Source organism: Microcoleus sp. B13-B6 (genome assembly GCF_036705405.1).
In the GTDB taxonomy this organism is placed as follows: domain Bacteria; phylum Cyanobacteriota; class Cyanobacteriia; order Cyanobacteriales; family Microcoleaceae; genus Microcoleus.
Genome location: NZ_JAUBUJ010000023.1, coordinates 1 through 91,913, shown reverse-complemented (window position 1 = coordinate 91,913; position 91,913 = coordinate 1). Strand labels below are relative to the sequence as shown.

111 protein-coding genes and 1 pseudogene are annotated in these 91,913 nt (G+C 43.6%); 59 read left to right on the top strand and 53 right to left on the bottom strand.

Going from position 1 to position 91,913, the window contains the following annotated elements; all coding sequences use genetic code 11:
- Window positions 1-78: 78 nt before the first annotated feature.
- From QUB35_RS13170 to QUB35_RS13120, 11 genes are all read left to right on the top strand, one after another.
- The gene (locus QUB35_RS13170) at window positions 79-468 is read left to right on the top strand and encodes a hypothetical protein (protein WP_333142333.1); all 390 of its coding nucleotides are present in this window, start codon (window positions 79-81) and stop codon (window positions 466-468) included.
- A gap of 32 nt (window positions 469-500) precedes the next feature.
- Window positions 501-755, top strand: coding sequence for a hypothetical protein (locus QUB35_RS13165; RefSeq protein WP_333142332.1), 255 nt, complete (start codon window positions 501-503; stop codon window positions 753-755).
- A gap of 68 nt (window positions 756-823) precedes the next feature.
- Window positions 824-1,057 carry a hypothetical protein gene (locus QUB35_RS13160; protein ID WP_333142331.1) on the top strand — a complete coding sequence of 78 codons (234 nt, stop codon included), beginning with the start codon at window positions 824-826 and terminating at the stop codon, window positions 1,055-1,057.
- A 43-nt stretch (window positions 1,058-1,100) separates the two neighbouring features.
- Complete coding sequence (locus QUB35_RS13155) at window positions 1,101-1,469, top strand: DUF7694 domain-containing protein (protein WP_333142330.1); 369 nt, start codon at window positions 1,101-1,103, stop codon at window positions 1,467-1,469.
- Window position 1,470: 1 nt separating this feature from the next.
- Window positions 1,471-1,794, top strand: a complete 324-nt coding sequence (locus QUB35_RS13150) for a hypothetical protein (protein ID WP_333142329.1) — start codon at window positions 1,471-1,473, stop codon at window positions 1,792-1,794.
- Between the two features lie 450 nt (window positions 1,795-2,244).
- Window positions 2,245-2,475: an HNH endonuclease gene (locus QUB35_RS13145; RefSeq protein ID WP_333142328.1), complete on the top strand. Its 231-nt coding sequence runs from the start codon at window positions 2,245-2,247 to the stop codon at window positions 2,473-2,475.
- Window positions 2,476-2,821: 346 nt separating this feature from the next.
- Window positions 2,822-2,986, top strand: coding sequence for a hypothetical protein (locus tag QUB35_RS13140; protein WP_333142327.1), 165 nt, complete (start codon window positions 2,822-2,824; stop codon window positions 2,984-2,986).
- A 584-nt stretch (window positions 2,987-3,570) separates the two neighbouring features.
- Entirely contained in the window at window positions 3,571-4,188 is a 618-nt protein-coding gene (locus tag QUB35_RS13135; protein WP_333142326.1) for a hypothetical protein, read from the top strand.
- Between the two features lie 34 nt (window positions 4,189-4,222).
- The gene (locus tag QUB35_RS13130) at window positions 4,223-5,113 is read left to right on the top strand and encodes a hypothetical protein (protein ID WP_333142325.1); all 891 of its coding nucleotides are present in this window, start codon (window positions 4,223-4,225) and stop codon (window positions 5,111-5,113) included.
- A gap of 16 nt (window positions 5,114-5,129) precedes the next feature.
- Window positions 5,130-5,780 (top strand): hypothetical protein, encoded by a 651-nt coding sequence (locus QUB35_RS13125; protein ID WP_333142324.1) that lies wholly within the window; start codon window positions 5,130-5,132, stop codon window positions 5,778-5,780.
- A gap of 507 nt (window positions 5,781-6,287) precedes the next feature.
- Window positions 6,288-6,575, top strand: coding sequence for a DUF3846 domain-containing protein (locus QUB35_RS13120; protein WP_333142323.1), 288 nt, complete (start codon window positions 6,288-6,290; stop codon window positions 6,573-6,575).
- 117 nt (window positions 6,576-6,692) lie between these two features.
- Here the strand turns inward: QUB35_RS13120 and QUB35_RS13115 are convergent, their stop codons facing one another.
- Window positions 6,693-8,795: an AAA family ATPase gene (locus tag QUB35_RS13115; RefSeq protein WP_333142322.1), complete on the bottom strand. Its 2,103-nt coding sequence runs from the start codon at window positions 8,793-8,795 to the stop codon at window positions 6,693-6,695.
- Window positions 8,796-9,053: 258 nt separating this feature from the next.
- On the opposite strand from QUB35_RS13115, the gene QUB35_RS13110 reads away from it, so the two are divergent.
- Entirely contained in the window at window positions 9,054-9,659 is a 606-nt protein-coding gene (locus QUB35_RS13110) for a Uma2 family endonuclease (RefSeq protein ID WP_333142321.1), read from the top strand.
- A 147-nt stretch (window positions 9,660-9,806) separates the two neighbouring features.
- On the opposite strand, the gene QUB35_RS39135 is transcribed toward QUB35_RS13110, so the two are convergent.
- Both QUB35_RS39135 and QUB35_RS13100 read right to left on the bottom strand, forming a co-directional pair.
- Complete coding sequence (locus tag QUB35_RS39135) at window positions 9,807-10,034, bottom strand: type II toxin-antitoxin system RelE/ParE family toxin (protein WP_445252027.1); 228 nt, start codon at window positions 10,032-10,034, stop codon at window positions 9,807-9,809.
- Window positions 10,031-10,321, bottom strand: coding sequence for a hypothetical protein (locus QUB35_RS13100; protein ID WP_333142319.1), 291 nt, complete (start codon window positions 10,319-10,321; stop codon window positions 10,031-10,033). Before QUB35_RS13100 ends, QUB35_RS39135 begins: the two co-directional genes overlap by 4 nt.
- A 2-nt stretch (window positions 10,322-10,323) precedes the next feature.
- Here QUB35_RS13100 and QUB35_RS13095 point away from each other — a divergent pair, with 2 nt between their 5' ends.
- Window positions 10,324-10,776, top strand: coding sequence for a reverse transcriptase domain-containing protein (locus QUB35_RS13095; RefSeq protein WP_333142318.1), 453 nt, complete (start codon window positions 10,324-10,326; stop codon window positions 10,774-10,776).
- A gap of 175 nt (window positions 10,777-10,951) precedes the next feature.
- Here QUB35_RS13095 and QUB35_RS13090 read toward each other — a convergent pair whose 3' ends face one another.
- The 20 genes and pseudogenes from QUB35_RS13090 to QUB35_RS12995 all read right to left on the bottom strand — a co-directional run bounded on the left by QUB35_RS13090 (window position 10,952) and on the right by QUB35_RS12995 (window position 31,107).
- Window positions 10,952-12,619 (bottom strand): DUF4157 domain-containing protein, encoded by a 1,668-nt coding sequence (locus QUB35_RS13090; RefSeq protein ID WP_333142317.1) that lies wholly within the window; start codon window positions 12,617-12,619, stop codon window positions 10,952-10,954.
- Window positions 12,620-12,691: 72 nt separating this feature from the next.
- Window positions 12,692-12,949 (bottom strand): hypothetical protein, encoded by a 258-nt coding sequence (locus tag QUB35_RS13085; protein ID WP_333142316.1) that lies wholly within the window; start codon window positions 12,947-12,949, stop codon window positions 12,692-12,694.
- Window positions 12,950-13,057: 108 nt separating this feature from the next.
- A complete protein-coding gene (locus QUB35_RS13080; RefSeq protein WP_333142315.1) occupies window positions 13,058-14,764 on the bottom strand; it encodes a tail fiber domain-containing protein in 1,707 nt (568 codons plus the stop codon).
- A complete protein-coding gene (locus tag QUB35_RS13075; RefSeq protein ID WP_333142314.1) occupies window positions 14,751-15,788 on the bottom strand; it encodes a phage tail protein in 1,038 nt (345 codons plus the stop codon). The genes QUB35_RS13080 and QUB35_RS13075 overlap by 14 nt, the downstream gene beginning before the upstream one ends.
- Window positions 15,758-16,732, bottom strand: coding sequence for a baseplate J/gp47 family protein (locus QUB35_RS13070; RefSeq protein ID WP_333142313.1), 975 nt, complete (start codon window positions 16,730-16,732; stop codon window positions 15,758-15,760). The genes QUB35_RS13075 and QUB35_RS13070 overlap by 31 nt, the downstream gene beginning before the upstream one ends.
- A gap of 2 nt (window positions 16,733-16,734) precedes the next feature.
- Window positions 16,735-21,126: a putative baseplate assembly protein gene (locus QUB35_RS13065; protein WP_333142312.1), complete on the bottom strand. Its 4,392-nt coding sequence runs from the start codon at window positions 21,124-21,126 to the stop codon at window positions 16,735-16,737.
- 5 nt (window positions 21,127-21,131) lie between these two features.
- On the bottom strand, window positions 21,132-21,518 hold the full coding sequence (locus QUB35_RS13060; protein WP_333142311.1) for a GPW/gp25 family protein: 387 nt from the start codon (window positions 21,516-21,518) through the stop codon (window positions 21,132-21,134).
- Window positions 21,519-21,842, bottom strand: a complete 324-nt coding sequence (locus QUB35_RS13055) for a hypothetical protein (protein WP_333142310.1) — start codon at window positions 21,840-21,842, stop codon at window positions 21,519-21,521.
- Window position 21,843: 1 nt separating this feature from the next.
- Window positions 21,844-22,560 (bottom strand): phage baseplate assembly protein V, encoded by a 717-nt coding sequence (locus tag QUB35_RS13050; protein ID WP_333142309.1) that lies wholly within the window; start codon window positions 22,558-22,560, stop codon window positions 21,844-21,846.
- Window positions 22,560-23,630: a contractile injection system protein, VgrG/Pvc8 family gene (locus QUB35_RS13045; RefSeq protein ID WP_333142308.1), complete on the bottom strand. Its 1,071-nt coding sequence runs from the start codon at window positions 23,628-23,630 to the stop codon at window positions 22,560-22,562. Before QUB35_RS13045 ends, QUB35_RS13050 begins: the two co-directional genes overlap by 1 nt.
- A 5-nt stretch (window positions 23,631-23,635) precedes the next feature.
- Window positions 23,636-24,283: a CIS tube protein gene (locus QUB35_RS13040; protein WP_333142307.1), complete on the bottom strand. Its 648-nt coding sequence runs from the start codon at window positions 24,281-24,283 to the stop codon at window positions 23,636-23,638.
- A complete protein-coding gene (locus tag QUB35_RS13035) occupies window positions 24,274-25,587 on the bottom strand; it encodes a hypothetical protein (protein ID WP_333142306.1) in 1,314 nt (437 codons plus the stop codon). The genes QUB35_RS13040 and QUB35_RS13035 overlap by 10 nt, the downstream gene beginning before the upstream one ends.
- On the bottom strand, window positions 25,574-26,098 hold the full coding sequence (locus QUB35_RS13030; protein ID WP_333142305.1) for a phage tail protein: 525 nt from the start codon (window positions 26,096-26,098) through the stop codon (window positions 25,574-25,576). The genes QUB35_RS13035 and QUB35_RS13030 overlap by 14 nt, the downstream gene beginning before the upstream one ends.
- Before the next feature lie 25 nt (window positions 26,099-26,123).
- Window positions 26,124-26,276: pseudogene (locus tag QUB35_RS13025) on the bottom strand (DUF6760 family protein); the annotation flags it as partial.
- A gap of 17 nt (window positions 26,277-26,293) precedes the next feature.
- Window positions 26,294-26,659, bottom strand: a complete 366-nt coding sequence (locus tag QUB35_RS13020) for a phage tail assembly protein (RefSeq protein WP_333142304.1) — start codon at window positions 26,657-26,659, stop codon at window positions 26,294-26,296.
- Window positions 26,660-26,673: 14 nt separating this feature from the next.
- Entirely contained in the window at window positions 26,674-27,129 is a 456-nt protein-coding gene (locus QUB35_RS13015; RefSeq protein ID WP_333102188.1) for a phage tail protein, read from the bottom strand.
- A 24-nt stretch (window positions 27,130-27,153) separates the two neighbouring features.
- Entirely contained in the window at window positions 27,154-28,341 is a 1,188-nt protein-coding gene (locus QUB35_RS13010) for a phage tail sheath subtilisin-like domain-containing protein (protein ID WP_333142303.1), read from the bottom strand.
- A 25-nt stretch (window positions 28,342-28,366) separates the two neighbouring features.
- Window positions 28,367-29,731 carry a phage tail sheath subtilisin-like domain-containing protein gene (locus tag QUB35_RS13005; RefSeq protein ID WP_333142302.1) on the bottom strand — a complete coding sequence of 455 codons (1,365 nt, stop codon included), beginning with the start codon at window positions 29,729-29,731 and terminating at the stop codon, window positions 28,367-28,369.
- An 82-nt stretch (window positions 29,732-29,813) separates the two neighbouring features.
- Window positions 29,814-30,491, bottom strand: a complete 678-nt coding sequence (locus QUB35_RS13000; RefSeq protein WP_333142301.1) for a carboxypeptidase regulatory-like domain-containing protein — start codon at window positions 30,489-30,491, stop codon at window positions 29,814-29,816.
- A 4-nt stretch (window positions 30,492-30,495) separates the two neighbouring features.
- The gene (locus tag QUB35_RS12995) at window positions 30,496-31,107 is read right to left on the bottom strand and encodes a DUF4255 domain-containing protein (protein WP_333142300.1); all 612 of its coding nucleotides are present in this window, start codon (window positions 31,105-31,107) and stop codon (window positions 30,496-30,498) included.
- 431 nt (window positions 31,108-31,538) lie between these two features.
- Here QUB35_RS12995 and QUB35_RS12990 point away from each other — a divergent pair, with 431 nt between their 5' ends.
- A complete protein-coding gene (locus QUB35_RS12990; protein WP_333142299.1) occupies window positions 31,539-31,685 on the top strand; it encodes a hypothetical protein in 147 nt (48 codons plus the stop codon).
- Window positions 31,686-31,879: 194 nt separating this feature from the next.
- Here the strand turns inward: QUB35_RS12990 and QUB35_RS12985 are convergent, their stop codons facing one another.
- The 5 genes from QUB35_RS12985 to QUB35_RS12965 all read right to left on the bottom strand — a co-directional run bounded on the left by QUB35_RS12985 (window position 31,880) and on the right by QUB35_RS12965 (window position 45,273).
- Window positions 31,880-33,187, bottom strand: a complete 1,308-nt coding sequence (locus QUB35_RS12985) for an MFS transporter (RefSeq protein WP_333142298.1) — start codon at window positions 33,185-33,187, stop codon at window positions 31,880-31,882.
- A 174-nt stretch (window positions 33,188-33,361) separates the two neighbouring features.
- Window positions 33,362-34,207 carry a methyltransferase domain-containing protein gene (locus QUB35_RS12980; RefSeq protein WP_333142297.1) on the bottom strand — a complete coding sequence of 282 codons (846 nt, stop codon included), beginning with the start codon at window positions 34,205-34,207 and terminating at the stop codon, window positions 33,362-33,364.
- Between the two features lie 70 nt (window positions 34,208-34,277).
- Window positions 34,278-43,460 (bottom strand): amino acid adenylation domain-containing protein, encoded by a 9,183-nt coding sequence (locus QUB35_RS12975; RefSeq protein ID WP_333142296.1) that lies wholly within the window; start codon window positions 43,458-43,460, stop codon window positions 34,278-34,280.
- Between the two features lie 79 nt (window positions 43,461-43,539).
- Window positions 43,540-44,532 (bottom strand): arginine deiminase family protein, encoded by a 993-nt coding sequence (locus QUB35_RS12970; protein WP_333142295.1) that lies wholly within the window; start codon window positions 44,530-44,532, stop codon window positions 43,540-43,542.
- 591 nt (window positions 44,533-45,123) lie between these two features.
- Window positions 45,124-45,273 (bottom strand): hypothetical protein, encoded by a 150-nt coding sequence (locus QUB35_RS12965; RefSeq protein WP_333142294.1) that lies wholly within the window; start codon window positions 45,271-45,273, stop codon window positions 45,124-45,126.
- A gap of 497 nt (window positions 45,274-45,770) precedes the next feature.
- Here QUB35_RS12965 and QUB35_RS12960 point away from each other — a divergent pair, with 497 nt between their 5' ends.
- Complete coding sequence (locus QUB35_RS12960; RefSeq protein WP_333142293.1) at window positions 45,771-46,049, top strand: hypothetical protein; 279 nt, start codon at window positions 45,771-45,773, stop codon at window positions 46,047-46,049.
- 172 nt (window positions 46,050-46,221) lie between these two features.
- Here the strand turns inward: QUB35_RS12960 and QUB35_RS12955 are convergent, their stop codons facing one another.
- Window positions 46,222-46,368, bottom strand: coding sequence for a hypothetical protein (locus tag QUB35_RS12955; protein WP_333142292.1), 147 nt, complete (start codon window positions 46,366-46,368; stop codon window positions 46,222-46,224).
- A 554-nt stretch (window positions 46,369-46,922) separates the two neighbouring features.
- On the opposite strand from QUB35_RS12955, the gene QUB35_RS12950 reads away from it, so the two are divergent.
- The 4 genes from QUB35_RS12950 to QUB35_RS12935 all read left to right on the top strand — a co-directional run bounded on the left by QUB35_RS12950 (window position 46,923) and on the right by QUB35_RS12935 (window position 52,467).
- Window positions 46,923-47,471, top strand: a complete 549-nt coding sequence (locus QUB35_RS12950; RefSeq protein WP_333142291.1) for a hypothetical protein — start codon at window positions 46,923-46,925, stop codon at window positions 47,469-47,471.
- Between the two features lie 103 nt (window positions 47,472-47,574).
- Window positions 47,575-50,697, top strand: a complete 3,123-nt coding sequence (locus tag QUB35_RS12945) for a hypothetical protein (RefSeq protein WP_333142290.1) — start codon at window positions 47,575-47,577, stop codon at window positions 50,695-50,697.
- 86 nt (window positions 50,698-50,783) lie between these two features.
- A complete protein-coding gene (locus QUB35_RS12940) occupies window positions 50,784-51,611 on the top strand; it encodes a hypothetical protein (protein WP_333142289.1) in 828 nt (275 codons plus the stop codon).
- A 16-nt stretch (window positions 51,612-51,627) separates the two neighbouring features.
- Window positions 51,628-52,467, top strand: a complete 840-nt coding sequence (locus QUB35_RS12935) for an ATP-dependent DNA ligase (protein WP_333142288.1) — start codon at window positions 51,628-51,630, stop codon at window positions 52,465-52,467.
- A 70-nt stretch (window positions 52,468-52,537) separates the two neighbouring features.
- On the opposite strand, the gene QUB35_RS12930 is transcribed toward QUB35_RS12935, so the two are convergent.
- Genes QUB35_RS12930 through QUB35_RS12915 form a run of 4 tightly spaced genes read right to left on the bottom strand, consistent with a single transcriptional unit; the run spans window position 52,538 to window position 57,871 of the window.
- The gene (locus QUB35_RS12930; RefSeq protein ID WP_333142287.1) at window positions 52,538-53,101 is read right to left on the bottom strand and encodes an HU family DNA-binding protein; all 564 of its coding nucleotides are present in this window, start codon (window positions 53,099-53,101) and stop codon (window positions 52,538-52,540) included.
- A gap of 53 nt (window positions 53,102-53,154) precedes the next feature.
- The gene (locus QUB35_RS12925) at window positions 53,155-55,866 is read right to left on the bottom strand and encodes a hypothetical protein (RefSeq protein ID WP_333142286.1); all 2,712 of its coding nucleotides are present in this window, start codon (window positions 55,864-55,866) and stop codon (window positions 53,155-53,157) included.
- A gap of 4 nt (window positions 55,867-55,870) precedes the next feature.
- Window positions 55,871-57,394 carry a hypothetical protein gene (locus tag QUB35_RS12920; RefSeq protein WP_333142285.1) on the bottom strand — a complete coding sequence of 508 codons (1,524 nt, stop codon included), beginning with the start codon at window positions 57,392-57,394 and terminating at the stop codon, window positions 55,871-55,873.
- 48 nt (window positions 57,395-57,442) lie between these two features.
- A complete protein-coding gene (locus tag QUB35_RS12915; RefSeq protein ID WP_333142284.1) occupies window positions 57,443-57,871 on the bottom strand; it encodes an RNase H family protein in 429 nt (142 codons plus the stop codon).
- Between the two features lie 92 nt (window positions 57,872-57,963).
- Here QUB35_RS12915 and QUB35_RS12910 point away from each other — a divergent pair, with 92 nt between their 5' ends.
- Complete coding sequence (locus QUB35_RS12910) at window positions 57,964-58,485, top strand: hypothetical protein (protein ID WP_333142283.1); 522 nt, start codon at window positions 57,964-57,966, stop codon at window positions 58,483-58,485.
- Window positions 58,486-58,665: 180 nt separating this feature from the next.
- On the opposite strand, the gene QUB35_RS12905 is transcribed toward QUB35_RS12910, so the two are convergent.
- Window positions 58,666-58,872, bottom strand: coding sequence for a hypothetical protein (locus QUB35_RS12905; RefSeq protein ID WP_333142282.1), 207 nt, complete (start codon window positions 58,870-58,872; stop codon window positions 58,666-58,668).
- 16 nt (window positions 58,873-58,888) lie between these two features.
- On the bottom strand, window positions 58,889-59,710 hold the full coding sequence (locus QUB35_RS12900) for a DNA cytosine methyltransferase (protein ID WP_333142281.1): 822 nt from the start codon (window positions 59,708-59,710) through the stop codon (window positions 58,889-58,891).
- A gap of 77 nt (window positions 59,711-59,787) precedes the next feature.
- Between QUB35_RS12900 and QUB35_RS12895 the strand changes: the two genes are divergently transcribed.
- From QUB35_RS12895 to QUB35_RS12715, 37 genes are all read left to right on the top strand, one after another.
- Window positions 59,788-60,168, top strand: a complete 381-nt coding sequence (locus QUB35_RS12895; RefSeq protein WP_333142280.1) for a hypothetical protein — start codon at window positions 59,788-59,790, stop codon at window positions 60,166-60,168.
- 66 nt (window positions 60,169-60,234) lie between these two features.
- On the top strand, window positions 60,235-60,642 hold the full coding sequence (locus QUB35_RS12890) for a hypothetical protein (protein ID WP_333142279.1): 408 nt from the start codon (window positions 60,235-60,237) through the stop codon (window positions 60,640-60,642).
- 77 nt (window positions 60,643-60,719) lie between these two features.
- The gene (locus tag QUB35_RS12885) at window positions 60,720-61,208 is read left to right on the top strand and encodes a hypothetical protein (protein WP_333142278.1); all 489 of its coding nucleotides are present in this window, start codon (window positions 60,720-60,722) and stop codon (window positions 61,206-61,208) included.
- An 81-nt stretch (window positions 61,209-61,289) separates the two neighbouring features.
- Entirely contained in the window at window positions 61,290-61,643 is a 354-nt protein-coding gene (locus tag QUB35_RS12880; RefSeq protein ID WP_333142277.1) for a hypothetical protein, read from the top strand.
- Window positions 61,644-61,732: 89 nt separating this feature from the next.
- Window positions 61,733-62,059 carry a hypothetical protein gene (locus QUB35_RS12875; RefSeq protein WP_333142276.1) on the top strand — a complete coding sequence of 109 codons (327 nt, stop codon included), beginning with the start codon at window positions 61,733-61,735 and terminating at the stop codon, window positions 62,057-62,059.
- A 194-nt stretch (window positions 62,060-62,253) separates the two neighbouring features.
- The gene (locus QUB35_RS12870; RefSeq protein WP_333142275.1) at window positions 62,254-62,640 is read left to right on the top strand and encodes a hypothetical protein; all 387 of its coding nucleotides are present in this window, start codon (window positions 62,254-62,256) and stop codon (window positions 62,638-62,640) included.
- Window positions 62,641-62,681: 41 nt separating this feature from the next.
- Window positions 62,682-63,050, top strand: a complete 369-nt coding sequence (locus tag QUB35_RS12865) for a hypothetical protein (protein ID WP_333142274.1) — start codon at window positions 62,682-62,684, stop codon at window positions 63,048-63,050.
- Window positions 63,051-63,188: 138 nt separating this feature from the next.
- Window positions 63,189-63,554 (top strand): hypothetical protein, encoded by a 366-nt coding sequence (locus QUB35_RS12860; RefSeq protein WP_333142273.1) that lies wholly within the window; start codon window positions 63,189-63,191, stop codon window positions 63,552-63,554.
- 531 nt (window positions 63,555-64,085) lie between these two features.
- Complete coding sequence (locus QUB35_RS12855; protein ID WP_333142272.1) at window positions 64,086-64,346, top strand: hypothetical protein; 261 nt, start codon at window positions 64,086-64,088, stop codon at window positions 64,344-64,346.
- Between the two features lie 24 nt (window positions 64,347-64,370).
- Window positions 64,371-64,661, top strand: coding sequence for a hypothetical protein (locus QUB35_RS12850; protein ID WP_333142271.1), 291 nt, complete (start codon window positions 64,371-64,373; stop codon window positions 64,659-64,661).
- A gap of 256 nt (window positions 64,662-64,917) precedes the next feature.
- Window positions 64,918-65,361, top strand: a complete 444-nt coding sequence (locus QUB35_RS12845; RefSeq protein ID WP_333107486.1) for a hypothetical protein — start codon at window positions 64,918-64,920, stop codon at window positions 65,359-65,361.
- A gap of 173 nt (window positions 65,362-65,534) precedes the next feature.
- A complete protein-coding gene (locus QUB35_RS12840; RefSeq protein ID WP_333142270.1) occupies window positions 65,535-65,930 on the top strand; it encodes a hypothetical protein in 396 nt (131 codons plus the stop codon).
- 152 nt (window positions 65,931-66,082) lie between these two features.
- Window positions 66,083-66,598 carry a hypothetical protein gene (locus tag QUB35_RS12835; RefSeq protein ID WP_333142269.1) on the top strand — a complete coding sequence of 172 codons (516 nt, stop codon included), beginning with the start codon at window positions 66,083-66,085 and terminating at the stop codon, window positions 66,596-66,598.
- A 150-nt stretch (window positions 66,599-66,748) separates the two neighbouring features.
- Window positions 66,749-67,045, top strand: a complete 297-nt coding sequence (locus QUB35_RS12830; protein WP_333142268.1) for a hypothetical protein — start codon at window positions 66,749-66,751, stop codon at window positions 67,043-67,045.
- Between the two features lie 161 nt (window positions 67,046-67,206).
- Window positions 67,207-67,716, top strand: a complete 510-nt coding sequence (locus QUB35_RS12825) for a hypothetical protein (protein ID WP_333142267.1) — start codon at window positions 67,207-67,209, stop codon at window positions 67,714-67,716.
- A 93-nt stretch (window positions 67,717-67,809) separates the two neighbouring features.
- Window positions 67,810-69,222, top strand: a complete 1,413-nt coding sequence (locus QUB35_RS12820; protein ID WP_333142266.1) for a phospholipase D-like domain-containing protein — start codon at window positions 67,810-67,812, stop codon at window positions 69,220-69,222.
- Between the two features lie 77 nt (window positions 69,223-69,299).
- On the top strand, window positions 69,300-69,905 hold the full coding sequence (locus QUB35_RS12815) for an alpha-ketoglutarate-dependent dioxygenase AlkB (protein WP_333142265.1): 606 nt from the start codon (window positions 69,300-69,302) through the stop codon (window positions 69,903-69,905).
- 69 nt (window positions 69,906-69,974) lie between these two features.
- A complete protein-coding gene (locus QUB35_RS12810; RefSeq protein WP_333142264.1) occupies window positions 69,975-70,571 on the top strand; it encodes an SLOG family protein in 597 nt (198 codons plus the stop codon).
- Between the two features lie 83 nt (window positions 70,572-70,654).
- Complete coding sequence (locus QUB35_RS12805; RefSeq protein WP_333107496.1) at window positions 70,655-70,912, top strand: hypothetical protein; 258 nt, start codon at window positions 70,655-70,657, stop codon at window positions 70,910-70,912.
- Between the two features lie 44 nt (window positions 70,913-70,956).
- Entirely contained in the window at window positions 70,957-71,232 is a 276-nt protein-coding gene (locus QUB35_RS12800; RefSeq protein ID WP_333142263.1) for a hypothetical protein, read from the top strand.
- Window positions 71,233-71,334: 102 nt separating this feature from the next.
- Window positions 71,335-71,820 (top strand): hypothetical protein, encoded by a 486-nt coding sequence (locus tag QUB35_RS12795; RefSeq protein WP_333142262.1) that lies wholly within the window; start codon window positions 71,335-71,337, stop codon window positions 71,818-71,820.
- A gap of 86 nt (window positions 71,821-71,906) precedes the next feature.
- On the top strand, window positions 71,907-72,362 hold the full coding sequence (locus QUB35_RS12790; protein ID WP_333142261.1) for a hypothetical protein: 456 nt from the start codon (window positions 71,907-71,909) through the stop codon (window positions 72,360-72,362).
- A gap of 74 nt (window positions 72,363-72,436) precedes the next feature.
- Window positions 72,437-72,898: a hypothetical protein gene (locus QUB35_RS12785; RefSeq protein ID WP_333142260.1), complete on the top strand. Its 462-nt coding sequence runs from the start codon at window positions 72,437-72,439 to the stop codon at window positions 72,896-72,898.
- A gap of 288 nt (window positions 72,899-73,186) precedes the next feature.
- Window positions 73,187-73,834, top strand: coding sequence for an HNH endonuclease (locus QUB35_RS12780; RefSeq protein WP_333142259.1), 648 nt, complete (start codon window positions 73,187-73,189; stop codon window positions 73,832-73,834).
- A 113-nt stretch (window positions 73,835-73,947) separates the two neighbouring features.
- Entirely contained in the window at window positions 73,948-74,703 is a 756-nt protein-coding gene (locus tag QUB35_RS12775; protein ID WP_333142258.1) for a hypothetical protein, read from the top strand.
- A gap of 114 nt (window positions 74,704-74,817) precedes the next feature.
- Window positions 74,818-75,192 carry a hypothetical protein gene (locus QUB35_RS12770; RefSeq protein ID WP_333142257.1) on the top strand — a complete coding sequence of 125 codons (375 nt, stop codon included), beginning with the start codon at window positions 74,818-74,820 and terminating at the stop codon, window positions 75,190-75,192.
- A gap of 73 nt (window positions 75,193-75,265) precedes the next feature.
- A complete protein-coding gene (locus QUB35_RS12765; protein WP_333142256.1) occupies window positions 75,266-76,189 on the top strand; it encodes a DUF5131 family protein in 924 nt (307 codons plus the stop codon).
- Between the two features lie 81 nt (window positions 76,190-76,270).
- Complete coding sequence (locus QUB35_RS12760) at window positions 76,271-76,852, top strand: hypothetical protein (protein WP_333142255.1); 582 nt, start codon at window positions 76,271-76,273, stop codon at window positions 76,850-76,852.
- A gap of 62 nt (window positions 76,853-76,914) precedes the next feature.
- Window positions 76,915-77,286 (top strand): hypothetical protein, encoded by a 372-nt coding sequence (locus tag QUB35_RS12755; protein WP_333142254.1) that lies wholly within the window; start codon window positions 76,915-76,917, stop codon window positions 77,284-77,286.
- 56 nt (window positions 77,287-77,342) lie between these two features.
- Entirely contained in the window at window positions 77,343-77,678 is a 336-nt protein-coding gene (locus QUB35_RS12750) for a hypothetical protein (RefSeq protein WP_333142253.1), read from the top strand.
- A 30-nt stretch (window positions 77,679-77,708) separates the two neighbouring features.
- Entirely contained in the window at window positions 77,709-77,960 is a 252-nt protein-coding gene (locus QUB35_RS12745) for a hypothetical protein (protein WP_333142252.1), read from the top strand.
- Between the two features lie 87 nt (window positions 77,961-78,047).
- Window positions 78,048-78,413 (top strand): hypothetical protein, encoded by a 366-nt coding sequence (locus tag QUB35_RS12740; protein WP_333142251.1) that lies wholly within the window; start codon window positions 78,048-78,050, stop codon window positions 78,411-78,413.
- Window positions 78,414-78,422: 9 nt separating this feature from the next.
- Window positions 78,423-79,028, top strand: coding sequence for a hypothetical protein (locus tag QUB35_RS12735; protein WP_333142250.1), 606 nt, complete (start codon window positions 78,423-78,425; stop codon window positions 79,026-79,028).
- 441 nt (window positions 79,029-79,469) lie between these two features.
- On the top strand, window positions 79,470-79,979 hold the full coding sequence (locus QUB35_RS12730; RefSeq protein WP_333142249.1) for a thermonuclease family protein: 510 nt from the start codon (window positions 79,470-79,472) through the stop codon (window positions 79,977-79,979).
- 6 nt (window positions 79,980-79,985) lie between these two features.
- Window positions 79,986-80,594, top strand: coding sequence for a hypothetical protein (locus QUB35_RS12725; protein WP_333142248.1), 609 nt, complete (start codon window positions 79,986-79,988; stop codon window positions 80,592-80,594).
- A gap of 11 nt (window positions 80,595-80,605) precedes the next feature.
- Entirely contained in the window at window positions 80,606-80,926 is a 321-nt protein-coding gene (locus QUB35_RS12720; RefSeq protein WP_333142247.1) for a hypothetical protein, read from the top strand.
- Between the two features lie 24 nt (window positions 80,927-80,950).
- On the top strand, window positions 80,951-81,217 hold the full coding sequence (locus QUB35_RS12715; RefSeq protein WP_333142246.1) for a hypothetical protein: 267 nt from the start codon (window positions 80,951-80,953) through the stop codon (window positions 81,215-81,217).
- A gap of 148 nt (window positions 81,218-81,365) precedes the next feature.
- Here QUB35_RS12715 and QUB35_RS12710 read toward each other — a convergent pair whose 3' ends face one another.
- From QUB35_RS12710 to QUB35_RS12630, 17 genes are all read right to left on the bottom strand, one after another.
- Complete coding sequence (locus QUB35_RS12710) at window positions 81,366-81,617, bottom strand: hypothetical protein (protein ID WP_333142245.1); 252 nt, start codon at window positions 81,615-81,617, stop codon at window positions 81,366-81,368.
- A 79-nt stretch (window positions 81,618-81,696) separates the two neighbouring features.
- On the bottom strand, window positions 81,697-83,568 hold the full coding sequence (locus QUB35_RS12705; protein WP_333142244.1) for a hypothetical protein: 1,872 nt from the start codon (window positions 83,566-83,568) through the stop codon (window positions 81,697-81,699).
- 226 nt (window positions 83,569-83,794) lie between these two features.
- A complete protein-coding gene (locus tag QUB35_RS12700) occupies window positions 83,795-84,172 on the bottom strand; it encodes a hypothetical protein (protein ID WP_333142243.1) in 378 nt (125 codons plus the stop codon).
- Window positions 84,135-84,446 carry a hypothetical protein gene (locus tag QUB35_RS12695; RefSeq protein ID WP_333142242.1) on the bottom strand — a complete coding sequence of 104 codons (312 nt, stop codon included), beginning with the start codon at window positions 84,444-84,446 and terminating at the stop codon, window positions 84,135-84,137. The genes QUB35_RS12700 and QUB35_RS12695 overlap by 38 nt, the downstream gene beginning before the upstream one ends.
- Window positions 84,443-85,303 carry a hypothetical protein gene (locus QUB35_RS12690; RefSeq protein WP_333142241.1) on the bottom strand — a complete coding sequence of 287 codons (861 nt, stop codon included), beginning with the start codon at window positions 85,301-85,303 and terminating at the stop codon, window positions 84,443-84,445. The genes QUB35_RS12695 and QUB35_RS12690 overlap by 4 nt, the downstream gene beginning before the upstream one ends.
- Window positions 85,304-85,709: 406 nt before the next feature.
- Window positions 85,710-85,961, bottom strand: a complete 252-nt coding sequence (locus QUB35_RS12685; RefSeq protein WP_333142240.1) for a hypothetical protein — start codon at window positions 85,959-85,961, stop codon at window positions 85,710-85,712.
- A gap of 4 nt (window positions 85,962-85,965) precedes the next feature.
- Window positions 85,966-86,205, bottom strand: a complete 240-nt coding sequence (locus tag QUB35_RS12680) for a hypothetical protein (protein WP_333142239.1) — start codon at window positions 86,203-86,205, stop codon at window positions 85,966-85,968.
- Window positions 86,198-86,551 (bottom strand): hypothetical protein, encoded by a 354-nt coding sequence (locus QUB35_RS12675; RefSeq protein ID WP_333142238.1) that lies wholly within the window; start codon window positions 86,549-86,551, stop codon window positions 86,198-86,200. The genes QUB35_RS12680 and QUB35_RS12675 overlap by 8 nt, the downstream gene beginning before the upstream one ends.
- The gene (locus tag QUB35_RS12670) at window positions 86,544-86,921 is read right to left on the bottom strand and encodes a hypothetical protein (RefSeq protein WP_333142237.1); all 378 of its coding nucleotides are present in this window, start codon (window positions 86,919-86,921) and stop codon (window positions 86,544-86,546) included. The genes QUB35_RS12675 and QUB35_RS12670 overlap by 8 nt, the downstream gene beginning before the upstream one ends.
- Before the next feature lies 1 nt (window position 86,922).
- Complete coding sequence (locus QUB35_RS12665; protein ID WP_333142236.1) at window positions 86,923-87,369, bottom strand: GIY-YIG nuclease family protein; 447 nt, start codon at window positions 87,367-87,369, stop codon at window positions 86,923-86,925.
- Window positions 87,370-87,418: 49 nt separating this feature from the next.
- The gene (locus QUB35_RS12660; protein WP_333142235.1) at window positions 87,419-87,796 is read right to left on the bottom strand and encodes a hypothetical protein; all 378 of its coding nucleotides are present in this window, start codon (window positions 87,794-87,796) and stop codon (window positions 87,419-87,421) included.
- Window positions 87,797-87,812: 16 nt separating this feature from the next.
- The gene (locus tag QUB35_RS12655; protein WP_333142234.1) at window positions 87,813-88,067 is read right to left on the bottom strand and encodes a hypothetical protein; all 255 of its coding nucleotides are present in this window, start codon (window positions 88,065-88,067) and stop codon (window positions 87,813-87,815) included.
- Window positions 88,068-88,069: 2 nt separating this feature from the next.
- Window positions 88,070-88,282, bottom strand: coding sequence for a hypothetical protein (locus QUB35_RS12650; RefSeq protein WP_333142233.1), 213 nt, complete (start codon window positions 88,280-88,282; stop codon window positions 88,070-88,072).
- A 147-nt stretch (window positions 88,283-88,429) separates the two neighbouring features.
- Window positions 88,430-88,762: a hypothetical protein gene (locus tag QUB35_RS12645; protein ID WP_333142232.1), complete on the bottom strand. Its 333-nt coding sequence runs from the start codon at window positions 88,760-88,762 to the stop codon at window positions 88,430-88,432.
- A gap of 275 nt (window positions 88,763-89,037) precedes the next feature.
- Window positions 89,038-89,604, bottom strand: a complete 567-nt coding sequence (locus tag QUB35_RS12640) for a hypothetical protein (protein ID WP_333142231.1) — start codon at window positions 89,602-89,604, stop codon at window positions 89,038-89,040.
- On the bottom strand, window positions 89,552-89,920 hold the full coding sequence (locus QUB35_RS12635) for a hypothetical protein (RefSeq protein ID WP_333142230.1): 369 nt from the start codon (window positions 89,918-89,920) through the stop codon (window positions 89,552-89,554). Before QUB35_RS12635 ends, QUB35_RS12640 begins: the two co-directional genes overlap by 53 nt.
- 69 nt (window positions 89,921-89,989) lie before the next feature.
- On the bottom strand, window positions 89,990-90,214 hold the full coding sequence (locus QUB35_RS12630) for a hypothetical protein (protein WP_333142229.1): 225 nt from the start codon (window positions 90,212-90,214) through the stop codon (window positions 89,990-89,992).
- 166 nt (window positions 90,215-90,380) lie between these two features.
- Between QUB35_RS12630 and QUB35_RS12625 the strand changes: the two genes are divergently transcribed.
- Complete coding sequence (locus tag QUB35_RS12625) at window positions 90,381-90,629, top strand: hypothetical protein (RefSeq protein ID WP_333142228.1); 249 nt, start codon at window positions 90,381-90,383, stop codon at window positions 90,627-90,629.
- Window positions 90,630-91,074: 445 nt separating this feature from the next.
- Window positions 91,075-91,674: an IS607 family transposase gene (locus tag QUB35_RS12620; protein ID WP_333106769.1), complete on the top strand. Its 600-nt coding sequence runs from the start codon at window positions 91,075-91,077 to the stop codon at window positions 91,672-91,674.
- An 84-nt stretch (window positions 91,675-91,758) separates the two neighbouring features.
- On the opposite strand, the gene QUB35_RS39130 is transcribed toward QUB35_RS12620, so the two are convergent.
- Window positions 91,759-91,899: a hypothetical protein gene (locus QUB35_RS39130; protein ID WP_445252115.1), complete on the bottom strand. Its 141-nt coding sequence runs from the start codon at window positions 91,897-91,899 to the stop codon at window positions 91,759-91,761.
- Window positions 91,900-91,913 lie beyond the last annotated feature (14 nt).

The window sequence follows — 91,913 nt, the reverse complement described above, 5'->3', positions numbered from 1 at the left end:
TTGCACACGCGGAGCATTCAAACCAGTCAAAGTCTTTCTATGTAAAGGTTTTAGGCTTTTTCAGCAAGCCCTAAGTAGATGGAAGGCATTAATATTTGGTCTGGCTCTGATATTGGGATTGGTGCAGCTTTGACCAATCCCACAGAGCTAGCCTTTCGTAAAGGCACTCTCAAGAATCGCTATCCGGTAAGATTCAACAATGTGAATTATCCTGATGCTGAATCTGCATATCAAAAACACAAAAAGGAAGATTTGCAGGAATCGATCGAGGTAATGACAGAAATCATTGTTTGTAAATTACAGCAACATCCCCGACTGTTTGAAACAATTACCAAAAATGGCGGTGTTGATTGGCTTAAGCGATGTCGTCACATTGTTGGAGTCAGAAATAGTCGCTGGGAAGGCTACGGATTGGAAAGCAATTTCATCCTGTGCTTAGTATTCGCCTATCAATTGTCTCTTGAATAGCAGGATTGCCGGGTCGCTCCCGGTCTTAAATTATGTCTAAGCCTAAACAAAAATCTGAAATCAAGTTTGCGATTCTTAAAGCGAGTTATTGGGTTGGTCATGCTACTGAATATGGCATCGTTTATTGGTTGCTCGAAACTCTAGGGCAATGGACTGAAGAATTTGAGGATGCTCATTTCTTCGATACTCGATCGGCTGCTGAACAACGCTTAGCTGAGGAGAATCGTGTTTCTGAAAATCCTGATAATCATTGTTCCATTGTGGAGGTTCAACTCAACCGGGATTAAAAACTAGCAATGAGCTAATAATGCTTCGCTTTGAGTTAATGAGTTTAATCATTTAAGGAGTAAGATTCATGGCAATGTCAGTCGAACAAATCAAACTAATTATCCTGGGGTCTGAAGAAACACTGCGTCTTTTGCTGAATCAGCCTGAGTATCATGAAATCGCAAGCAGTGAGAAATTGGGCACAGCAAATAAATTAGGTTTGATGGATGCTATTCAGATACTTAGTGAACTTCATGATGCGATCGAAGAAGCTGAACATGATATGGAAAACAATCTGCCTCGTTATCAATTTGATACTTAGAACCATAAACTAGAGCTGTTGCCGGGTCGCTCCCGGCAGTCTTATGAAACCCAAAACTGTTGAGTGGAATCCTCCCACTGCTGAAGAGTTGCCATGTAATTGGTCAGTTCAGGCGCTCGGTGATGATGGCGGAGCTTATAAAAGTCGTGACGGTTTGATTGTAATAATTTCTTGTTGCATAGAAAGAGATGGTCATTGGTGGGTTCATCTTTCACTATCTCGGAAAAAATCAGTTCCAACTTGGATAGATTTGGTCAAAGTCAAAGAGATTTTCTTAGGTGCGGACGCTTTGGCACTTCAGGTTCTGCCCCCTCGCTCAGAATGGGTAAATGTTCATGAGTTCTGCCTCCACCTTTATCAATGCCTTGACCAACGACCAATTCCCGATTTTCGCAAACTAGGAACCATCTAAAATGACACTCGATCCAAATGACATGAGAACCTACCCGGTTCAACAAAAACCATGCAAAACTTGTCCGTTTAGTGGTGAAAAACCATTACCCCTCTGTCCATCAGATTTGGCAATATACTACGAAAACTTGATGGGGAATGGGCAACACATTTGTCATAGCACGAATAACACCAAAATCTGTCGGGGTAGCCGAGACATACAACTAAAATGGCTGTGTTCGATTGGTTTCTTAGATGAGCCGACTGACGAAGCTTTCAACGAAGCAGTAAACTGGGCATTAAATAATAAGGAGTCAGTAACGTCAACAACCCTGACTAAATCTTAGCAATCAATTCAAGCTTTATAAACTGCGAAATCACCTTGGATCGATTAATCAAAAATGCCCGATTGTATCAATCTATGAGTCAAATATAACTGGCTCGTAGATTGACCGCTCGCACTGAAAAAAAAGGGAAGTTTCTGTGGAGTCAGCAGGATTGAAAATGATTTCGCTGATATTCCGTATGAACAATGGCAATTGTTAATCTCGGCTCTGGCAGCAGTTTTTGAATTTGATAAAGCCTGGTTTCAGAAAATTCATGACTCAACCTATACCCAAACTTTAGACCCATCTCAAGCAATTTTCCCAATTTATCTAGCAATACTCCGGACAGTTTTTGAGACAGAGGCCCAAACCCTCATTCTACCGTTAGCATTTGACCTGACTGAGAAGGCTGAAACCCGCATTATGCCGTTAGTGATTGAAAACTGTCCGGACTATTGATCTAGAAAATTCATGAAGTACAAAACCGTTTACTTGCACAGGATTGTTGCCGAACAATCGATTCGCCGCAAGCTCAGACCAGGTGAAATTGTCCACCACCTTGATGAAGATAAATCTAATAACTCACCCGAAAACTTGGTGGTTTGTTCGAGTGCTTCACTGCATCGGCAATATCACATCCGGTCACTGCATCAGAAAATGGAACCCGCTCGACTCGTTAGGCAAGGCGATTTGTGGTTCTGAGGAAAGCCCACGCATCCCTCACAGTACGGATGCGTGGGTCTGCCGGAATCCGGTTATCCGAAAAAGAGGGAAAAACACATTAATACGAAAATGTTGGCAGTCCAAGTTTTGTTAATAGGTACTGCTGCTTGTGTTGCTGCCAGTATATATGACCATTTCAAAAATGATTAAGCTGACAAACAATCTGATGAGTATTAAGAAGAAGCTCATCCGAGTGGCATTCAAGTCGAGTAGTTTGGGTAAATCAAAAACGTGAACGCAAATGAGCACTAAAAGTATCTTCTACGGGGAAAATTAGAAAATCATAGTAGAAAATTCTAGATAATTTGACACTTCACCGGGAAATGTGTTTCATCTACAAGCTTGGGTTTTACCAGAACTTGAGTTAGTCGCTGAATCAGATTTCCCTGGAAATAGTCGCTCAGAAGCCGAAAAGCAGGCCAAGTTAATGATTGCTTGCGACAACCCCATTGATGAGAAATGGCATCTGAAAACGCTATTGAGTAGGTAATGCTTCGCTGTTGAGTATTGATTTATTGTTGAGGATTTTCTAATGGACATTGAACAAATTAAACCAATCATCTCTGGTAGTGAAGAAACTGTACGACTCTACAAAATCAGCCCGAATATCAAGCCATTGAGAATAGTGAAAAGTTTGCTACTGCAAACGATTTAGTTTGGGCAGATGCGATTCAAGCCCTGTCTGAAATTTATCAGGCAATTGTTAAGTCAGAATATTATTTGCCTGACTCAAACCCCGAACAAGCCCCCGAACAAGCCCAAGAAATTCTTAGCAACCTTTTTGATTTATTGGGAACCTAATTAGCGCATTAGCCGGGTCGGTTTCCCCGAACCCGGAGGCTACCTTTCATAAGGCGAAACTGAGCGGGCAAGTCGTGGTTCCGCTCAGCTTCGCCCTTGGGCGAGCGGGGAGCCTCTCAATTGGTTAATAAGGATGCTACATTTTAAAGGCAGCGCTAAAATCTTCTATCTTCTTGCTTGACCTGAAGAGTGTCCTAAAAAAGGCTCCTCCTTCAAACGTTGGCGATGTCAGGCAAGCGCTACCATTACACCTAGAAAAGGGAGAAAAATCAAATGGCTTACAGTGATTTTACTTTAGAAAAAGTGCAGAAAAACTTTGATTTGACTATTTCAGAAGATTTGGATCTTTTTGCCAATGTTCCTGATTTAGAACCTAGTATTTCACTCACTGATTTTTTAGCAGATTATGCACAACTTGCATTAAAGATTAACACAGAAAAAGCACGGTCAGAAATGATTATTGCGCCGATTTTACTAAATTTTAGAAAGCAAGTTTCATCAAAAATTAGCTTATTTTCGGGAGTGGATTTTAATGTGGATTCGGAACGGGGATTAAACGGAACCTGCGACTATATAATCAGTAATTCTACCGAACAGTTATTTGTGAAATCTCCGGTCATTATTTTGGTAGAAGCTAAAAAAGAAAATATTGTAGGAGGGTTAGGTCAGTGCACTTCAGAAATGTTAGCTGCTCAAGTTTTTAACGAACGGGAGGGGAATCAAATACCAGTAATTTTAGGAGCAGTTACTTCAGGAAATATTTGGAGGTTTTTACAATTAGAAGAAAAGCAACTCAGAGTTGACGCAACAGAGTATTATCTGAAAGATGTCAATAAAATATTAGGAATTTTGGCAAACGGAGTACACTCTTTGTCGTCACCTATAATATAATTGTGCAATCTATGCAGTTTCGCTCGATTTAACCGTGCCGCCAATACCAACAGTCACAGTCAAGTCAGGATACAAGCCACAATCTATCGATACCAGCATTGAGACGGATGTGCTGATGTTTCAGCTATTACGACAGTTAACGCCCCAACAAAAAGTACAACGGACTTGCGCTTTCAATCAAGCGGTGCGAAAGCTGGCAATATCTGGAATAAAGAACCAGTATCCCAATGCTACTGAGGCAAAAGTTCGGCAAGAATTTATTAAAAGGTGCTTGGGTGCTGAGTGGATAGAAGTTTTATCAGATAGTAGAATTTGGGGTGAAATCGTGATTGCAGATCCGATTCTATTAGCGCAAAAAATAGCCAGCATCTTGCTACCGCTGAATATTCCCTATGTGGTTGGCGGTTCCGTGGCAAGTTCGCTGTTGGGAGAGAACAGATCTACCCAAGATTTGGACTTAGTGATTGACCTGGAACCGCAAACAGCACAGAGACTAATTGATGCCATGTCAGGCGAATTTTACATAAGCGAGTCGGCTGTGACTGAAGCAATTGCCAAGTCAAGAACAGCACCCCGCGAATCATCGTTCAATGTCATCTATTTGCCTTCTATGGAGAAAGCAGACATTTTTGTAATGAGCAGCGATGACCCTTTTTCAGCTTTGGTGATGAGTCGTCGTCAACTTTACCCTGTTAGCGGTTTAACAGAGGAGGGAATCTACATTTATTCGCCCGAAGATATCGTCCTGCAAAAACTCAGTTGGTATAAACTAATTCCTGGCGGTTCCCAGAAGCAGTGGAGGGATGTGTTGGGAGTTTTGAAGGTGCAAGGGGAACGACTCGATCTGGCTTACTTGAACCAGTGGGCTGTTACACTCAAACTAACAGATTTGCTCTCGGGAGCGTTGCTTCAATCAGGATATTAAGAGTCGGTAATTGAGAATGAAACAAAACAAACAACAGCTTGCTATTGCTAAAAAAATCAAAAAATGGATTCAAACCACCCAAGAAGTTGAAAAAGCTCGACTTGCCATACCGATAACCAGGCTGACGAGTATCAAAAGTCTGTGCGTTGATGAAGTTGCTGCCGAAAAGTTTGGACTCTACATAGCTCGACTGGTGCAGCAGCAGATAAATCAGGCGATTTGTCCCGAACATTTCACAGATGAAGAATGGGCACAGCAACAACAATTAGTGGATGAGGCAATCACACTGATGCAAAGTTACTTAGAAAGTCCTAGTTACGAAAGCAGGCAATCTCTCAGAAACTTATTGAGAGACATTGATGGCTTGCAAGGGGATGACTACCGTAATTTTAGGTGGACAACGGTGCGTTTTGTCCGCAGCGGAGATTTATTAAAGCTAGAGTATGCACTGCGGTGTTTCGTAGAGACAGATTTTCCCTATTGGACTTACAAACTAGCTAGAGAATATGTAGAAGGCTATGGATTGCAGTCTGGTTCAGGTATCGTGGCTGAATCAGTACCCATGTTGTTGGAGGTAGCAGAATTTTGGTGTCAGTATTATTTCGATCAGAGTTTGAACGAGAAATTTCCCGATGGGGACGATCGCTGTGTTCAACCCAACCCGTGAGAATTTTCAGATGCAGATTGAGGGTTTGTTAAGTCTGCAACCCCTAAGATTGTCAAACTTGCCATTAAACTAAATCGTCTGAGTCACACTTTAGAGTTCTCCTATATTTTCCAGGCGTAAGAAATGCAGTCGTCCCGATGCTTCACCAGCTACAATTGTGACTTTATCGGACCGGGCGGTGCAGCAAAATAAGGCTGAAAGTAGCGATCGCCTCCCCACTTTCTCTCATCCCAGACTTTTAGGGTGTTAACGAAGTTAGTCAATTGAGTGTCCGTGACTTTGACCCGATGAGTAAGACGCAAGCGGATATGGGGTAAAGGACGCGGCACGAGCGTCGGAAGTAGTGGACTTGGGCGTGGCGACTGTTCGGGCGATCGCCAATTGGTTGGAAAGAAGGGGAAGTTGCTCGCACGATAGCCCGCTTTTTACAGCACTTGACTCCGCCCACAGCGGACACAGACGCAAGTGACGATGGTATCTGCAAGATGGTTGTTCCTCACAGGGAAAATGCTGGCTCTTGCAGAAATGCAAAATTTAGTAGGAAATCCAGGTGAATCTGCTTACATTGAAGTTGCTTCCTATAACACTTTCAGGGATAAGGCAGTTAGTTTGATTTGTGACGATGAGTTTTTAATGAAAGAGATAAATCCTACTTGCGAAACTGGTAATAGAGACATAATCCACGGTCAAGTTTTGATTGGAGGCACTTCGCTCGAAAAAGAAGATTTCGCTCTCTTAACCAAAGAGCAAACTGAAATCATCAAAGCTAAAATTCGCTCGGTTCGTCGTAAATAAAGCGCTTTACCGGGTCGTTCCCGGCTACTGATTATGCAAAAGTTGGGAGAAAATAGAAACTAGAGAATCTATCAACAAACTTTGCTCTGAAAAACGGGATGCTTCCAAGCATTCAGTTTATTTCGACTTGGCATAACTGCCTAAGTCTTCATCCAAAATTATCTTGCCAATTTTCTGATATTCTCGTCGGGTAGCGCGAATGAGATGAGACATACTGACATCATCTGCTTTTTCAGCAGCGGCTAGAAATGCGGCAGCTAAGGCGATATTGCGGATATTGCCGCCAGCAATCTCAAAGCGACGTGCCATAAATTCTATATCTAAGTCTGCACTTCGAGGGGTTTTATCGGGAAAAATATGTTGCCAAATTTGGTATCGTTCCGGTTCTTTAGGAAAGGGAAATCCGATAATAAAACTCAATCGGCGGGTAAAGGCATCGTCGATATTATTTGCTAAATTGGTGGTGAGAATCGCGATACCTTCGTATTCTTCCATTTTTTGCAGGAGGTAGCCAATTTCTATGTTAGCGTAGCGATCGCGCGCGTCTTTGACTTCGGATCGTTTGCCAAATATGGCATCGGCTTCGTCAAATAACAGGATGGCGTTGGAGGTGGCGGCGGCGGTGAAGATGCGATCGAGATTTTTCTCGGTTTCGCCGATATATTTGCTGACGATTTGGGATAAGTCTATTTTATAGAGGTCGAGCTGCAATTCGCGGGCGATCGCTTCGGCTGCCATTGTTTTACCTGTTCCCGGCACGCCTGTAAACAGCGCGTTTATCCCTTTTCCCATCGAAAAGTGATTGTCAAATCCCCACTCGGACAAGACTTTGGATTGATGTTGAGCGCGATCGCATATTTCACGCAAGTGCGTTTTTTGCTCTTCTGGCAGGACAATATTTTCTAAGCGATATTTGGGTTCGATATGAAGAGCGAGTTGGGTGAGGTCGTGACCGGATTGGGCGCGGGCGGCTGCGAACAATTCTGCTAATTTGGGTTGGGTGTCGTTCTTCCCTTCAGTGCAAATGCGATTGCAAGCAATGGCGATCGCATCGGCAATCCGATCGCTCGTCAGGCGAAAGCGATCGGCAACAGCATATAAGTCGGAATCTGTCAAGGAAATTCCGGCGTCGGCGAGGTGAGTTTGCCAGATGTGGCGGCGCTGGTGAAAGTTGGGGAGGGTGAAGGGTACGGTGACGACTCCCATAGCGCCGGTTGTTGGGTTCCAGAGTTCGGTTCCGGAGAGGATGGTGAGTGTGGCGGGGGTGGAAAGCAAGGTGTCGCAGGCAATAGTGCGATCGCTTAGAGGCAAGTTATCCCATCCGTCCAGATAGAGGAGGGCATTCTGAAAGAGAGCTTCTCGCCTCAGCAGTTTGAGGGTGGGTTCGAGTTCGGTTTTGAGGTTGGCACTGAGGCGGGAGAAGTCGGCGGCGAGTAAGGGGGTGTGGAGTTCTCGCGCTATTGCTTCGGCGGCGCTGCGTTTGCTGCTGGTATCGGTTCCTTGGAAGTAGAGGCAGCGGGGTTGGGGGTTTTGGGCGATCGCGCTGAGTTTGTGCTGGAGTTCGGGGTTGAGGAACGGTTCGCTGTGGGTGTGGGTGGGGGGTATGAGGTGGCAAAAGGGGGCGAGGCGGCGATCTAGTCCGCTGTTTCCCAGCAGGTAGCGGACGATTTGGGGGTCGAGGTGGAGGGTGTGGGCGAGGAGGGGCGTGGGGGTGTCGGGTTGGCTGTGGAGGTGGAGGAGATGGTGGCGGATTAGGGGGGCGTCGGGGGAAAAGCGATCGCGCTGTTGCAGTTTGTCGGCGGCGGTGGTGCAGAGGAGGTTGAGGGCGAGATCGACGGTGGGAAGTTTGGCGCGAACGTCGTCTTGCAGGTAGGCGTAGAGGCGTTCGTAACGGCGATCGAGTTCCGGGGCGAGGGCGATCGCGAGGATGTCCAGGTCGATGGTTGCAAGCTGGTATTGGCGCTGCAACCATGCTAACCGGGATGTTGCTGGGGGGGATGCGGTTTCTGGGGCGGCGGCGGCAAATAAGGGTTCGGCGGGATGGCGTTGCAGCAGAAGTTCCACTTCTTCTAGGCTGATTTGCAGTCCCCGGTAGGGTGCGGTGGCGCGATCGGGACTGTAGAGGGACTCGGCGAGGAGTACGGCTTTGTGGATGAGGGTGTCTATGCGGTTGAGCCAGGGGAGTAATTCTTCGAGGGGGGTGGTGGTTGCTTCGCCCATTGTGCGGGGGTAAGGGATGTGTTTGGGTTGCGCGGATAGCTGGATGCGCGGGTACGATTGGGTATTGGTGAGCTTACTTTTAGTCTCCCACACTCACGGGGAAACTAATCTAACGAGTCATCAGCGATAGAGAAGGCGATCGCCGACAAGAATAACACCATTATGCCTGTAGAGTGCGTTAGGCGCTTTCTTGGGTTAGTGTTACTAACAATTCTGGGGTCTTTTATAATTAAGCTACGTCCCGTTCAAACTCGACCTATGACCTATACCCCATCTAAACTACTTAGCTTCGAGGAGTTTATCGCCCAATATGGGGATAATACACGCTATGAACTAATTGATGGAGAACTCAGAGACATGGAACCTACAGGCCCACACGAAGCGGTTGCTGGGAGTATTGCGGGTAGAATCTATGTCGAAATTTTCCGCAATAATTTAAACTGGTTGGTTCCAAAAACTTGTCTGATCAAACCACTATACGCTGAAGCTACAGCGCTGCGTCCTGACGTAGTTGTTTTAGATAAAGCAGAACTTAGACAAGAACCACTTTGGCAAAAAGAACCCGTTATTTGTAACGGGAGTACCATTAAGCTTGTGGCTGAAGTGGTCAGCACCAATTGGCAAGATGATTATGCTAGAAAAGTGGAAGAATACGCTGTTTTGAATATACCAGAGTATTGGATTGTGGACTTTCGCGGCTTGGGTGGTTTGCAATTTATCGGTAATCCAAAGCAACCTACTTTCACGATCTGCCAATTAGTTAACGGTGTGTACCAGCAGCAACAATATCGCTTGGGAGATACTATTTCTTCTTATCTATTTCCAAATTTACAATTGAGACTCGACGACATTATGCCGACCTGAAAGCGATCGCGTTCTCGATCGCGCTTTTGTGTGGGTGTGCGATCGCCTCGATTTTCGTCTATCGAGCCCGATCGCCTTTAGTCATTTTGAAATATCTCCTGTAAATTGCGATAGCCACGCTCCACCCGGAGAATTTCGATATCATCTTCAACAACATGATAAAATACGATGTAACCCATCATCAATATTCCTCGCTTGCCCAGGTCTGAGTTGAGCGTAGGACTTGCCCACATAAGGGAATCGTGCGAGGTGTGGGCACTTTTGGGTAAATGTTTGTACGAAGCGATCGCCAGCATCAACGCTACTTTGCAGAAAATACTCGGAAATTTCTTCTAAGTCTTGACAGGCGGGAGCAGTTATGCGTAAAGCTCTCATCGGGAGGTCGATCTGGCAGCTTCTACTTTACTCCGCAATCGAATCAGAACTTCATCAACATCTAAGACATCCCCTCGCTCTGCTGCCTCTATGCCCTGTTCAATTTTTAGTCGCGTTTGTTCCACCCAAGCTAAGTATTCTGGGGTTTCGTCGGAGTTTTGCTGTACTATCTCATCTGCAAGGAGCACGAGAGCGGTATCAATTGCATCTTCTAGGGAAACGTACCCACCTTGCTGTGCGAGGGATTGAAGAATTTGGCTCTGCTGCGAACTGAGGGTGATTTGCATATTTGTTCGGTGCTGAACGATCGCCTTTGAGTTTAACAGAGGTAAATTTCATTTTATTGCGGCGGTGCGACAGATATCGATCGCGTCCGCTGTCGCCGCTGATGGGGGCGCTGTGCCTGAAGCCGCTGGATGACCGGATGGCTGAACTGGGCTGCTTTTATGTCCGCTATATGGACGATTGGGTCATCTTGGCACCGACGCGCTGGAAGTTGCGGAACGCGATTAAGGCGGTGAATCAGGTGATGGCGGATTTGCGGGTGGAAAAGCACCCGGATAAGACCTTTATCGGGTGGATATCGCGGGGCTTTGATTTTTTGGGCTATTGGTTTTCACCATCGGGTTTGGGGATTGCCCTGAAGACGGTGGAGAGGTGTTTGGAGAAGGTTTCCCGGCTTTATGAGCAAGGTGCGACCGTTGGGCGCATTGGGGAATATGTGGGGCAGTGGTGGCAGTGAGTGCGAGGTGGGGTAGATATTGCGTTCCTTTGGATTTCTTTTGTTTCTTTTCCGCCATCCTCCATTGGGAATTTTTCATCACGGGAGTCTTTCTTTTCCAGTCGTTGCTTATAGCTACTCTCTGCTATTTCGCTTATATACTATTTGGTCTTTCGATAAGTCAATACCCTTAGGCTTAAACTATTTCTAATGCGTCGTAATCTAGGTCGTTTCCGTTATCCGCTATGTGACTTAGTTCGTCTAAGATTCTATTCCTAGTGTTTTCCACTTCTTCTTCTCGCTTCTTTCCTAACAAGAAGTTTATGAACATTGAGATGATTGTCATCGCGAAGCCTAATAGGACGATAATCACGACCCTCTCGCTCTCCATGACCGACATAACTGGGAGCATATTTCCTATCGATAGTGGAACGATCAGTTTCCACAATAATTTCACTATAAGTGAAATTAATTCGACTAGGGTTAACGGGATTATCGCCGACTCCTGGTTATTGCATGAACCCAGACATTCTTTACACCTTTTTATTAGCGCCCATAAATCTTCGACGCTATTGTAGCTCAGGAGGGTGATGGTTACATACTTATCGTATTCGTTTCCGGTCGCGCCCATCATTGCAAGGAGTGCCGTCGCTACAATGTCGCTCATTTCGTCTAGATTTTGTTTGAGGACTCCGCCGTATAGCTCTACGTTCCTCTCTCGCCAGTTTTGGGCTACCCGTACCTCGTCACTCCAGTCTAGTTCTCCCGTTGTCTTCTTGTTTAGAAGATATATTTTCTCTGATTCCAGCCTCGCTTTGAAAAGTTTTCGCAGATTCGCCTCTTTCGCTCCTGTCACCTGATTATCAGTTATCCATTTACCGATACTATCATACGCTTCTCCTGGGTCTACAGGTGTGCCATACTTACAGCGTACCTTCCCGTCTGCCGCCTGAGCTATGGCAGTTCGGATTAGCTTTCTTTTCTCAGTGCTATCCATGCCTTCGACTGGTTCCTCTTTCGTTTCCTCTCGCCAGACGCTCTTCGCTAGCGCGTTCTGCTGCACCACATGGGTCAATTCATGCGCTAACAACTCCTCCCACCTACGACTCCCTGGCTCATACGCTCCCTGCCGAAAGAACACATCCTGCCCTGTGGTAAACGCATAAGCCTGAATCGATCGCGCCAACCGATCCGCCTGCGCCCCCGTATGCACGCGCACGCCGCCAAAATCCGCCCCAAACGCCCGCTCCATCGGCTCCTTCACCGACGGCGACAGCGGCTGTCCCCCGCCTTTGGCACGCTGCAACTCCCCTTCCCACTCGCTAGAGAGTTCTCCCCCTGCATCGCCCGCCGATCGCACGGTTATCTGCCGTTGCACCCGTCCCGCTTCCCCACCGGCTGGTATCCTCTCCTCCTCCGACTGTGCATTCTGTTCACGGAATGGGGAACTGTGAATTTCGTCAACCACTTGTCGCGCCACCCGATCGGCCTCTTCTTCGTACATATCCCCTGGCGTGCCGAGGGTCAGCTTCCGCTGTACCAGCGCCCCAGTTGCGGGTAGCGCCAGTGTTGCATTTTCCAACCTCATCTCCTGGGACAAACCCCCGAATAAGGGTTGACGCTGAATCCTCCCCTGACTGACGGGCATCATACCCCCCAGCATTGGCATCTCGCCTACCATCGTGGCGTTTAGACTGGATGGGTGAATGTGGGGATGTGTCTCCATCAGCAGTCCCATTTGCCGATTGCCGATCGCCCCTTGCAGGTCGTGCTCCTGGTGTACCGGGGATTTTACGCTTGTTTTGGTAGGGTGCGATCGAGTGGGTGCTGCCGATTTCTTTTGGTGCGTGGTTTGTTTGTCCATTTGTTCCTCGTTCCACAATGTGTTTTGTACGAGTTGACTGCTGACCCAAATAGTCGGGGGAAAATTCGATCCTTACGTTCCTTCGCCTGCCGATGCCAATGCACCATAGGGTGCGAGTTCGGCTGGACTATCTGAGGGCTGTGACACTTCGCCATTCGCCTCGCTGTCTGCTTCGGCGAGGACTTCTTCTAGTACCTGTATTGCCCCGCTGATTCGCAGGATGGTCTCTCGCAAGTTGCGTTGTTTCGTTTCATATTCCGTGAGGAGTTTTTGTCCTGCTTCAAATTCGGCTTTGAGAGATTGGAGACGTTGTTCGAGTATTTGTTTCATAAGTCGAGTAGTCAATTATCGATTGACTTATTTCTTCCCATTTTCGGAAAATTAAACTTTTGTAGGCGGCTACATCCTAGGTTTGGAAAATTAAAAATCGATGTTTTATCAATCTTTTCTAGTTTCTAATATTGTTACCTTATGTTGCAAGTCATGGATTTCTGTTGTAGTCTTTTCTTGGTTTCCTTTTATCTCCTTTATTGCCTGAACAATCAACGCATTGAGCTGCGTCATATTTATTCTTTTGTACCCGTCTACATCCTCTTCTACCCAATCGGAAAACACACGCTCCACATCTTGCGCCAAAAAACCAACCTGTGGTTTTTCTAGCTTTATTTTTATCCTCTGGGATAATTCTTCCATCGCTTCTGAATACTGTTCATGCTGGAGCGGACTCTCCAACATCGCGTTTTCTATCTTCTTGAGAAAATAGTTAATATCTGCCCACTTAAACGATACTGGGTTGAGTTGTTCGATTGTATCTAGAGCATTTGCGATCGGCACAATGTCTGTTTTCAATCTCAAGTCGGAAGGATATGTATCACTACGGTTCCCCCAAACGGCTCTATGCTCATTCCCCAAATTAAGTTGTAACCATGGGTCATTTTGCCATAAACGATTACCCACCCAGTACCTTCCCTCAGTGTAAATATTGCCCTTCACATAAAGATTACCCTCAACATGTAACTTCTCCTTCGGTTCAGCCGTACCGATGCCGACTTTACCATCATGCGTAATTCTCAATCTTTCCTGTAGTGTGTTGCTACGTGAACCTGGAGCTTTTGTATAAAACACCAAATGACTAGAGTAATTATTATCAAGTGAACGAAGGCGGGCTGTGGGGTCACTTGTTCCTACGTCCGTACCGTTAAAGTCAATAGCGGCTCCAGCATTTGCTCCTCCTGAATGGTTAGATAATGTCAGAATTGGTCCTAATTCTTTTTCTTGATCTTGGCGAATTTCTAGTCGTGTCTTAGGTTGAGCAACACCGATACCAACGTTGCCTGTCAGGTGACTTGTTCCTGTCACCTTGAGATTGCCGCCAACATTCAAATCTTTCCGAAGAGTTGTATTATCTTCAACTGTCAAGGTATTGTTCAGTTGCGTAGTCCCTGTCACTGTCAACTTAGCATTTTTTTCTATTAAGTTTAGATTGCCGCCGACATTCAAATCCTTCTGAAGTGTTGTCTTCTCTTTTACAGTTAACGTATTGTTTAGTTCAGTTTTATCTGTTACTTCTAACCTTCCGCTAATGCTCAAACTGCCAGTAAGTTGGGCTAAATTGGGATTGTTATCTCCATGCGATCGCAGTGTTACTTCGCTATTTCCCCCCCCAGGCAACCGCAATCCACAATACTGACGAACACTCTCATCAATCTTAGTTATTTTTCCGTCAGTAACAGTCAGCTTGGCTAAAGCAATGGAACGTTCTGAGGCATCAAAATCAATGAGAGGTTCCTCGACAATCCGCCTATACCCATCTGTAGTATCCTCCTGTCGCGACTCCTTTTTTTCTGCATATTTAATAAATAGAGTGTTGTCTTTCTGCCCTGGCAAATCCACGATTCGCTCAGTGTGCAGGATGATTTGCTTTCCTTGTTTATCCACAACTGTACCAGGAGACACCTTAATCTTTAAACCACCCTCTTGAACTTCAGTCACCTTCAACCCTTCAGCAATACCTGAAACATGAAGGAGACGATTGTGACGTTGCTCTCGGTCAATATGGTATTTCTGTTCTAGCTCAAAATCATCTTCTAAAAGATACTGTCCGGCAAAATAATTGGGACGTTGGTAAATATCATTTACTGTCATTATCCTTCTCCTTGTATTGTTCAATAGTTCCCTGTTGTGTTCCCAAGAGTGTGTTTCCCTCTATAGGTTTTCCTTTTTCAGATTGTTTGTAAATCTTCAACCCACTAGATAGCTCAAACGGCTTGTTCTTAAACACTGTTTTTGGGTCAGCGTCGGCATAGTTGACTGTAATGGTCATTTTTCCTTTGACTTTGGTATTACTTAGATTTAGATTTGCCAAGTTTACATACCAAACTTTATTAGCAGCAAACTCTTCTGGGGTGATGGAGTGACTGACACGGACAGTCTTTCGACCTATTTCCCGTTTGTAAGGCTCTGCCTGTGCGGGACTCCCCTTGATACTGAGTACCAAAACTTCATCCGTCTCTTGCTCAACACTTGCTGTAATCTCACCGTTCTTTTCCAGCGGGACAGAATAACTCTGACCCGTAAGCCGCATTGTTGGTATCAGAATTTTAAGTGCATAATAGGTATGCGCTGGCTTCTCCTGGTCAATAATCGCCTTGGCAATTCGAGCCTGTTGCCAATACTTTTCTAGGTCAGGATCTGGTAAAGTTACCTGGACTTGAAAGTAGTGGGGCGGGTCGTCAAATTCAAAAACCTCAACTTTTTTAGGCAAATTAGAGCTTTCCAGATAAAGCTCCAGAATTTCCTTCAAGCCCGCCTTCGTGCCGCGCCGACGATACAATGGCACAATTTTACTGATAAACTGGCGCTTGGTTTCATCGCCCCACTCATCTCGCAGACTTAACGCCACCCAACCCGCCAACCAAGGCAAAAATTCACTCTGAGCTGTATCAGAGTCTTCTTTTATACCCGGATTAAAATAAGTATAGATGCTGTTAATGTCTTCTTCTAATCCGTGTTGTTTCGGAAACGGAACTTCAGGCTCGGCAGAGGATAAACCGCTCAAAATCCGCTCGAAAGCCAGTAAGAACCGCCCCAAAAACGGATCGGCTTGCTGGATGGCTGGCAGATACTCCAAATAACTACTTACTCTGCTGGATTGGTTATTGGTTTCCATTCTCCCCCCCTTTGTTCCATCATCGTAAAACTATTTTTATCAACTTGCACTGCCACCAATTCATTGTCATTGAGGATAATGCTAGTCAGGTTATTATTATCAGTAAGCTGCTCAGTTTTGGTAGTACCAGATACCTCAAGGTTGACCCCCCGAACGTAATCCACCCCAGGCAATCGATCCAGTAATTGATAAAGTTCAGAAATGTAGACATTCTGACCAAACGGCCAACCTTTGCCCTCCCAGTAGGTATGTGAGTTAAGGGGAGCGAAGAAATTTTCTACCTCCTTGATTGCCTTGTCTGGAACTGTCAATGGATTAGCACCATCCTCTAGATATAACTGCGCCCTAATTTTTAAATGCACATAATCGGGGGCTACGATGTGAAGGCGAGTAGTCAAGAGTCGCCATTCATCCAAGTATTCCATCAGAGCGTTGGTTAGCTCTTGTGTGGGTTTGGGTTCTTTGTCTATAGATTCCGGAACCACCACCAAACTTATATGTCCGGGTGCTTTTCTGGTTCTGGCTACCGAGTCTGTTTGACTCAGATTCCGTTCTGGTATGCAGCGCGATCGCCTAACCTGACCTTCAATTTTATCACTCTTCCATGCCAGCGCCAGTCGCTCAAAATCTTCACTACTAACTGCCCGATCGGGTTTTCGCAGGTCTAAAACAGTTTGTCGAATCGCTGCTTGTAAATCCCCTTCCAGCTTCCATTCAGGGCCATTGAGCAGCTTGAGAAACGTTTCCACATTCTTGTCGGTAACACGATTGACCCGATACAATACCATCTCCGTCAACCAAGCCAGCAGCTCAATCAGGATAATTCCGGTATCGCTTGAATTGTGGTCTGTCCACTCCGGACACTCGATCGGAATGAGAGAACGCGCTTCTTCTAAAAGGTCAGCATAGGTGCGGTCATCCAAATTCGGCAAAGGTAATGGCATTTTTATGCTCCCTCCTTTGGCAAGATCGAGCTAATAGTATGAGTGCCAGAGTAAATCAACTGCTCTGGAGATAAGTCTTTCGTCTGAGGGTCTGGTTCGACCTTTAAAGACCGAACGTGGTCTACCCCTCGAATTGACTGGATTTCTGCATATAAATCTGACTGTTGAGGCAAACGCCCCAAAGCCCATCCCTGACCTTTTTTTCCTCCTGTCAGGGGATGTAGAAATTTTTCCAACTGCTCAACGACTGCTGTTCTGACCGCATCCGCCGTCTCCAGGGATTTCGGAACCACCTCAGCCGTAACCGACGCAGCCTGCCACTCTGGGCCAGTAACTTGTAAGTATACACAGGGGTCACAACGCTCGCGCATATAAGCCTTCACCAGATCGATCAATGCCAGACTGGGAACAGGTTGAGGCGCTGTAGTTCTCGGCACGATCAGGATTCTGATTTGTCCAGCATTGTCAGCTTTCGCTTTGTTGTGTTTTTCTATTTCTCCTTCGTCTGGCTTGGGTTTTTTCGGGTCTAGCCACAAGTCAGGATCGAGCGGGTCAAATGGAGGGTTGTCTTTTTGATCCTGTGACTTCTGTTTAAAAGTAGGAGCGATCGCTTTTGCCCTAGCGACATCTGGTGAGGCTTCGTAAGCCAAATCCTCAAAGTCTTGAATCGTTACAGCGCGATCGCGGTGGCGAAGAAACTTGGGCCCTCGTTCTTTTACCCGATCGATAGATTCCTGTTCGGTTCCCCCCCCAGCAGCTTCCAGGTTAGTCACCTTTTCTATATATGGAACCGTAGTCTTTAGCTGAACAACAGTATTAGCAGCCAAATTTCCCCGCGTCCCGCCACCCGTTTGATACTGCCCGAAGCGAATATTGTTGCGTCCTTGAGGCGGCACCATCCCATACTGCCCATCCCCAAACCGCACTTCACCCGTCAACCGATCCAAGACATAATGGCGATCGCGCGGTCCCGAACCATAGAAGTCCCGCACTTTGTGCCAGCGGACCCATACCGCTTCTATCTCTCCAGCCTCATCCCTAAAAACTTTTACCGCCTCATTTCCCTCTAGAGACTCGATCGCTGCCCGTTCCTCAGCAGAGGGAATCTTGACTTCCTGCACTTCTAGCTGCTCACCTTGGAGTACGGGTTTTTGGACTGTACGGAAAATCTGACTGGTAGTGCCATCACTTGACCCTAAAATTTCATTTTCCAGGGTGATTGCCTGAGTTGCCCACATCGTGTTGGTCAGCAGTCGTCGCAGGCGAGGCGGTACGCGAAACTGACCTTGCTGCCAATTTACTCGCAACCAGAAAAGCTCTTGACCAAATTCCGAAGTTTTTTCCCAGTCAGTTGGGCCGATAAACTGAATCAGCCCTCGTTCAGCAAAAGTATTCGTTTCATCTTGAACTCCCAACCAAGACCACCCGGAAGGACTGGCATATTCCCAAACCAGTCGCACGGGTTCTGTATTGCTCGGTTGCACTGACTGTGGGGGTTCTACCTGAGCAAAAAGGCTTGTGTGTCGATTCGCAAACGGTTTGTCAAACCCCAGGTAGAGAGCCGGATATCGATCGGCTGTCGTCTTAAAAGGCTGAAAAGATTGCATAACTTTCGTTTTTTCGACTAAATCAAGAGTCAAGGCTGACCGGATCGTGACCGTTTGGCGATCGACATTGACTGCTTCTACTTCACATTCATATTCTTGTGTAGTGCTGCCATTAGTCGTAACAATTCGCAGGCGATCGCCTACCCTAAAATGCTTAACACTAGACAGCTTAAAAATTGTTTCCCCTTTCTTAGCTTCTGCTTTCAGGGTAGTGAAAAACTCCACTAATTTTCCAGCATCCCGATCTGCTGCTAATACTGGCTGTACGGTGACGGTTCTCTGTTCGAGATCGATTGCTTCAATTTCCTGTTCTTCTGTGCGATCGATCCACAGGCGATCGCCTACAGCCAAACCCGCGACACTAGCAAGCTTGAGAATTTTTTCTTTGGATTGTGCTTTTTCTCTAAGTGCAGTAGTTAAGAATTCTACATAATGAAAATCATTATAAGCACAACAAGCTGACAAAGAACCACTTGCTTCATAGCTATAGCTCAAACTCAACGACTCCACTGATGGGGGCTGAAAACTGGCTTCGCTAAACATGAAGACAGGAGGAGTGTTACTGTCTGGGCTTTTTTCAATGATAGCTGGTTTCCCATAATCGCCTTTAACAATCCGCGCCCGAATCCAATAGCAGGTTTCCCCATTAACCGTACCTCGATCTATTTTTGAAGGCAAGGTTAAACTCACTTTTCCACTACCAGTAAGTGTACTTGGGGATGTTTGAATTATGCTTGTTTTTGTCTCCTGATCCTTGCTCAGTCGGGTTTTTAACTCCAATTCTTCATTATTAATCGCTTCAATAATATTATCTTCCTGTGTACTACCCCCCGGAGCAATTCGGATAGAATTTTCTGTTACAAAACCCTTCGTACTTTTAACTTTTATTGTTGTTGAACCCGCAATCGCTTTTTCTGATAAAGTTGTTTCTAATATAGCTTTTTCTAATTGCTCCCAGGTATGACCATTCCATGCTTCCCACGCCATCTCCACACCGCCATCAATTTTGACAGGTAGTCCATTACTTAATTGCAAATCGATTGTAACTATAGCACCGGGTCTGGCAAAAACTTCCTTACTTGCAATATATAGGGTGTCATTAAAGCGAGGTTGTTCTCCAAAAGGGTAAAAGTCCTTACTGAGATCGAGGGGAACCGTGTTGAAGAAGCAGAAGTCAGGTGTTAAATTGTTCTGCTCGATCTTTGCACTAGCAGTGATGTTATTAACTATTGGAAGTTTTAAGAACCATACTCTAGTATCTTTTGGATGACTGTACTGGAGAGGTGTCTCAAGGGTAAGCGTTTTTATCTCAGAGTCAATACTGATAATTTTACAGTCTTCCTGGTTACTACTACCCGCAACTCGAATAATATTATTAACTAAATTAATGTTTGTAATATCTTTAAGCTTAAGCTGTGTTTTTCCTTTCACTGCTTCTTCATCAAGCGTTGTTCCTTTAATTGCATCTTTATCAAGTAATGCCTCAAGTAATGGCTGATTTAGTGATGCCTTTAACCAGCCAGCTTCTATGCCGTTTATCGTCTGATTTGTAAGAACTGGAAAATTTTGAGTAACTACTTCCAACTTACCATCTATTAGCTTGTTTTCAGTTATTTTCAGCACTTGCCAGCTACCATCCCAATACGACCAATTTATTAGTAGCTTTGCTAGGTCGGTTGCTTCAGACGAGTAAAATTCTAGAGTTATAGTTTTATTTCCAGGCAAGGTAAAAAGTTCATCGCAGGCTAAATACAGACAATGCTCAATCGGTTGTTCTGCTGTAAACGCCTCAAATGCAGCATCTTTTTTACCCGTTGCTTGTGAAGTGCGATCGCTATACTTGTCTTTCTCAGGTTCCCGCACAAACACCGCCTTCAGTTGGGCAGTCGTTACAACCAGTTCGCCATCGGTTTCAAACACCACTTCTTCTTCCTGTTCATCAGCAGGTGGGGCAGCGACCTGAGTGTGGGCAGGAACCAGCGCATCTACAGGACTCCTTTCTACTAAAGAAAAAGTCAGAGGCACCTTGGCAGGCTGAGGAGGCAATAGCTGAGTGCCAATTAAGTCGAGGAAAGCCAGGAAATTTTTGTCTGGGGCTTGGTTAAGGCGATCGCTCACCAGCGCCGCCATGCGCCCGAAAATGCGAATCAGCCCCCGTCCTGCATCCGTCTCTACTTTGACTTTTACTACCTTAAGAGACGAAATTTGACTGATTCTCTCCGCTAGGGTTGCATCTACGACAGTACCTCTAGTAGCGATGGTATCATTATTATCCTTAACGTCCTGATCCAGTGTCCGCCCTACCAGAGCGTTGGGTTCAACTTCAATAGACCCAGGTGGCTGCATTTTTACCTTCACTCGGCTGAGTCCCTCAATTTTGCTGAGCTTCTCTGCCAAGACTGTATCTATGACTGTACCTCTGGTGGCTATTATCTTTGCTTTTCCATCCTTAAGATCCTGATTAAGGATAAGACCAGCAAGCCTACTTTTATCTTTTGGATCGATCTCACTAGATCCAGGTGGTTGCCAACCCTTCACCTTCACTCGCTTAAGACCCTGAATCTTGATAATTTTATCAACTAGGTCTTTATCTATTACCTTGCCGCTGAAAGAAGCTATCAGCCCATGTTCATCTTTTACCTCCTCAGCCAACGTTCGACCGAGCAATAATTTTTCAAAATCTTGCGGTAGAACTTCACTGATTGTGAAATCCTCAACTAACGCCTCAGTCTGAGCGACAATATCTTCATAACTGCGATCGTCAATTTTTGGAGGCTGAATCGACATAATAATTACTGTAAATAAAACGGATACACCAAATTAAACCGATTATTAGTCGTGCGAACCTGATAATTAATTAAAATCAGCAATTGATTCGGCTGAGCTTCATCAGGATTAGCATCTACTTCCAGTAGATCGATACGTGGTTCCCAGTCAATCAGCGCTTGACGCACTTCGTCAATGACTTGTCCGATCGTGCCAGGGCTATTATTGGCAAAGACCAGATCGTGAATGCCACACCCAAAATCAGGTCGCATAATGCGATCGCCTTTAGCAGTACCCAGAATCATCAAAATCGACTGGCGAACGCAATCTTCATAGCGTGCCATTTCGATTTTTCCGGCACTGTTGATCTTCACCGGCGATGTCCATCCCACCCCTAAAAAATCTGCATTCATTTACATTCCCTTCACGCGAACTTGAGTCACCAAAATATTCAACGAAGAGCCAGTGGGGATCGCCACCGCTTTGCTATCCCGCAGCAAAACAGGCTGTCCCATTACCTTGACTCGGAGTGCAGCACTCACCCACTGCGCCATTACGCAAGGGCCAACGTTAGCTGGCGGTGGTGGATTGACGCAACCTGCAACGGTATAGGGAAATACCTGAGTCACCACAGGTTGTCCCATCACTTTAACTCTGGGATTAGGGGCTGTGGGTTGTGCTTGTCCCCCATGAGCGCAAATAACACTCGCCCCAGCGTGTAACAAATATCCCGGCATTTCAAATTACCTCCAACGCACCATCGTTAATTTTCACGCCTGCCATGCACTTCAAAGCCATGCCAGCATTAGCTTGAATATTGCAATTAGAATTGGCTTTTACCTCAACTTTTGAATTTGCTTTAATTTCACAATTTTGCTGAGTTTGAATAGCTAAATTTTTACATTTGATAGAAATATCTCCATCGCTGCTTTCCAGACTGATTTTACCTTTAGCTTTTATCGAAATATCTTTTTCTCCTTCGATGCTAATCGCGTTATTTTTTGAATCGATGACGATCTGGTTTTTGCCAGTACCATCGCAGATAGTAATCTTCTCGGCATTTTCCGTATCGTCCAGAATAATCTGATGACCGCTGCGGGATTTAATTACCCGCAGATTGTTTTTGCCATCGGTATTAGATTCAGGCGGCTTATCTTGACCATTCCAAAGCCCCCCCAAAATATAAGGAGAAGAAATATCGCCGCGATCGAAAGCCACTAACACCTCATCATCGACTTCCGGCAAAAAGTAGATTCCCCGCTGCTTCCCCGCCATCGGTGTCAATACCCTCGCCCAGTAACTTTCATCTGTCTCGGAAAGGCAAGGAAATTTTACCCTGACTCGCCCCAATCCCTCCTCATCTTTGTTATTGGTCACGATGCCTACAGTGACACCGTAAAATCGATCGCTTTCTTGATTTGCATCCTGTAAATAGGACAATAGATTATTTCCCATCACGCCGCATTCCTCCTGACCGAAAATTCCGTGCGATATCCTAAATCTTCCGAATAAATATGAGTGACTGAAGTTAGATAATAAAGACCACTAAAACGTTTACCCAATCCAGTCATTTCGATAGTATGACCGACACGCAATTCTGGATTTCCATGACACATACCTTCACCCGTAATATAAGCGAGAGCCATATCATTATACTGTCCTTTAGCTATTTGTTCTGCTTCCGCTTGACTTAATACAGGCTCATTAATAATAACATGAGTGGCTTTACCGAAAGCGCGATTAGTATTTTTTGGTCCGCTAGTGCTTCCTTTCATGGTAGTGGTTTCATCGCCAGCACCCGCTTTGCCAACCAGAGCTTTTTTCTGCTTCACATCCCAGATATGCACTTCTACCTGTCCCACCTGGCTCATCGTACTCAAGCGAGGCGAAAATTCTATTAAATCGTCGCTTCGATTGAGCGTCAAAACCTTTTGAGTATTATTTTGGTGCGATCGAAAGTATAAGGTTTTGCCTTCTACTGTCACCTCATACCCAATGCGCTTAGCCCGTTGCTGGAGAAATTCTAAATCGGTTTGGTTGGCTTGGAAAATATATTCCAATTTTATACTGGTATCTTTAACTTTGCAACTAATTCCCTGTTCCCCAGCTATTTTACTAGCAATATCGCTATCTTTCATCTGAGTAAAAGAGCGAGTTTTACAGCCCCTTAACAGTCGATGGCGCAAATCGTGACCCCGCACCACTAAAATCGGAGTTGCCGTTTGGGAAAATTCCGGTTCTAATCCAGTAATTTCTCCAACAACTAAAGTTTTTAAAGTGTTCCCGTACCCCATTTGAATTTCGATCGTATTCCCAATATCAAACAATTCACTATCTGCCCAAGTAATTTGGCTTTTTACCAGATTCCAGTTCACCAATTCGAGGGTAAACATAGCGGGTATGTCCAAATCTTCGGAAACAGTTACGGAGAGTAGATCCACCTTTGTTTCCATAGGTAAGCGGTTTCCTTTAATCAGGACGTTCAACTTAGGAACTAATGAGTCAACTCCACTAGGGTTAGGCACTGTAATTATTGCCTCCCTTGCGTAATGCTATCCGCACGCCTTGGCGGTATCGTCAAAGATGTACCGGGTTCCAATAAACGCGGATTATCCATGTTATTTTCTTTGGCAATCAACCGCCACATAGCAGGATCGTTATATTCTTGCGTGGCGATGCTGCTGAGAGTTTCTCCTTGCTTAACAATCCGAATCGGGTCGTCTATTGGATTTTCAATTTTTTTCTCTTGTATGGGGTCTTGCCACTCCTGAAAATTGCAACTCAATTTAGCAGAAACGGGAGTTCCATCTTCTAAAAAATGGGTAAAAGTTTTAGTTAAAGATTTAAGAATTCCCAGAGGTAATAAGACATTTTTACCCCAAATTAATTGGCATAAAGGGGGTCGGCAGGCATTTTTCCCCTTTAGAGTTAAGCTGTAGATTTGTTTGGTATAGTTTTGAACGTTTTCCGGCGGATATTTCCCTAATATTGTGGTATCAAAAAATAACTCAATGGTTAAAGTGGCTGGACCAGGATCGGCGACAGGGCCGTTTTTATCTTCACTCCAACCTGTTTTGCTAATCGCAACTTGGTTGGGATTAAATAAGACTTGTATTTCTTTGGTAGGTTTTCCTTGAGTTTGGTCTTCAATTAGAATTTTTAGTTTTTCTAGCGCCATCGTTTTTGTCCTCTTCGCTCACTTTCGATCGCGAGCCGTCGTATCAGTTTACGCTCTACTTTGTCTGCTAAACTATCCAGATCAATCTGAGTTTGGCTGCTTGTCTGAATAGGAGACGAATACTGTACTTGTATAGCTGAACTTGCAGAACTATTGGGAAAAGTCCTGGCAGAATTGTTAGTATCAGTATGGGGAACAGTTCTGGCGATCGCAACTTCAGTTGCTTTTCTCTGTTCTGCCTTTTCTCCTGGGCGATATTGTTTACTAACTAGATCCTGACTCCCATTAGCTGCTACTGTTCTGGTGCTGGGTAATGGAGGAACAGACCATAAAAGTTGGGTATCCAATCCCTCCCAGCTAGGGACTATATTTGGCTTAACTAATAACTGTGAATTTCGTCCGGTTAACTCCGTCTTTTTTGCGCCTAACTCCTCCGTAGGAGTTAATAGCATATTTCGAGTTTTGGTAGCCTGATTTATAACTTTTACTGTAGAGCCATACCCTTCATTTGTCAATACCCTATCTGCCATTATTTCGCCAAACAAAGGAGCAGTTGGCGATACCATTTCCGAAATCGAGTCCGGCGTAAACTTAACTAGGGGGAGTGTTGATTTCCCCAGTTCGCTGCTAACTGACTTTCCGGGCCTACTTGGGGATAATATATCGGCAGATTGAGTGGCTGAGTCTAATTTAGCCTGAATAACAGGCAATTGGTTAACTGAGATTTTGGAAAACTCTAAGTTAGAATTTGAATTTATCGGATTAGCTGACTGATTAGGCTGCCCAATATTGTCTAAATTTTTTGAACCTGAATTAATATAAACCAAAGATTCGGCTAGAGTCTCAGAAATACTTTCAGGAATGTGATTTTGTTTTTGGTCGTTTACTTCACTTAGTTGCGAGCTTTGCCGAGGCAAGTTATGAAGTAAGGTTGATTCGCTACCAGGAGCAAATTTTGCTTGAATAATGGGTACTTCTTTTCGATGTACTTTCGGGACAGATGAAGTTTCTGAGAGATTAACTTTTTCCCCATTATTGTCTGGAATAGGTAGAGGCTGAGCGTAAACGAGGGGAAGATGATTCGCTGATTGAGTCGTTACACTAGACCAGCGCCGCTCCATTAGTGCGAGTAAGGGTAGCCGATCGCTCAATCGTTGCGATCGCGAAATAATCGCTCCTGCTAACTTAGAAGTATTAATCAGCCCTGGCTTTTCTAAAGGGCGCATCAGTCGCGCTTGGAACTTTTGGTCAATCCCATCCTGCCAACTGGTTCGTTCTGTTAAATAGGGCTTAAGTTGTGACATAATTTATACCCAAGCCTATCGGACCAAAAGTTACAGGTTTATCAATACCCTGGTGAATCAACTCCAGTCTTTCAACCGCCACTTCAGTAGCATTACTAGCATTAAAAGTAGGGCCAGACCACTTCACAGGATAAGCATTTTTAAAATTCCATAACATCACAGGAATTTGTTGGCGGGTCAGCAAAATAATCGTGACATTTTTAAGTTGAATATTGCCTTGAGTTGTCGATTGATACCAAGTCCAAAGCGTATCGTTCGATGTCAGACCGTGACTTAACACAAGATTTGGGTATCGAGTGCGTCTGGGAAATTGATGGCTATATCCATTCACTCCTCCTTCTTGATAGGATTCAAATTCAATTTCGCTTTCCAGTCCCGTAATCTCACTAAAACCACCCGTTATTAACCCTTCAATTTCGAGATAAAAGTTAGAACCGTTATAAGGATCGAAACGAATGCCTGTTAAGCTATTTGCGAAACTTAAACCCACATTTAACAGTGTTTTTTCCACGATTTACTCCTCAATGACTGCTCAACTAAAAACTAGACCCCAATCCCTCGTTTAACGTTTGATTGATTCGCATAACTTCAGCAACCCACTGCTGTCTTTCTCGGTGTTCAAATCTCATAATTTGTTCGTAAGACCAGTGAAAGTGATAGGCAATATAAGCTACCTCCTCAAGCAATCGTTCTGAGGGGTAGCAAACTACTCCCCCGCTGGCACAGTTTCAACCTCAAATTCTCCTTGACAATGAGGACAAGCAACGAGGAAGCGACTGTGACCGTTTTGGTTGATGCGCTGGTAGAAATCTTGCAAGTAAACCAAATCGGCAGAAAAGAGGTTTTCAATCATTTTCGGATTGATATGTTCGACATCTCCCAACCGAACGATCGTCCTTGATAGAAGAATAATCACCAAATAAGCTGAATTTGATTGAACGCGCGGATCTCGCAGTGGTGCAATTTCGTCGAATGCAGTAGCTAATCGCATCGTTCCTGCTCGATGGACATTACCTTCTGGGTCTATATATCCTTGAGGTAAAGTAAAGGGAAATTCAGTCTGCGGTATCATGGGGGAATTTAAACTTACGACCATTTATCAACGCTGATGCCTTCATGGGCAATTTCTAAAGTCTCAACGGCCACTTCATTAGAAGTCGCATTAAAGTCAGGCCCCGACCAAGTGACAGGCCAGCAATGAGTTAAATTCCAGCGAATTTTTTCTTGACCTGTTTCATCTAAGAGAACAATGGAGATATCTTTTCTGTACTCAGCACCCCCTTTCACTGTATTTTCCCGCCACTTCCAGAGTTCTTGATTATTGGTTGTGCCTCGCTTCAGAGTGATATTATTGTAGGTTACTAAACCTGGCAGTTTTCTGACGGTTGGCGGATCGGTTCCTTCCCGATATTCGGCGGGAGTTTGGGTGGAGTTGAGTCCGCTACATTCTCGAAAACCAGCATGGATAATGCCATTCCATTCAACCCAGAAGCGATAACTTAAATAGGGATCTGGTTTGTGGGGGGCTTTTAGATCTGGCATGGTGAATCCTCCTGTTCAAAATTATTAAGGTTGAGTCGTTGAATTAACTCCAGCCGTCCCGTGGATGAGGCGAACGACAATAAACTCGTTGGGTTTAGTCGGTGCTAATCCAATTTCCGTGACGACTGTGCCGATATCGCGCATTTCTGGCGGATTAGTTTCGCTGTCGCATTTAATGTAAAACGCTTCTTGGGGAGTTCGTCCTTGCAATGCGCCTTTTCGCAGTAATGATTCTAAATAAGTGGTTAATTCGCGTTCAATACGCACCCACAATTTGAAATCATTTGGCTCGAAAACAACATCCTCTAAGTTTCTCTCTATCCAGCGAAGAACGGTTAAGAATAATCGCCGGACGTTGATATATTGCCAATCTGGATTTTGGCTTAAAGTGCGACCTCCCCAAATGCGAATGCCTCTACCTTTGAAGACGCGCAAGCAGTTTATGCTTGGTGGTTCATTTGAGTTGTTCTTTGGGTTTAATGCGTCTTGCTCATCGCTAGACAAGGAAACGCTCAAATCTAAGACTCCTTCTAAGGGATAATTAGCTGGAGTCTGAGGAAAACCATAGGTGCGATCGCCTTGAGCGTAAATTCCAGCAATATGACCGCAAGGCGGAACTTCTATAAGTTTCGGGGTAGGGGTAGCTGGGTCTAAAACTTTAATCCAGGGGAAGTACAAAGCACCGTTATTGCTTTGCAGGCTATCTCTTTGTTTGGTTATTTCCTGTTTATTAGGCAGGGAGTCCAGAATAGCAAAGCGATCGCCCATCTTATCGCAATGATCCAGAACAAGTGTCTGCATCTCTTCTACCCAGTGCGATTCCGAACTTCGCATCATAATATCTGGAGCGCAAACCAAATCGATGGTGTCCAGAGATTCTATTGCTGCGAGTCCTTGTTTAAGTGCTTCTTGTTCAGCATTTTGTAAAGGAACCACATAGCACAGACGACCTCCGTTTTCAAAAAAACCGCGTACTGCATGAGCAAGGTAACTTCCAGATGACGCCTGAACAAAGAATTGCTCAAACTGGGGCCAAAGCTTTAATAGATTCGGTTGATTAGCATCTTCTTCTTTTTCTTTTTTTTCCGCATTTTTAACCTTCGTCACACCCAAGAATGCAGGGACTCCTGTGATTAAGTCGGGAGAAGGGGCAGGAAATATTTGCTCCAGGTAGACACCTGCTGTTGTACGTCGTTTTTGGTCTGTCAGCATTTTAAGTTCCCCTGGAAAATCGCTACTATTTACCTGGTTCAGACCACTGGCTAAGATTGAAGATGACAAACTCTGCCGGTTTGACTATAGCCACACCTATTTCAGTTATAACTTGGCCTTGTTCGCGCAATTCAGGTGGATTGGTTTCTTCATCGCATTTAACGTAGAAAGCTTGTTCTGGTGTACTGCCAAACAGAGCACCGCTCCGCCAAACGGTCATCAGAAAAGAAGTCACATTCCGACGGATTTTCGCCCAGAGTTCCGGAGAATTCGGCTCAAACACTGTCCACTGAGTCCCGTGGTCGATCGACTTTTTCAGATAGTTAAATAGGCGACGTACATTAATATATTTGAACTCGCCATTGGCATCGCCTCCAATGGTGCGCGCGCCCCACACCCGAATATTGCCGTTGAGATTGCGAATGCAGTTGATTCCTTTGGGATTTAGACCATCTTGTTGATTTTTGCTGAGATTTTGCTTGAGTCCCCGCGCTCCAAACACAATTTCATTTGCTGGTGCTTTATGAACCCCCCTTTCTGCATCTACGCGAGCGTAAATTCCAGCAATGTGACCGCTAGGCGGTACATATTTTTCCTTTTTGCTGTCCTCCGGATCGAAAACTTGAATCCAAGGGAAGTAGAATGCACCATACTCGGAGTCAGGCGGTTTATTTGTTGGTTTAAGAATATTGGTATGGTCAGCATCCTCTGTGCAATCTAGTATGGCAAAGCGATCGCGCATTTTTTTACAATGTTCAACAATCATTTGTCCTAGGCTGATATTGCAACCCGGTGCAGCGACAATGGCTATTTCATCGATCGCTTCAAATTTTTCCAAAGCATTATTAATATCGGTGTCACCGTTGACTTGTACTACATAGCAGCGCGTCCCCCCATTTCTAAAAAAACCATAAACGGCATGAGCCAAGTGAGGGGTTTCTGTCTTTGGTTTCTGAGTGTCGGAACTTGAAAGACTGCCAAAGAATTTCTCAAATTCACTGAAGTTCGTGCATAGTTTAACCTCATTTGGTGGTACTAATATGTTCTGAGTTGTTTTCTCTACTTCACCTGATCTTGAGGTTAAGGTGGCGGTTGTGCTTTGTGATGAACTCCTAGCAGACTTTGTTCGTGTAGAACTGCTAGTACCTGAAATGCCTTGGTCTGTTGATGTGGCTACCTCACCTCCTGGGAGTTGAGAACTTGTACTCTCTACATTCTCTCCGCTTCTCTTAGCTTCTAGTTGTGAATTAGCTGGCTCTTGTGGTGCAGAAGGCTGAGAAGAAGGAATGATACCAATAAACCCAGCAGTACTTGTCCCAACTCCTGTAATGGGGGCAGAACCAGAGGGAACTTCCTCAACATATACGCCTGGAGAAGAATAATTTGGCATTGCGCTTGATTCCTTTAAAAAAACTAAACAACTACCGTTTTGGCTTTGGAAAAGCCTGGCTAGATTTTGGATTGATAATTTTCTAAGAAGTATTTATTTTTGAGGTGGCTAAATTAGTTAAATTATTAGCTTGTAAACTTAAATTTATAGGTTCAAGGATCTGACCTTGACTTATCTCTACGCTTTGAGAAACTTCCTCGTATCCTCTGGCATAAACTTTAATAGTGATAGTTTTCTTTTGTTGTGGTTTGCATACTTCTAATCCATGTAGGAAATAGTCCCCGTCTTTATCGCTAAAGGCAGATTCAGAACTGCCGGCAACTTGCACTTTTGCCATAAAAATGGGGCAATTTTTACTATCCGTAATTCGCCCCTTGATTGCAGTGGGTGGTAGGCCGATAGGAGTCCAAGTAATTCTATCGTTGTTAAAATAGACTACTTTTATTGTTTCAGAGTTAGCTACACCGTAGCGCGTTCCTGCACTTGGCCGTGAAACAGTTAATGTATAGCATTCATCAGCATCAGGCAAGTCTACGAAGTAAAACCATCCGTCAATAGCAGTTAGAGTTCGGTCAGGACGCTTAACCATTTTTTCCCAACTCTTAGCATACTGGAGAGCGTGTAAATCGAGCCAATTTTTGAATTTGCCTTGTTTTTGGCTAACTTCCACTAAGGCCCCAGCAATCGCTAACTTAGTTTCAGCATCTATAACTCGCCCTGCGATCGCCACCCGATTTTTTGTCTGTTCCTTTGCTGACATGATTTTATTCTCTTAATTGAGAATAATTTATTATCGACTCCTGCACAAGCTTTCCAGCTTCTACAGGTTCATGGACATCTACCGCAATGGTAACAGTGTAGCTCAGAATTGCTTTGGGCTTGCCTCCCATCACTTGCCAGAATTCAGACCAATTTTGGGATTGAGGTGGACGCAAAGCCATTGTTCGCAAGGGAGGTTCTTTTCCCTGGAGACTACCACGCAAAAACTCAGTGGGAATTTTGGGGTAGCGCATCAGTATCTTCATAACTTCACCTAAAAATCGGTGTTCATCTCGCTCACTTTGATCTTTTTGAACGCTCTCGCTTTTTTTCACCCAAACTGTAATTAAATAGGAACAATCAACTCTGACTGGAGGGGGATATTTGAGCGCGCTTCCATTAGTTTGACGCTCTACGATCCACTCATTGCTACGCAATTCTAGGTTTTCTCGAATGTCATAGAGAAATAAGTTAATCGTAGTAGCAACTGCATCTGTGCTGCTAGCCACCTCCTTATCAGGGGCAGCAAAGCTAATTCCAAAATCAGTAGACCTCCATTTTTTAGAAAGTTCTTGACTGAGTAATTCTTGCAGAGTTTCATCTAAGTCTTGAATCATTGATTTAAGCGATGTCTCGCACAGGTGTCACTACCGACCACTAGAACAAATTAAACAATTTAATTTTTTTCCGAATCGCCAAGAATAATATCTGACGATCGATCGCAGCCTTATGAAAAAATAGATGCGTGACAATTCAATTTTTTATCCTCAACCTGGTAATGATGCAACACCTGTTGACAGAGGTAATACTTTTTCTCGTTTAGTTGGGAACCAACTAGCTGTCTTCTATCTTTCGATAGACCAACTCTATTTTTTTAGATTGATGCTTGTCAAGGGGGTAAGACCCCTTTTTTTGGTTATTTATATTAAGAAAATCTACAGACTGTAAAAATTTAACGCCTAGTCGCAAACAATACCGTCTGAAGCGTCTTGCGATCGCTTACCGCAGGAAGTAAAAACGCCAGTTCCAGAATTCGGGGTGCATTTAAGTGGTGACAGAGGTACGATCGCTTTATGCCCCCAACGGCTGCACGCTACAGGTCGTTTTCTGCAAGCTCACTCAACAAGCGATCGCCCTCCTGACGGCCCGCACCCCAACTGTTGCCCTAAACGGGTATCCCCAAATCTTGCCCTAGTAATGGAATAGTTTTTTGAGAGTATCACATAAATGAGGCGGTGGGGACTCAGCCGTTTCCACCGACACGACTGAGGCATCATTAATCCTCGCCGATCACATAACTGGCGATCGCCACCATCACCCACAGAAATTGGTGAAGCTATCGCGCCGACTGAGAATCACCACCGATACACTCATAGGTTTCCCCAAGCCCTAAATCGCATCTGGTAATTCGCGTTCCACAAACCGCACGCGCGGATGTCGGTAAACTGCAACTGTCACCCCTATGGCTAGAATTTCCATCGTAATAAATAGCAAGCCAATACCGCGGCCCGGCCCCACGCCAATGATTTGACCGATGCTTCCAGCTAATAAACCATCAGTCGCCATTAGAGGTTCAAAGATTCGTTCAGTTAGAGGGCCAGCCACAACATAGGCGAGGGGGATGCACGAGAAACAAATCATATTAATTGTGGCAAAGACTCGGCCTTGAATATTGGGAGCCACTTTTCGGAGTAAGATGGCATCGCACCAGCCATTGATGAGCGGTAAGCTGAAGAAAAACAAGAAGAAAGCCAGAGCAAAAAGGGCGGCATCGGCGCGTAATCCCAATGCTAAAATGCACAGTTGACTGAGAAAGGCAAAACCAAATACGCCACGAATTAAAGTTCTGGGACCTCCCCAAATACTCATAACTACACTACCCAGCAGCATCCCGGCACCGCCGAGGGATTGAATGGTTCCGAGAACGGTAACAGAAGTAAAAGAAAGTACCAGTGGCGGGAATAAAACTTCAATCAGTCCAAAAACAAAATTATTGATAGCGAAAACAATTAGCAAAGCTAAAAGTCCGGGTCTAACAGTAATATAAGTCCAACCTTCAAGTGCCTCGCGCCAGAGAGAGGCTTTTCCATTAACTGGAACCGCAGCAGTCTTAGCGTCAGGAAAGCGAACCAGCAATAGGGTGGTGAGGGCAAACAGGAAGGGGGCAAAGTCAATTAAAATGACACCTTCAAGTTGGACGATTCCCAGCAAGAATCCTGCTAGCAGCGGTGAAATTAGCTGGGCGCACGCTTCTCCTGATTGAACCATACCGCTAGTACGCGGCAAGTGTTCCTTCGGTACTAATAAAGAGGTCGAAGCAGTGTAAGCTGGCAACTGAAACGCTTTGCAGAGGGAACTGAGGCTGACGGCGATGTAGATGTGCCAAATTTCCAGCCTGCCAGCGACCAGTAAGAGAGCGATCACCACTGTACTTAGACCTGCCCCGGAGTCAGACAGAATCATGCAATTGCGTCGATTCCATCGGTCAACTAAGGCACCTGCAACCGAAGAAATTAAAATACTGGGTAGGAGAGCAAATAGCAAAATTAGAGAGAATTGGGTGACTGAACCTGTACGCTGATAGACCCAAACTCCTAAAGCAAAGCTCGTCAGACCAGATCCCATCAGGGAGATCAGTTGTCCGAACCAGACGAGAAGAAAAACGCGTATCTTATGGAACGGAGGGAGTTTCGTCATTCAGCATCTTCTCTACAGTTTTTATGGAATCGTTAAAAAGCGGACATATAGCAGGTAACAGGTAACAGTGCTAAAAGCCTTTTGTTGTCTAAGTTCTAGCATTGGTTCATGTCCTAACCGCCTGATCTGTTGCTATATGTCTTATTTTTGTGAGTATTGCTGAAAAATAAGCTCTTATTTCTCAAGCCTGACTAAAAGCTCCCAATTATAAACATCAGGTTCGTCAACGCCAAAAATATCCTTGAGATTGGAGATTGCAATATCAGAATCGTCAAAAGAAACTTCAAAGCTGAGTCGTTTAAAGCCTGCTTCCTTGAAAATTCGATTCAACCGTAAGGGGGTGTAATATATCTGGCGAGAATTCCACCTGTTGTCATAGCAGGCACTATGGGCTAAATTAATTTGCCCATCAGTTAACCAATGAGCTTTAGATTGAACTAGATAAGCAATCTCCAAGTCACAAAAAATACTGGGGAAAAAACCGTAAAGCCTACCACCTGGTTTGAGAATTTTATAAAACTCATCAATCATCTGACGATTTTGATCGTCTTCCCCCGCAACAACTGAATTAACAACAAGGACATAATCAAATTTTTCTTGCCAATCTGGGTATTCTTCCACTAATTTGGTAGAATCAGCAACTTGAAAATTTAATTGTTGATTTTTTAATTTTGTATCTCCATTTGTCTCTTGCCAATTATTTTTGGCTCTTTCTATCGCATTTTCAGCAAAGTCAGTACAGTAAACTTGTCCAATCTGAGGACAGAGAGTTAGCAAGGTTTTCTGAAGTCCTATTTCCGAACCACAACCCGGAATTAGAACTTTTATGTCGGGAGAATTTGGGATTTTAAAATTAGGGGATTGAAGAGGATTGATGAGATTTTCGCAAATTTGAGGATCTTTTGTCAGGCTGTAAGTATGATTAGAATAATTTTGGTGAACTTTATTCCAAGTATCTTTTTCGTCTTCTGAAGGAGAAGAATAAGAGGGAATGAGCCATTTGTGTTCGTTAGCATTCATAATTGATTCACTTGCAAAATAGTTAGTAGAGGATGAACTTGACTTTATATTTGGGAGTAAAGCCTTTTAATTATAGCTCTTCTGAATGAGATTGTGCTACATCCAAACTAATTTTTAGTTGTGCAGCTAATTCCTGTACGTGAGGTTTTTGCATCATGGTCATGTGGTTTCCCGAAATCAGATAATTTTCGGTAGTTGTAGAAAATTTGCTCCAGCCTAATGTTGGATTTTTTAGCAAATCAGTTAGCCCCTCCATAGCCACATCAATTGCATCTATTTCGCTGGCGCGGAAAACAGAAATCCGATTGGGGAGTACCTGTTCTGGGTAATAATTACGATGGGCTTTAGTATTAGCCTTGTAAACTTCCACTAAACCCCTAAATGACTTACTTGCTACATCTTTAGGTAAGGAATTCAACTCGATCCATTTTTCTTTTAGATAATCCAATTGTTCCTCTTGGTTCAGGGAAGCAAAAGTCTCTTTGGATAACTTCCATTGAGGATAAAACATATATTCCATATAATTGGCAAACTCGGTATAATCTAGATCATTTTCATGAACTGAAATTGACTTTTTACTAAAAATTGGCGCTACAGCATCGATAATTGCCACAAGAGCGACTTCATGCCCCTGTTTCTGCAACTGCTGGGCTATCTCAAAAACAACTAAACCTCCAAACGAATGCCCTCCCAGGAGGTAGGGTCCCTGGCTTTGAACGGTCTGTATTGCCTGAATATAGTAGGCAGCCATATCTTCCACCTGTGTGAGAGGTTCTGATTCTCCGTCAAGACCTCGTGCTTGTAGACCGTAAAACGGTTGATCTGAACCCAGATGACGTGCTAGATCGTAAAAGTAAAGAACATTTCCGCCAATGCCAGGTACGCAGAAGAAAGGTTTCTTGGAACCGCTAGAGTGAATCGGGATCAAAGGAGACCATCTGCCAGAATCTCTTGACGAACGAATATGAATGGCTAACTGTTCGATAGTTGGACTGGAGAAAAGGGTTGCTAAAGGTAGATTTGTTCCAAATTGCTGTTCAAGACGCGCCATTAGCCGTACAGCTAAAAGAGAATGACCTCCCATCGTAAAAAAGTTGCCTCTAACTCCTACGGGATATACACCGAGAACTTCTGACCAAATTTGTGAAAGCTGTAATTCTAGTGTGTCGTGGGGGTCAACAAAACAGGTTTCATTCCAAAAGTGAGAACTATCTGGCGCTATTAGGGCGCGACGGTCTAGTTTCCCGTTAGGGGTAAGGGGTATTGCTTCCAAAAGGACAAACGCAGACGGGATCATGTAATCAGGCAGCTTTTGTTTGAGGTAATCGCGCAGTCTATCTGTGATTGTGTGCTGCAACGTTTTCAATAACCCCTGTTCTTCTGGGAGTTTTTTTACACTTACACACTCGGTTTGATAAAAAACGCGCTCTGGGATGAGATTAGAGACAATATAAGCAACAAGACGCTTATTACCAGGAATGTCTTCACGGGCAACAACTACTGCTTCTTGCACATCTGGGTATTGAGCTAGTACCTGTTCAATTTCTCCGATTTCAATGCGGAAGCCACGAATCTTTACCTGGTTATCAATGCGACCGAGATATTCGATATTACCATCGGGCAAGTAGCGAACCAAATCTCCAGTTTTGTAGAGACGCGAAGTGGGAGAGTCACTAAAGGAATTGCGAATGAAACGCTCATCGGTCAAATTGGGCTGATTGAGGTATCCCCGTGCCAAACCAGCACCACCGATGTGCAACTCACCGGGAACGCCAACAGGTACAGGTTGTCCATTCCGATCTAAAATATAGGTCTGGACATTACCAAGGGGACGACCGATCGGCAACTCCTTTAATGTCGTGTCCGCTACCGATAAATCATATATCGTTGCCCCCACAGTAGCTTCTGTCGGGCCGTAATTATTCACCAGACGAACTCGCTGTTCCACACACTCAAGCCAAGTTTTCAGTCGTTCGGGCAGTGCTTTTTCTCCGCCAATGATTATTAAGCGCAATGATGAGGGTAATACCACCGTTTCTTGAGTCAAGAAAGCAGTCAGTTCGTGCCAGTAGGCTGTCGGCAAAGCCATGACAGTGATTTCCCAATTCTTGCAATTTTGCAAAAATCCCTCAATGGAGTCCAGCATGGAATCAGTACGCAAGACAAGCGTCGCACCAGAAATCAGGCTGGTATAGATTTCTTCGGCACTGACATCAAAACTAATCGAGGAGAATTGCAGAATCCGATCTGCGCTTCTCCCAAAGGGAGAAGCCAAGGGCGAACGCAGCAGCGCTTCGCTATCACACTGGTCTATTTCATATTCAGCACTCGCAACCGTTGTGTAATTGACTAGCGATTCATGTTGGATTAAAACACCTTTGGGTTTTCCTGTAGACCCTGATGTGTAGATAACATAAGCCAAGTTTTCTGGCTTTACTCCGCTTGACAGGTTTTCTTCGCTGTGGGAAGCAATTTCTTTCCAGTCTGAGTCTAAGCAGATAACACGCGCTGAGTGTGCAGGAAGTTTCTCCACTAATTTCTCTTGGGTAAGCAGAACGGGTAATGACGAGTCTTCCACCATGAAAGCTAACCGCTCTTTCGGATATGCAGGGTCGAGAGGAACGTAAGCACCCCCAGTTTTGAGGATGCCCAACAAACCGATTACCATTTCCAGAGAGCGCTCTACACAAATCCCTACTAACACTTCTGGTTTCAGGCCCAAGCTTTGCAGGTAGTGCGCCAACTGATTGGCTTTTACATTCAACTCTCGATAGGTGAGTTGTTTTTCTTCAAACACCACTGCTACGGCATCGGGTGTCCGTTCCACCTGTTCTTCAAACAACTGATGGATGCACTTTTCTTGGGGATAGTCTTTAGCAGTGTTGTTCCACTCTACTAATAGCTGCTGTCGCTCTCCTGGTGTCAGTAGGGGCAATTCTGAAATCGCCTGTTTGGAATTGGCGACGATTCCTTCCAACAAGGTCTGGAAATGTTCCGCCATCCGCACGATGGTAGTCTCATCAAACAGATCCGAGTTGTATTCCCATTCTGCTACCAATCCATCAGCCGTATTCTCCATTGATAGCGTCAAATCAAACTTGGCTGTGCCGAGTTCCACGGAATACGAGCTTACCGCTAAATCAAGCAGTTCCATAGAAGGTACTGTTCCGTCGTCAAGAGCAAACATCACCTGGAATAGAGGCGTGTAGCTTAAATTGCGTGTTGGTTGCAATGCTTCTACCAACTGCTCGAATGGCAGGTCTTGATGCGTGTAACCTTGCAGCGCCACTTCCCGAACTCGATTGAGTAACTGCTCAAAACTAGGGTTGCCGCCGAGGTTGGTACGCAGCACTAAAGTATTGACAAAAAAGCCGATTAGCCTTTCAAGTTCCCGTCGGTTGCGACCAGCTACAGGCGTCCCTACTACGATGTCATCTTCCCCTGAGTATCGGTAGAGAAATGTCTGAAACGCTGCCAAAAGCGTCATAAACATAGTGACTCCCGCTCGCTTACTCAACGTGGCAAGTTCCGCGCTCAATTCTTTGGAAAGGGCTGCATAGTAATATCCTCCACGGAAGGTTTGAACAGCCGATCGCGCTCTGTCTGTGGGCAATTCTAATAAATTCGGAGCGTTCTTGAGTTGTTCCTTCCAGTAGTGAAGTTGGGTTTCTAGTATTTCTCCAGTTAGCCACTGTCGTTGCCAAAGAGCAAAGTCGGCATATTGTACTGGTAACTCTGGTAAAACTGGAGGCTTTCCTGTACAGAAAGCTTGGTAAAGTTCTGTTAGTTCTCGCACGAATACGCCCAGCGACCAACCATCAGAAATAATGTGGTGCATGGTGAGCAGCAAGAGGTACTCTGTTTCACCTAGCTGTAGCACCGTACCTCGGAGTAAAGGCTCTTGCTCCAGGTTAAAAGGTCGATTCGCTTCAACCGTAGCTAATCGTTTCGCTTCAATTTCTCGTTCGCTCTCAGAGAGGTGCAACAAGTTCACAATTGGTAGTTGAAAACTAAGAGTTGAGGCAATAACTTGAACGGGTTGATCTCCTACTATTGCAAAGTTGGTGCGTAAGGCTTCATGCCGCCGGATAATTTCGTTGATAGCCTTCTGTAGCGACGCTATATTAAGCTGACCGCTCAGATGCAACGCGAGTGGGATGTTATAAAATGCACTTTCTGGTTGTAATTGGTCGAGGAACCACAATCTCGCTTGAGCAAAGGATAAGGGGATGGACTCTGACCTGGGAATTGGTAGAAGAGGCAGAGCTTCTACAGATTTTCCGTTTTTGAGCGCTATCTCAACCCGTGAAGCGAATTCGGCAATCGTGGGAGCTTCAAACAAACTGCGTAATGGTAATTCGATGGATATCGTGTCGCGCACTCTTGAAATTACTTGGGTTGCTAATAAGGAATGTCCGCCCAAGGTAAAGAAATTGTCATGAACGCCTACAGAGTCAATTAAGAGGATGTTACTCCAAATGCTGGCTAACATTTCCTCAATCGGAGTGCGTGGGGCGACAAAAAACTCTTCCAGTTCGGGACGCAAATCTGGTGCGGGTAAGGCGCGACGATCCACTTTACCATTGGGTGTTAGTGGTAGTGCCTCCAGAACGATAAAAGCACCCGGCATCATGTAATCAGGCAGTTTTTGTTTGAGGAAGTGGCGCAGGTCAGTAATTGTGGGTGTTCCTTCTTGATACGGAACAACATAAGCCACTAATTGCTTATCACCTGCAACGAAATCTTTGGCGATAACTGCTGTCTCTCTTACACCGGAATGCTGGTTCAATATTGCTTCAATTTCGCCTAATTCGATGCGGAAGCCGCGAATTTTTACCTGATTGTCAATGCGACCGAGAAATTCAATGTTGCCATCTGGGAGGTAACGACCTAAGTCGCCAGTTTTGTAGAGTCGAGAACCTGGTTCATTGCTAAAAGTGTTGGGAATAAATTTCTCTTGAGTTAAATCGGGCCGATTGAGGTATCCTCGCGCTAACCCCACACTGGCAATGTAGAGTTCCCCAGGAACACCAATAGGAACTGGTTGGAGATGGCGATCGAGAAGATAAACTTGGATGTTGTCTATGGGACGACCGATGTGAGGCAACGTATTCTGTATGGCATCGCTTTCGACTAATCCAGAAGTCGTGACCACAGTGTTCTCGGTTGGCCCGTAGTTATTGACTACTTTAAAAGGAATTGAAGCTGATGGATGCTGATGAAGTTTATCTCCACCCGTTAACATAATTCGTAAGGCTCCGTCAGAGGGCCATTGAAGAGACAACAACTTTTCTGCTATTGGGGTGGGGACAAAAGTAATTGTTATCTCTTTGGTCAAAAGCCAGTCGCGCAGTTTTTCTGTAGACAGAAGAATCTCTGGCTTGACTAAATAAATACTCGCTCCCGATGCTAAATAAGGCCACACTTCCCACACGGAAGCATCAAACGCGGTTCCGGCTAGCTGGGTAGCTCGGTCTGATGATGTTACCTCAAAGGTTCGTTGATGCCAGAAAACTAGATTTAGCAAACCAGAGTGGGGAATCAAAACCCCTTTGGGCTTGCCGGTTGAACCAGAGGTGTAAATGACATAAGCCAAGTTTTCCGGTGTCACACCAGTGATAAGAAAAAGTTCGCGTTGAGCCGAGATTTCTTGCCACTCAGAATCCAAGCAGACTACCCGTGCTTGATGTTCTGGTAACGAGACAACCAGTTTTTGTTGAGTTAGTAAAACTGGCAATCGTGAATCATCGAGCATATAACTGATGCGATCTGTTGGATAGGCGGGGTCTATAGGGACATAAGCACCACCGGCTTTGAGTACACCTAACAGTCCTATAATCATGTCACTTGAACGTTCTACACAGATGCCCACCAAAACTTCTGGCCCTACACCCAACGTTTGGAGGTAATGTGCTAGCTGATTTGCCCTTATGTTCAGCTCTCGATAGGTCAGTTGTTCTCCTTCAAATACCACTGCTACAGCATCGGGAGATCGCTCTACCTGTTCTTCAAACAACTGATGGATGCACTTATCAAAGGGATACTGAGCTTCTGTGTTATTCCACTCCACTAATAGCTGGTAACGATCTGTTTGTGTTAGGAGAGACAATTTTGAAATCGGCTGATCTGAATTGACTGCGAGCGCCTCCAGCAAAGTTTGGTAATGTCCCGCCATCCGAGCGATCGTACTAGCCTCAAACAAATCAGTGTTATACTCAAACTGACCAATAATCCCCTCTAATCTTTCCTCTACATCCAAAGTCAGATCGAACTTAGCCGTATCAGTATTCACATTTGGGTAACTTAAAGTCCAACCCTCATCCAAAAATGACATTGAAGGTTGTGCAGTAAATGCTACTTGGAATAAAGGGTTTTGGCTGAGGTTTCGTTCTGGTTGAAGTATCTCTACCAACTTTTCAAACGGCAAATCTTCATGGGCATAAGCTGCCAAAGTTACTTCCTGTACCCTAGAAAGTAGCTCTTGGAAACTAGGATTCCCCGACAAATTAGTACGCAACACCAGGGTATTGACAAAAAAACCAATCAGTCCTTCAATTTCTGGTTTGTTGCGACCTGCACTAACAGTTCCCACCACAATATCTTCTTGCCCTGAGTATCGATAGAGCAAGGTTTTAAATGCTGTCAGCAGCGTCGTGTAGAGAGTGACCCCTTCTTGTCGCGAGAGAGCTTTGAGTGTTTCTGTTAAGTTTTTAGATAGAGCGAAACATTGCCTCGCACCCCGGAAAGTTTGAACAGGGGGTCGTGGACGGTCTAACGGTAGTTGTAGTACGGGTAAATCGGCTAGCTGTTGCTTCCAGTAATTTAATCGACTTTCCAGAATTTCCTTTGTAAACCACTGCCTCTGCCAAACAGCAAAGTCAGCATATTGTATGGGCAATTCTGCCAGAGGTGATGGCTGACTATTAGAAAAAGCTTTGTAGAGTGTTGCTAATTCTTTTAGGAATACATCGTAAAGCGAAACAGCATCGGTAATAATGTGGTGAAAAGTCAGAAATAACCTGTAGTCTTCATCTGAGAGTTGCATCAATGCAGCCCGCAGCAGTAGACCAGAACTAAAGTCAAATGGCTGTATAGCTTCTCTTTTCGCCAACCGCAAAGCTTCTGCCTCCCGTTCCTGTTCTGGCAGTTGCCTTAAATCCATTACTGCTAAATTAAAAGTAGAGAATGGATCGATAACCATCGCTGGCTGTCCGTCTACCGTCATAAAGCGCGTTCTCAAACTTTCGTGACGGTTGATAATTGCGTTCAGAGCTTTTTCTAAAGCATTTACATCAATAGCACCTGGAAAACGAATAGTGCAAGGTTCGTTATATACCGGAATATTTGGTTCTACTTGTGCCAAAAACCACAATTGTTCCTGAGAAAAACTAAGTGGAATCCTTTGGTTTCTCGAAATAGGTTGTAAAGCTATGCCTATTGGTCGTTGTTCTTGCTGAAGAACTTCCTCTACTATTAGAGCTAAACCTGCTACAGTAGGAGATTCTAGGATTCGGCTAAAAGGTAACTCTACTTTCAGGCGATCGCGTATTCGAGCGATAATTTGGGCCGCTAACAGCGAATGCCCCCCCAATTCAAAGAAGTTATCGTCAACTCCTACGCGCTCAACTCTCAAAATTTCAGCCCATATCCCTGCTAATATCTCCTCAATAGCAGTGCGAGGTGCAACAAAAGTAGATAACTCTGCTGGGTTGATTTCTGGTTTGGGCAACGCTCGACGATTTACTTTACCATTTGGATTCAATGGCAAGCTTTCCAATACTACAAAATGCGAGGGAATCATGTAGTCGGGAAGTTGTTGTTGGAGGAACTGGCGCAACTCTCGTATAAAATTTGACTCTGACTCTGGCGATGAGTGGAGTACAAGATATGCGACTAATCGTTTATCACCGGGTACATCTTCCCTAGCAGTAATAGCAGCTTGCTTAACAGATGGATGTTTGCTCAGTTTTTCTTCAATTTCTCCCAATTCAATCCGAAAACCGCGAATTTTTACTTGATGGTCAATGCGACCGAGAATTTCAATTGTGTCATCACCGAGATAGCGAACTAAATCTCCAGTTCTATAAAATCGTTCTTGTGAGTTTTCCTGAAAAGGATTGGAAATAAATTTTTGCGTCGTTAATTCTGGACGATTGAGATATCCTCTTGCTAGTCCCCATCCCCCAACTAATAACTCTCCTTTTTCTCCTTCGGGAACAGGTTGCAACTCTTCGTCAACGACATAAATTGACAGGTTGGGAAATAGGCGACCTTGAGGGCAGCCAGATAAATTTTCTTCTGACTTGCAAAGCCAGTAGGCCACTACAATATTTTCTGTAGCGCCAAAAAGGTCGTAAAGTCTGCAATTAGGAAATTGGTTAAAAAATCGTTTTTTTAATGCCGCAGTTACAGGCTCTCCCCCTGTAAATACCATTCGGATATTTCGGCAATTCTCCAATCCCTCTTCGGAAAGAAATACTTGCAATACAGAAGGGACAAAAACAAGGACACTGATTTCTTGTTGAGCGATCAGCCTAACTAAATAAGCGGGATCTTTTTCACAGCCTGGTTTGGCAAGCACAACCCTAGCCCCAGTCATTAAAGGCCAGAATAGCTCCCAGAATGAAAAATCAAATGTTAAAGGTAATTTTTGCAAAATCCGGTCTTGCTGCGTGATGGGAAAAATTTCTTGCATCCACAAAAAGCCTTGACAAATTGCTCGGTGGCTTACCATCACACCTTTTGGTTGTCCTGTAGAACCCGAAGTATAGATTGTGTAAGCTAAGTTCTTAGGCTGAACACCACTCACAGGATTACTCTTGCTTTTTGCAGAAATATTCTCCTCTTCAGCATCCAAGCAAACAAAATGACCTGGAGGTAATGGAATTCCTGCTACCAGTTTCTTGAGAGTTAGCAATACCTCAACTTTTGTATCCGCTAGAATGAACGCCAAGCGCTCTTGAGGCTGCGATGGGTCGAGCGGAACAAATGCAGCACCTGCCTTGAGGATACCCAGCATTCCCACTATCATCTCAATAGAACGCTCAAGACAAATGCCTACCAACATTTCTGAAGCGACATTTAAAGAGCTTAAATAATGTGCCAGTTGGTTGGCTTTCTCATTGAGTTCGCGATAGGTCAATTGCTCTGAATCCAAAACAAGAGCGATTGCTTCTGGGATTTTCTCTACCTGTGCTTCAAATAACCCATGTAGAGTAAGACTTTTATCGGAAACGAATTCTGGTATTGACATGACAAGCTTCAAATGATATTGGCACGAAAGGTGGCTTGAGAAAGGTAAAACCTTTCTCATAAATTTTTCCCACGCAAGTTTATAAAGTCACATCCATGTAAATTGGTCTAGTCATACATCTAGGGCCACCAGTACCTTTTACTAACTCTTGACCCTTCACCTTAATGACTTCCACATCGGATTTCTTTAATAAATCCTGCACTCTTTCACAGAGGTCGTAAGCAAAGATTCTTCGCCCTCCCAAACAAAAACAGTTACAAGCTTGCTTGTATAGAGATTCTTCCTGTGTGACTTCAATGAAATTGAAACCTATATCTTTAAAAAAGTTAATAGGATTGATTGCTGTTTCACTCCCATCTAAAAGCACGCCACTTATTAGGCTATCGGGATGGGCTATAATGCAATCTTCAGCTACAGGAACCATCCCACCGTCAAGGTTTATACGCCATTGGGCCAGTTCAATGCCAATAATGCCGTCTATAATTCCCTTTGGCAACAACTCTGAAATCAAGAAATCTAAGGTTTCTCTGGTTGTTCTTCTGCCATACCCGATTGCTAAATATTTTTTCTCTTGGTAATAAATAGGGATGACATCTCCACCTTCTAGAAATAAACCTTCGGGAATTTCCAGGATTGGTTTGAGTCCCAGCAATTTGGCTACGCTCGACATAAATTCCGGCTCTTTCTGCCGAATTTTTTTGACCATCCTTCCTACTATATATCCGTCTGGAATCCAGGGCAGAGTGATGATCGCATCGCGAGTGTAAACTAAATTAGGGTTGGTGGATAGGTAGCTGCTAAATTGCTGGTAAATCTCTTCACCTTTCAATCTCAGTATGTCTGATACATAGAAAGTTTTTAGTTCCTGATTGAGAGAATTTGCAAAATTCTGATGAGCTTCCCGAAACTGTTGAGCATCAGGAAGCGCTCTGAACAGATAGTTTTCTTGAAGTTCCTGACTTGACAAGTTCTTCAAATGACTAAATACGTGATAGTCGGTTGGGTCGTGAACGACAACTGCTTTCGGTGTTAAAGAAAACTCGCTAAGTTGAAAATTAGACAGTTCAGGCATACTTGAAAAGCTATTGGTATTTTGGATAGAAGGGCGATCGTTGATCGTTTAAAATAGAGAAAAGTCTGATGGCTATTATGATGTAGACATTTAATCAGAGTTCTCAGATGTTTTAGGAGTTAGGGTTTTACGATCTGCCAACCCCTAACTTATATTTTTTACTTCGACTCGATCTTTCCTGATTCAGAGCGATATTTATTAACCGTTAATTACGAAATAACCGTCCACAGGATGTCCATCTTTTTTACATTTTGCACCAACAATAATAGGGAGCCTCTATCGGTGTTACAGTGCCTTTAGCTTCGTTGTCTCCCACTAAAGGGCATGACATTTCAAGCTTGACAGTGACCTTTTGAGAATTAACAATTCCTTGAAATTCCCCGTAACCTTTAGCTCCCCTTGATGTTCCTCCTTTATCATTTAAATCAAACCGATAAGTAACTCCAGAAACTACATCCTTTTTTTCGAGCTACTACCCTCTGTAGATTCAATTTAATTTGTCGCTCATCCTTTTTCCTCGGTTTGTTTATTTGTCATCTATCTCTAGACATACTTAGTTTAATTTTTTGGAGAGATGCCTGTCAAGGGAAATCAATAAAATTTGTGTAAAGGAAACGTCATGGAAGGTAAAAATTCAACATTTCCTGGTTTGGACGTGAGTAACGTAGAAAAAGCTTGAGAAGAAATGCCCCAATTTACATTCACTTCGAGAGCAAATAGTTCTGGAGATAATTGGTACATCCTTATATCCCTCCATCCATAGGGAATTTACTGATATAAAAATGATGGACGCACTATTCTGTAAATTACGAGCTAAACAATAGCCGTAATTTCACGCTCGACGTGCGATCGCCCACACTCAGAACAATAGGTCAGTAATTAAGTAGAAGTCCCTTTTGTAGCGTTAAACCCTGATTATAACTGTATCGTTCAAAAGCTATGAAAGTCTATTAATTGCTTCCACAGGTTGTGAAACGGCATCTTATCTCTATAATACTTCCTCTCCCCCATCTTTGTAAGTCGGAAAAGTCGGATCGTAAAGTCGGAAAAGTCGGATCTTGCATAATCTAGTGACAATGCGCTGGGAGTGACAACCCGCCTGAAACCCTTATGGGATAAAGATTTAGCCCACTTGCTGAAGCTTTGAGAACAGCTATATCTTATAGATTTGTGCGCTGGCTGCAATAAAATATAAACGCCCAAGCGGCATATAAAGCCAGTTTTGGCTTGGTTTGGGCGTGAAACGCAGTTTTTGTCGCGTTAAGGCAATCATTTCTGGGACGCAAGAAACTCTAGAACTGCTAGAGAAACAGCCAGAGTATCAGGCGATGGCTTACGCCTACGGACAAAGTAACGATTTTGCGATTCCCAACGATTTGGTTTTGGCAAACGCAATTCAAGCTTTACGGGAAATTTATCACGCAATAGTTGAATCAGAATGCTATTTTCCTGGTTGTGAACGTGAAATACCCTCAACTCACGAAAATATTAACGTCTTTGATTTACTGGGCAGTTAAAAGATATCACTTAAAGCGTCTTACCGTAGTGCTTCGCTTTTGGGCAATGATGTTTTTTCTCCATAACTATGACTATCTCTCATCAATCACATCTAAATCTAATGAGCAAAATAGCCAAAATAACTAAAAATCACATCGAATGGTTTAAGGAACCGAAGGACTGCTTTTTCTACTACGGCAGCAATTGGTGTCCGGGTTGGGCGATCGCGCTACGCGCCCCGCAAGCTACGGTAAAATTGAACTTTCGTTGGCGCAGCCCTCGCAGAGGATCGTTCCTCAATGTTTCTATCTGGTAAGAAATGCTTCCGGTGACTGTCATTGGCTTCCTGCTAACAAAGCTTCTTGTCGTGGGGAAGGTCAAAGTCATCTGTTTGACAGTAGTTATATGGTCAATTCCTTTGATAGGCTTAAAATCAAGAAATTCAAGCCTATCTCCTGAAATTTTATGCACTTTCTCGCCACTAATAGCGTTGAACCAGTTCGCTACTGGTTTTTCTTATCCTCAAGTTTGTTGTGTGTTTCGCTTACTATTTTGTTGACCCGCTACAGAAAATGGTCAAATTGTTTTCTTAGGTGACAAAAACAGTGATAAATGGGTAAGCAATTTTGAAAGTGCCTAGTTTTTTGATACTCAAAAGAGTGCAAATATTAAAACAACAGTTTTAAACACTAATTCTGTAGCTTGTGGGTTTTTTGCTGATTCTATGTTTGTTATTGCCGTTTTCTGGTTAGAACCCCATTAGTCAATTTTAATTTTTGCTCATATCTTATTTGTAAACAAAAGTCAAATTTTTGCCGTCAAAAAGAGAAATAAAATTGAGATGATATACTAAAAAAATAATTTATCGATCGATACCCAGCTCGATTACCACCATGACAATAACAGCAGGATTCGCAACAAAAATGCTGCGGGCAACACTCGCTGACTACAACTTCTGGCCCCAATCTGAAAGCGATTCACCGCTTTCAATTAAAAGAGCTAAACTGCCATTGGATGAAGCAGCAATTCTTAGCAGAGATGCTTCAATGCGGAGAGCTGCAATCAAGGCGATGAATCCCCTCGCTCCTAGTTACAAAGCTCCGGCGACACGACGCATTGAATACAAAACTTTAGATGAGCTGTTTCAACCTTTGATCAGAAACTCTTTGACAGAGTTAGTAGGGATGGCAACCCAAAGTTTGGCGATGGAAGAGCCTGTTTTACCAGAGACAGTATTTAGCATTTTGATGCCGATCGAACAGGTTGAATATCTAACTGAGCTTTACCAAACATTCACTCAGTTGCAAAATACTAAAGTCATCATGGTTCACGACGATGACGGTGACAACACAAGCCCTGATGCTTACACAACTCTGATGATTACTGGAGAATCAGTGGAATCAGAAGTTATCGTGGCTCAGGCTCTGCTGATTCAAACCTGATAAGCGCCAAAGTTCTTTCTCTCTCTTGTTTTTAATCTCTTCTCTGGTAGTGACTACAGAGAAGAGATTAATTCTCGTGTATTCACAAATTAAATAAATAATCATGGCTATTAGAATAACCGCTCCAAGTCAGCCAAGTATTCAAGTAAACTCTTTGCCTTATTCTCTAGCAGTAACAGCGATCGCAGACAGTAACACAAATACTGACGTTCGATTTAAACTCAACGGCACAGTGGTTGGGACAGATACATCCGCAACTAATGTCGGCACGACGGCAGCACCTCAATATCAATTTGGGCTAGTTATTCCTATTAATAGTGCTGGCGTTCACGTCATTGAAGTCGAAGATATCACCGGCACAATGCCTCCGGTAGTTCGATCGACAGCTCAAGTCACTTTTGAAGTCAAGGTCAACTCACCAACAATTGCGCTACGAAATCCTATTCTTTATTCAGGGCAAACTGTAGTAGTTGCTGATGTAGAATATCCGCCAACCAACTCTTTTGTCCGCTTCACTCTCAACGGCTCAATTATTAAAGAAAGTCCGTGGATTCCTTATGAAACAGCCATCACCCAAAATGGAACTCTACGCGCTGATTTGATGGTTGGCACGAGTGTTGTTGCGACCGCTTCTCGTGAGGTTTCTCTTATTCCTCCAGAGCCGGCAATCGTTGGGCCACAAGGTCCGATCGGCTTAACCGGCCCGGCTGGCCCGATCGGACCTCAAGGCGTTCCCGGCGAAAAAGGCGATCGTGGTGATGTTGGTCAGTCAGGAACTCCCGGCGCAACAGGCGCTCAAGGAGCAACTGGAGCTGCTGGTAGTCCTGGCGCTCAAGGAATTCAGGGAAATCCCGGCGCGACTGGTGCGGATGGTATGCCCGGTGCAGCAGGTACACCCGGTGCTACCGGCCCGGCTGGTGCTACCGGTCCGCAGGGTATTAAAGGTGATCCAGGAAATCCCGGCACTCCCGGTGAACCCGGTACAGCAGGTGCGATCGGGCCCGCTGGTGAAACAGGAGCACCAGGTCAGAAAGGCGATCAAGGAATTGCCGGTGCTGCTGGCGCGACTGGTGCGATCGGTCCGATCGGCCCGAAAGGTGATCAAGGAAATCCCGGTGTTGATGGCGTAGCAGGTTCTCCCGGTGTAGCCGGTGAAAAAGGCGAAGCAGGCAGTCAAGGAATTCAAGGCATTCAAGGTTTGACGGGCCCGGCTGGCAATCCTGGCCCTCAAGGAAATCCAGGCATTCAAGGTGAACCGGGCGAACGTGGTTTACCAGGAACTCCCGGCGCAACTGGTGCTGAAGGTTTACAGGGTCAGCCTGGGATTGCCGGCCCGCAAGGCGAGAAAGGCGATATTGGTAATCCAGGAATGCAAGGCGTTCCCGGTGAGAAAGGCGATCGAGGCGATCAAGGTCTAGTTGGCGCTACTGGCTCTCAAGGAAATCCAGGTTTAACCGGTCCACAAGGCAGTCCCGGAATAAAAGGCGATCGTGGCGACCAAGGCATTCCCGGTGATATGGGCGCAACCGGCCCGGCAGGTTTAACCGGCCCGCAAGGCGCTCCCGGCATAAAAGGCGATCGAGGTGATCAAGGAATTCCCGGCACGGTCGGCCCGACTGGCGATCAAGGTTTAACCGGCCCGCAGGGTGCTAAAGGCGATCGTGGAGATCAAGGTTTAGTTGGTGAAGCTGGCGCAACGGGCCCGATCGGTTTAACCGGCCCTCAAGGTTCTAAAGGTGATCGGGGCGATCAAGGTATCGCTGGCGATCTCGGCCCTGTTGGTCCGATCGGTTTAACCGGCCCGCAAGGTTCTAAAGGCGATCGTGGCGATCAAGGCATCGCTGGCGACATGGGTTCTGTCGGCCCGATTGGTTTGACAGGGCCACAGGGTTCTAAAGGCGATCGTGGCGATCAAGGAATTGCTGGCGATATGGGCGCTACTGGCGCTACTGGCCCGATCGGCTTAACCGGCCCCGCAGGTCAAAAAGGCGATCGCGGTGATCAAGGAATTCCAGGCGAAATGGGTTCGCAAGGTTTGCAAGGTAATCCCGGCACTCCCGGCGAACGTGGAGAGCAAGGGATTCAAGGCACACCGGGTGATATCGGCCCGACTGGTCAAATGGGGCCGGCTGGTGCAATAGGGCCACAAGGTGGAACAGGGCCACAAGGTCCTCAAGGACGACCCGGCTTGATTTGGCGTGGAAATTGGAGCCCAACATTCCAGTACGCCATGTTTGATGCTGTTGCCTACAACGGAAGCAGTTATATTGCCACCGGCCCGAGTTTGAATAATCCACCGCCGTCGATGTTCTGGACTTTGGGAGCTAAACAAGGCGATCAAGGTTTGCAAGGACTTCCGGGAGCTAAAGGTGACACAGGAGCGATCGGCCCAACTGGTTCAACTGGCGCTGCCGGAATTCAAGGTGCAACTGGTCCCGCTGGAACACAAGGGCCTCAAGGTTTGAAAGGTGATACTGGTTCAACAGGTGCAACTGGAGCTACTGGTGCAACTGGTGCGATCGGTGCAACTGGAGCGCAAGGAAATCCAGGTGTCGCTGGTGCAACTGGTGCGATCGGTCCTAAAGGTGATGTTGGGGCGGCTGGTGCGACTGGTACTCAGGGAATCAAAGGTGATACTGGCGCTCAAGGAATTCCCGGCGCTGCGGGTGCAACTGGCGCTAAAGGTGAGGCAGGAGCTACTGGTGCAACTGGCGCAGCGGGAGCTACTGGTGCTCAGGGTGTTATGGGTCCGAAAGGTGCAACTGGTGATACTGGTGCAGCGGGCGCTCAAGGAATTCAAGGCGTTGCTGGACCAACTGGACCAACTGGAGCTACAGGAGCTACGGGTGCAACTGGCGCTACTGGTCCGGCTGGACCAGCAGGAATTGTTTGGTCAGCACCAATTTCTTTGCCTTTATCGTGGAACGTAACAGGCAATGTAACCTATCAAACCTGTGGCAAATTAGTTCGAGTTAACGTAGATGTGCTTATCCAATATGCCAACATTTCCGGCATGATTATCTGTGGAAATATGCCAGCTACTGTCTTTAACACCTGGTTCCATTCCACAGCATTGATTTTCAAGCCTGACTTAACAATTGCTGCTACTGGTCAATGGGGATTGATGAGATTCCAACCAAATAACCGAGAGATTGCTCTTATGTTTGACAAAATCGTGAACGAACAAATCCGATGCGTCAGCAATTTCATCATGGCGGTTAACTAATTTCTGAGTTCTGTAGTTTCATAGCTCTGTTTTCTGATAAAGCAGGGCTGTGAAGCTAAGACTATTGAATTACCACAAAAATTAAAATGCTTCCACAATTACCAAACACTTACAGTCCAGCAAAGGAATATCCTACAGGTTTCTGGTTTAGCAGTCCTAAGCTCAACGGAATTAGGTGTATTTATCACAGATTTGGTGCTATAAAGGGATTAAGAAGCCAGACTTTGACTACGCGATTCGTTGGTATCGATCGGCTTGAGTTAGCTTGTCAAGGTATCTGTGATGCTAACAATCTCTCCTTTATGGATGGTGAGTTATTTATTCCCGGCAAAACACTGGATGAACTTACGGTATTGGTACGCGATCGAACCAACTATGACCTTGCTGATAAGTTTGCTGTAGAGTTTAGAGTTTCTGCTGTTGTTGAAACAACAAATCCTAATCTGACAGGGCATCAAATGATTACTTTGATGCGACAAAACTTCCCTCCGCTGGGAATGGTGAGCTTTATACCTCAAGAATTGATTCGCAGTACACCGCTCGGAATTCTTGATGAATATACAAAAATAGTGAATTCTGGGATTTCTGATGAAATATTTCTCAGAAATCCTGATTCAGTTTATTCAGAAGTGCGATCGGATAACTATCTGAAAGTGAAGGGCATCACAAGCGGAATTTTTACTGTTGTTGGATTCACTCAAAATCCTGTAGTAAATTTCGTAAGTTATATGTCAGTTGAAGGCATGGTGAATGGAGTTAATAAAATTACTCGTGTTTACGGCTTGAACGAGGAAGAGGAACAGGATTTGTGGATAAATAGAGATTCCTATATGGGTAAACAAGTCCAAATCGTTTATATGGGGTTAAGTGCTACAGGGAATTTACGAACCCCTGCTTTGGGTCGATTCGTTTAAGGAGCAAGTTTGAATTATGTTGCCACAATTAGCAAATACTTACAGCCCAGCGAAAAACTATGGTGTTGCTGAATGGTTTAGCAGCCCTAAACTAGATGGAGTCCGCTGCTTATATGAAAATATGACGAGTGGATTGAGAAGCCGATCGGGATTGACTCGATATTCAGGACTGACTGAGATTGAGGAAATATGCGAAAGTATCCGAGCGAGTAATAATTTATCTTTTATAGACGGTGAGTTGTACATCCCTGGAACTCTTTTTGATGTTATCTCAGGAATTGTCCGCAGTAGAAAAACTGTAGAATCTGTAGTAGCAAATAAACACAAAGTTCAGTTTCGCATCTTTGCGATCGGGTTCAATCAATTTCCGACAATGGAGACAGTTCATGAAGTAGATCAGGTCAAGCAAATTTTCCCGACAATGGGGAAAGTTAGCTACGTCCCTCAGAAATTGATTGAAAATAATCCTTTGGTAATCCAAACTGAAGCTGAATTGGTCAAAAGTTCTGGACTCTCAGATGAAGGGATAATGCTGCGGAATCCGAACTCTGTTTACTCCGGGGTTCGATCGAACAATCTCCTAAAAGTGAAAAACTTTGTTAAGAACAACTTTACGGTGGTTGGGTTTACCAAAGGTAGTGGCAAATATGCCAAGTCTCTGGGTAATTTACTGATTCGGGGAATGATTAACGGTCAAATTATCAATAGTCGAGTCGGCACAGGATTTACTGACCTGGAGCGATCGACAATATTTGCAAACCAAGCTGATTATTTAGGCAGAACGCTGGAAGTAGTTTATCTTGGCGTGACCGCTACAGGCTCTTTACGGCATCCAGTATTCTCGACATTTGTGTGAGCCAAAATAGACGCAGAAAAAAGCTTGAGTAGTGTACATCTACTCAAGCTTTTTTCTGTCTGGTTCAAAACTATTTGACGATTCCTACCAGTTCCGGGATTTTCCCCGCTAATTTCCAGCCTGTGCTAGGCGAGTAAACCGGAGTGCTAGCGTTAACTCCCCAGCCCGCTAGTTCACTTGTTGGTACTTCAACGAAGGAACTATCAGGGGCTTTGATTTGCCAGGTTTGCTCAGGATGACTCAAGGTTTTTTGCGGTAGCAATTCGGCTGGAATAGGAGGAGGCTGAATAGCAGCAACAGGAGCAACAGGAGCGACTGATTGAGCAGTAGATTCAGCAGCAGGTGCAGGCTGTGGTTGGCTTGGATCTGGCTGAACTAAAGTCAAAAAGTTTTTGCTGAAAGTCAACTTAGGTCTGCGAGAAGCTTTAAAAGTGGTAGCTTCTCCAGTCCGAGGGTTGCGCCCTTGACGTTCAGGTCGATCGCTAGCTTTTAAAATCCCTAACCCTTCCAACGGTAATTTTTCACCGTTGCGGAGAGTGAGTGACATGAAGGCTACGGCTGAATCCCATACCGCGCTGATGGTACTTTCAGCAAATCCAGTTGACGCTTTTACGTGGTCAGTTAAGGCAGACATAACTAATCTGTTCGGATGACTAATGAATATTTTAATTATGCACCATCAAATGATTAATTTGGTGGTAAACCAAAATCTTCTGGCTTATAAAGACCTGCTGGGAACTTGCCTTCTAAGAAATCAATTTGTTCTTGAGAGAGCGATCGGTTATAGAGCCGAACTGTTTTGGTGATGATTTGTCCGCTATCTTCCATATACTTGCCGTTGGTGTAACAGCGCATCTCACGAGTTTCCCCGATCGCAACTTTACTTTGGTACTCTTTCGGTATCCATCCAAGGGGGAAGTATCCGACATTTCTGGTACTTTCAGGAAAGCTCATATCTACCGCAAGTTCCATTCGTGCTGCGACTTCTCCGGCAGCAGGCTTCATTCGTTGGACAACGCGAACAAGTACATTTTGCCCTTTCCATTCACCTCGACTCCAGACACTTGGAGTTTGTCTGTGAACGTTGTATGCGTTGAAATAAGGCAAGGTGTCGGGGTTTTCTTGTAAATCTGTCACGATTTCTTCCCTGAATAAGTTGAATACAAGTGATCCGGTGCTGAGCTCAGTAGCATTAGTATGAACAGCTCGCCAATATGCAGCAGCCCAACTTTTTGCGCTGAAAGCCTCACCGTTGGCATCAGCTAATTGTTCAAGAGCAGAGTTTTTGAGAGCTTGAAATTTTGCCGACACCTCACGGATTTTGGTAGTATCCCCATCATTTTGGTTTTTCCATTCGATCGCAATGCTCATTTCTGCTCGATATGCAAAGCGTTGTTCAAAAGCAAAGTCTGTTTGCTTTTGATCGACTACAACACCGACAAAAAGCGCATTCTCAAAGGAGTTGATGTCGATGTTGGTTTCCAATTGAGCTGGTCGCCAGTAGGTATTGACAACTCTGACCAGGCGGGAAATAGTATCGATCGCATCGTCGGCAACGGCACAGGGGCGAGACAGATAAACCGCATCCTCTTTAAAATCTTTGAGCCACGGAATTTTGCCCGCGTCTCCGAGAGTGTTGAGATAGTCAGTAACAGCCTGCAAACCCTTGTCATTATTCGGATATGCCGATTTTAATGAGTCAACCGCAATTTGTAATTCCTGACTGAGAAAGTCAATGATTGACATTTCAGTGGGAGCTGTCTGCATCCCACCAGGAGGAATCAGCAGCACTATTCCTTCAACTCCCGCACCTCGCGCCCGACCGAGAAGTGAGGCAACAATTCCAGTGCTATCGTTCATGCTGTTGATGGCGACTTCCTGAAGAGTTCCAGGCAGTGCCATTTTTGGAAGCTTGTCAACCGATGGAGGTTTGTCAAAGTTGGCGATCGCATCTCTCAGAGCTGGATACTCTCTGGATGCGATGAGCTGAACAAAGTCGCCGTCAAAGTCTCTGCCCAAATTCAGCATGAGTTTTGTCGAGGCTGCCATCAATCCATAGCCTTTGGCATAAGTGCCTTCATGACGGTTGATCCAGAGCTGACAATCTCCCCAATGCCTCATAGGATTGCAAAATACGATGTATTCGCCGATCGCCATCCCCGGTGCACAGAAAACTTTTTCCGTAAAAGTGGTTACGTTGTTCTCATCCGTACTTTCGTACTTTTGGAAATACTCATCAGGTTGGGACATGAGTGACCAGAAACGAACTCCGGCTGCTTTGGCTAAGTTGAGCCAAACTGCGCGAAGTCTTTCTGCTACCTTGCCAGTTATGTACGGATGCAGTAACAGTCTGCCTTTTATGTCATATTTGATAATCTCCATTGCAGTATTGATATATTCAGCTTCGGACTGAATACTATCGCCTTGTTCACGTTCTTGTGCTGCTTCTTCTTGATGGATTCGGAGTTCTTTAGCCAAGGCTTGAATTGAGTTAGTAGCAGCAGCTAATTTCTGACATTTCTCTCGTAGCTTGGTAATAATATTGTCTTGTTCCAGAGTTTCAAATTTAAACCATTGAAACAGCATCCAGCCTGCTTTTGCGGTGCGCTTTTCTGCTTCAAATACCAGCCCGCATAGCAGTTTATCGGTATAGTTTCCGAGTGCTGGTTTTTTGCCTTTTAACGAACTCCAAGGAATGACCAAATCATAGCCTGATTCATCTAACAGAGGATTGTAGGCGATCGTCCCTTTTGCTACCCATTTTTTAAATGCAGCTATCCTAAACTGAATAGGAATATCAGCATCAATTTCATCAGTGTCAAATTCTACTGTTCCTGCGCCTAATATCTCCATAAATTCTCTGGAAGCTTTGGCGTGACTGTCTCCGCTGTTCCAATGCCGTTTATTTACTGGATCATCTTGAGGATTGCCATTAGCATCTCTGGCTGTATCATCAACAATCACATAATTGAATTCTCGACCTATTAAATGTTTGCATCCTGTGTGAAGAATACTGCCGTAAATGATTCGTTTCCATTGTTCTGTTACTAATCCTCCATAGTAATCACTCCCGATCGGAGCTAGATTGAATGTAAACCTACCATGATTGCGAGAGTTACTAGCTAAATCCAGTTGATATCGATCAGTTTTATCCACAATAAATGGATTCAGCAGTGTAGGACTTTTTGTATTTTCTGGGATTTCACCAATACAAAATCTATCTTTGCCAACATCTTTGTGTAACCCTGAAAGCAGAGTATTTCGCAAAGTTACTTTGGGAGTATTTGACCATTCTTTTGCAACACAGTCCCACACTGACCAAACAGCAGTTGTTGCTACTTTTGCCAGTGTTTCGTCTGCGCCGTACCAGTCGTAATTTAGCTCATAAATTGTTGGCATCTGTTTAAATGAAGTCCATAAAATTGAGTCTACCTGTTGCTATTCTAGCAACTTTGTCAGGTCCTAATAATGCTGCAATTTCTTCTTTTCCAGTGACTTGAATTGGATTATCAGGATTAGTTAAATTATAACAAATTGCATACTCATTTTTTGGATCTAATCCGAGTCCTATGATTTGGCTCATAGCAAGTTTGGCATTGTCGCGCATATTTTTAGCTGAGAGTTTGAACTGATCCAATATTTCGATCGCATTAGTTTCGTACATGGTAGCTACTCTCAGATTGAATCTGTTAGGATTATCCACTAAATCTCCAAAGACATAGAGAGTTTTCGACAAAGCAGTTTTATTTCGCATCGCTAAAATGATAATGATTGAGACAATTAAAATCGGCCCTGCCATTGCAATCAGAAACATCCAGGCAGTAACATTCATATTACTGGTTCCAAAAACAGTCATCAACAAAGCTTCGTTAATTTTCAAAGCAGAAGCAGCAAAAAATCTTAGTGCTTCAGCCCCTGAACTGCCAGAGACTTTGAGAACGATCGAAGTTACGCAATGAATAAGAGCTGTAATTAAACTTGCTGGAATTCCTGCCAAATTCATGCAAGTCGTTAAAAACCAACTTGCTATGCTAGAAATTATGCCTGCTGTAATTCCTACTGTCGCTAAACCACTTCCTACAGCAACGATCGGCGCTATCACCGGGACAATTATCAAAGCACTCGCATTTACTTTGATACTTCGCATTGATAAGATTTGATCGTTGTAAATTGAGTTGATCTCGTAGTTGCTATTACCTATTACTGTACCTGTACCTGTACCTGTACCTGTTCCTGTTCCTGTACCTGTTCCTGTACCTGTCGTAGAGCGTACAATTCTTGGAGAAGGGATAGGTGCATCACCCATAGCAACTAAACTTCTAGCCACATTGTTGTATTTAGATCGCGTTCTACGTCGATCGTCTAATTTTAGTCGTTCATCTTGCAATTCTTGGTAATATTTATCTCGTAATCTTCTAGCTTCTTCCTGCATTAGAAGCTTTTTTTGATTAATTGATCTCCAAGCCTCATCCATAGCGTAGTTAATTTTTACCCCGGTTTTGGACAATTCTGGGAGATTTAAGCTATTGTTGAAAGCATTTATGACATCACCATAGATACCTTTCTCTGTACTTGTAGAAATTAATCCAGCCAACGCTCTTTCACCAGCACCCGCTAAATTGGGATAAAGTTTGCTGTTGTAGGCACGGTTGATGCCGTGGGATGTTTCCAAAAATGCTGTTCCACATTGAGCTATCAGAAGAGGAAATGCTGCTACATTCTGCGATGACTGAAGCCAACCTAAAAGAACTTTAGCCGTTGGATGAGCCAACAATCCCTGAGTCAGCGGTTGCTCCAGGAGCCATTGCTGAGGAGCCTCCATTATCTTTTTGACTTCACTAACTCCTTTTAGTGATTGAAAATTAGCCCAAACATCATCGAGTGGATTGGTAGGCATAGTAAGTGTGGTTTGAGATATTTTTAACAATATTATAATTCAATTCACACACTTAATGCCTACCGTCATTAGCTAATTTTAAGAATTAGACTTTTTCAAACTTTCTAGTTTAGCAACTCTATCGCATTCAGTCAGTTCAGGAGTAGAGTTTCGGGCTAGCCAGATCCATGTCACCTCATGAACTTTTGCTAATTTATCAAGTTCTTCCCACAAGTCTTGATTAGCGTTACGTTTCCAACCTTTAGCCATTGTGTTTACGACGTAGCTTGAATCCGAAAACAGTGTCACCTTACAAGGCTTCTTGAGAGCTTTCAACGCTTCAATCGCTGCTGTCAATTCCATTCGATTATTGGTAGTGGTTGTATCAGATTGACCACTAATCATTTTCTTGTTAGTTTTGTCTGGAATTGTGAGTAATGCAGCCCAACCACCTGGCCCTGGATTCCCTGAGCAAGCACCATCACAATGAATATTAACCACACTTTTTGTTTCAGTTACAGTTGTCATTACTTTTAACCAAAAAGAACATCAAAATCTAAAAGCGAAGCTACCTAAAACCTGAATTATTGCTATAATATAACAAAGAATTGGGTGGATTTATGTCAGAATACACAGATTTGTTGAGAGAATATGCGCGTTTATCGGTTATCAATTCTGGATTGTCGATCGAGAATTCGGAATTATTGAGCGAGAATTCTGAACTGTTAATAGAAAGTTTGAGGGTAAAAGCAGAAAATCTAAGACTGACTGAGCGGTTGGAACAAATGAACTATTTAGCAAGAGCAATGTATAACGATTTCAAACTCGATCAACCACATGGAAACTTGACAGAAAATAATAGAGAATCCTTAGAGTTGGAGAGTGGCGGGACTATCTATTTAGTTCAGTATCTCGATCGAAATGGAAAATCCTACATATCAACAGAAGGTTTTACACCAGAAGGTGACATAGCCCCTAAGCTTTATTATTTCGGCTATGCGGTCTTTTTCATGGTAGAAGAACTGGTACGACAAGAATTTAATAGTCTGCCTGAGAGATTTTCAACGTTGTTCGATCGAAACCCAAAGTTTATGAACTATGTAGTCAAAGAATTTGAACGGGTGATGGCATATTATTTATAAGTCCAGCGAAGAAGTTCAGCAGTCAAAGAACAAAAATTTGATATTCATTTAGAAACTAAGGAAGTTTTACTTATGGACGATCGTACCAAACAACGGTTTGAAACAACTTGACGACCAATCGCTTTCATAGATAACCCCTGACTCCGCAAACTACGAATGCGTTCTCTCAAAGCTTCAATTTCAGCGGTCGATGGCGCTACGCCCTTCGACTACGCTCAGTGCAAGGCCCCGCAAGCTACGAGTAGATGGTTCGACTTGCTTAGGCTGTAAGTCCCATGCTCTGATACTGCGCTGTACCTTTCCTGCTGTCGTGTGGGTATGTTTGGCTATCTCGGAATAAGATAGCCCTAGACGGTACAAACGGATTTGTTCTTCTAGATTGCTCATCTCTTTCGCAGAATTATTAATATTGAAGTAGAGAAGCTAGAAACTGGAGACGCATCAAAGGAACAGTCGCTTGGGGAACGCAGATCGACAGACCTGCTAAGTTGATTGCTTCTGCCCTGCCTGGAGTTCTCCGTTTTACTCCTGGCTCGGCTGGCGGGGGATTGAATCGCCACCAGTGGTCATAATGCAATCCAGCCATGTACTCGGGAACGCCATCATCCAAAGGCATAGTTCTGGGTTTAGTTTCTGGGTAGCTGGTAAACGATTTTGCGATTTCAATCTGTGTTCCAATGTGTTTTGACCAGCCCTCCCACCTTTTCCGTTGCTGGATGCCAAAGTGGTTGGCGTAGGCAATGATAAAGACTCTTTGCCTCTCATGTACCGCACCGCACTCCGACGCGCTGATAACTTCAACTTCTGTTTCGTAACCGCCCATTCTGAGTCCGGCAATAATTGTTCGTAGCCCTCGATCGATAAGCCCGACAGGATTCTCCACCAATACAAAACTTGGTCTACCGAGTATGACGCATCGGAGTGCTTGGAACCATAAACTTGATTCGATGTGAACGAGTCCGGTTTTTGTTCCGGCTCTGGATGTACCTGTGCAAGGGAACGAGATTGTATAGACATCGGCTTTATTTTTGATTGGTAGGTAATCACAAATATCGGAATGGATTGGAATATTAGGGAAGTGAGTTTGTAGAACTTTTTGAGAATATGGGTTTTTTTCTACGAATTCGATCGTCTCTAATTTAATCTGAGAATTGGCGTTAACTAAACTCCCTGCTAATTCCCAAGCTCCTATTCCCGCAAACAAATCAACGCATTTCAGTTTCATTTTAGTAACTTTATTTTAATTCTATCATTTTCACTTCGTGTTTGGGAAGTAGTTTCTAATCAACAACTGTGACTAATATGACTAAAATTGTAATGATTTCTGGCAGTCGCTCAATCAAAGATATCACCGCTGGATTACCATCAATTGATCGAATAATGGAGCTAAAGTTTTCGATAATAGTTGGTGATGCGGGAGGCGTAGACAAGTTAGTTCAAGAATATCTGCGTCGATCGAATTACCTGAACGTTAAGGTTTACTTTGCTTTGTGGAACGGCAACGGAAAACCGAGAAATACGACGGGGTATGAAACGGTTGGAGTTGCAGGGAACTATGTCGATCGAGACAAGATGATGTGCTCAGTTTGCGATTACGGTTTGGCTCTCTGGGATGGCAACAGTCGTGGAACCAAGGATAACATCGATCGAACTGAAAGGAAAACCAAAATTATCAGAATTTGAGGCAATTGAGGTTGGTTGGTGAGGGTCGCTTCGCGATAAGGGAGTGACCTATCACTTGTAACTATCATGACTATTGCTGTAGAACAATTTGATTTCGATAAATTCACGACTGAGAAAGTTAAATTTGCGATCGATATTGACCGCGAAGTTTTCAATGTTAGTGAAGGTCTAACCGATCATTATGACCAACTTGACAATTCTCCGCTTTGGCGAGGCAAGTTTTCTGTTGAGGAATATCGGCAAATGTTATGGCAACAAATCCAGCAGCATTTACCCAGATATTTCAAAGTCAGATTAAAAGGTTTCTATGAGCCTAATTTAGTTCCTGATTCAGATATCTTTCGATCGGTCATGGAATTAGCTCATGCTTATCGGGATACAGGTCGGCTCAAGCTGATTTATATTTCCGATCGCTCTCATGCTGAACTTGTCGCCAGATGCGTTGATTATTTGGCAAATCAGGTTCTAAATTAGATCGGCTGTACCAGGAAAGGAATTTATGTCTTTTCCTGGTAAGAAGCCGAGGTTTTCAGCGATACCGGAAATTAATCTTGGGTAAGAAGCTGTTATCTGACTATTCTACCACGCAACATCACAACCACAATTCTAATATTAAGAAAATCATGTCAGACATTCACATCAATCCAATGAACCTTTTTCCTTATGATGTCAACAGACGACAAGGAACTTACTTCGATCGAAACGGCAAGCGAGTTAGCGATGAGTGTTTGAAATGGCATTATGCTATTGCTTATGAAGGCACAGACATTCGCTTGGCAACTTGGGCTTGTAAACAGCGGAAAGAATTGACCAATTTAGCTACTTATTTTGATGGAGCAACAGTCGAAGAAAAACGTCAAATTATTTGGCACAAAATTCACACTCAAACAGTTAATAGACATTTCCTTCGTTTCTGTGAGAGACATAGAAATGAACCTTTATTTCTTTGGTATGTGAGTTCTTACGACTTACCTACTGCTCAATTCATCAAAAGATTTCTGGAATGGTATTGGTCAGAATACCCGATAATCAACGCTTAATCGAACTGTGGCTTCTTGCACGCTCGCGGAGTCGAAGGGCGCTTCGCGATAGAGACAAGAGTTTTTATTGCGGAGTTTGCCATGAGTTTAGTTACAGTTAAACCAACAGGAAAGAAAGTAGTTACCCTGATTTCCCGCCCTCGCCCTGACCAGTCTCAGTTTGATTTGTCGGTTAACGAGAATTTGGTTTGGCGAGGCGGTGTCTATGTTTGCGTAGATGGTAGGAAGGAATATCCTTTCTCTTGCGAACTCCCGTTATCTGTCAATGGCGATCGCATCCAGGTAGGTAGCCTTTATTCGACTGTCTGCGGGGTAGTTACGGTTAAGTCGATCGTCCGTTCAGTAACAGTCAGTCAATATTTTGAGTATATTGTCGAAACTGAAGAAGGAACTGAAGAAAAACTTCTGTCCTGGGAATTCGATAGCGCTGTCTAACTTTCATTTCAAGAATCTTAAGATGTTTATCCAGACAGTTTGAGGTTCTTGAATGCTTCGCTGAGGAGTGCAAATTTGAGGCAACTATTATGACAGTAATCGCAATTGATAGACTACAATCTGCTAATTTTGGTATCTCTGACACAATTGGCAGACATTGTAAATGGCGCGATGGTGTGTTTATTTACAAGAACAGTGACGGGGAAATGTATTTTCAATGTGAATTGCCGTTGTGTCAGAATGGCGATCGAATTGAAATCGGTAGTTTATACAATACCTCTGTTGGAATTGTCCAGGTTCTAGCTATGAATTTAACTAGCCACGTCAATCAAGCTTTCATCTACATAGTTCTTGATGAAAATGGCGATCGCACTGAAACTCTTCATGGTGATGAGTTTATCAGTATTTTCTGGTAATTCTAACTAGGGGAACAGGAATTCAAACTGTTTCTGTTTCCCTCATGTGATGCTCATGTCATGCTCATGTGACGGTCATGTGCGCTATGTACAGGTACATATAAGCAGATACAGGCTATGTGTAAGAGTTGAAGTGAAGAAAGAGAGATGAAAATACTTCGTTTTGGGGAAGTGATGTTGTTCCCCAAAATGAAATGCAAAACGTATCACTGTTTGACTGGATTGTGAAAAACAATTTGCCTGAAGCAGATTTCTGGTTAATCAACAAGGGTAGCAAACATAAGTTAGGGGAACCAGTTAAGAAATTTCAGCCTTACCTAACTGGCATCAAATGTCCAGTGTTGGTTTTCCCAGATTACGGCTTTTATCTGTGCCTGCACCTGCACCAGCAAGGATTCTGGCAACAGTATTCGCAAGGTTCATTAAATCTTCAGCATCTTCGCCTCAAGAATGTTAAAGAAGTTTTTCGATCGATCGGTAATCAGCACAGAATTCAACATCAAGCCTGTTTCAAGTCGTTTGTTCCATATCCTGTATCTGCTACTACAACAGAGACAGAAGAGGTGTATGCTTCGCTATAAAACGTTGACTTATTGAATTGTTCAATTACAGGATTAGTGAAATGGAAAGAATAAATTTCGGTGGAATTCAAGCTGAGGTGTTGGCGTTGTCTCCACACCACGGCTGTTTTATTTTCCGACTGTCCGATCGAATTGCTATCAAAGGCATTTACACAAGCCGATTTACTTGGGATGAAACAACAGATAATCTCGCAGGTTTTCTATCAGAGCGGTTTGTCTTGTATGTAGGGGCACATACCTACAACGAAGCTGAATTTATCAAAGACACAATCACCAAAGCTGGCGGAACTCCGAATGATGATGTCTCTTTTTCCAGGTTCGTCCGTGGCTATCCCCATGAAGTAAGAGCGATCGGACTACAACCTGAGTATCTTCTCCAAACTCTACAGCATTTTCCTCATCCTGCTTAGCTACAAAAACATTAACAATCCTAGAAACAATCCTAGAAACAATCACAGAAACAAAATCAAGAAACTGTTTCCAAGGTTTGTTAATGTTTTGCTTCGCTTTGAAGTGTTGAGTTATTTACTTAGTAAGGAATCTTGGTCATGGAAACAGTCAATTTTGCAGGTGTTGAAGGTAAAGTAGTGGAAACATCACCGCACGGCAGTTACGTTGTAGTAAGATTGAGCGATCGAATCACGATTGTCGGCACAACCAATAATCAATTCAATTGGGAAGAAATGCCCGATGCAGCTTCAGGATTTGAATCGTTCATCACGTACATAGGGATTCGATCGAAAACTGAGGCTACTACATATCTCAATCTCGTAGCTACAGTTGGCGGTTACACACTCCCGAAAGAAGCCGAACCGAGAAAAGCTAAGCGGATTAAAGATTTCCCGTTTGAAATTAAAATACGTGGGCTAAGTCCTGAGTTTGTTGCTGAAGTAATTCGCTGCAAGAAAAAGTAGCTGACTATTCAACTACCTAAAAGCTAAGACCTAAGTTTCTCTTTACTACTTCTGTAAGGAGAAACTTAGACTATCCACATTACCTAATTCACCCACAATTCTTATGTCGGACAAAATAGTTTACGATGTGATTAAACGATTTGAAGTTATTGACGGTGTACCTCAATTGATTTCTACTGACATTAAAACAATTCAAGGTGGAACAACTTTGTTTTCGTAGCTTGCGGGTCGCGTAGCGACATCGCAGAAACTTGGTTAGCAAAGAATACTCAGTTAGTCCGGTGCTACACAGAACAATACGTTGGCTACAAAAACAAACGTGACAAAAGATATCAACTGGTTCTCACTCCTAGAGCAACCTCTCTTCAAGTAGCATTTCCCGCATCTAATTTGAGTGGCAAAGTTAAGTTTCTTACCGAAAACGATGCGCTGTTTCCTTACGCATTGAAGGTGTCGATCGAGAACAAAGAAACTCTTTTCAAGCTTCTTAATGACCTTTTTCCACAACACCAACAACAGCAGTAACAAAAGATGTCTCTAAATGAACGTGAAGAACGTGAACGACAAGTCTTTGAATCTGAACGTGAGAAATCTGAAATTACTAAAAAGCTCAAGTTGGCTTTCAAATCGTTAGCTTGGCAACATTACCACGAACAGATGAGTGAAGACGAGTTTAACAAACGTTGGCAAATCCATCAAATTCATTCGATGGATTACTATCGAACTGTTTGGTATCTCATGGAGAAAGGCTTTTCTATCCAAGCATTACTAAACAGCCAGTCAGAAACCTAACCTACTTCTACTTCTACTACTACCATGATTCAGATTGATTCACAAACAGAACAGACAACTCTACGCCTACGTGATGCCTTCCGTGTACTCGCATGGGAGGTGTTTGAAACTAATCCTGAGATTCGTGAAGATTTAAACCAGCGTTACACCAGATTCTACAGTCGCTGGAGACAGTGCAAAATTCGATCGATGGATCTAACTGAACTTTCTCTCTTAGCAACAGAAAGAGGTTTCTCGATCGAACAACTGTTGACTATCAGAGAATGTTACTACTCCATCGCTCAACCTTATCCAGACACTTTTGCTGATGATTAACGGCTAACCTAAACAGTGATTGGTGATGGCAAGTTTATCTTTCCATCATCAATCGTAGGCGTAAACCGGGCTTGCACTGAGCGTAGTCGAAGGGCGTAGCCATCGAAAGAGAAGAAGCAACAGTAATTTTTCTGTAAGGGTCGCTTCGCGATAAGGAAGTGATTTTTAGTGATGGATAATTCCAATGAAACGACTAAAGAAAGAGATCCCTAACCTTGAGCTTTTTCGCGATTACTGCCGTAGCTTAGTAGAGCTAATGAAGCCTAGCCACTCAACGCTGACGACTCGACGACTAGAACTTTGGCTTTTTAACGAAGTGCATCTAGGCAACGGCACAGTAAAGCCAGCTTATTTTGACGATCGACTCTATAACTTCTGCCAACGAATCTATCCCGGCAGTAACATAGGCTTGCTCACCTATCACGGCACTGAGAGAGGAGGCAGTAGTGGCTTAATCCGACCTCACAAGGATCACGGCTACGCAATGCCTCACGCAGTAAGCATAAATCTTGGCGAGGCTGAATTTGCGATCAATGGCAAGCTTCATAAACTCAATGATGGCGACATCTGCGAATTTAACTGCAAGCTTACTCACTCAGTCCCACGAATCCTGACCCCTGAGCGCTTCTCCCTAGTCCTTTGGACTTTGAATGAGAAGAAAGGCTATAAATCACAAATGGTAGAACCGATCGAATGGTAGAGGAAAGGCTGCATAGTAACAAATTCTATGCAGCCTTTATTACTTATTCAACACCAATTGAAATGAAAGAACCTACAGTAGTTTTTCTGTCAGGTTCGCTTCGCGATAGGGAAATGAGATAGGTTTTCTGCTTATTTCCAAAATTACTGTACATTTATCAAAGGAATTTCATCATGGCTATTGTATTTATGTCCAAAACTGCCAAAAAGCGTAGTTTGTTGATTGATGCGCTTCGTATTCTTGCCTGGGAAGAGTACAAGTCTACCAACAAAGAAGCACTCAAGAATCTTCAGTATGGCGGTTATGCTGTCTTTGACAAAGAATGGCAAGTTGATGAAATTCATGGCAAAGGTTATGAGGATCTTCTCGCTTTTGCTAAGAGTCTAGAGTTTTCTGAGGCAGAATTGCTTTCGATTCGATCGAAATACTACGCCAAGAAAACTAATACTCCTAGTACGACTGCTTCTGTCAAGAATAACAGTTCGTCTAACGGTAATGGCAATGGTAACATTCCTGAAGATGTTAGTGCTGTTGAAGAAGAAGAATATGATGTTGGTGATGCCTTTTAGCCTTGACTAACAGAGATTGATGGTGGAGAGTTTCTACTTTTCATCATCAATCCTATCATCTATCGAAAGAGAAGAATCTACAGAGAGTTATCTGTTAGGGTCGCTTCGCGATAAGGAGGTGAGTGAAATATTGTCGTTTGGAGCATAGTATCATGGAAAAGATGAAGAAAGTTATCCCAAATCTCTCTGAATTTAAAGAGTATTTGAGAGGTTTAGTTGCAGAAATGGAATATAGCCATAGTAGTTTGACCAATAAAAGGTTAGAACTTTGGTTGTTTAATAAAGTCCATCTTGGCAACGGACAAGTCAGCCTTGGGTTTTATGACGAAAGGTTGTATCAGCTTTGTCAGAGGCTTTATCCAGGCTGTGACATAGGTTTGTTGACTTATCATGGCAAGAAAAGAGGTGGTAGTTGTGGATTGATTGCTGATCATCGCGATCATGGCTATGCACAACCGATCGCAGTTTCCCTAAATATTGGCATTGCAGAGTTTGTCGTTGATGGCAAAAGCTGTGTGTTAGATGACGGTGAAATTGTGAAGTTTAATTGTAAGCAAATCCATTCTGTCCCTCGGATCATGAGTGAGGAAAGATTTAGTTTAGTTTTGTGGCAATTAAATCAAGCTAAAGGTTATCTATCGAAAATGGTTGAGTCGATTGAATGGTAAGATTAAGTTAAATATTTTGGATTCGATCCAAAGTGTTTAACTTAATCTACTAATCGGTCAATAAAAAAACAATGGTGAAGGTAAGCGTTTTGTAGGGCTTCGCCATAAGGAATTGAGTTAGATTTTCTGTACTTTACTTAGAGGTTTATCATGGCTATTCACATATTGACCAAATCTGAAAAAGAAGCATCCAATCTGAGAGATGCTATTCGGATAATGGCTTGGTCACAGTTCAAGGCTGACAATGATACCGATCTCAAAGGTTTAGATTTGTACGAAATTTTCAAAAAGGACTGGGAAACCTATGAGATTCATAAAATGGATCTGGCAGGAATTCGTACATTTGTCGGCAAGTTGGGATACACATCCGACGAATTGATGCAAATTCGATCGGAATATTATGCCAACAAGAAAGAATACAACAACAATAGAACCGATGAATTTTAGTTCTAGCGATCGATAGCAAAGAAAAGCCTCAGTATCTGTAAAGGATATTGGGGCTTTAAAATTAAGAGAAAGAGTAAGTGAAGATTTTTTGTGAGGGCGCTTCGCGATAAGAGAATGAGTTGTAAATTTACAACTCATTAACCCTTATCTAGGTATTTCTCATGGCTAATTTAACTGAGACTTTGGTATCGATCGTAATTGCTGGTGAATTAGCAGCAATTGGATTATTAGCAGGAACCGGATTAATCGGTTATGCAAAAGTTACAGCAGCTCACGTTCAGTTAGTTCAAACAGCAAAGCAAAGCAGATATGATGCAATCGTAAATTATGGCGAAGTTAGAAGTGTAGCCATCTATACGGGTGATAAGCCAGCAATTGCAGAGTGTTTGAGCGGAGTTTGTGGAGCTAAAGTTCCATTACCCAGCGGTTTAAACATCAAATCAACCTTTAGAGGTATTGATGCGAAAGTTGCAGGTAAAGCAGGTAGCAATTTAGCAACCTTGATTAGTTGGAGTAGTGAAACCAATAGCGGAATTGGTGGTAGTTACGGCCAGCATGGAACGATAACCATTAGCCATCCCTGGACTAGAAAGAAATTTTGTTTAGTTAGGGGTGGAGCTAATGGCAATCTCGGTGAAGTTGTAATCAAGCAAGATAAGGAGTGTAAATAGCCATGTTGAATCAGAAAGGAAATCTCTAGCTAATGCTAGAGATTTTTTTTTAGACCTACTTAACTATCATCCATTACCCAAAAATTACTCATCATGAACAAGAAAATCGTTGCTTTAGCAGTTTTGATTCTCGCTGGTTTCGCTTCCTGTCAGCTCATGAAACCAAAAGCAGTTGAAGAAATTCCCGCAGCTCCAGTTGTCAAAGCTTTGCCTCAAGATCCATCACTTCAGGTTTATTTCAATCAGTCTCAGACTTCTAGCTATACTGAGCCATATCGTCAGGTCACTCGATCGGGACATGATTTAGAACAGCTCATGGTCTATTCCATCAACAGCGCTCGTGAAAGTGTCGATGTCGCAGTTCAAGAGTTACGTTTGCCTCGGATAGCGCAAGCTCTAGCGCATCGTCATCGCTCAGGTATTAAAGTTCGCGTCATTATCGAAAATCTCTACAATCGTCCCATCGCTCTTTCTGCCTCACAGATAGCATCATTGCCCAAACGGGAACGCGATCGATATGCCGAACTGGTTAACCTCGCAGATATTGATAAAGATGGTTCGCTGTCAGATGCGGAAATCTCCAGCGGTGATGCTCTTGCGATCGTCCGTGAAGCAGGAATCCCCATGATTGACGATACCGCTGACGGCAGCAAAGGCAGCGGATTGATGCACCACAAGTTCATCATCATTGATGGCAAAACCGTTATCGCCACTTCTGCCAATTTCACTACCAGCGATATTCATGGCGATTTCAAGAGCGCTGAAAGTCGCGGAAATCCCAACAATTTGCTGAAAATGCAAAGTCCAGAGCTAGCCAAAGTTTTCACAGAAGAGTTCAGCCTCATGTGGGGTGACGGCCCCGGTGGGAAACCAGACAGCAAGTTTGGTGTAAAGAAGTCGATTCGCCCGATCGCCAGAGTTCAAGTCGGCGGTGCAACCGTCGCGGTTCAGTTCTCGCCGGCGACAAGCAAAACTCCCTGGCAGCAGACACCGAATGGATTAATCGATCGGACTTTAGCCACCGCATCCAAGTCCGTCAATCTGGCGCTGTTTGTCTTCTCTGCTCAGCAGTTGGCTGACACACTCGAAACCAAATCTCGAACCGGAGTCGGCATCCGAGCTTTGGTTGATTCCAGTTTCGTCTACCGCCCCTACAGCGAGGCGATGGACATGATGGGTGCTAGCCTACTGGACGGTTGCAAATTGGAAGTCGAAAACCGTCCCTGGAGTCAGCCACTGGCGACGGTCGGAATGCCAAAACTTCCCGTAGGCGATCGACTGCACCACAAGTTCGGTGTTGTTGATGGAACCAAAGTCATCACCGGTTCTCACAATTGGAGTGAAGCCGCCAACCGAGCAAATGATGAAACGCTGTTGGTTGTGGAAAGTGCCACGGTCGGCGCTCACTTCGAGCAAGAGTTCGATCGACTCTATCAAGGCGCAATTCTCGGTCTGCCACAGCGCATCAAGCAGAAGATGGATTCTCGCAAATCTGAATGTAAGTAGATAATTCTCCAGCCCTCGCTGGAGATTTTCTGTTACCTAGCGCTTCGCGTTAATGAGTTGATTTCTAACTAAAAACTATGCTGCACCTCAAAAGCTATTTCTCTGTTTCTGAACAACAAGCTTTAGTTGAGCTTATCCGAAATATAGCCAGAGCCAACGGCGGGGTAACAATTTCTGTGATGCCCAGTGGCCAGAAATTCAACTGTAGCCAAACCAGTTGCGGAATAGTTGGTTGGCTATCCGATCGAAATGGCTACCGTTACTCATCCATCAATCCAGTAAATAATCAGCCATTCGCAGCAATGCCAACAGAGTTAATAGACATTGCTCAAAGTTTAGCCAAATTAGTTGGTGAATTTGATTATCAGCCCGAAACTTGCCTAATCAACTTTTACCCAGCCACCGGGAAAAGTAAGTTAGGTTTGCATCAAGATAACACCGAGAGCAACCTCAAACCCTGCATCATTTCGATATCTCTCGGTGATGATTGCAGTTTTGTCATCGGCAGCAACCGCAGTCGGAAAGATCCATTAGAAGGCATCCTCTTACGATCGGGCGATGTCGTTATCTTGCACGGTGACAGCCGTTTAGCCTATCACGGCGTCCAAAGAATTCTTCCCAAAACCTCGGACTTATTGAAGAACCACGGCAGATTAAACTTAACCATTCGCCAAGTTTATTAGCCAAGAAATAACACATAAATAAGTAATGCTTCGCCATGAGTTGTTGATTCTTTTTCAGAGAAACAACTCATGGCAGCAAGCAATATTCCTGCTTTACAACAACGAGTCAATCGAAGTCTTAACCGCGAGACTCAATACAATTTTCATGAACCGTTTGATGTGAAAGAGTACCACACGGCGATGATTACTGGACATCGCTGGTTCGATTACAACATTCCGATCGATAAACTTATCAAAATGGCAGTGAAGCAAGGCGTGACTAAATTCTTGTGTGGTATGGCGCTCGGCACTGACCAAGTTGCAGCAGAGATTTTAGTTCGGCGTAAACTCAAATGGACAGCCGTGATTCCTTGCGCTGATCAACATCTTCTCTGGAAACCTCGTGAGCAAAGTCATTACAAAAAGTTGCTGGAGCAAGCAACTGATCAAGTCTGCCTTTACAAGAATTACAGTCCAGGTGTCATGCAGGCTCGGAATGCTTGGATGGTGAAACGATCGGACATTTGCCTAGCAGTTTTTTCCGGCGATCCTCACGGCGTTGGGGGTGGAACTGCCACAACTTTTGAGATGGCCCGCAATCATAATCTGCTCATTTATCAGTACGTCCCGGCTGAATCTCAGTTCTTAATTGTTGAACCTGCTCACCGTCAGTTACGCCTCTTCTAGCTGTTTTTCCTCACATCCCCCCTTATTAAGGGGGACATCTGACCAACCGCAAACTTAACCAAAAACTCAACCAGAAACTCAAAATGAAGAAAAAAGCAGTTATAGCGCATATTCACAGTCGCATCACCAAACTTGCGAAGGGTGCGATCGAACGCGGAGACATTCTCACTTGCGATCGCATCTCCGACAGCTCTTACTTAATCAAGCGTTCTGTTCCTGATAAAAATGACGGCAAACCACAGACTACCAAATATACTACCGTCGCTGCTGCTAGCCTGCTTTATCTTCTCAATTCCTACGCTTTAGCTAATTCCATAGACACAGAAACAAAAACAAAATAATGCTTCGCTGTAAGGGAGTGTTCTGTTTTTGTTTCTGTGTCTAAATGCAAAACCATTCAGCTACCTTCAGAGCACCGCAAACTTGGTCAGAAGAAGACATCGACTATCTTTTACTAATTGAAAAGATAGTCGATGTTGATGCGATCGTAGAAACGCTTAAATTTCGCTGCATCTGTGACTGTCAGATGGACAACGATTCTGATGTCAAATTAGCGTTTGTGCGTTGGTTTAAAGCCAAAGTCGAACACATGAGCAACGATATTTACAATGTCGTTGAATCTGAAGCTAAAGTTTTCCGAATTAATTTACCTTCGCTCTGACAAACGCTCTGACAAGAAAACCCCGGCGACGCTTCGTGAAGGCTTCGCCGGGGGGTACTGATTTCTCTATCACTCTGTCAAACAATCTATCAAAGGTAAAATATGTCCATCCAATTTTCAACTACTTTAGCACAAACTCTTCAACAATCAGCAATCGATTCTAATCTTGATTGTGAAACTGTTGAGATATTAGTTCCTGAGAAAGCTTATGACCGGATGCTTCTAGAAGCGATCGGCAAACTGATTGATCTGGATCAAATTGTTGAAAGACTTCTGGCTTTGGATTGTCAGCAGTGCAGTTTATTTACACCTGACCAAGTTAAGTTTGCCTTCCTCAAATGGATTGAGAATCATGTTGAGTCGATCGAACTGCAACCTGAATGGTATCTTCACAAGGATTTCAAGCATTTCGATCGACATCTGCCGTTTGACGAACTGCAAGAAGCGGTTGAACAAGAGTTTGATGTTGAAGCCGTTTATGATGAAATCGGCGCTGCTCATGAAGCTGGATTATTCGATAATTCTAGTCTTGAAGATCAGTTTAGTGGTACTGCACAACAAGCAGCAGCAGATGCTTTAACTTGGTAGCTAAATAGTCAACAAAAAAAGCGGTTAGCGTAGGACTAACCGCTTTTGAATTCAGTTTCAGGTATTTTCCACACAACAATTCTATCATGGAACATCTCAAAAGACTTGCCGAAATTCGCAATCAAATTGAAAGATTAAAAGTTGAAGCTGAAGCGATCGAACCTGATGCTATTCTTGAATCTTTCGAGATTATTGAGTCTAACAAAGCTCGCAAAAACGTAGTCTTTAACGATGACAATGCCAAAATCGTTATCCAACTTCGCACTCGCTACGATAACGAAAATCTTAGTGTCGCTCGACTTGATGAGGATATCAGCCGTGAATACGATAATTTATGTCGATCGAATGCAATCCCTCTCGCTAACAGTCAAGCTTACATTAACGATTTGAAGGAAATGCTTGCAGAAGCAGAAACAAAACACGAAGCGCTTCTCAGTTCTGTCTACTTACAAAACTTAGAGAAACAGCGGGCGAGCGCACTTAAGAAAACTGAACATAAAGTGCCAGCATTAGCCGTTTATGTTCACTACTTGAAGCATTAAAATAAACCTAAAGCGATTGTACTCTCTTATTGTGCTTCGCTTTAGGATGTTGATTTCAACAACTATTTTGTACAATGACAATAATCACTGTCAATCAATCCAGTTTTCAGGTAGAGCGATTTCTTCGTTACAAAGAAAATCGAGTCAAAGGACACTTCACCTTAGAAGGTCTAGAATTTCCATCGCTCAATATGGCGATCGTAAAAATCAATAGCCGAATCTTAAAGATTAATTCTGTACTTGGTGTGCTGCCAGTAACAGAAGTCTGGGGATTTGTCATCAATGATTCTGGCGGAACTCTCTCAACTTTCCTCACTGCACAGAGAGAAATTCCCCCGATAGAACCTGAGAAAATCTATGAATTAGACTTTCTCCCGTTTAAGTCTCAGCTAGGGAAAGGCTTCATATTAAACACTTTTCCTCGTAATCCGAGCAATGATCATGAGAAATTCGGACTAGAAACAGCTCAGGATATTCTCAATTCTGCAATAGATTACTGTCGTGATGAAAGATTGAATGAAATCCAATTGAATTAACTTAGTAATTTTGATTGCTGTTAGCCGAGCGATCGCCCACAGCAATCAAAAATTACGGTAAATTTAATAGATAAAGCTAAAGCAATTGTAGTGCTTCGCTTTTAAGTATTGAGTTTATTTTTTACAGAAACTTAACCAGAAACAAAAACAGAAACAGAAACAAATCCCAAAATCAACCAGAAACAAAATCATGAAAAACCCAATCATTGTTGACGGATTCGCTTTTCACATTCCTACAATCCCCAGCCGTTACAGAGCGAACTGTTCCAAAGAATTTTCGGTGATGCTATGACTACTCGCGGTTTGACAGTCAAGCAACGAATCGAGCTTCACATCATTTCAAAGGACGGCTGCTGGATAACTGACTACCATAGTGCAGGCAGCAGACCCAAGATTATCATCAACGGTAAGTCATATCAACTTTCCCGTGCAGCTTATGAAGCTTACAAAGGTGCAATTCCTGAAAAGATGTGCGTTTGTCATACTTGCGACAATGGACTCTGCATCAATCCTGACCATCTTTTCTTAGCTTCTCAGGTTGATAATATAGCCGATCGACAGCAGAAGAACCGTCAAGCAAAAGGCTCGGTTGTAGGTATTTCTAAGCTTATGGAATCTCAAGTTGAAGAAATTCGAGATTTGTTAGCTGAAGGTAAACTTACAACCCGAGAAATTGCTGAAAAGTTTGGGGTTTATTCTTCTGTAATTTCTGCTATTAACACAGGCAAAATCTGGAGTCATGTCGAAGGAATTGGAGCTAAAATAAACACAAGAAGAGTTAACGCAAAGCTTGATGAATCCAAAGTAAAACACATCAAAAAGTTACTTTCTGAAGGAATGAGTGCCAGTAAAATCGGTAAATTATACGGTGTCGGGAAATCGACGATCGCAGCTATTAAGCAAAATAAAACTTGGACTCATGTAAATCCAGAGTGATAGTAATGCTTCGCTGTTAAGTTTTGAGTTCCTTTGATTTTCTTAGTCAAAGGAACTTCAATGAAACAAAACCTGAAACTAAACCACAAACTCAACTAGAAACTAAAACTAAAATGCAAAACCCAATTGTCATAGACGGATTCGCTTTTCGTATTCCCACTATTCCTAGCCGTTACAGAGCAAATTGTTCGCGCGAGTTCGGAATGTTCGTCACTGGCGAAACCAAAGGAATGAACAGCAGTAAAGCAGAGAAAGCAGGACTGACCCGTGGTGAATTTGTTGAGATGGCGATTTGTGCGATCGGACAGAAAACTCTCACTTTCAAACCTCACTACGAAAATGAGCAATTCACCGAAATCTGGGGCATTCCAGTAGGCGGGGGAATCAAGACTCACTTTCATGAAAAATGTTCTGAATTAAGTACCTTTCTCATCCACCGTCAAAGTCAGGACAAAATGAAAGGCTTAGTTGAATGTTTTGGGCGAGAAGCGTTCAATTCTTGGGTTGCTGAAGGTATGCAAGGCGATCACAGTCAATATGCACTCAACAAAGCATCAGATGCTTATTTCGCAAACATTTTCCGATTCGAGATGGTACAAAGTGAAGGCAATTACGGCCCTTACTACTACTTAGCCATCACCACTCGTCCGATCGGAAATCCTTTTGAAGAGGCTGCCGTAAAAGCTGCTCGTATGATTTTTGAAGATGAGAAAAACGGTATCCGTCATTGCAGCGATCCTCGACTGATTGAGAATCAGGCAATGTGTTTGGGTTCTGCTTCTGATTCAGGTTTAGCTCTTGCAGCGGCTAACGGCGCTGAAGTTGTTGAAGCTGAACAACAACCTGTCAAGCAACTCAAAGGCAAATAATTCAACATTCAGGGGAGTAATCCTCTGAATCTCTGTTCAGTTCGATCGTCCTTATTTATGGCGATCGAACTGACTCCACTATTCACTCAATCTCTGTCAAAGAAAGGTAATCTCATGCTCAAAACAATCAAAGTAACTAGCGCAACAGGCAATCAACAACACATTCTCAAACTCTTCAAAGAGTATGTGATAGATTTTCTCAAAAAAGCTGTTGCTGTTGCCGAAGAAAACGGTCAACGGTTTTTACCTCAATTTTACAATTCTGACTGGCAATGGGTAACAGATTCCTCTCCCGCTGAATTACTGGAAACAGTGTCTTGGGCATGGCACAGTCGATGCGCTACGCGCCCGCAAGCTACGAACGGCAACGGAACCGATGGCGATTGCACTATCTACCTCAAGTCCGAACAAGCGATCCGAAGCCACACCACAGAAAGATTGCTTGAAGGTAATGCCGTCTATGACCTGGATATCACTGTAACCAGCTAGTCTCCCATTTCTCTACATATATAGGCGCGCGTTAATTAACACGCGCGCGTGATTACCCCAACATCTAAAACACATGAGTAATATTCAGTGGACTGGCATCACGGCTAATCCCATCCATTTGGTCAAAGCCGATGGCAAACACGGCGGACACTGGTGTCATAAAATCAGTCCAGGATGCCTTCATTGTTATGCCGAAACAATGAATCTAAGCAACTACTTCGTCTTTGCCAGTGGCTTAGCCTACAGCGGGACAGCCCCTGTCAACATGGTTTTCTCCTCAATCATCATGGAGAAACTGGTGAAAATGAAGAAAGGTGAGAGAATTTTCATCTTCTCCATGACTGACTGCTTCGGGCATTGGGTCAGTAATGATATGTTGGATTTAGCTTTTGCTTATATGGTGATAGCGTCCCAGCATACCTTTCAAGTTTTGACAAAAAGACCGGAGCGGATGCCGGACTATTTTCGATCGGCAAAAGAACCCATCAGAAAACACGTTGAGGATTTGAGACGACAACTCAAGCTACCCCCGGCAGAGTTTGTCTGGCCGATTCCGAATCTATGGCTTGGCACGACGATCGAGAACCAAGATTCTACTAAAAGAATCCCTTACCTTTTAGAAACAGAATCAGTAGTTTGGTTTCTGAGCTGTGAGCCTTTATTAGAACGGGTAACGATTAAGAAAGAATGGCTAGATCAAATCGACCAAGTAATTATCGGTGGTGAATCCGGGCCCGGTGCGCGTCCCTGTGACCTCGACTGGATTCGATTCATGATCAACCAATGTCAAAGTGCTGAAGACGTGGCGATATTTGTCAAACAACTTGGCTCAAACCCCATTCTCAGCGCCTGCTATATCGACGGAGTAGCAACTACTTACCAAAAACTGAAGCTTAAAGATAAAAAGGGCGGGACGATCGAAGAATTTCCCGAAGATGTGAGATTTCGTCAGTTTCCTGTTCCGAGACAAATGTTGCCGTCTTCTCTCTCTCTCTAATCCTGCTTGAGAAAAAACCTCTGACAAACTATTCGCATAGGTCAGAGGTTTTTCTTTTAGTTACTACCTATATCAACAAATATGGCACTCACAAAAATCGGCGGACAAAAAATCGCTGCTGCCAAGATTGGAATTTCTGTTGAAGAATATCAGCAAAATGTTAAGTCTGGTCTGAAATGGTGTTTCTCTTGCAAATCCTGGTTAAAGCTGAACTTGTTTAATGACAGCAAAAATGCCCGCGACGGCAAAGACAACCGTTGCAGAAGCTGTCGTAGAGCCTTCGATGCGCTACGTGCCCGCAAGCTACGAAAAAGGTATCAGCCTATTCCGATCGACATACGCAAATCCCGAGGCTTTCCCCCGGTTCCTGGCAGAGATGGCGACAAAACCCAAGCCCGGAACCGCGTAAATTACGCAGTCAGACGTGATAAATTACTCCATGCCCGTAATATCCCGTGCGTGGATTGTGGTCATTTAGGGCCCGATGGCGTACCGCCCCGCAAGCTACGACAGCATGAATATGACCACTACAAGGGGTACGATGCCGTCAACCATTTAGAAGTTGAATGCGTTTGCGTTCCTTGCCATGTCGATCGGGAACGCCAACGGAAACAGGAACGGCAATATCATAATCACACTCGGCGTTCTAATGGTAATGGTTAGTAGAAAATTAGTTGGTTTTGCTTCGCTGTAAAGCTGTGAAATTGTAAGTTTGGAGAATTAATATGCCGATTCACATTCCCAAGAAAAATGAAAAGTTCCCTGAGCCTCAATCTGAGCGTGAACCTAAACCTGAATCTAAACCTGTTGCTAAATTTGATGCAGACTTAGCATTTCAGGAATTAACTGCAAAACTTCGTTGGGAAAAGAAACATATTAAGCCCGTATTGGGTGAACTGTTCCCTTCCTATGACGATCGATGTTATATCTTTCTAACATTTGGATGTGATGAAGGATATGTAGGAGAAGGTTATGGTTTTTACCACTCTCGCATAGAAGAATATGATGAGATTGGTCGGCGTTTGGCTAAACTGTGGTCGATCGAACAAGAAACAGAAGAGAGAAAAGTAAATCACTACAGTCGTGGTGCCAAGTAGCCAAGTAAATAGTAATAGTGCTTCGCTGTAGGGTAGTGACTTTTTGGAACAATAATATGTCACTGCCCTATCTCCTCAAAATCAACAATTCAGGCGATCGAACTGATTCTTATCGGTTCATCGATCCTTCAGCTATTCCCGACGATCGACCAGCTCTGAGATTAGCTAACCGACTACAGTGGGATAGACTCAATATCGCACCAGAGTTAGATAAACTGTTCCGATATTACCGCAACACCTGTTCGATCCTCGATAAAACCCAGGGCTTTGAGGCTGCTAAGTCTCCCGAAACTTACGATGAAATAGGTCAATTGTTAGTCAAGATGTGGTCGATTGATCAACTTACAGAAGTGAAGCTATTGAATTATTACAATCGTGGAGCTTCGCTATAGAGTAGTGTCTTTAAGCTAACCACTGACCCCATGTACACTCAGACTTTAGAACTGTTGGGACAAAACAGCCAGCAACAGTATGAAAAACTAACAGCGAAAGCTTTGTTTGAAACGGAATATATTGAGCCATATTTAGGCTCAATATTATTCCCTTATTACAGTCACTACTGCATCATCTCGGTATTGGGCATCAACTATTCTGATAAACAGTTTGGAATTTTTGATAACGGTTGTCATGCCGATCGGTACGATCGAATTGCCATGCTTCTCAAAAGGATTTAGCAAAGTTGTCAGAAAAAGTGACTGTTACATCGCGCTTGTAACAGTCAATTAGATCAGTAAAAACCACATCAATTATACCCTAAGTCAATGCAAGTATTTCTCACGGGAACCGAAAGACTTGAGAAAATGAACGCGGAAATGTGGACGCGAATTCATAATATCACAAAGCTAAATGCTACCATCTTAATCGGGAACTATCGGGGTTTCGATCAACTAGCTTTAGCATTCCTAAATGTTCTGGAATATCGCAACGTTAAAGTTTATGAAACAGGAAGCGGTCTAAGTTTCGGTCATCAAATCATTGATGTAGGTCGATATCCACGTCAAGATATTGAAATGAGTCGATCGGCAGATTATATGTTGGCAGTTTATGACGGTCTAAGTTATGGAGTTAAAGCCAACTTGAGACGGATGCCAGCGGAGAGAACTCGAATCATTTACGTTAACATTTGAAGCCAAATCATGAAAGTAAAATCAATCATCTTTGACGAAAACAATCCTAATCGCGATCGCAGCCTGAAAATGTTTGAGAATATCTACAAAGGTTTACTCAAAGAAATTAGGGGCGATCGGGCTTACAAAATGCCTCCGAACTACATCAATTGGCAGACTTTAAGCGGAATTATTTCAGTAGCTTTGTCAAGTTGCACAGTTGAATATTTCAGAGTTGATTTATCTGCATTCATCCATAGCTACCGAACAGCTCTCTGGTTTATCAAAGATGCTCCTATTTATTGCTTGACTGAGCAGCTAATTACAGCATTCGATCAGACAGATGTACTTGCTAAACCTGGTATCCTGAGAGGTTGGCAACCATCCTTACCTAGTTTCCTGCTAGCCATACCCAAAGGCTTAATTCACACGCCCGATGGTGCTGAAGTGGATTATCTGACGGTTTCGTGTAGTGATTGTGATTATCCAAGCTGGAATTATGGCAAGTGGAGTAACATCGAAATTAAACCATTTGCCTTGAAACACGGTCGATATTTTCAGATTTGCACAGTTGATTCTTATGAAACTGTGTGGCCTTCAGGAACTGGTGTTAAAAGTGATGGTACTTTGATTTAGGATGAAAACGCAAACTTCGGTAAACCTACTCTTTCGATCGATGATAAAGTTTTTCTTCAACCCATTCGCAATTTGGTAATTAATATACTCTTGATTTGGGAATTGACACCAGCGTTATTAATGCCTGTAACTGACTCCAAAATAAAAATTAAAAGTAAGAAATTATGCCGAGGGATCGGAGTTTTTTTAATGTCAGATTTCCCCGATGTCTGGGTGAAAACTATCAAACTTTCTCGGTATTATCCGCAGAAAAAGGAACTCATTTGTCTCCGTGTAGCCACTGGAGACAAGGGCATTAGAGGGTGTTAGAATCAGGTCATGGTAAGCGCTGGAGAGATAGTAAACGGCTTTGGATTCAACCTATTTGGGTTCAATTCTAATACCAGTTCATCAGCCTAAAAAGTAAATTACAATAAATAAAATACTTCTGAGGCTGAGCCCATGATTACTCCAGGAACTGCATATAACTGTTTTTCAAAATTTATATTTGATGGTGATACTTTAACCCTAGACTTTCGAGGTGCTGATTTACGAGTTCGACTCCGCTGGATAGATACTCCTGAAGCTCAAAGACCGGGAGTAACTAGCACAGACCCCAGAGTTCTTAAACATTGGGAATGGGCGCAAACGGCAAAAACTGCATTGATGAATATGGTGGCAAATAAACCAATTATTGCCATTCCGATCGAGAAAGACCAGTTCGATCGCTGGATATGCGACTGTTACTTTGACAAAATTTCAGCAGCAACAAATATCCAGATTCTTCAATGCAAGAGCGGAATGGGGGTAAGTTTCCTCCCATATAACCGCTTTGCTTACAACACCAGAGAGTTGACTGTACTCCGAGGAATTATTACTGAAACTGCCAGTGCTAACCGTAAGAAATTAGGTCTTTGGTCAGAGCCTGACCTAATTCTTCCTAACGAGTTCAAAAAATTAACCTTATCCTGAAAAACTATGAACTTAGCTGAACGAATTGTCAGATACATGGAAGCCAAGAAATATAGCTTGGCTCGGAAAGAGGGAGAAAAAAACATTATTTATGTGGAAGGGATGAACCCGGACGGAACCCTTAACGCTGATACTCCCAACCATTTCAACGATGCCCGAATTCTTTTAATATTTCGGGATGGGTTGCCGGTGATCGAAGCTGCTTGGGAAGCGACAACCGAACCAGGCTTCTATTACACCGACAACCCCATGAACCCCAAGGGTGCTGCCAGAATAGCTTTTGGACAGTATCGAGCATGGCAAGTCGGCATCCACGGCTACTCTGAACCGCACGAGTCTCTTATCCAGGTCGGGCTAGTCAAAGTGCATCGCGACTGGAACCGGGACATGATGAGAACCGGTGATTCGATCGATGAGGGTTACTTCGGCATCAATCAACACCACGGTTTCGATCATCCAGTAAATGATATTCATACAGCCGGAGCTGGCTGCTTCGTTGGGAGACTTAGACGGGAGCACTTTGACTTCATGAAGAGGCTTTTGACTGACCCTCGCTATGTTGCTGATCAAGAGTATATTTTTACGACAACTATCATTCCAGGTAATAAACTTTAATTTATGGGGAAATGAAACAAGAAACTTTGGATTATATTGCTGCTTCGATCGGAACTGTTGCTATCATTTCTACCTATATTTTCTGGTTAGCTTCTCGGCAAATTAAAGATAGTTTAGTGCGTAGAATTGATCAGTTTGCCTATGATTTAACTAAAAAACAAGAGAGTGACACGATTACTGCCGGGTACAAAATGCGACGCTGGCAAGATATAAATAGACTTCGAGACATTACTTTGGAATGCAGAATCGAAGCTATTGAACACAAACTACAAATCGCTGCCTGCACTATTATTGAATCGATCGAAAGTCATTTTGACGATGATAAAGACTGATACTTTTAAACTCAATCAAAAACGATGAACTTAAGATTTAGAAAGCCTACTATTGATCAATTAGACCTTATTTCTAGTATTTTAGGAACGATCGCTGGTGTTGCAGAATTACTTGTGGCTACTGGCAAGATTAGTAATGAAGATGGTCAGTTAGTCGCTGGCTTTGCATTAATTGCCTGGGGATTTTTTAGTAATAAAGCACCTCGGACTCCCAAAATTAGACAGCAACAACAGCAACCATATTTACGGTCAGAGCGCCATGAATTATTAGTGAATGAGCTGGGAGAGTAATAGTATCAGTAAAACTCCGATTAATCCGCACAAAATACCGAATAGAAAAATCGTCAACTGATTCATAAATCTCACTCAGAATCTCATAGTAAAATCAACTTAACATGATTTTACTATGAGATTTCTTTTTTTGGTTATGGATTACGGATTACGGATTATTCATCTTTTCCGCGATAACCTTCAGAGTTACTGCTGAACCAGCTACTATACCGAGAATTGCTCCAGCGGTAAAACTATCTACTGGATGTATCAACTTTTGCTCGGCGTACAGTTGAGCTGTTTTTTGTGCATCTTCTGCTAATTCTTTGGCAATATCTGGAACAATTTCGACTGTTGCTAATACAGATGCTGTCAATGTTCCCGCAAAAAATACCGATTCGGTTGCTGTTGGTTTACGCATTTTGTCTCCTAATTCTCTCTTAGTTTTGGTTGACTGATTGTTAAGATTGATTATCGATCGAATAAATGATCGATTTGGCTTAGCTCTTTTCCAAGTAATCCTTGAATTTAGCTATTAGTGAAGGTGTCCCATGTTTCATTACAAGGTATTGAAAACATCTTTTACCTACATCTGAATAACTTTTTGGCTTCCTCCTTCCTTGGGTGAAACCCAAACCGACTTGAATGAGTTTACTTGGACTTGTATATTTATCGGATAATTTCAAAATGCGCTCAAAAAGGGCTGTTTCTGACTCATTTGGCAGTAATCGTGAGAAATCTTCGGCATTCCAGATAACTGGATAATCCTCTCTGGGTAAGGGTTTTGGAGTTATCTCGCTTTTGATAAGGTTATCGGACTTGGATAATTCTTCACCTGAGTTATCTGCCGAATTATCTGGTAAATTATCTGAGTTTTGACCAGCTTGCGAGCGATGTAACTCTATTTTTTGATCGAGTTCTTCAGTGGTTGATTCGGCTAACCAATAATCCCACGATACTGACTGATTTAATGCCCGATTTAGTTTGTCTATATCCGATTCTATTTCAGGTTCTGTTTGAAATTCTGTTTGAGATTCTGTTTGAAATTCTGCTTCAGGTTCTGTATTTTGCAAGCTAAGATTTACATTCTGGTCAACTGCTGAATTACTAATAACTTCATTGTCAGGTTCTACACTAAAGCCATTAAATAACTCGTAAACCCATTCAGGACGTATCCAGTTCGGCAGAATAGAAATAGGTAAATCTTTGATGCACTCTCCCTCTTCATCTTTGATACCCGAAATAGTTCCTTTGAAAAGTGGCTGATATTTGCTGTCCGATCGTAATTGAAGTTTGATAACTCCTGAGTTGACAGATTTACTGAAACCGTCACCCCCGCCGAAAGCAGCGTTAGTATCATTGTGAGCAATGAAGATAGGCGCTTCTTTGCCTTTGCGAGGGTCGCCAACAACTTTTCGGGTTAGTTTGCTGGCAGGTTCCACCGTACCTTCTTCAAAGCCATATTGTGTCATTTCATCAAAGATAGAGGTCAGCCAATCATCTTTCAAAGTTCGGACTTTGAATCGATCGTACATAGCGTTAAGTTGTGCGCCAACCTCCTCAAAGTTTTGATTTGCGCCGTAGCCGGGAACGCCTAACTTAACCAGAGTTTTCCAGCATTCATCATAATTTTGGTGAAAGTGAGGGTCAGCGATCGAGATGATTTTGTGACCATACAAATAATGCCGACACAGTGCTAAAAAAGCTCCGAAGTAACTTTTAAAGCTACCCATATCCCCATAAATTAGGAGGGGTTTGTGCATCAGTTGTGCAATCCATCCGCCTTCATGCTCCTCAATCAATTTCAACAGCTTCGATCGGGCAGCAGCTATATACTCCGCTCTCTTCTCTTCTACTGTTTTCTCTCTTGCCACACCGCCCGGAACACTATCAACAACAGAATCAGAAATAGAATCTGTTTCTGTTTCTGATTGAGAATCAAAAACTGTTTTTGTTTCTGGTATTGGGGGCTGTGAAGTTTTGAGAAGATGCTCAAGAATGGTGGGGTGATCGTGAGCCATGACCCGGACATAATTCTGCTGAGTCTCGGCTTTGTAGACCTCAACAGAGGCATTAGCCCGAAGCTTCTCTTTGACCACTACCTCCTCAACTAGAACCTCAGTGAGGGCGGAGTTAACAGCAGCATCAAGAGCTAGTTGTTTCAGTCGCTGCTCAAATTCCCAGAGCTCTTGCCGTTCAAGCTGCTCCTTTTTTTTCTGGCTGTCGTGCCAGCCAAAATATCCGCAGCCGATCGCAGCGATCGAGCTGGCTTGCCGAACTCCCACCCAGCGATCGAACGGAAGCGGCATCAATGCCAAACCGAGACAGCAAAATGCTCCGAAAAATGACCCGACCGTTACCCTGTTACCCATGACTGATGACTCCTATCCTTTACCCAGTCCCCAATACCCAAAATCCAATGCCCGATGCCCGATGCGCGCGATTTCCAATCTGATGCGCGAGATACCCGCGCGATTTCCGATGCCCGATGACTGATGACCAATGACTAATGACTGATGAGTGAGGAGTGATGCCAAGACTTAAATCTCCCTGCTGCTGACTCAAATCAGTACAGCCGTAGCAACAGGGAGGTAAGTATTATTTACTACCAGCACCAATGATCCACATGGCGACGATGATAAAGATTGCGATCGCCAAACCATGCTGCCAGGTCAGGAGATAATACAAATCCCAGAAGCAGAGAATGCCTCCGATCGCCAGTGCTGCACCGCCAGTCCGCCAGAGTCCGACATAAGCGCGATCGGCTGGCGACATGAAAAACAGACTGAGAGAGCCGATGACGATCGCCACGATTCCTAAGAAAATATGTGACGGAAAGAACCGAAACACATTTGCTATGCCGATGCCTATCGCAAAATTCACTACCAAAAAATGCCAGTTGTTGACATTCTTAAGGCGTTTCAGTTCGGCTGAGGGCTTATAAACGATCGACTCTACCTGTGGCTGTTGTTGCACAGCAGGCTTTTGCGGTAGTTGTGGATTTGGTAAAAACATGGTTGGTGCATTTATTGAAGGTTTTGCCGTACATCAAGCAACAATTGGGGCAAATCTCGATATTCTGTATTGCCGAAGTTTCAGCAACTACTAAATGCCCAAAACTATTGGCTAGTTTTATCCCCGGTTCATGGTCATCTGTCGTTACCCAGCCTGTATTTGTCGTAGCAGTAGCGCTTTTAGTGGAATCGATCGAGCTGACCACTTTGAAAACGTAACCTTTAGAAATAATCAACTTTCACCTCTCATGAAATTAGTGAATCTTGAAAAACCACGATTTATCTGCGAAGCAACACCTTTGACTTTGCCTGCCATGTCGCCTGACCAGTTAACAGCCACATTGATTGAATCCTTGGCTCTACCTGTTGCCGATGTTGCCGAGCGTGTTGTGGCTAAACCTGGAGCTGAAATAAATTGAGGTTGATAGTTAGACTGACTAATTTGAACTTGAGAAGAAGTCGAACCGCCGAGAGATGGATGACTCAAGCCATGAGTACCGTATTTCAAGCCGTATGCAGCTTGTTTATAGGTATTATCTTCATTGTCTTTCCACTGTCGTAGTTGTTCGGCAAACTCTGGATTTCCTTGCATTCTTGCAGTGGCTGCATCAACTTCGGCAACTTTCTTGGCGATCGCAGCAATTACCGTGTTGTCCCAGAGAAGATTTTCTTGTACTGTTTCTGCTGCAAATTGTTCTTTACTTTTTGTTAGCCGATAATCTTGCTGCTCAACTGTCGCGCCGTATTTTGCCCGAGCAACCGCTACATCTATCTGAGCTTTCTTGATTTTCTCAGCACCTTTATAGCCAGCTTCCATCAGCCAGCCTTGGAATTCCCGGAAACAGATTTGTGCGTCAATGAGTAGCTTAAATTTCTCTTTGATTTCGGTGATGTGGTCAAGGAACCATTTTGCTTGGATTGCCCGATCGCCGATCGCAGCCCAGCCCTGGGGCGTGAGTTGATTCAAGTTAGCGGTTGTGATGTTGAAAACATCATCCAACATTTGCTCCCCCTCAGCATCAAGAGCGCCACCGACTAAGGTTGTGAGAAGGTAGGTTAATACATCTTGTTCTTGGTCAAGTTGTTGTTGCATTTATTTTCCTAATCTAATTGTGTTGAATCATTAGCAAGATTATCGATCCAGAATTTTGCGTTAACTAAAGCTGTTTCTGTGTTGTGCGAAACTCCTTCTTTGAGACGATCGTAAATACACCAATTCATTTCCTTCTTTGATTCAATCCATTTAAGCTTGATTACCCAGCCTAAATATTCATATTCCTAATCAGAATTCGAGTCAGATTCTACAACGCCTCTTGCTTGGAGATTAAGCAACAGTTTCATAGCTAGGTTACTAACGGTGCGCTCTGACAACAAATTCAACAATTTATCTAACATTATTACTTACCTCATGTAATTCTTCATCGTCATAGTCCATAAACTCGTTAATCCACTGTTTTGCTGCCAACAGGGAGGAAGCGGAGTCATAGGTCATGCCTTGATCAAGAAACCGATACATACCGTCGTAGACATACCAGTTCCATTGTTCGCAAAGCGCGTTCCTCTCCATCAATGTGAAAACATCTCAAACGGATAATCAATCCACAGTGCTCATATTCATCTGATATTGGTGGATCTATCACCCATTCTGTGATTGCACCTTTCAGTTTTAGGTAGATCAACAACTGTTTGGTAAATGATAGGACGATCGAATCAGGGAACAGATTCAGAATTGGTTTGAGATTTTTACGCATTGAATTATTCTGGTAAACCATTTGGTGTTAGGTAAGCTGTGATTTTCACCATTTCTCCCGGTTCGGGTTCTGGCAGTTGGCGCTCTACGTGTTTCATTGCCTGAGTTACGCAAATTTCTGTGTCAGCATAAAGTGTAAAAATCTTGGTCGGGCGACGGCTGCTGTAAACGTAAATATTTCGAGAATGTTGATTGATACCTTGTTGACTTTGAGTTTGAGATTTGCCGAGTAACCAATCAAACATCTATTTCTTCCTCTTCTTCATCTAAAGTATCAATTTCATCACCTAGAAACGCATTCGCCCATTTGAGAGCTAGGGCGATCGCATCATTTTCGGTTGTCGCTGTACCCTTTTTAATAATTTCAGTACCTCGACCATCACAAACGAACCAATACCAGTACCAGTAATTCAACCTTGCACAGGGAACGATTTTGATTTCTAGTCCCATATAACAAAAAGTTTCGGCAACATCGGTTTGATCCGGTGTCCAATGCCTAAGCTCATCTCGTTCATGCAAATTTTCTACGATCGAGCTACCAATCTTTTGAAGAAGCTTGACTGGCACAAAATTCAAAACTTGCTTAAGCATTTTCATCACCTACATTTTGAGGATTCGGATAAGGTACTTTGCCGTCAAGAAATTCAACTGTCCAACTTTGAGCTAAAGCTATAGCATCATCTCTCGTATTTCCGACACCAGTTTTCAACACTACTTGCCCAAAACCGTCATAAACTAGCCAATCCCAGTAATTGAGTTCTTCTCCCAAAAATGTTGAATATGCAGAGAAAGTCTTAACTTCAATTTGTAACCCTGCATAGAAATAGCAACCTGGGAGTAAATGTTGAGCATCATGATTGAAGTTTTGGAAGATTTTATTACTCAGCTCTCTCGAAAACTGAGTAACTTTTTTCTGAGAAGCCAACAGACTTGGAAATAATTGCAGCAATTGTTTGAACATATTATCTAAAAACCAGAGAGGAAAGGAGCATCAAAATTAAAACGGCAATAGCTAAGTAAGCCAAGTTGACAAGCCAACAGAGAAGAAATAACGTGATTTGCATCAAAATAATTCCTACATAGTTGACTTCAAACCATTCTGTCCTACCATCTAATCCTGGAGTTCGGTGAACATTGCAACCCTTAAAGATTTTGTGCATCGTTTTTTCTGTCAGTCTCATGTTCATCGTGAAGACGATCGCCCTAATTTCTAAGTTGGCTTCGTACTCTTTTGACAGGAAATATCGGCGTGTTTTTGGTGTCTCACTCAAACCAACTTTACAAAGGTCGCCGTCTTGAAAAATGTAATTAAACCCAGGGACATATTCACTCTTTCTCTTAGGTTTTGGCTTCTTAGGTTGCCGTTGGTGTTTAAGTATTAGACTCGCTTTAGCGTTTTTGTGTCGCATTCAATTCTTTCCTTAAAAGTTCGAGTGAATGAGACAAAAGCGCGACTCTTTATGCACGACATAATGCTTTATGTCGTGCATAAAGAGTCCGTAGTGTTTGACTAGCATTAAACCGCGTCTCAAAATCACTGGATTTCAAATCTTCTTCAAATTTGGCGATCGTAATTTTATTCTGTTCGGTTTCGGCTTCAATTTCATCAAGTGACATCTCGATCGGTCTTTTGACCTTAGACATCAAAACCACTTGTCGTGCTGCCAGTTTTTCATTACGTTTCGAGATATGCAAAAGTTCTTGACTTAACTTCAAAGAAACCTTTTTATCAGTGACCTGTTCGATTTGAACTTTCAGATTATTTTGGAGCAATTCGTTTGCATCGCGCTCAGTTTGAAGCTCCTCATAGGTCATGCTTGTCAGTTTTTTTACCATGAGAATTAGCTCCTAACTACTCGACTGTTTGACGGTTATTGTTGCTGCCAATGCCCACGGACGGAGCAATTTGATAAACTGTGGTGTTGTTGACTGTTTGACTGCCCTGTACGATCGTCGGTTTCGCTTGTTTGAGGGCTTCTTGATACCCGGTTTGATAGCAGAGTGCACCGAAACCAACTACCAATGCTGGGATAGCTCTACTCATCCAAGGAGCGCCCGGTTCGGTCTTAGTTGTGAATGTTGAATCTGTCGAAAATTGGTCATTCATGGTTAATAATCCTTGCTGTGGTTAACAATCGTTGCGATCGTATTACTTGCGCCATCGGTTGAGAGTCTTACCCAACCTTCATCAGCCATATCTTGAACATCAATTTCTACTCGCCATTCTTCGATAAAAGTACAGAAAGCAATTTCGGCTGTACTACCTTTCCCAAACTCCTTCAGAAAATCGAGAATGGCTTGTATTTCAGGCGTTATTTCCACCCCTTATAATCCTTAAGCTTTTTGTATCGAAATTGAATGTTTTGAACTTTCTTGCCTTGCTTATTTCGCCACAGATTGACGATATTGAGTAGAAGAATCAGGAGACTGATTAGAATTACGGTTGTCAGGAGTATTAACTCGATTTGGTTATGGTTCCCAACAATCACCCATGAGATAATTGTCGTCCTCAGATGCGAATGTGCATTCATAATTTTGCTGTTCAGTCTCGAAACGGTAACAAACTCCAGGATAGGGACATTCCCGACCGCCGACACAGTTAGGAGGTATTTTTCGATGTTCTGGTTGGCAGAGTTGCAGATTGTCGTCAACTGGTTCAAGAAGTCGAGTGCGATCGCCTAATGGAGACAAATCTAAGTCAATCACTCGGCACAGTTCCAAGCATTTTTTTTCAGCACTGTAGACATAAACTTTCTGATTTGGATGCCAATCATAAACTTTGTCAGAGGTTATAGGAATCATTTAGCAAACTCCTGTCATCCAAACTGAAGGGGCTGAAATTGGATAGGGATTACTACCAGAAGGTCTGAAAATCGACACTAGCCACTGAATCATTGTTTTTTCCTCTTTCTGTCTTTTTGAACAATCACAGTGTGAATCGCAGCAGTGTGAATTAGAGAGCAAACTCGAATAGACAACCAAGGCAATGAGTAACTTTTCTCGGTGAGCTATTCGAGCTTGCTCTTCTAGAATTAGCCGCTCGCTGTAAGCTTCAGCTAGTTCTATGCAGGATTCGATTAGCCCCAAAGTCCAGTTATCTGTTTCGGTTGCTGTTTTTTTCCCGGTAAACTTCCACCACGGAGATCTAAAGGAGTCGATCGAATAGATTCAGTGATTGAACCAAAATTCGCTCGAACTTTAGTTGCTCTATCTTGAAGTTTGTCCACTACATTTGCACCCAGGGCAATGCAAAAGGTATCAACTATTTGTTCGGATGCTGCCTCAGCAACATCCGTCATTGCTAAGCTGGCTTCTTGAGTGACCGATCGGATAGCAAGTACCATTCCATTGGTTTCTTCTTGACCGTCGCGGTGTTCGCTATGGTCGATCACACTTTCATCAATTTGATCATTCTGATATTCACTGCTGCCAGTTCGGTTGCTGGCAATTTGTAGCAATGCTTCCGACGGGATAATCATTTCTTCGCGAACAAGTCGGTAATATTCAGTCACTTCGAGAGCATCAGCCTCTAAAACCTGAGAGTTCTGCCAATCTTTCTGACCCAGGGCTTTACGGACATTGGTGATGTCGCTAACTTTGCCCAGGCCGAGTTGAGCTTTGAGTTCGATTCTTGAAATACTCATCTGTGTTGATTCCTATGTTTTGTAAGTAATTGCGGGTTTTGTCGATATCTCGATCGCAAAAGAGGAAGATTTCCTCTAGCTGAACCAGACACCATTTTGAGAAATCCGAGAATTTGCGACTATAGAGCGAGCGGTCAATTTCTGGGCATTCTTCCTCAAGCAGTACCAATCTTCGTTTAAAAGTTGCTTCTGCCATTGGCTTATTAGTTTTGTTGGAAATCTTGCCCAGTTCTGCCCTTAACTCCGATCGCGTCCAGAAATTGCGCCTACCCGATTCTTCCGTAACTTGCGCTGTTATTGTCTTTCGGCGTTTCATGTCTTTGTATGAGCTACTTTAGGGATAGCTGGCGCTGTCTTTCAAGTAGCTCACAGGCCCTTAAAAAAATTATCGATCGTCCCGTGGGCTTCCTTTTTCAGTGCCTGGTTCTTCGCCTAGTTCTTCAGCTTTGGGTTTGGGGTAAGTTTTCGTTGCGTCCCAGTACCCGAAAGCTCGTCTCTGATTCCATACCTTCTCGGCTGCTTCCTGAGCCGTTTTTCCGAAACCTTTCACAAAGCAGTTGGGGTTGAACGAACGTTCAACCACAACTAGATGCTGTGGCTGTAGTAACATAATGCTGTCTCCTAGTGCCGTGTGGCGGCATTGGTGGAAAGTCTGGTGAGCGTGCTTCAACACGTTTACCAGGCGTTTTTGCACTGTAACATCCAAATGATGTTATGTCAAGAGAATTTAAAACTTTAATCTAAGATTTGTTGCGCTCATAGAATATGCTAAAAAAATGAGCACAGAAAAGATTAAAGGAAAAAGTAGGGATTCTCGTGATCGACTTACATTTGATGTAGGCGAACTGCGTGATCGGCTTAGAGCTCAGGCGATCGAACCGAATCAGTCGCTAGCATCGATCGTGAGGATGGCCCTGATCGAATGGCTTGAGCAGCGAGAAGCCCTCGAGGATAAAAAATCTTCCGAAGAAGAACACAGGAGAAAAGGAGTCAGGAGGGAAGAAAGCTCTTCTCCTGACTCCTGACTCCTTAACTCCTTCCCAAGAAAATTCTTAAAAAAACGATTAAATTGATATATCAGTTATTGATAATCCTTAAAAGCTATACATAATAACTATTACAACAATTTTAACTCCACTTTGGGGTAGTAGGGGTCGTGGGTTCAAATCCCGCCGCTCCGATAGATGGAATCCTTATTTTATAAGGATTCCATTATTTTTGCCGAAAATTTGGGTCTAAAGCCTCGTCCTTCGCTTGAGGGCTTTTTCTTGATATTAAGGCTTCTAATGAGTTCCCTTAGAGCATCGGATTTCGAGCTCCCTGGTGATTCGCAGTAAGATTCTAGCTTCTCAAACTCTTCATCAGTCAGCCTAAAAAATCCGCTCTTTTTTATGGCAAAGTATTGTAAAACTTCATTAAAGTTATAAGCATTAGTAAGCAATGATGGTAATATGTAGTCAGGAGGTCAAAATGAAACTACCTGACTACGCCAAAGCAATAGGCATAAGTTACACAACTGCGTGGCGGTGGTGGAAAGCGAATAAACTACCACATCCGGCACGACAAACAGAAAGCGGTCTAATCATCGTTGACTACGTGCCACAAGCGTCATCCACCGAAGTCAAGAAGAATCGAGTCGCCCTGTACAGTAGAGTCTCTTCCTCCGAAAACAAAGAAAACCTTAACCGCCAATCGGAGCGGTTGGCTGAATACGCCATTGCTAATGGCTATCAAATCGTTAGAAACGTAAAAGAAATAGGCAGCGGATTGGATGACCACAGAAAGCAGTTGGAAACACTACTACAACAAGATGGTTACGACATTCTGCTAGTGGAACATAAAGACCGATTGGCTCGATTTGGTACGAATTATTTAGGCGTATTGCTTCTTCGGTCAGGAGTTAAACTAGAAATAGTTAATCTTGCAGAGAACGGAAAAGATGAGTTAATGCAAGACTTGGTAGCGATAATTACAAGCTTTGCTGCACGACTTTATGGACAGCGCCGTGCTAGCAGAAAGACGGAAAAAATAATTGCTGAATTGAGAGATGGAGGCACTGAATGCAGCTAACCGAAAGGCACATACAGCGGATTCCAGGTTTATGAAGTACAGTAGCAGCAGCAGCTTGTAAACCAGTTTTTAAAGTGCTGTGGATTAACCCGCGTCAAGCGCCGTAGCTAGTAAAACATCAACCATCTTGGTAGTAGTGGGCGAAAACTTACGTAAAAAAGCTTTGAGTTGTGACCACCATAATTCGATTGGATTAAAGTCAGGAGAATAGGGTGATAAATTCATAACACTTGCACCAG

What these genes read in the sequence shown, in the direction of transcription:
- QUB35_RS13170 (WP_333142333.1), top strand. Translation starts at nt 79, where the DNA reads ATGGAAGGCATTAATATTTGGTCTGGCTCTGATATTGGGATTGGTGCA.
- QUB35_RS13165 (WP_333142332.1), top strand. Translation starts at nt 501, where the DNA reads ATGTCTAAGCCTAAACAAAAATCTGAAATCAAGTTTGCGATTCTTAAA.
- QUB35_RS13160 (WP_333142331.1), top strand. Translation starts at nt 824, where the DNA reads ATGGCAATGTCAGTCGAACAAATCAAACTAATTATCCTGGGGTCTGAA.
- QUB35_RS13155 (WP_333142330.1), top strand. Translation starts at nt 1,101, where the DNA reads ATGAAACCCAAAACTGTTGAGTGGAATCCTCCCACTGCTGAAGAGTTG.
- QUB35_RS13150 (WP_333142329.1), top strand. Translation starts at nt 1,471, where the DNA reads ATGACACTCGATCCAAATGACATGAGAACCTACCCGGTTCAACAAAAA.
- QUB35_RS13145 (WP_333142328.1), top strand. Translation starts at nt 2,245, where the DNA reads ATGAAGTACAAAACCGTTTACTTGCACAGGATTGTTGCCGAACAATCG.
- QUB35_RS13135 (WP_333142326.1), top strand. Translation starts at nt 3,571, where the DNA reads ATGGCTTACAGTGATTTTACTTTAGAAAAAGTGCAGAAAAACTTTGAT.
- QUB35_RS13125 (WP_333142324.1), top strand. Translation starts at nt 5,130, where the DNA reads ATGAAACAAAACAAACAACAGCTTGCTATTGCTAAAAAAATCAAAAAA.
- QUB35_RS13120 (WP_333142323.1), top strand. Translation starts at nt 6,288, where the DNA reads ATGCTGGCTCTTGCAGAAATGCAAAATTTAGTAGGAAATCCAGGTGAA.
- QUB35_RS13115 (WP_333142322.1), bottom strand. Translation starts at nt 8,795, where the DNA reads ATGGGCGAAGCAACCACCACCCCCCTCGAAGAATTACTCCCCTGGCTC.
- QUB35_RS13110 (WP_333142321.1), top strand. Translation starts at nt 9,054, where the DNA reads ATGACCTATACCCCATCTAAACTACTTAGCTTCGAGGAGTTTATCGCC.
- QUB35_RS39135 (WP_445252027.1), bottom strand. Translation starts at nt 10,034, where the DNA reads ATGAGAGCTTTACGCATAACTGCTCCCGCCTGTCAAGACTTAGAAGAA.
- QUB35_RS13100 (WP_333142319.1), bottom strand. Translation starts at nt 10,321, where the DNA reads ATGCAAATCACCCTCAGTTCGCAGCAGAGCCAAATTCTTCAATCCCTC.
- QUB35_RS13090 (WP_333142317.1), bottom strand. Translation starts at nt 12,619, where the DNA reads ATGGACAAACAAACCACGCACCAAAAGAAATCGGCAGCACCCACTCGA.
- QUB35_RS13085 (WP_333142316.1), bottom strand. Translation starts at nt 12,949, where the DNA reads ATGAAACAAATACTCGAACAACGTCTCCAATCTCTCAAAGCCGAATTT.
- QUB35_RS13080 (WP_333142315.1), bottom strand. Translation starts at nt 14,764, where the DNA reads ATGACAGTAAATGATATTTACCAACGTCCCAATTATTTTGCCGGACAG.
- QUB35_RS13075 (WP_333142314.1), bottom strand. Translation starts at nt 15,788, where the DNA reads ATGGAAACCAATAACCAATCCAGCAGAGTAAGTAGTTATTTGGAGTAT.
- QUB35_RS13070 (WP_333142313.1), bottom strand. Translation starts at nt 16,732, where the DNA reads ATGCCATTACCTTTGCCGAATTTGGATGACCGCACCTATGCTGACCTT.
- QUB35_RS13065 (WP_333142312.1), bottom strand. Translation starts at nt 21,126, where the DNA reads ATGTCGATTCAGCCTCCAAAAATTGACGATCGCAGTTATGAAGATATT.
- QUB35_RS13060 (WP_333142311.1), bottom strand. Translation starts at nt 21,518, where the DNA reads ATGAATGCAGATTTTTTAGGGGTGGGATGGACATCGCCGGTGAAGATC.
- QUB35_RS13055 (WP_333142310.1), bottom strand. Translation starts at nt 21,842, where the DNA reads ATGCCGGGATATTTGTTACACGCTGGGGCGAGTGTTATTTGCGCTCAT.
- QUB35_RS13050 (WP_333142309.1), bottom strand. Translation starts at nt 22,560, where the DNA reads ATGGGAAATAATCTATTGTCCTATTTACAGGATGCAAATCAAGAAAGC.
- QUB35_RS13040 (WP_333142307.1), bottom strand. Translation starts at nt 24,283, where the DNA reads ATGGCGCTAGAAAAACTAAAAATTCTAATTGAAGACCAAACTCAAGGA.
- QUB35_RS13035 (WP_333142306.1), bottom strand. Translation starts at nt 25,587, where the DNA reads ATGTCACAACTTAAGCCCTATTTAACAGAACGAACCAGTTGGCAGGAT.
- QUB35_RS13020 (WP_333142304.1), bottom strand. Translation starts at nt 26,659, where the DNA reads ATGATACCGCAGACTGAATTTCCCTTTACTTTACCTCAAGGATATATA.
- QUB35_RS13015 (WP_333102188.1), bottom strand. Translation starts at nt 27,129, where the DNA reads ATGCCAGATCTAAAAGCCCCCCACAAACCAGATCCCTATTTAAGTTAT.
- QUB35_RS13010 (WP_333142303.1), bottom strand. Translation starts at nt 28,341, where the DNA reads ATGCTGACAGACCAAAAACGACGTACAACAGCAGGTGTCTACCTGGAG.
- QUB35_RS13005 (WP_333142302.1), bottom strand. Translation starts at nt 29,731, where the DNA reads ATGCCAAATTATTCTTCTCCAGGCGTATATGTTGAGGAAGTTCCCTCT.
- QUB35_RS13000 (WP_333142301.1), bottom strand. Translation starts at nt 30,491, where the DNA reads ATGTCAGCAAAGGAACAGACAAAAAATCGGGTGGCGATCGCAGGGCGA.
- QUB35_RS12995 (WP_333142300.1), bottom strand. Translation starts at nt 31,107, where the DNA reads ATGATTCAAGACTTAGATGAAACTCTGCAAGAATTACTCAGTCAAGAA.
- QUB35_RS12985 (WP_333142298.1), bottom strand. Translation starts at nt 33,187, where the DNA reads ATGACGAAACTCCCTCCGTTCCATAAGATACGCGTTTTTCTTCTCGTC.
- QUB35_RS12980 (WP_333142297.1), bottom strand. Translation starts at nt 34,207, where the DNA reads ATGAATGCTAACGAACACAAATGGCTCATTCCCTCTTATTCTTCTCCT.
- QUB35_RS12975 (WP_333142296.1), bottom strand. Translation starts at nt 43,460, where the DNA reads ATGTCAATACCAGAATTCGTTTCCGATAAAAGTCTTACTCTACATGGG.
- QUB35_RS12970 (WP_333142295.1), bottom strand. Translation starts at nt 44,532, where the DNA reads ATGCCTGAACTGTCTAATTTTCAACTTAGCGAGTTTTCTTTAACACCG.
- QUB35_RS12965 (WP_333142294.1), bottom strand. Translation starts at nt 45,273, where the DNA reads ATGTACCAATTATCTCCAGAACTATTTGCTCTCGAAGTGAATGTAAAT.
- QUB35_RS12955 (WP_333142292.1), bottom strand. Translation starts at nt 46,368, where the DNA reads ATGACAGTCACCGGAAGCATTTCTTACCAGATAGAAACATTGAGGAAC.
- QUB35_RS12950 (WP_333142291.1), top strand. Translation starts at nt 46,923, where the DNA reads ATGACAATAACAGCAGGATTCGCAACAAAAATGCTGCGGGCAACACTC.
- QUB35_RS12945 (WP_333142290.1), top strand. Translation starts at nt 47,575, where the DNA reads ATGGCTATTAGAATAACCGCTCCAAGTCAGCCAAGTATTCAAGTAAAC.
- QUB35_RS12940 (WP_333142289.1), top strand. Translation starts at nt 50,784, where the DNA reads ATGCTTCCACAATTACCAAACACTTACAGTCCAGCAAAGGAATATCCT.
- QUB35_RS12935 (WP_333142288.1), top strand. Translation starts at nt 51,628, where the DNA reads ATGTTGCCACAATTAGCAAATACTTACAGCCCAGCGAAAAACTATGGT.
- QUB35_RS12930 (WP_333142287.1), bottom strand. Translation starts at nt 53,101, where the DNA reads ATGTCTGCCTTAACTGACCACGTAAAAGCGTCAACTGGATTTGCTGAA.
- QUB35_RS12925 (WP_333142286.1), bottom strand. Translation starts at nt 55,866, where the DNA reads ATGCCAACAATTTATGAGCTAAATTACGACTGGTACGGCGCAGACGAA.
- QUB35_RS12915 (WP_333142284.1), bottom strand. Translation starts at nt 57,871, where the DNA reads ATGACAACTGTAACTGAAACAAAAAGTGTGGTTAATATTCATTGTGAT.
- QUB35_RS12910 (WP_333142283.1), top strand. Translation starts at nt 57,964, where the DNA reads ATGTCAGAATACACAGATTTGTTGAGAGAATATGCGCGTTTATCGGTT.
- QUB35_RS12905 (WP_333142282.1), bottom strand. Translation starts at nt 58,872, where the DNA reads ATGAGCAATCTAGAAGAACAAATCCGTTTGTACCGTCTAGGGCTATCT.
- QUB35_RS12900 (WP_333142281.1), bottom strand. Translation starts at nt 59,710, where the DNA reads ATGAAACTGAAATGCGTTGATTTGTTTGCGGGAATAGGAGCTTGGGAA.
- QUB35_RS12895 (WP_333142280.1), top strand. Translation starts at nt 59,788, where the DNA reads ATGACTAAAATTGTAATGATTTCTGGCAGTCGCTCAATCAAAGATATC.
- QUB35_RS12890 (WP_333142279.1), top strand. Translation starts at nt 60,235, where the DNA reads ATGACTATTGCTGTAGAACAATTTGATTTCGATAAATTCACGACTGAG.
- QUB35_RS12880 (WP_333142277.1), top strand. Translation starts at nt 61,290, where the DNA reads ATGAGTTTAGTTACAGTTAAACCAACAGGAAAGAAAGTAGTTACCCTG.
- QUB35_RS12875 (WP_333142276.1), top strand. Translation starts at nt 61,733, where the DNA reads ATGACAGTAATCGCAATTGATAGACTACAATCTGCTAATTTTGGTATC.
- QUB35_RS12870 (WP_333142275.1), top strand. Translation starts at nt 62,254, where the DNA reads ATGCAAAACGTATCACTGTTTGACTGGATTGTGAAAAACAATTTGCCT.
- QUB35_RS12865 (WP_333142274.1), top strand. Translation starts at nt 62,682, where the DNA reads ATGGAAAGAATAAATTTCGGTGGAATTCAAGCTGAGGTGTTGGCGTTG.
- QUB35_RS12860 (WP_333142273.1), top strand. Translation starts at nt 63,189, where the DNA reads ATGGAAACAGTCAATTTTGCAGGTGTTGAAGGTAAAGTAGTGGAAACA.
- QUB35_RS12855 (WP_333142272.1), top strand. Translation starts at nt 64,086, where the DNA reads ATGTCTCTAAATGAACGTGAAGAACGTGAACGACAAGTCTTTGAATCT.
- QUB35_RS12850 (WP_333142271.1), top strand. Translation starts at nt 64,371, where the DNA reads ATGATTCAGATTGATTCACAAACAGAACAGACAACTCTACGCCTACGT.
- QUB35_RS12845 (WP_333107486.1), top strand. Translation starts at nt 64,918, where the DNA reads ATGAAGCCTAGCCACTCAACGCTGACGACTCGACGACTAGAACTTTGG.
- QUB35_RS12840 (WP_333142270.1), top strand. Translation starts at nt 65,535, where the DNA reads ATGGCTATTGTATTTATGTCCAAAACTGCCAAAAAGCGTAGTTTGTTG.
- QUB35_RS12835 (WP_333142269.1), top strand. Translation starts at nt 66,083, where the DNA reads ATGGAAAAGATGAAGAAAGTTATCCCAAATCTCTCTGAATTTAAAGAG.
- QUB35_RS12830 (WP_333142268.1), top strand. Translation starts at nt 66,749, where the DNA reads ATGGCTATTCACATATTGACCAAATCTGAAAAAGAAGCATCCAATCTG.
- QUB35_RS12825 (WP_333142267.1), top strand. Translation starts at nt 67,207, where the DNA reads ATGGCTAATTTAACTGAGACTTTGGTATCGATCGTAATTGCTGGTGAA.
- QUB35_RS12820 (WP_333142266.1), top strand. Translation starts at nt 67,810, where the DNA reads ATGAACAAGAAAATCGTTGCTTTAGCAGTTTTGATTCTCGCTGGTTTC.
- QUB35_RS12815 (WP_333142265.1), top strand. Translation starts at nt 69,300, where the DNA reads ATGCTGCACCTCAAAAGCTATTTCTCTGTTTCTGAACAACAAGCTTTA.
- QUB35_RS12810 (WP_333142264.1), top strand. Translation starts at nt 69,975, where the DNA reads ATGGCAGCAAGCAATATTCCTGCTTTACAACAACGAGTCAATCGAAGT.
- QUB35_RS12805 (WP_333107496.1), top strand. Translation starts at nt 70,655, where the DNA reads ATGAAGAAAAAAGCAGTTATAGCGCATATTCACAGTCGCATCACCAAA.
- QUB35_RS12800 (WP_333142263.1), top strand. Translation starts at nt 70,957, where the DNA reads ATGCAAAACCATTCAGCTACCTTCAGAGCACCGCAAACTTGGTCAGAA.
- QUB35_RS12795 (WP_333142262.1), top strand. Translation starts at nt 71,335, where the DNA reads ATGTCCATCCAATTTTCAACTACTTTAGCACAAACTCTTCAACAATCA.
- QUB35_RS12790 (WP_333142261.1), top strand. Translation starts at nt 71,907, where the DNA reads ATGGAACATCTCAAAAGACTTGCCGAAATTCGCAATCAAATTGAAAGA.
- QUB35_RS12785 (WP_333142260.1), top strand. Translation starts at nt 72,437, where the DNA reads ATGACAATAATCACTGTCAATCAATCCAGTTTTCAGGTAGAGCGATTT.
- QUB35_RS12780 (WP_333142259.1), top strand. Translation starts at nt 73,187, where the DNA reads ATGACTACTCGCGGTTTGACAGTCAAGCAACGAATCGAGCTTCACATC.
- QUB35_RS12775 (WP_333142258.1), top strand. Translation starts at nt 73,948, where the DNA reads ATGCAAAACCCAATTGTCATAGACGGATTCGCTTTTCGTATTCCCACT.
- QUB35_RS12770 (WP_333142257.1), top strand. Translation starts at nt 74,818, where the DNA reads ATGCTCAAAACAATCAAAGTAACTAGCGCAACAGGCAATCAACAACAC.
- QUB35_RS12765 (WP_333142256.1), top strand. Translation starts at nt 75,266, where the DNA reads ATGAGTAATATTCAGTGGACTGGCATCACGGCTAATCCCATCCATTTG.
- QUB35_RS12760 (WP_333142255.1), top strand. Translation starts at nt 76,271, where the DNA reads ATGGCACTCACAAAAATCGGCGGACAAAAAATCGCTGCTGCCAAGATT.
- QUB35_RS12755 (WP_333142254.1), top strand. Translation starts at nt 76,915, where the DNA reads ATGCCGATTCACATTCCCAAGAAAAATGAAAAGTTCCCTGAGCCTCAA.
- QUB35_RS12750 (WP_333142253.1), top strand. Translation starts at nt 77,343, where the DNA reads ATGTCACTGCCCTATCTCCTCAAAATCAACAATTCAGGCGATCGAACT.
- QUB35_RS12745 (WP_333142252.1), top strand. Translation starts at nt 77,709, where the DNA reads ATGTACACTCAGACTTTAGAACTGTTGGGACAAAACAGCCAGCAACAG.
- QUB35_RS12740 (WP_333142251.1), top strand. Translation starts at nt 78,048, where the DNA reads ATGCAAGTATTTCTCACGGGAACCGAAAGACTTGAGAAAATGAACGCG.
- QUB35_RS12735 (WP_333142250.1), top strand. Translation starts at nt 78,423, where the DNA reads ATGAAAGTAAAATCAATCATCTTTGACGAAAACAATCCTAATCGCGAT.
- QUB35_RS12730 (WP_333142249.1), top strand. Translation starts at nt 79,470, where the DNA reads ATGATTACTCCAGGAACTGCATATAACTGTTTTTCAAAATTTATATTT.
- QUB35_RS12725 (WP_333142248.1), top strand. Translation starts at nt 79,986, where the DNA reads ATGAACTTAGCTGAACGAATTGTCAGATACATGGAAGCCAAGAAATAT.
- QUB35_RS12720 (WP_333142247.1), top strand. Translation starts at nt 80,606, where the DNA reads ATGAAACAAGAAACTTTGGATTATATTGCTGCTTCGATCGGAACTGTT.
- QUB35_RS12715 (WP_333142246.1), top strand. Translation starts at nt 80,951, where the DNA reads ATGAACTTAAGATTTAGAAAGCCTACTATTGATCAATTAGACCTTATT.
- QUB35_RS12710 (WP_333142245.1), bottom strand. Translation starts at nt 81,617, where the DNA reads ATGCGTAAACCAACAGCAACCGAATCGGTATTTTTTGCGGGAACATTG.
- QUB35_RS12705 (WP_333142244.1), bottom strand. Translation starts at nt 83,568, where the DNA reads ATGGGTAACAGGGTAACGGTCGGGTCATTTTTCGGAGCATTTTGCTGT.
- QUB35_RS12690 (WP_333142241.1), bottom strand. Translation starts at nt 85,303, where the DNA reads ATGCAACAACAACTTGACCAAGAACAAGATGTATTAACCTACCTTCTC.
- QUB35_RS12685 (WP_333142240.1), bottom strand. Translation starts at nt 85,961, where the DNA reads ATGCGTAAAAATCTCAAACCAATTCTGAATCTGTTCCCTGATTCGATC.
- QUB35_RS12680 (WP_333142239.1), bottom strand. Translation starts at nt 86,205, where the DNA reads ATGTTTGATTGGTTACTCGGCAAATCTCAAACTCAAAGTCAACAAGGT.
- QUB35_RS12675 (WP_333142238.1), bottom strand. Translation starts at nt 86,551, where the DNA reads ATGCTTAAGCAAGTTTTGAATTTTGTGCCAGTCAAGCTTCTTCAAAAG.
- QUB35_RS12670 (WP_333142237.1), bottom strand. Translation starts at nt 86,921, where the DNA reads ATGTTCAAACAATTGCTGCAATTATTTCCAAGTCTGTTGGCTTCTCAG.
- QUB35_RS12665 (WP_333142236.1), bottom strand. Translation starts at nt 87,369, where the DNA reads ATGCGACACAAAAACGCTAAAGCGAGTCTAATACTTAAACACCAACGG.
- QUB35_RS12660 (WP_333142235.1), bottom strand. Translation starts at nt 87,796, where the DNA reads ATGGTAAAAAAACTGACAAGCATGACCTATGAGGAGCTTCAAACTGAG.
- QUB35_RS12655 (WP_333142234.1), bottom strand. Translation starts at nt 88,067, where the DNA reads ATGAATGACCAATTTTCGACAGATTCAACATTCACAACTAAGACCGAA.
- QUB35_RS12645 (WP_333142232.1), bottom strand. Translation starts at nt 88,762, where the DNA reads ATGATTCCTATAACCTCTGACAAAGTTTATGATTGGCATCCAAATCAG.
- QUB35_RS12640 (WP_333142231.1), bottom strand. Translation starts at nt 89,604, where the DNA reads ATGAGTATTTCAAGAATCGAACTCAAAGCTCAACTCGGCCTGGGCAAA.
- QUB35_RS12635 (WP_333142230.1), bottom strand. Translation starts at nt 89,920, where the DNA reads ATGAAACGCCGAAAGACAATAACAGCGCAAGTTACGGAAGAATCGGGT.
- QUB35_RS12630 (WP_333142229.1), bottom strand. Translation starts at nt 90,214, where the DNA reads ATGTTACTACAGCCACAGCATCTAGTTGTGGTTGAACGTTCGTTCAAC.
- QUB35_RS12625 (WP_333142228.1), top strand. Translation starts at nt 90,381, where the DNA reads ATGAGCACAGAAAAGATTAAAGGAAAAAGTAGGGATTCTCGTGATCGA.
- QUB35_RS12620 (WP_333106769.1), top strand. Translation starts at nt 91,075, where the DNA reads ATGAAACTACCTGACTACGCCAAAGCAATAGGCATAAGTTACACAACT.
- QUB35_RS39130 (WP_445252115.1), bottom strand. Translation starts at nt 91,899, where the DNA reads ATGAATTTATCACCCTATTCTCCTGACTTTAATCCAATCGAATTATGG.